Source organism: Streptomyces paromomycinus (genome assembly GCF_003865155.1).
GTDB lineage: Bacteria > Actinomycetota > Actinomycetes > Streptomycetales > Streptomycetaceae > Streptomyces > Streptomyces chrestomyceticus.
In genome coordinates this window covers 6983459-7095900 of sequence record NZ_BHZD01000001.1, presented here as the reverse complement: position 1 = coordinate 7095900, position 112442 = coordinate 6983459, and the positions used below count along the sequence as shown (strand labels likewise).

Sequence of the window (112442 nt, the reverse complement as noted above, 5' to 3'; positions counted from 1 at the left end):
CGACGGCCTGCCCTCGTACCCGCACCCGCGGCGCCTGCCCTGGCTGTGGGAGTTCCCCACCGTCTCCATGGGCCTGGGCCCGCTCTCCGCGATCTACCAGGCGCGCTTCAACCGCTACCTGGAGCACCGCGGCATCAAGGACACCTCGAACTCCCACGTGTGGGCGTTCCTCGGTGACGGCGAGATGGACGAGCCCGAGTCGACGGCCGCACTGGCACTGGCCGGCCGCGAGGGCCTGGACAACCTGACCTTCGTCATCAACTGCAACCTCCAGCGTCTCGACGGCCCGGTCCGCCCCAACTTCAAGATCGTGCAGGAGCTGGAGGCCCAGTTCCGCGCCGCGGGCTGGAACGTCATCAAGTCCCTGTGGGGCCAGGCCTGGGACGAGATCTTCGCCCAGGACACCGACGGCGCCCTGCTGCGCCGCCTGCGCGAGACCCCCGACGCGCAGTTCCAGACGTACGCCACCCGCGACGCCGCCTACCTGCGCGAGCACTTCTTCGGCTCCGACCCGGCGCTGGGCCGCATCGCCCAGGGCCTGTCGGACGCCAAGCTGCTGGAGCTGTTCCAGACCTCCCGCGCGGGCCACGAGCCGCGCAAGGTGTACGCCGCGTACAAGGCCGCCGTCGAGCACAAGGGCGCGCCGACCGTCATCCTGGCGCAGACCGTCAAGGGCTACACCCTCGGCGAGGGCTTCGAGTCCCGTAACGCCAACCACCAGATGAAGAAGCTCACCGGCGAGCAGTTCCGCACCATGCGCGACCTGCTGGAGCTGCCCATCCCGGACAGCGCCCTGGACGCGGACGTGGTGCCGTACGCCCGCCCGGACGAGAGCTCCCCCGAGATGGAGTACCTGCGTCAGCGCCGCGCCGCCCTCGGTGGCCCGGCCCCCGCCCGCAAGGTCGTCGCCAAGCCGCTGCCGATGCCCGCCGACAAGGCGTTCGACGCGCTGAAGAAGGGCTCCGGCTCGCAGGAGATCGCCACCACCATGGCGTTCGTCCGCCTGGTCAAGGACCTGATGCGGGACAAGGAGACCGGCAAGCGCTGGGTGCCGGTCGTGCCCGACGAGGCCCGCACGTTCGGCATGGAGTCGCTGTTCCCGTCCGCCGGGCTCTACTCCCCCGTCGGCCAGACCTACGACCCGGTCGACCGCGACCAGCTCCTGTACTACAAGGAAGCCAAGGACGGGCAGATCCTCAACGAGGGCATCACGGAGGCCGGTTCGCTGGCCGACTTCACCGCGGCTGCGACCTCGTACGCCACCCACGGCGAGCCGATGATCCCGTTCTACATCTTCTACTCGATGTTCGGCTGGCAGCGCACCGCCGACCAGTTCTGGGCGCTCGCCGACCAGCTGGGCCGCGGCTTCGTCATCGGCGCCACCGCCGGCCGGACGACGATGACCGGTGAGGGCCTCCAGCACGCGGACGGCCACTCGCACCTGATCGCCTCCACCAACCCGGCGGCGCTCTCCTACGACCCGGCGTTCGCCTACGAGGTCGCGGTGATCGTCAAGGAGGGCCTGCGCCGGATGTACGGTCCGGACGCCGAAGACGTCTTCTACTACCTCACGGTCTACAACGAGACCAAGGTGCAGCCCGCCATGCCGGAGGGCGAGGGCATCGAGGAAGGCATCCTCAAGGGTCTGTACCGCTTCAAGGAGGCCGCCTCGGCCGCTGCCGACGCCCCGCGCCTCCAGCTGCTGGCCTCCGGCACCGCCATCCACTGGATCCTGGAGGCCCAGGAGATCCTGGCCCGCGACTGGGGCGTGGCGGCGGACATCTGGTCGGCGCCGTCCTGGACGGAGCTGCGCCGCGACGCGCTGGAGTGCGACGCGGCCCGCCTGGAGGGCGAGGACCGTATCCCGTACGTGACCCGTGCGCTGGCCGGTGCCCCCGGCCCGGTCGTGGCGGTCAGCGACTGGATGCGTGCCGTGCCCGACCAGATCGCCCCCTGGGTCGAGCAGGACTGGACCTCCGTCGGCACCGACGGCTTCGGCCTCTCCGACACCCGCGAGGCCGCCCGCCGCCACTTCGGCGTCGACGCCCAGTCGGTCGTCGTACAGGCGCTGGCCGCACTGGCGCGCCGCGGCGACGTGAAGGCGGAGACGGTCAAGGAGGCGAAGGAGCGGTACGGACTGTAGGCCCCGGCGGGCACGGCGGCCTCCCGCCGTGCCCGCACCACCCCCGCCGGGCCCGCGCCTGCCGCAGTGCCCGCACCCCGCGCCGGACTCCGGTCCGGCGCCCCCCGCTCCCGTGCGGAGACCACCTCAACCGCGCCCGGGGTCTCCGCACGGGATCTCCGTCGCGCACGGGAGCACCGCCCGTGCGCCGGGCCGCGCTCCCGCGCGGCATGATGCAGCCATGCGCGCTGCCCGACTGATCAAAATGGTGCTGCTGCTCCAGTCCCGCCCGTCGATGACCGGCGCCGAACTGGCGCGGGAGCTGGAGGTGTCGGAGCGTACGGTCGCCCGCGACGTGCTCTCCCTCTCCGAGGCCGGGGTGCCCGTCTACGCGGACCGCGGCCGGGCCGGCGGCTACCGCCTCATCGGCGGTTACCGCACCCGGCTGACCGGCCTCGGCCGCAGCGAGGCCGAGGCGCTGTTCCTGTCCGGTGTGCCCGCCGCGCTGCGCGACATGGGCCTCGCCGACGCCGCCTCCGCCGCCCGGCTCAAGGTCTCCGCCGCACTGCTGCCCGAACTGCGGGACGCCGCCGACGGCGCCGCCCAGCGCTTCCACCTCGACGCCCCCGCCTGGTACCGCGAGCCGGCCACACCCGAACTGCTGCCCGCCGTCGCGGACGCCGTCTGGGACGACCGGCGCATCGCCACCCGCTACCGCCGCAAGGACACCGAGGTGGAGCGCGAGCTGGAGCCGTACGGCCTGGTGCTCAAGGCGGGCGTCTGGTACCTGGCGGCGCGGGCCGGCACGGGGGCGGAATCCGGCACGGAGGCGGAGGCCGGCACGGCGACGGAAGCCAGCACGGCGATGGAAGCCGGCACGGAGGCGGAGGCCGGCACGGAGGCGAAAGCCAGTACGGACCTGCGCGTGTACCGCATCGACCGCTTCACCTCCGTCACGCCCCTCGACGACCGCTTCACCCGCGGCCCGGACTTCGACCTGCCCGCATTCTGGGCGGAGCGGGCCGCCCAGTTCGCCCGCTCGATCCTGCGGGACGAGGTGGTCGTACGGCTGACACCGGCGGGCACCCGCCAACTGCGGCACGTCACCGACCGCGCCGGTGCCGACGAGGCCCTGGCAGCAGCGGACGAACCCGACGGGCAGGGCCGGACCACCGTCACCCTGCCCGTCGAATCCCTGGACGTCGCCTACGGCCAGCTGCTGGGCCTCGGACCGGAGGCGGAGGTACTGGCGCCGCCGGAGCTGCGGGAACGGTTCGCCGCGGCGGCGGCACGTATGCACGGGCTGTACGGCTGAATGGTCTTCACGTCCTTACGGTCTTCACGGGCAGCCGTGAGACGCGCCCCGCCTCTCCCCGCCCCGTACCCGTGCCGCCTACCGATACCCCGTCGTGTCCGCGGGCTTCCCCTCCTGCTCGACCTCCGTGATGTAGCGCCAGGCGTCCGGAGCCGACCCGTCCACGTCCGTGAAGCCGTACACCTTCGCCAGCCCGCCGCTGGACAGTGCCTGCCCGTTGACCCGGGCCACGTCCGGGTCGCAGGCCAGGGCCGCCAGCGCCCGCCCCACGAACACCGGCGTCTCGGAGATCGCGAAGTGCGGGTTCTGCGCGCAGCCCGCCCGCCAGTCCTCCTCGGTGACCTTGAAGTGGGTGTCCAGCATGGCCTCCGACCGCAGCCAGCCCGGTGTCAGGCACACCGCCGTACACCCGTACTCCGGCAGTTCCTGCGCCAGCCCCTTCGTCATCCGGATCGGCCCGCTCTTGGCCAGGTCGTAGTAGAAGGGCTCCCGGTAGCGCCGGTTGAACTCCTCCGTACCGTCCGTCACCTCCACCAGCAGCCCGCCGGGCCGACGGATCAGCAGCGGCAGCGCGTACCTGCTGGTGACGATGTGGCTCTCCACCCCGAGCCGCAGTACCCGCAGTCCCTTCTCCAGGTCGTGCTCCCACATCTTCTTGCCCCACTCGACATGCACGTCCCCGCCCCACAGGTCGTTGACGAGGATGTCCAGCCGCCCCTGCTCACGGTCGATGCGCTCGGTCAGCGCCCGTACCGCCGCCGGGTCCAGATGGTCCGTCGGTACGGCGATGCCGGTGCCGCACCCGGCCGGGGCCGCCGCACCGCCTTCGGCCGAGGCCCATCGGGCCGCCTCGCCCGCCGCCGTCACCAGCTCCGCCGTCTCCTCGATCGTCTCCGTCGCCCGGCCGACCTCGCTGACGTGTTCCCTGGTCGTACGGCCGGTGACATAGACCGTGGCACCGGCCCGGCCCAGCTCCACCGCCATCGCCCGGCCCGCGCCGCGCGTGGCCCCGGCGACCAGTGCGACCTTCCCGGTGAGCGGTGTCCGTGTGGTGGTTTCCTCGGCCATGGTGGTCTCTCCTTCTCGCATGCCACGACCTTCCCGCCGAAACCCGACACCTTGTGTCCGCTTTTCCGCGCGAGGCACCGCGGATAACGACACCGTCGCATCTGGGGCACTCCGCGTGCGGCGCCGTGCGGCAGGAACGATGCTGTACCCGTGATGGACGAGACGGAGTTCTGGCAGCTGATCGACAGCTCCCGCGAGGCCGCCGAAGGCGACCCGGAGGAGCAGGCGGACGCGCTCGTCGAACGACTGGTCGCCCTCGACCCCGACTCGGTGGTGGACTTCGCCCGGCACTTCGAGTCCCGGGACAGCCGCGCCTACACCTGGGACCTGTGGGCCGCGGCCGGCATCCTGCTCGGCGGCGCGAGCGACGACGCCTTCGACAACTTCCGCAGCTGGCTGATCGGCCAGGGCCGGGAAGTCTTCGAGGGCGCCCTGCACGACCCCGACCACCTCGCCGACCTGCTGGACACGTTCGACGACGAGGTGGACGGCGACGCGGAGGAACTCGGCTACGCGGCGGACGAGGCGTACGAACAACTAACCGGCGCCGAAATGCCCGACCTCGGTCTGCCACCCCAGCCCCGCGAACCCCTCGGCACCTACCTGGACCTGGACGACGACCGCGTCCTGGCGGAACGGTTTCCGCAGTTGTGGGATCGGTATGGGACCTGATGCCTTCACGCTGCACGTCGAGACAGCGAGCCCACCGGTCGGCATCGATGAAAGTGAGTAAAAACCGCCGCGTCGGCTGACAAAGCCGCTGGTCGCGGCCTGTGGTCCCCGCGGGTGCGGGGCTGTCCCCTCGCCGCGCCACGAGTCAGGCCGCGCACGACTGCCGGCTGCTGGCTGCTGGCTGCTGGCTGCTGGCTGCCTAAATCCGTTGCCGCGCCTAGAGCCCGTCGGCTATACCTAGAGTGCCTAGGAAATAATTAGCACCCCTAGGCTCCACCTAGAGGTTCTAGGCTAATGGCAGGAGGGGGCAGACCCATGGCACGAGCCGGTTTGACGGCGGACCGAGTGACGCTCGCGGGTGCCGAGCTGGCGGACGAGGCCGGGTTCGACCAGGTCACCATGTCGCAGGTGGCGCGGCGGCTCGGTGTGAAGGACGCGAGTCTGTACACGCACGTACGCGGCCTGGACGACCTGCGCGGGCGGATCGCGCTGCTGGCAGCCGACGAGAAGACCATCCGCATCGCGGAGGCGACCGCCGGGCTCGCGGGCAAGGACGCCCTGGTCGCGTTCGCCGACGCCTGGCGGGAGTACGCGGCCGCGCACCCCGGCCGCTACATGGCGACGCAGTTGCCGCTGAAGATCGACCCGGAACTGGCCGCGAATGCCCCCGGACCGCGGCGCGCGGTCGAGCTGACCTACGGCATGTTGCGCGGCTACGGCCTGGCCGAACCCGACCTGACCGACGCGGTCCGTCTGCTGCGCAGTACGTTCCACGGCTTCGTCGCCCTGGAAGCCGCTGGCGGCTTCGCCCACGAACGGTCGCCGCAGGACTCCTGGGTCCGTGCCCTCGACGCCCTCCACACCGCCCTGACGCACTGGCCCTCGCCCCGCCGCGAAGCCCGAGAAGCCCGAGAAGGAGACCCGACATGAACGGCCCGACCACCGGCCCGACCACCGGCAGCCTGCGCGTGAACGGCGCGACCCTGCACTACGAAGTACGCGGCCAGGGTCCGCTGCTGCTGCTCATACCCGGCGGAGCGGGCGGCGCGGCCTCCTTGGACGGCATCGCCGACGAGCTGGCCACCACCTACACCGTCGCGGCCTACGACCCGCGCGGCATGTCCCGGAGCACGCTGGACGACCCCGAGGCCGAACAGCACGTGGCCGAGCACGCCGACGACGCGTTCCGGATGCTGGAGCTGTTGGCGCCCGGCGAACCCGCCCGGGTACTCGGCATCAGCTCGGGCGCGATCACCGCCCTGCACCTGCTCACCACCCACCCCTCACGCCTCACGCGCGTCGTGGCGCACGAGCCACCGGTGGTGGAGGTCCTGCCGGACGCCGCCGAACACCGCGCGCTCGTCGCCCGCGTACAGGAGACGTTCCGTACCCAGGGGCTCATGCCGGCGATGGCCGTTTTCGCCGCGGGCCTCAAGAAGGACGGCAGCGATACCGCACCTCAGCCGGAGATGAAGCTTCCGCCGCAGGCCGCGGCGCGGGCCGAGCAGACCATGGCCAACCTGCCGTACTTCGTCGGCCGGATCGTGGCCCCCTTCATGTCGTACGCCCCGGACACCGCGCGCCTGGCGGCCCTGACCGACCGCCTCGTCCTGGCCGGCGGCCAGGACTCCCGCGGCGAGCTGGCCTACCGGCCGGCCGCCTTCCTGGCCGAACGTTTCGGCACGGAACTCCTGCACTTCCCGGGCGGGCACACCGGTACGACCACACACCCTGCCGAGTTCGCCGACGTCCTCCTCAAGGCGCTCATCGCCTAGAAGCGCACCACCAGAGCCCCCACCTCGGCCGCTCAGCTCAGCTTCTTGCCCATCAACACGTCATCGACGTACTTGCCCTCCAGCAGGAACTCCTCGGGCAGAATGCCCTCCACCACGAACCCCGCCGACTCGTAAAGCCTGCGCGCCGGAGTGTTGTGCCCGAGGACCCGCAGGGTGATCCGGCGCGCGCTCTCGTCCGCCGCCTGCGCGCACGCCGCGTCCAGCAGCGTACGGGCGATGCCCCGGCCACGCGCCCAGGTGTCCACGGCCAGGCCCTGGATCTGCCGGACGTGCGCGTTGCAGGGCAGCGCCGTCGGCGGCACCATCCGCAGAAAGCCGGCCAGCTGCCCCGCGACCTCCGCCACCAGCAGATCTTCGGGCCGGTGCCGGTCGTCGAAGAACCGGCCGTACGGGGACTGCGGCCGGGGCGTCACGGCATGCAGCGTCGACCACGTACGGCGGTCGATGACCGCGAGCTGCTCTTCGTCGGCGAAAACGGCAGTACGGACGAGCGATTCGGACATGCGTGCCACTGTGCCATGTATACGCTCCCCGAACCGGCAGTATGGCTGCCATGCGGATCGCGATCACCGGCTCGACCGGTCTCATCGGAACGGCACTCCTGCGCTCCCTGCGCGCGACGAACGCCACCCGCCCGCCGGAAGCCGGGACGCAGCAGCCCGACATCGTCCGGCTCGTCCGGCGCCCGCCGCGCGGTGCCGACGAGGTGCGCTGGGACCCCGAACGCCAGACGGTGGACGCCGCCGGGCTCGCGGGCTGCGACGCCGTCGTACACCTCGCGGGCGCCGGCGTCGGCGACCACCGCTGGACCGACGCGTACAAGCGCACGATCCGGGACAGCCGCGTCCTCGGCACGGCGGCGCTCGCCGAGGCCATCGCCTCCCTGGACACCCCACCGCGCGTCTTCGTCTGCGGCAGCGCCATCGGCTACTACGGGAACACCGGCGACCGGCGGACGGACGAGTCGGCGCCACCCGGCGACGACTTCCTGGCCCGCGTCTGTGTCGAATGGGAGGAGGCCGCCGCCCCGGCCGTCGAGGCCGGCATCCGGACGGTCTTCCCCCGCACCGGGCTGGTCGTGGGACGCCAGGGCGGTGCCTGGGGACGGCTGTTCCCGCTGTTCAAACTGGGCCTGGGCGGACGGCTCGGCAGCGGCCGGCAGTACTGGAGCTTCATCTCCCTGCACGACCACATCGCCGCCCTCCGGCACCTCATCGACACCGAGGAGCTGAGCGGCCCGGTCAACTTCACCGCGCCCGAACCGGTCACCAACCGGGAGGTCACGGCGGCGATGGGCCGCGTACTGCACCGCCCCACGCCCTTCCCGGTCCCGGCCCCCGCCCTGCGGCTCGCCCTGGGCGAGTTCGCCGACAACGTCCTGGCCAGCCAGCGCATCATCCCCCGACGCCTCCTGGACTCCGGCTTCACGTTCACCCATCCCACCGTGGACGACGCGATCCGCTCGGCCCTGGACGACTAGGTCTTCTCCCGCCCATCCGGGCAACACCCACGTCTTGTCTCTTCCCCCACCGGGGCGCGGCCCGCCACAAGACCGAGGGGCCGGGGCGGAGGGGTGGGTTCCAGGACGTAAAAGCGAAGCAGTCCTGGAACCCACCCCTCCGCCCCGGCCCCGCCCGCACCACCCACCACCAGCGGGCCCCGCCCCACACCCCCTCCCGCCGAAGGCGACACCACAACGCACCCGCACCCAAAGTCCCCTCCCCCGCCGAAGGCACTCGCCGAAGGCACCCACCAGGCACCGCCGACGGCATGTCACCCGGCAACGAACAGCACCCTCCCGCCCCCTCGCGGCACTCCGTGCCGCATCGTGCGCCCGTGCGCGGTCTACGCGCGATCGCGCCCCCGCCGCGGGGTTTCTTATGGTTCCAACCTCACGAACTCGGCATCCCGCGCGCCGGTTCGGGGCAGGAGCCCCTCAGCGCCGGCACCGGGACCGACCTCGGGAGGGCACGTGCTGCGCACCGCATCGACCGTGGACGTCGTCATCGTCGGGGCCGGCCTCGCCGGCCTCGCCGCCGCCCACCATCTGACCAGCGCGGGAGCCACGGTCACCGTGCTGGAGGCCGCCCCGCACACCGGCGGCCGGACCACCACCGACCATCTGGACGGCTTCCGGCTGGACCGCACCGGCCAACTGTTCGTCACCTCGTACCCCGAACTGCGCACCACCCCCGGCCTCAACGGCTTGGTCCTGCGTCACTTCTCCCCCGGGCTCTGCCTCCACAACGGTCAGCGGACGCACCGCGTCGGTGCTCCCCGGAGCACAAGGGGCGCACTTTCCGCCGCGCGCGCCCTTTCGCGCTCCGAGCGGCGCGCCGACCGCCCGGTCGCCCAGGCGCTGGCCGCCCGGCCGCCCTTCCCGCCGTACATCCCCGACGGGTTCCTGCGCCCCCTCCTGTCCGCCCTCCTCTGCGATCCCGGGCTCTCCGGCTCCAGCCGCAGCGCCGCCCAGGCCCTGCGCGCCTTCGCCCGCGGCCGGCTGTGCCTGCCCGCCGGCGGCGCCTCGGCGCTGCCCGAACTCCTCGCCGCCTCCCTTCCCCCCGGCACCGTGCGCACCTCCGTACGCGCCGTCTCCGTCTCGACCACCAGCGTCACCACCGCCGGCCACGGGCGGTTCCCCTGCCGCTCGGTGCTCGTGGCCACCGGAGCGCGCGACGCGGCAGAGCTGCTCCCGGGGCTGCGCATCCCCGATTTCCACCCGGTCACCATCGTGCACCACACCACTGACAGTCCCCCGGTCCGCGAACCGGTGTTCTTCCTGCCCGCCGACGGCCCGGTCGCGCACACCTACGTCGCCAGCGAGACCGACCCGTCCCGCGCCCCCGCGGGCCGCGCCCTGATCACCACGACCGTGCTGGGTGCCCCGGCGACGCTGCCCGCCCGCGCGCTGGACAAGACGGTCCGGCCCCAGCTCGACCGGATCTACGGCACGTCCACCGACGCCTGGGAGCTGCTGGCCGCCCACCACGACCCGGAGGCGGTGCCGGCCATGCCCGTACCGCACGACCCGGAACGGTCGGTCCGGCTGCTGGCCGGGCTGTACGTGTGCGGCGACCACCGGGACACCGGCACCGTCCAGGGCGCCCTGCGCTCCGGCCGCCGGGCCGCCCGCGCCGCCCTCGACGACCTCCGCCTGCCCCCGTTCCGCGAGCCCTGCGAACTGTCCGCAGCGGCCTGACCCTGCCCGCAAACCTGACCCACCGACCCTGACCCACCGCCCCTGACCCACCGACCGGCCGGGCCACACACACCCACAGGGCCCGGCCGGGCCTACCACGCCGGTGGAGCAGGCCGCGCCCCGCCCCACCGGTCCCCACCCGGCTCCCGCCCGTCACCCCTTCATGGCCGCCACCCGGTCCCGGTACCCCCGCACCGCCGCCGCGTCCCGGTACGGCTCCAGCCGGCGCTCGAACTCGCGGACGTACTCGTGTGCCCGTACGGACCGCATCTCGGACGCCTGGAGCGCCGCCTCCGCGCCCAGCGCGCACGCCTGCTCCAGCTCGCCCAGGCCGAGCCGCGCCGTCGCCAGCACCACCCGGCAGAACAGCCGGCTGCGGGCGAACCCGGCGCCCCGCAGCTGGAGCGAGCGCTCCGCGTGCTGCGCGGCCGCCCGGAACTGCTGGAGGTCGCGGTGGCAGTGCGCCAGCTCGTCGGCGAGCTGCGCCTCGTCGAAGAACCGCGCCCAGTAGGGCGTGTCGTCCCCGGGGCGCGCCGTCTCCAGCGCCCGTTCCGCCCGCGCGAGCGAGGCCGTGCACGCCCGTACCTCGGTCAGTACGCCGTGGCCGCGCGCCTCCGCCGAGTGCAGCAGGGCCTGGACGACGGGCGGCGCGTTGCTGCCGACGCCCTGCTGGGCGACCCGGGCCAGCTGGACGGCCTCCCGCCCGTGCCCCAGGTAGACGGCCTGCCGGCTCATGGTCACCAGGACGTACGCGCCGTACGCGCGGTCCCCGGCCGCCTGCGCCAGCCGCAGCGCCTGGACGAAGTAGCGCTGCGCCAGGCCGTGCGCGGCGATGTCGTACGACGTCCAGCCGGCCAGCCTCGTCAGGTCGGCGGCGGCCGCGAACAGCCGCCGCCCGGCCGCCTCGCCGTACGTGCCGCGGAGCATCGGTTCGACCTCGTGCTCCAGGTAGCGCACCAGGGCCTGGCGCGCGTGCCCGCCGCCGTACGCGTGGTCCAGCGCCCGGAACAGTTCGCCGACCGACCGGAGCGCCTTGATGTCACCGGCGGACACCCGGTAGGCGTGCGCCCGGTCGGAGCGTTCCGTGCGCTCGGGGCGCTCCGTACGCCCGGCGCGTTCGGCGGCTCCCGCGCGCTCCGCCCGTTCGGGATGGCCTGCGCGGTCGTGGCCGGCCCGGTCCATCTGCCGCTGCCGGGGCACCGACACCTGCATCCGGCCCGGTGTGGTCAGCCGGCCCGCGGGCTCGGCCGCGTCACCGTGCGCGACCCGCTCGTCGGCCCGTCCGATCAGCCAGTCGCGGCTGGGCACCACCAGCCCGGCCGGGGTGAAGGCGATCTTGCGCAGCTCCGCGTGGCTGCCGGAGTCCTTGCGCCACAGACCGCTGACGATGTCCACCGCCTCGCTCGGCGTGGACGCGAACTCCAGCCCGGCGTACACCGGCGCGCAGGCGTCCAGGCCGAGATCCTGGGCCGACAGCCGGCGTCCCAGTCTGCGCGTGAAGACCTCGGCGATCAGTGCGGGCGTGGTGCCTCTGGGCTGCTGCCCGCGTAGCCAGCGCGTCACCGACGTCTTGTCGTACCGGAGGTCGAGCCCGTGCTCCAGGCCGAGCTGGTCGACCCGGCGGGCCAGCCCGGCGTTGGAGAATCCCGCCTCCGCGATGAGCGCGGCGAGCTGTCGGTTGGGCGTGCGCTGTGGGGGTCGTTCCGTCATCAGCTTTACCGGTCTCCTGCCTTCCGGGCCGAGCGGCCCGGGTTCGGCTGACCCTGTCCGGCGCTGCTCCCTGCCCTCGTGGAACGGCGTGAATGTAACGGCCTTCAGCGGGTTTCTCGCCGCCTTCGCCACGCGTTCATCCGATCGTGTGAGCAGGGCTCGCACTGCCCTCCACGCGTGTCCGGGCGGCCCCGCCCCGGTTCCGCAACGGCGGCCCCGGGAGTGCCCCGGGGCTCACGAAGCACTCCCGCGCGCCCGCGCATCAGACGCCCGCCCCGGGCGCGTGCGGGCACCGTCCGCCCCCGCCGTACAGTTGGCGTGGGCGCGAAGGACGTATCAAAGTTCGAAGAGGAGCTGCCGTGACTGCGATCTCTCGGGGGACACCCCCGTACCCGAGGGGCTGCGATTTGAACAGCTGGGCTTCGGCGCCGACGCCGTCGATTACGAGACGGCCTGGCAGGAGCAGCGCAGGGTGCACGCCGCCCGGTTCGCCGACGAGATCCCGGACACCTGCCTGCTGCTGGAGCACCCGCCCGTCTACACGGCGGGCCGGCGCACGGACGACAGTGAGCGCCCCCTGGACGGCACTCCGGTCATCGACGTCGACCGCGGCGGAAAGATCACCTGGCACGGTCCGGGCCAGCTGGTCGGCTACCCGATCCAGAAGCTTCCGCGCCCGGTCGACGTCGTCGCCCACGTACGGCGTCTCGAAGAGGCCATCATCCGCACCTGCGCCGAGTTCGGCGTGGAGACCACCCGGGTCGAGGGCCGCAGCGGCGTGTGGGTGCTGGGCGACCCGGTCGCCGACCGCCCCGACCTGGGCGGCCTCTCCCTCGACTTCGACCCCCGTACGGCCGACGAGGAGTTCGACCCCCGGCTGAACGGCCCGGAGTACGCCCCGTCCAACGCCGGCCAGCGCCGCGAGGACCGGAAACTGGCCGCGATCGGCATCCGCGTCGCCAAGGGCGTCACGATGCACGGCTTCGCGATCAACGTGAACCCGGACAACACCTCGTTCGACAAGATCGTGCCCTGCGGCATCCGGGACGCCGGGGTGACCTCCCTCGCGGGCGAACTCGGCCGGGAGATCACCATCGCCGACGTCCTGCCCGTCGTCCAGAAGCACCTGCGCGACGTGCTGGAGAACGCCGTGCTGCTCCCCCGGGCGGTCTGAGCCGGTCCACGGACCGGCCGCGCCGGTCTCCCGGGACCGGCCGGTACGGCCTCTGCGGACCGGTGAAACCGACCGCGCGGAATGCCCCCCTGCCATACGGGGTTGGCCTGCACGTAAAGACGTGCGAATTGACGGGCGTACCCTGGTGTACGCCGAAGAAACGAAGTCGTAGGGAGCCGGACGTGTCCGCTGTCGCACCCGACGGACGCAAGATGTTGCGCCTGGAGGTCCGGAACAGCCAGACCCCCATCGAGCGCAAGCCCGAGTGGATCAAGACCCGGGCGAAAATGGGCCCCGAGTACAACCACCTGCAGGGCCTGGTCAAGAAGGAGGGCCTGCACACGGTCTGCCAGGAGGCAGGCTGTCCCAACATCTACGAATGCTGGGAGGACCGCGAGGCGACCTTCCTCATCGGCGGTGACCAGTGCACCCGCCGCTGCGACTTCTGCCAGATCGACACCGGCAAGCCGCAGGAACTGGACCGCGACGAGCCGCGCCGGGTGGCCGAATCCGTCCGGACCATGGGACTGAAGTACGCCACCATCACCGGCGTCGCGCGCGACGACCTGGACGACGGCGGCGCCTGGCTGTACGCGGAGACCGTCCGCCAGATCCACGCCGCGATGCCCGACACCGGCGTCGAACTGCTCATCCCCGACTTCAACGCGGTCCCCGAGCAGCTCGCCGAGGTCTTCTCCGCGCGCCCCGAGGTGCTCGCGCACAACGTCGAGACGGTGCCGCGGATCTTCAAGCGGATCCGCCCCGGCTTCCGTTACGAGCGGTCCCTCGAAGTCATCACCAAGGCCCGCGAGGCCGGGCTGGTCACCAAGTCCAACCTGATCCTGGGCATGGGCGAGGAGCGCGCGGAGATCAGCCAGGCGCTCCAGGACCTGCACGACGCGGGCTGCGAGCTGATCACCATCACGCAGTACCTGCGTCCGTCGGTGCGGCACCACCCCATCGAGCGCTGGGTCAAGCCCGCCGAGTTCGTGGAGCTGAAGGAAGAGGCCGAGGAGATCGGTTACGCCGGCGTCATGTCCGGTCCGCTGGTCCGCTCCTCCTACCGCGCCGGCCGGCTGTACCAGCAGGCGATCGAGCGCCGCCAGGTCGAGGAGTCGGCGCAGGCCGTCTGACCCTCACGGGGCTCGTCCGCCCCTCCCAGGGCCGTTCGGCCCATGGACCGGACTGTGAAACGTGGCACAGAGTGTCATGACGCGGCCCGTACCTCCCCAGGCAGGGGCGGTGCGGGCCGCGTCAACGTTTCATCGGTGTTTGACCGGCGGGTCATCAGTTGGTAACACCGATCTGTAACGATGGCTTCACAGAACGCGTCCACCATTCCTCCAGAAGGGGAACCCGCCATGCAGGCCGCGCCCGCTCGCGCCACCGCCGTTCTCCCCCTCCCGTCGGTCACCGATGCCTTGCGCGCGGTGGAGTCCGTACTGCTGCGCGGAGGCCAGCGCACCGCCCGCCGGAACGCGTGGACATCGGTGCTGGAGGACCGCCGCCGCGCCAGGGACCGGCGCGAGGCCCAGCACGTACTGGAGGCCGCGGCGACCGAGGGTCCGAACGCCACGTAAACTGCGCCCCATGGCGAGGAAGGCAAAAGCAGACAGCGCTGAGGGCGCTGCGAACCCCGGGCGACTGAAGCAGATCGCCCAGACCTACAAGATGACCCGTCGGGTCGACCCCAAGGTCGGTCTTGTCGTCGCCGGCGTGGGCATCGTCGTTTTCGGCGTTCTCCTCGTCCTCGGCTTCCTGATCGGCCACCCCGTCTACCTGGGCATCCTGGGATTCGTCCTGGCCTTCCTCGCGATGGCGATCATCTTCGGCCGCCGTGCCGAGCGGGCCGCCTTCGGACAGATGGAGGGCCAGCCCGGCGCGGCGGCGGCCGTACTGGACAACGTGGGCCGCGGCTGGACCGTCACCCCGGCGGTGGCGATGAACCGCCAGCAGGACGTCGTGCACCGCGCCGTCGGCAAGGCGGGCATCGTCCTCGTCGGCGAGGGCAACCCGAACCGCGTACGCGGCCTGCTGGCCGCCGAGAAGAAGCGGATGGCCCGGATCGTCGCCGACGCCCCGGTCCACGACTTCGTGGTCGGCGACGGCGAGGGCGAGGTCCCGCTCAAGAAGATCCGTACAACTCTCCTGAAGCTCCCGCGCACCCTGCCCGGCGCCCAGGTCACGGCCACCAACGACCGCCTGCGCGCGCTCGGCGACCTGATGAGCAACATGCCGGTGCCGAAGGGGCCGATGCCGAAGGGCATGCGGATGCCGAAGGGCGGCGGTGGCAAGATGCGCTGAGGCGCGACCGCGCGTGTGACGCGCGGCTGCGTCACCGGAACGGCCGAGGGGCCCAGGACCTGGTGGTCCTGGGCCCCTCGGGATTTCGGGAGGTCTTCGGGGAGGCCGCCGGGGTGGCCGTGCACCCCGCGTACGCCCCACAAAGACCACACAGCCTGTATAGCCCGTACAGCCCGTACAGCCCGTCCCTACGCCTCTACATCTCTACGAGCGCGCGCCCGTACGCCCACGACGTCTACGCGCCGTGCAGCCCGTACGTTCTCGCCCACCTCGTCTCGCCTCAGATCCGAACCTGTATGGCGCGGGCCAGCCGGTCGTGGAGGCCGCGGCCGTCGCGGTCCCAGATGACCGCCGGGATGACCACGGCCAGCAGCACCGTCCGCAGCACCACGCGCAGCAGGGGCAGCCGTCCGCCGCCCTCCGCGACCACCCGCAGGCCCAGCAGCCGCTTGCCCGGCGTGAAGCCCACCGTCCCGACCGTCAGCACGCTGAGCACCACGAAGACGGCCAGCGCCCAGTTGCTCGTCGACTCGGCCCGGCCGTGGCTGAGCAGCCCGTACGCGACGAGCGTGCACAGGGCCCAGTCGATGAAGAGGGCGGCGAAGCGCCGGCCGGGACGCGCGATCGAGCCCGGTCCCTCCTCGGGCAGCCCGAGCTGCTGTCCGCGGTAGCCGAACTCGACACCCATGTCCTCGGCCGCCGCGCGAGGCCCGGAGATCCACGATCCGATTGCTTGCCTGTTGTCCACCCGTCCACGGTACTGCGACCGCATACGTTCGCCCGCTCGCGGGGCGCCGCCGAGGGCGCCGGGGGCCCTGCCGGGGGCCGTCGCGCGACACCCCCGCCACACGGCGCGACGCTTTCGGCTCCGCCCGGCCCCGCCCTCTTCTCACCGCACGCGGCCGTGCTCAGCCGGATGCCGCGCCTCGCCGGAATGATCAATTCCACCGCCCTTTCCCCCGCACATCACCTCCCCGGGCGGGCCGCGCGGCGGTTAACCTCGGCGAAACAAATGGGTCATGCTTGGGAAATCCCGCCTGCCTATGGTCGGGCAAGCGCGCCACCGCACATGGTGCGCTCCGCGTAGCAATCCCGCGTCCGCCGACCGCCGGTGACCGGGCTAGGAGGAGTTGGATGTTCCAGAACGCCGATGAGGCCAAGAAGTTCATCGCGGACGAGGACGTCAAGTTCGTCGACGTCCGGTTCTGCGACCTGCCCGGTGTGATGCAGCACTTCACGGTTCCGGCGGAGGCGTTCGACCCGACCGAGGAGCTCGCCTTCGACGGCTCCTCGATCCGTGGCTTCCAGGCCATCCACGAGTCCGACATGGCCCTGCGCGCCGACCTCTCCACCGCCCGCGTGGACCCGTTCCGCCGCGACAAGACCCTCAACATCAACTTCTTCATCCACGACCCGATCACCGGCGAGCAGTACAGCCGTGACCCGCGCAACGTGGCGAAGAAGGCCGAGGCGTACCTCGCCTCCACCGGCATCGCCGACACCGCGTTCTTCGGCCCGGAGGCGGAGTTCTACGTCTTCGACAACGTCCGCTTCGAGACGTCGGCGAACCAGTCCTTCTACCACATCGACTCCGAGGCCGGCGCCTGGAACACCGGCTCCGAGGTCAACAACCGCGGTTACAAGGTCCGCTACAAGGGCGGCTACTTCCCGGCTCCCCCGGTCGACCACTTCGCCGACCTGCGCGCCGAGATCTCCCTGGAGCTCGACGCGGCCGGCCTGAAGGTCGAGCGCCAGCACCACGAGGTCGGCACGGCCGGCCAGGCGGAGATCAACTACAAGTTCAACACGCTCCTCGCCGCCGCCGACGACCTGATGCTCTTCAAGTACATCGTGAAGAACGTCGCCTGGCGCAACGGCAAGACCGCCACCTTCATGCCCAAGCCGATCTTCGGCGACAACGGCTCCGGCATGCACGTCCACCAGTCCCTGTGGACCGGCGGCGAGCCTCTCTTCTACGACGAGCAGGGCTACGCGGGCCTCTCGGACACCGCCCGCTACTACATCGGCGGCATCCTCAAGCACGCCCCCTCGCTCCTCGCCTTCACCAACCCGACGGTGAACTCCTACCACCGCCTGGTCCCCGGCTTCGAGGCCCCGGTCAACCTGGTCTACTCGCAGCGCAACCGCTCCGCCGCGATGCGCATCCCGATCACGGGCTCCAACCCGAAGGCCAAGCGCGTCGAGTTCCGCGCCCCGGACCCGTCCTCGAACCCGTACCTCGCCTTCTCCGCCCTCCTCCTCGCGGGCCTGGACGGCGTCAAGAACAAGATCGAGCCCGCCGAGCCGATCGACAAGGACCTCTACGAGCTCGCCCCCGAGGAGCACGCGGGCGTCCCCCAGGTCCCCACCAGCCTCCCGGCCGTCCTCGACGCCCTGGAAGCCGACAACGAGTACCTCCAGCAGGGCGGCGTCTTCACCTCCGACCTCATCGAAACCTGGATCGACTACAAGCGCACCAACGAAATCGCCCCGATCCAGCTCCGCCCGCACCCGCACGAGTTCGAGCTGTACTTCGACCTCTAAAGGGCGGGGTCGGGAAATCCGGGCAGACGATCCGGAAGCAGGACGTGAACTGCGGAATGGGTGCCGCCCTGGCGGCTCCCTGACGTAATCCCAGGCCAAGGGTCGCTACTCCACATTCGGGTAGCGGCCCTCGCTGGTTCTTCGTCCAGACTCTGTGTGCGGCGACAGCCTTCTTGCCGCCGGTCAGAGTCTGGGGCACAGTGAGGTTCCTGGCTCCGGGCGGCGAAGGAGTTCACCCCCGGCCACGTGGCCGGGGGCACCACCATGTGTACGGCTATCGGTGATACAGGTTTTGCTGCACGCCCTTACGGCAATCCGGGGCGTCCAAGGGTGGTAGGTGCCCGTCGAGCGCGTGACACAAGGCAGCGTGCAAGAGTTCGCTTTCGGCAGGCGTCATGATGAGCTCGACGAGCACGTCGGCATCGCCCCGGGAAAGGCACAGGGGCAGGGCCAAGCAGTCGTCTTCGGTGCGGCGGATTGCGCGGCCGGAGGCTCGTCCGATCACCCAGTCGCCCATAGAGCGACTGCGCGGCGTAGGCGTATTCACCAAGCCACCTCCGATTCCGGCTGAGAAGGAACTGAGGGTGCGCAGTCGGGGCACGCGAAGATGTTCCACCCCGGGCCACTGGCTGCCTCGACCATGGCAATGAGGACGGGACTCTCGGTGACGCGCTCGCAGCGGCAGCACTCACGTACGAGCTGACGTGTGCTGCGGTCATGGGCAGGGTCAGGCATACAAGCTCCAAGTGACAGGTGACGTTCAGTCAGTCATATGGTGGCCAGCCGGACCCTTGCCGAGTTTCACGAGCTGTGAAACATCAGGTGATGCTGGCCCATGCGGCGAAGCCGGAGAGTGCGTGTTTGCTGTAGCGCTCCAGTTCGATCAGGGTCCGGACCGTCTCGCGCACCTGCGGATGGTTGCGCGTCTGCTGCGGTGCGACTCGTCGTGCCGCCTGGAGAGCGCTGAATGCCTTTTCGCGCTGTCCGTGATCGAGCAATCCCTTTGCGGCGTCGATGTACCAGTGGCCGGCCCTTACGGGCGCAACCGTGCTCGGCAGATGCGTGATTCGCGTCAGGCGAATGACTTCGGGACCGTCGTACGTCTCCACAGCAACACCGAGGCGATGTATCGCGACGTTGGTCGGTCCGAACTCCAAGCCGTAGTGGTTGGCGTCCTCGCCCAGCAGCCTGGCGGCGTCGGCGGCCGCGTCCAGGTGTTCTTGTGCGCCACTCGCATCGGAGGTTCGTGCGGCGAATATCGCCGCGCGGAGGTGGGAGGCGCCGTGCACGCTGAGCGTGGCCGGGTCCATGTGCGCGATGTCCTCGCCGAGGTCATGACGTACGCGGTCCAGCAATTTCCTGCCTTGGCTGTACGCCGCGGCCTGGAGGAACAGCGTCGAGCGCTGCCACTGTGTGCGGGCGATCCGCAGGTGATCGTCGGACTCGCGCGCTGCCCACTGGACTCGGTCCATGGCTTGGGAGCGCAGGTCGAAGAGGCCGAGTACGTACGCGATGGCCGTCACGCTGGAGTACGCCTCGGCAAGCAGGCCGAAACCTCGTCGGCGGTCCGCGCCGTCCGCCGTGTGGCAGGCGGCCGACAATTCGTCGAGCAGCGCGGGAAGGGCTTCGCCGAGCTGTCCGTACCGGGCCTTGCGGCCCAAGGCTGAGACGCGTGCGACATCGGCGGCGAGCGCGTCGAGGGAGCGGGCCGGCAGATCCTCTTCGGGTAAGTCCCAGCTCAGCATGGAGCGTTGGATGCCGGGAATCGTCGTGTGGACGCGTCCCCGGTGGGGGTCTTCGTAGGGCTGGCCGGTGAGCTGGCCCAGCCGTACGTTCAACGCCCGGGCGGCCCCGGCGGTGAAGGAGGGCGAGGCCTGCTTGTGGCCTCGTTCCACCTGCGCCACCAGGGACTTCGAGCACGGGATGCGCTGAGCCAGCTGCGACTGTGTCAGGCCACGGGCTTTGCGGGCCCGGGCGATGTTCCGTCCGATGCGGGGGGCGGCGTCCGAGTCGTGTCCGTATGTCATCGGCTGACTCCGGTGGTCGGTGGTCGATGTCGAGACTACGCCGCCCGGAGTCGGCTCCAGCCGGGCGGAGCACAGGGGGGTGGGTGGCGTGGCGGTAGAGCTTCGGCAATTCCCCCGACGATCGCACGGTAATCGGATATGCGTGCGATGGGGTTGTCGGGCGGTACAGCCGGAATCATATGTACTTACGGCCTGTCAAGAGGGTGGATAAGTGGCGGGTGGGGTGGGTAGTGCTGTGGCCGCTGGGCGGGTGGTGTGGGGAGGTGGGTGGGGGCCTGCCTGCGTGATGTGGGGGCGCGCGTCCTGTTGGATGAGGAGAGTTGGTCGACGAAAGGATTTTGCAGTGGCCGGGCAGCCGTTTGAATTGCCGGGGTTCTACCTGCCGTATCCGGCGCGATTGAATACGCATCTGGAGAAGGCTCGTGGGCATTCGAAGGAGTGGGCCCGCGGGATGGGGATGCTGGAGGGGTCGGGGATCTGGGAGGAGGGAGATCTGGATGCGCATGATTACGCGTTGCTGTGCGCGTACACGCATCCGGATTGCTCGGCGGATGTGCTGTCCCTGGTGACGGACTGGTATGTGTGGGTGTTCTTCTTCGACGATCATTTTCTGGAGGCGTTCAAGCGGACGCAGGACCGGGTCGGCGGGAAGGCGTATCTGGACCGGCTGCCGCTGTTCATGCCGATGGAGCCGGGCACGCCGGTGCCGGAGCCCACCAATCCGGTGGAGGCGGGGCTGGCGGATCTGTGGGCGCGGACGGTGCCTTCGATGTCCGAGGCATGGCGGGCGCGGTTCCGGGAGAACACCGAGCATCTGCTGAACGAGTCGCTGTGGGAGCTTTCGAACATCAACGCGGGGCGGTTGCCGAATCCCGTCGAATACATCGAGATGCGCCGGAAGGTCGGCGGTGCGCCGTGGTCGGCGGGGCTGGTGGAGTTCGCGGCGGGAGCCGAGGTGCCGGCGACGGTTGCCCGGTCGCGGCCGCTGCGGGTGCTGAAGGATTCGTTCTCGGACGCGGTGCATCTGCGGAACGATCTGTTCTCGTACCAGCGGGAGACCGAGGAGGAAGGGGAACTCAGCAATGGGGTGCTGGTGCTGGAGAATTTCCTCGGGTGCGGCACTCAGGAGGCGGCGGATGCCGTCAATGATCTGATCACCTCTCGGGTCCAGCAGTTCGAGAACACGGTACTGACGGAGCTGCCGGTGCTGTTCGCGGAGAAGGGGTTGAGTCCGCGGGAGTGTGCGGATGTGCTGGCTTATGCCAAGGGGCTGCAGGACTGGCAGGCGGGTGGGCATGAATGGCACATGCGGTCGAGTCGGTACATGAATGGGGGCGGAGAGGGAGTAGGTGAAGGGGCGAGGGGCTGGTCGCCGTTTGCGTGCGGAGGGGTCGGGACTTCGGGGGTTGATGTCCGGCGGGCGATGGCGGTCACGGGGGCCAAGCGGCTGCGGAATTTCACGCATCAGCCGTACCGGAAGGTGGGTCCCTCGCGATTGCCGGACTTCTACATGCCGTTCGCGACGATGCTGAGCCCGTATCTGGACGGTGCCCGGGTGAACGCGGTGGAGTGGGCGGAGCGGATGGGGATGCTGCGGCCGCAGGCGGGGGTGCCGCTGTCGGGCGTCTGGAGCGCCGAGAAGCTCGCGGATTACGACTTTCCGCTGTGCGCTGCCGGGCTGCACCCCGACGCGACGCCGGAAGAACTGGACCTGGGGTCGCAGTGGCTGACCTGGGGGACGTACGGGGACGATTACTACCCCGTGGTGTTCGGGGCGACGCGGGACATCGCCGGGGCCAAGGCGTGCAATGCGCGGCTTTCGGCGTTCATGCCCGTGGATGACGCGGCGGAGGGCGCGGCCTCGCCGGAGCCGGCGAATGCGATGGAACGCGGGCTGGCGGATCTGTGGCGTCGTACGACGGAGCCGATGGACGCCCCGGCGCGGCAGCTGTTCCGGGACTCCGTCGAGGTGATGACGGCCGGGTGGATCTGGGAGCTGGAGAACCAGGCGCTGCACCACATTCCCGACCCGGTGGACTACATCGAGATGCGGCGGGCGACGTTCGGCTCCGACATGACGATGAGTCTGAGCCGTATCGGGCACGGGCGGCGCGTTCCGGAGGAGGTGTACCGGAGTGGAACTATGCGTTCCCTGGAGAACGCGGCCGTCGACTACGCGACGCTGCTGAACGACGTGTTCTCGTACCAGAAGGAGATCGAGTACGAGGGCGAAGTGCACAACGGGGTTCTGGTGGTGCAGAACTTCTTCGACTGCGACTACCCGGCGGCCCTCGCGATCGTCCATGACCTCATGACGTCCCGCATGCGGGAGTTCCAGCATGTGGCGGCGGACGAACTTCCGGTGCTGTACGACGATTTCGATCTGTCGGCCGAGGCGCGGGAGCTGCTGGACGGGTATGTGAAGGAGCTGGAGAACTGGATGTCCGGGATTCTCACCTGGCACCAGGGGTGCCGTCGGTATCGCGAGGAGGATCTGCGGCGTCATAAGGGGGGAGCAGGGGCGCGGAGGGAGAACGGGGTCGGGGGCAGTATTGGGGGTGGTGCTGGGATTGGTGTTGGTGCGAAGGGCAGTACGGGGGTGGGTGGTACGGGGATCGCTGGGTGGAGTGGTCGGCCCACCGGGTTGGGGACTTCGGCGGCCCGGGTTGTGCCTCGGGCGGCCGACGGGATGGCGGCACAAGTGCGGGGCCGGCATCGCTGACCTGTGGTTTCAGGCATGGCTGTGGCCCCTCCCGGTCAGGCCGGGAGGGGCCGGTCAGGTCAGGACGTCAGGAGTCGAGCGGGAAGGGAGTGGCAGCGGCTCGGGAGCCGGGCCGAAGGAGGTCCGGAGCAGGTCGGGGGTGCGCGGCGGATGCTCGGCCGTGGGCGGTCAGGGGCGGTGGGAGTCGTCGCTCGTGTTCGCGCGCAGGCGGCGGCGCGTCGCCTGCCGGTTCAGCGGGCGTTCTCAGTGATCAGGGAACGGACCAGGCGGCAGGTCGTGTTGGAGGGCGGGTGCACTCCGATCCGGGCCGCGGTGGTGCGGATGGTGCGGTTGCGGGCCCGCTCCGGGGTGTAGACCCCGCCGTCGAGCAGGGCTATCGCCAGGCGCATGGCTTTCAGGCGGCGGTTGTGGGCTTCGTACCACTCGCGCGGGAGGCCGGCGGGCAGCGGCTTCTTGACCATCGGCGTACGGCGGGCCGCCCGGCGTGCGGCGGTCTTTCCGTACGCGGACGCCGTGGCCTTCCCGGCCCTCGTGGCCGGCGTGTTCTTCTTCGCGACTGCGGTGCTCGTGGGCAGTGTGGCTACGGCCATCGGCAACCTCCTGGGACAGCGGAGAAGCAGTCCTGGACTGCTTCCTTACTGCCTCCGATTTTAGTGCCGACCACTGACAAAGCCGCCTGGTCAGGGAGTACTTCGGGGGCGGGGGGCCGGGGGCCGGGGAGGCTCATGGGGTGGAGGGCGGGGAGGTTTTCGTAGAGGCGTCCGAGGAGGTGTACGGGGAGGCTTACGGAGTGGATTCCGGGTCGGCTCTCGGGGTGGGGTTCTGCGCGGTGTCGGGACCGGTGGCCGGCAGGGCGAGTCCGTTGCTGGAACAGCGCACCGTCCACGGGCGGCCCTGGCTCTCCGGCTCGTACATCCGGACGTCGACCTGAGTGGCCGGGCGGCCGCCGGGGATGGCGGCGTGGGCCGCGGTGCACGCGATCTGGTGGATCGCCGCCGCCTCCATCCGGGCCACCGGTGTCGGCAGGTGGACGCTGACCGCGCCGGTCGCGGGGACGGCGGTGAGCCGGCCGGGCATCGGCGGCACCACGCTGACCAGCCCGCGCGCCTGTTCGGCGGCGGTGGGCCCCTTCATCAGCAGGTCCAGGGCCTCCTGGGGGCCGACCGGGCCGTCGGCCGGGCGGGCGGCGGCGTGGATGCCGAGCGGGGAGAGAAAGAAGATCCGGGCGGTGTAGGTGTCGGTGCCCGGCTGCCGGATGCCCTGGGCGGGTGCGCCTGCCTGGACGTAGCCGGTGGGAGCGATGCCGCAACCGGTGAGGAAGAGGGCCGGGACGAGGAGGATCGTGACGAAGAGCGCCAGGTAGGAGGCCGGGACCGTGGCCGACGCCGCTCGGGTCGGGCTCCTCATGAACGGTCCTCGGGGGCGGGAGGGGTGGGGGCAGATGTGTCCCGGGGCGCTGGCGGGTCCAGTGGCAGTTCCACCGTGAAGACCGCTCCCCCGCCCGGCCCGTTGGCCGCGTGCAGCGTGCCTCCGTGCAGCCGTACGTTCTCCATCGCGATGGCCAGGCCCAGACCGCTGCCGCTGGAGCGGGCGCGGGCGGCGTCGGCCTTGTAGAAGCGGTCGAAGACGTACGGGAGTGCCTCCGGGTCGATGCCGGGCCCCTGGTCGGCCACGTCGATACGGAGCCGTCCCGGCGTCGTGTGCGCCGTCAGCCGTACGGGGGCGCCGCCGTGCCGCAGCGCGTTGCCGACCAGGTTGGCCACCACCACGTCGATACGGCGGGGGTCGAAGCGGGCCCGCAGGCCCTCCGGGAGGGCGGTCTCGACCTGGCCCTGCCAGCCGCGCAGCTGGAGCGTCTTGCGCAGGGCGACGGCGACGTCGATCTCGTCGAGGAGCAGGTCGGCGGCGCCCGCGTCGAAGCGCGAGACCTCGATCAGGTCTTCCACCATGCGGGCGAGCTTGGTGGTCTCGTCGCTGATGAGACGTACCGCGTCGGCGGTGTCCGGGTTCAGCCGGGCGGCGTCCTCGTCCAGGACCTCGGTGACGGCGGACATGGCGGCCAGGGGGGTGCGCAGTTCGTGGGAGACGTCGGCGGCGAAGCGCCGCGCGTTGGCCTCCATGCGCCGCAGTTCGGCGTCGTCCTTCTCCAGGGCGCGGGCCATCTCGTTGAAGGTGACGGTGAGGTCGGCGAGTTCGTCGCGGCCGGTCACCGGGGAGCGGGTGTCCAGTTCGCCGGAGGTGATGCGTTCGGCGGCTTCGCGCAGACGGCGTACCGGCCGCAGGACCCGGCGGGCGGCGAACAGCGCGGGGACGACGGCCAGCGCGAGCGCGGGCAGTGCGCCGGCCTGGGCGGCGGTGACCAGGGCGGAGACGTCGGCCTGCTCCTCGGCGAGGGCGAACTCGGCGTAGACGATGAGGCCGGAGGGCTTGGGGGTGCCGGAGGGGGCGGGTGAGGGCGAGGAGGGGGAGGGGGAGGGAGATGATGAGGGGGCGGGTGCGCCGGGTGAGCCGGCTGTCTCGGATCCGCGTCCAGGGGCGCCCGGGTCCGTGAAGTCCACCGGCATGCCGATCGCGAGCCAGGGCCGCCCGCCCCGGTCGACGCGCTGGAAGATGGGCGCGTGGTGCTCCCGTACGGCGGTACGCAGGCCGTCGGTGACCGCGCTCCCGGACGCCCGCGCCCCGCCCGCGGCCGCCCCGCCTTCCCCGCGCCCCGCCTGGCCGCCCTCCGCGCCCCACGGCCCCGGCGCCACCGGCCCGTCCTCGTACTGCGCGTACGTGTGCCAGTTCCGGGAGCCGCCCGCCCGGTCGAGCTGGACGACGAGGTTCTGCAGGTCCTCGCGTTGCGGCGGGAAGGGCAGGTCGGGGCCGAGGGACTGCAGCTGGGCGCGCAGGTCGTGCACGGCGGTGTTCTGCGTGCGGGCCAGGATCGCCGTACGGGCCTGCCGGAAGGTGAGCGCCGCGGTGATCAGCGCGCTGAGCGCGGAGACGACGAGGAAGCCGACGACGAGGCGGGTGCGCAGCCCGCGCAACCGGGTGTACGCGGCGGTCAGCCGCTCCCTGCCCCGTACCGGTGTGGTTCCGCGCCGGGACGGTCCGGTGCTCACAGCGGTCCGAAGCGGTAGCCGAACCCCCGGACCGTCTGGACGTACGTGGGCGCGCGCGAATCGTCCTCGATCTTGGCGCGCAGCCGCATCACGCACGCGTCCACCAGCCGTACGTCCCCGTAGAAGCTGTGCTCCCAGACCTGTTCGAGGAGCTGCTGGCGGCTGAAGACCTGGCCGGGCGCGTCGGAGAGGAAGAGCAGCAGCTTCAGTTCGGAGGGGGCGAGTACGAGTGCATGGCCGTTCTTGCTGACCAGGAGGGCAGCGCGGTCGATGGTCAGCGCGCCGTACGTCGTGGCGGAGGAGCGGGGCGGTGCAGCGGCGGCCACGGCATCCGCCTGCCGTGTCCCGTCTCCGCGCCCCTCCCCCGCCACCCGCCGCAGCACCGCCCGCATCCGCGCCTGGAGCACCTCGCCCCCGGCGGGTTTGACCACGTAGTCGTCCGCGCCGGCCTCCAGCCCCACCACCATGTCGATGTCGTCGCCGCGCGCGGAGAGGATGATGATCGGGATCTGCTGCGTCTCACGGATGCGGCGGCACACCTCCAGGCCGCTCATGCCGGGCAGCATCAGGTCCAGCAGCACCAGCTCCGGCCGGAAGCGGTCCAGCGCGAGGAGTCCGGTCTCGCCGCTGGCCGCCGTCTCGACCTCGTGCCCGCGCCGGCGCAGGGCGAGGTGGACGCCCTTGCGTACGGCGGGGTCGTCCTCGATGAGCAGCACTCGGGTCATGGGGCGGGTTCTCCGAAGCGGGGGCCGGGCGGACGCTCGTCGAAAGCGTACGGCGGGGGCAGGGGCTGACCATGGTGCGTGCTGTTCGTGATGTCGTGTCTCGCATTGTGTGAGGAATTGATGACGGATGCCGGGCCCCGGCTCCGTCCCCGGGCCCGGCCCCGACTCCGGCCCCGACTCCGGCCCCGGCTGCCGCGCCCCGCCCCCGCCGCCGACCCCGGCCCCGACTCCGACCCCAGCCCCGCTACCCCTCCCCCACCTCCGCCTTCAACCGCTTCTTGTCCGGCTTGCCGACGGACGTGAGCGGGATCGTGTCCACCTGGTGCACACCGCGCGGCGCGTACATCGCGCCCTTGTGCGTCACCACGAATGCGGTGATCGCGGCGGGGTCGACCGTGCGCCCCGGCGCGGGGACGACGGCGACGTGCACCTCTTCCACCTCGTCGGCGGTGCGGACGCCGAAGACCGCGCAGTGCGCGACGTCCGGGTGGGTGTGCAGCAGGTCCTCCAGCTCACCCGGGTAGACGTGTCCGCCCACCACGATGATCATGTCCTTGACCCGGTCCATCAGATAGAGGTAGCCCGCGTCGTCCAGGTAGCCGACGTCGCCGGTGCGTACCCAGCCGTCGCGGATGACCTGTGCGGTCAGTTCGGGCTTCTTCCAGTAGCCGGTCATCATGCCCTCGGAGCGGACGTACACCTCGCCGCCGGTGTCCGGCGGGAGGCGGTGGCCGTCCTCGTCGCGGATCTCGACGGTCACGCCGGGTACGGGCCGGCCGACGGTGATCTGGCCGCCCTGCCCGGTCCTGCCGTGCTCCTCGGGGCTCATCTCGGTGAGCAGCAGAGCCTCGGACTGGCCGTACCAGCCGTAGAGGACCGGGCCGAGGACGTCCAGGCCCTGCCGCAGCCGGGACGGGGAGGCCGGGCAGCCGCCGTAGGTGATGCGGGTGAGGCTGCTGAGGTCGGTGGCAGCCAGGTCGGGGTGGTCGAGCAGGTGGTAGAGGAGGGGCGGCAGCAGCCACATGTGGGTGATGCGTTCCCGGGCGACCGCGGCGAGGACCGCACCGGCGTCGAAGCCGTCCTGGAGGACGATGCTGCCCCCGGCGGCCAGGGTCATGTCGGACAGCTGTCCCGCCAGGTGGGCGAGCGAGGTGCAGACGAGCAGGCGGGGCGGGTCGCCGGCGGACGCGAAGGGGTACGCGACCGCCTGCGCGTACGGGCGGTGCGCCATCTGGATGCCCTTGGGGACGCCGGTCGTGCCGCCCGTGTAGCGGACGCACCAGTCGTCGTCGGGGCGGGCCGCGCTCTCGACCGTACGGCCCGAGGGACGGGCGGCGGCCGCGGCGGTCAGGTCCTCGGCGTCCAGGCCGGCGAAGTCGCCGGGACCGCCGGGGGCGAGCAGCAGGACGTCCGGCGCGGCGCCGTCCAGATGGGCCAGCAGTTCCGCGGCGGGCTTGGCCGATTCCGGACCGACGAGGAGCAGGACGGTCTCGGCGCTCTCCACGACGCGCGCCTGGGTTTCCGGGGCCTGGCCCTCGTACAGCAGGACGATCCTGGCGCCCAGCAGGTTGACCGCGTACCGGGCGGTCAGGGCTTCCGGCCGGTTGCCGGACAGCATCGAGACGGTGTGGCCGCGCCCGATGCCGCGGCCGGCCAGTTCCGCCGCCGTGCGGTGCACGCTGTCGTGGAACTCCGCGGCGGTGATGTCCCGCCCCTCGGAGGTGGTCAGCACCCGGCGTTCCGGGTGGTCCGCCAGCTCCTGGAGGATGTTTTCGACGTAACTCGTGAACGCCGCCATGAGCAGCGCCTCCTTGTCGTACGGCGCACCGGCGCGCGGCGCGGGTGCGGCGCGGAGTGCGTACGGATGGGAAATGCGTGCGGGTAGGGAGCGCGAAGGGCGCGAGCACGACGTTAGGCAGGATCTCTCATGCCTTCCAAGACCAATTCCGGCATGTGGCGATAGCCGGGGAGGCATAAGGGAGAGGGGGGTGCGGGGCGGATGGATACGCGCCGTGTGCGCGGGCCGTCCGGCGTCCGCGGCGGTACGGAAATGCGCCGTCGCCACGCGTTGTCATACCTTCGGCCATTTCTTTCTCCCCCGTTACGGTGAGGAAAGGAGCGGGCCCGCTGATTAGCGTGGACGGCTCGTCACTCCGATTCCCTATCGCGTTGTCGCGGGAAGAGAGCCTTTCGTGCGTTCCAACATGCTGTTCGGAGGCGTGTACGGAACGGTGCTCGCCAGTGCGCTGCTGGCGGCCCTGCAGAGCGAGGGAACGCCGTTCACGCCCGTGTACGACGCGCTGTGGGTCCTGGTCACGGCCGCCACCGCGGCGCTCGCCCACGGCTACGCCCACCACATGTCCACCCACCGCGGCAACAGCGCGGGCCACCGCTGGTACGCGCTGGGGCACCGGCTGATCGACGAGTGGCCGCTCGTCGTCGCCTCGCTGCCCACCGTGGTGCTGCTGCTGGCCGCCGGGGGCTGGGGCTGGCCCGAAGGGCCCACCACGGCGGCCGGGCTGGCGCTCAACGCGACGCTGCTGTTCGGCTGGGGTACGGCCGCCGCGTTGCGGATGGGCTACCGCCGGCGCGGGGCCGCGCTCATCGGGGTGGCCGACGCCGCGCTCGGGCTGCTGATCGCGGTGGCGAACGCGCTGATCAAGTGAGGGGCACCGGGCCGCCCGCACCCGCCACTCAGGAACCCCCGGGCTCTCCCTGGCCCCTCAGGAACCCCGCGGCCCTTCCCCCGCCCCTCAGGAGCTCCCCGACCCCGCCCCCAACGACGCCTCTGCCGCCGCCAGCACCTCCGTCACCCGCAGTCCGAACCGTACGTCGCACGGGTGCCGTTCACCGGTGCGTACGGCGCTGAGCAGCGCGTCCACAGCGCGCTCGTACGCCACGTCCGGGCCGTCCTGGCGGCCCGGGAGCGAGATGGTGCCCGAGGTGCCGTGCAGCGTGACGGAGACTCCGGAGGCCGCGCGCGGGGCGGTCAGGCTGACGGTCGCCGAACTGGCCGCGCCGCCCGCGTGCCGCAGCGTGAGCAGCACGGTGTCGCCGGGGCCCAGGGCGGCCGTGACGTGTTCCGCGTCCCCGAGGACGGGCAGCAGGAGGGACAGCACGTGCGGGCCGACGTCCCACAGGGCGCCCTTCTCGCGGCGCCACGGGGAATCCACGTACGGGCTGTCGCTGTCGGCGGCGAAGACCGAGCCGAGCCAGTCGGCGTGCGCGGTGAACCAGCCACCGGCCGCGGCCGCCCGGTCTGTCCACTCCCCCTCCGCGACGCCGAAGCGCGCGGTGAAGAACACGACGGAGGCGACGCCTGCGCGGTCGGCGGCGTCGGCCACCGCGCGCGCTTCGGCGACGGTGGTGGCGACGGGCTTGTCCAGGAGCAGGTGCCGGCCGGCTTCGGCGGCCCGTACGGCGAGGTCCGCCTGGACGGAGGGCGGCAGCGCGACGGCGACGGCGTCGGTGTCGGCGAACAGGTCCTCGGGGGTCGCGTACGGGCGGGCGCCGTGGCTCGCGGCCAGTTCGGCGGCGGCTTCCGGGCGGCGTCCCCAGACACCCGTGAAGGAGACGCCGGAGTGGGCGGCGAGGGCGGGGGCGTGGACGCGCTGTGCCCAGGGGCCGGTGCCGAGGAGTCCGATGCGCAAGGTCGTCGTCATGCCCGCCAGTGTGCCCGGCCGCGCAAGGGCGCCTCCGTACGGCGGCGTGTCGCGCGAGGCCGGCACGCCCCCCTGGCTCCGGACTGTCCCGCACGCCACATCCTGGCCCTCCCGCATCCGCGCACCCCGCGCCCGCGCGCGCACGTCGCGCGCGTCGTGGCGCGCCACGCACCGGCCCGCAAGGTCCGGCCGTGCCCGTTCTCCATGCGGAAGTTCTCTGTGGCCGGGGCGTCCCGTTTTCGGTGGGAATCTCGTGCTGATGGCGGGGCAGTTCGGGACAGATGACGTAGCAGAGGGCCATCCGCAAGAATTCGCCGCATCTTTCGTTGTCCGGCTCCCGGGACCGCAGTACAAGGAGAGGACTCCTTCGAGGAGAACTCCCACAGTGCACCGCGAGACCCGAGAGGCCCGGTGACCAGCAATGCCGATCGAGTTCCACACCGCCGTCTCGAACGAGCCGGAGGAACAGCAAGTCGTCTTCACCGCTGAGGAGTTGGCCGTACAGCAGCCGTCCGAGGGGCCGCAGGGCGACGCGGCCAGGGCGACGGCCGACGGCCTGGAGAACGTACGCGGCTACAACCGTCCCGAGGGCTCGCCCGAGCAGCTCTGGCAGCCGCCGACCGCGGTGCTGCCGGACATCGGCGAGGCGTCCTTCGGCCCGCCCCCGGTCGCCGCCGAGACCGTGCACGGCCCGGACGACCGGGTGCAGATCACCGACACGTCCGTGTACCCGTGGCGGGTGCACTGCTCGCTGCTGATCACCGCGGCGGACAACTCCCGCTGGATCGGCACCGGCTGGTTCATCGGCCCGCACACGCTGGCCACCGCCGGGCACGTCGTCTACATCAAGAACAGCGGCGTCGCCGGGCGCGACGGCTGGGTCAAGAGCATCAACGTGATGCCGGGCCGCAACGGCAACACCCTCCCGTACGGCGTCGTCACCAGCACCAGCTTCCGCACCGTCAACGGCTGGGCCAACAACGGCGACGAGAACTACGACTACGGCGCCATCATCCTGCCCAACAACCTGGGCAACACCACCGGCTGGTTCGGCTTCGGCGTGTGGTCCGACGCCGACCTGCTCAAGACCGTCGGCAACATCTCCGGGTACCCGGGCGACAAGCCGGCCGGCACGCAGTGGTACGACGCGCGCGGCGTCGCCTCCGTCGGTCCGCGCAAGGTGTACTACGACATCGACACGGCGGGCGGCCAGAGCGGCAGCTCCGTCTACCACTTCTACAACGGCGGCCGCTACGGCATCGCGATCCACGCGTACGGCGGCGCGGTCACCAACTCGGGCACGCGGATCACCACGCCGGTGTACAACAACTACGTGGCGTGGAAGGCGTGACCGACCGGCCGTAGGCATCCGGCAACAGAAACGAAAGGTCCCGGTATGGCGGTGATCTCCGGAGTCGTGGTGGACGCGGACGGCCGGCCCGTCCCGGACGCCCGGGTGTATTTCGCCGCGGGCCCCGGGTCCTTCCCGGACGTGGCCGCGCTCACGGACGACGAGGGGCGCTTCACCCTCGCCGCCGGCACCGACGGCGGCTACACCGTCGAGTGCCGGTCGGAGCGGGGCGGTGTGTCCCAGGTCGCCGGGACCGCGGTCACGGTGCGGGGCGGATCGGCCGGCCCGGTCGAGATCCGCCTCGCCTGAACCGGGGCCGCGGCACCGGCAGGCACCGGCAGACACCGGCAGACACCGGCAGACACTGACAGGCACCGGCCGGACACCGGCCGACCGCCGGCTGGACCAGGCCCCGGGGCCGGTCCGGCCGGCAGGGCCTGCGGCCAGGGATGATGGAGGGCATGAAAGCGTCCTCCGCCTACGCCCCCTGGCTCACCCCGCTGTACGTCGGCGCCGTCCAGCTCGGCGCGTACGCCACCGCGCGGCTGCCCGCGCAGGAGCGCGCCGAGCTGCTGCGCGCGCACTCCACCAACGTCGACAACCTGCGGGCGGGCCGCTGGCGGACGCTGGCCACCAGCGCCGTGTTCGTGGAGAGTCCGCTGCCCGTCCCGTACGGACTCGCGCTGCTCGCAGCGCTCGGCACGGCCGAGGCGGCGTGGGGCACCCGGCGCGCCGCCGGGATGTTCGCCGCCGGACACATCGGCGCCAGCCTGCTCGTGTACGGCGGGCTGCGGGCCGCCAGGGCGCTGTCCCACAAGGCGGTCACGCCCGACACCGAGCGGGCGGTGGACGTGGGCGCGAGTTACGGCTTCTACGCCACGGTGGGCGCGCTCGCCGTCTCCGTACCGCACCGCGGCGCACGGGCGGCGGCCACGGCGGGGGTACTGGCGTTGGGCGTGAGCCCGGTCCTGCACCGGCGGCGGGACTTCACGGACGCGGGGCATCTGACGGCGCTGCTGCTGGGCATGGGCGCGGGCGCCGCGTTCAAGATCCGCCATCGAATGGCCGCCCCCCTGCGCCTCCCGTCCCGCGCTGCCCCGCGCAGCCGCAGTACGGCGGAGCCGCGCATCCGCCGTACGGTCGCCCTGCTCCGCCGCCGTACAGCAGCTCCGCGCAGCCGTCCGTTTCGTACCGGTCCGCAGGCCGCGTGAAGGACAGATCAACGGCTGTCTGATTGAATGGGGGCATGGCCAGCCTTACCGACACCGCGACGGGTCGCAGCGACCTTGAGCCCTTCTGGCCGTCCCGGCAGGGACATCACTTCGACCGTCTGTGTTGCCGCGCGCACTGAGCGCGGGCCCGCACACGCCTCTCAGACGCCTACCAGCGCGTCTCCAGCCCTGCCCGCGCGCACGACGTCCCCCGACGCCCCTCTGCGCGAAAGAGCTGACGATCATGACGAACGTCCGTACCCTGCCTGCCCCTTCCGCCGCCTCCACCTCCGCGACGGCCACCGCCTCCCCCGTCCCCGCCGTGCCCGGCCGGCAGCGGCAGCGCCTGCGCGCCGTGGCGCCCGACGAGCTGCCGCCGGTCGCCGAGCTGCTCACCTCCGGCGCGACCTGGCTCCCCGCGCCGCAGCACAGCCTCCCGGCGCTCCCGGGGCAGCCGGCGATGGTCGGCTACCTCGTGCTCGTCCCGGCGGAACAGGTCCCGGCCGCGGCCGTACCGCCCGTGTCCGCCGGGGAGCCGGACCCCGCCCCGGCCACGACCGGTGACGCGAACGTCCGCATCGACCCCGAGCAGCGGACCGTGCACGTGCACGGCCGGGCCCTGGACCTGACGTACCTGGAGTTCGAGCTGCTCGCCCACCTCGTGGCGCACCCGCACCGGGTGCACACCCGCGACCAGCTGGTGACCACGGTGTGGGGGTACGGGCACGTCGGCGACGGCCGTACGGTCGATGTGCATGTCGCCCGGCTGCGCCGCAAGTTGGGCGCCGGCCTGCGCTCGTCGATCGTGACCGTACGGCGCGTCGGCTACAAGTACGTACCGAGCGCCTGACCGGTACGTACGGGGACGGACCCGGTGATGACAGCCGCGCGGGCGCGTTCCGCCAGCGCGCGCCGGTCGTGCGCGCCGAGGTGCGGCAGCAGCGGCGGGTGCACGGTGACGCGGACCGTCAGGCCGCGTGCGCCGATCACCCGCCGCACGGAGGACAGGAATTCCTCGTCGCCGAGGAAGCCCGCGACCGTGCTGGGCAGCCCGTGCTGCTCGTACGCGATCGTCACCGGCCGTACGGGGGCGCCCGCGTCCAGCGCCGCCTGGAAGGTGGCCCTCCGGAAGGCTCCGTACCCCACCGAACACCAGGTGGTGGCCTGCGGGAACGCGGCCACCGACCGTCCGGAACGCAGCAGGCCGGCCAAGGACGCGACGGCGGCGGGCAGTTGCCGTGGGCTGTCGCGGTCGATGAATCGGGTTCCGGCGCGGCGGGCGAGGGTGCCGACCAGCGGCCAGTCGCCGACCTCGCGCTTGGCGAGCAGGGTCACCGGCTCGACGGCGAGGAGGGCGGGGATGTCCAGCCAGGAGATGTGGTTGGCGACGACGAGCGTGCCGCGGGGAGGGGACGCGGCGGGGACCGAGAGGCCCGCCGCCGTCTCCCCCGTCTCCGTCGCCCCCGCCGTCTCCACGACGAGCCGTACCCCGATCGAGCCGAGCACCGCGCGCGCGTGGGCCCGCAGCCGCGCCGGTTCGGCCATCCGCTCGCCGTCGCGCAGCGCGCGGCCGGCGGCCTGCGCGAAGGCGGCGCAGCGCCGGGCCGTCTCCGTGAACGGAACGCGCGGCACGGCGTGCGCGGCACAGCCCGTGGTGCACTCGGACCGTACGTCCCAGGTACTCACGCCCGGCTCCCGGACGGCCCGGCCGAGCCGGACGGCCCACCCGGCTGATCGCCCAGGAAGAAGCGCCGGTACCGGTCGTTCAGGCGCTCCATGTCCAGCACCACGAAGAAGTCGGCGACGTCGAACTCCGGGTCGTGCGCGGGCGGTCCGCACACCCACGCGCCGATCCGCAGGTACCCCCGGAGCAGCGGCGGGAGCAGCGACAGGTCCGGCCGCGCGTCCGGGCCCGGCCCGGCGGGCCGCCACGGGCGGTGCGGGGAGACGCGCAGTCCGGGCGGCGCGGCGTACCGGGTGCGGCCCAGCTCCCAGGCGGCGGCCGCGGCCGCGCCCCCGTCCCCCAGCGGTACGGAGGCGCAGCCCGCCAGGTAGCGGTGTCCGGAGAGCAGGGTGTAACGGGCCAGCGCGGCCCACATCAGGTTGATGACGGCGCCGCCGCGGTGGTCCGGGTGGACGCAGGAGCGCCCGGCCTCGATGAGCGAGGGGCGCAGCGCGGCCAGCGCCGTCAGGTCGAACTCGCCGTCGGAGTAGAGGCGGTCGCCGCGTCCGGGCGGTACCAGCCGGTAGGTGCCGACCACGTCGCCGGTCGCGGTCTCGGTGACGATCAGGTGGTCCGCGAGGTCGTCGACGGGGTCGATGTCGTGGCCCGCCAGGGGCGAGTGCAGGGTGGCGCCCAGTTCCTCGCCGAAGACCTGGTGGCGCAGGCGCTGGGCGGCGCGTATCCGGTCCGGTGTGCCGGCGATCGAGGTTGTGTACGCGGCCGGCGGGGTGGCCGGTGCGGGGGCCGGGGCGGGGATCGGCGGGGTGGTCGGCGGGGTGGCGGACACGGTCGCGGGGACGCTCATGGGGCTCTCCGTCCGGGGAAGTCGAGACGTGGTGAGGCCGGCAGGGGTCACGGATGCGGGAGGAGAAGTCGCGGACACGGGAGCGGGCACGAGACAGGACACGGGAGGCGCAGGGGGAAGGGCCGGGCCGCCGCACCCCGCGGGACGCGACGGGTACCGGGCCGCGGCACCGGCCGGTCCCGGTGGTGCCAGCTACACCCCCGCCAGGGGGTGGCACCCAGTGACCTGGTCTTCTCCACCCGGCAGACTGTTCCCGTGCCCGACGTCCGGGCGCGTGAAGCGCAGGGAGCGTACGGATGAGGGTCCGCCGAACACTGGTTGCCGGAGCACACGGGCTCGGGCTCGCCGTCGTATCGCTGGTGGGCTCGGTCCTGCTCTTCTCGCTCACCCTGATCTCGCTCGCCCTGCTGCCGATCGGCGTCGGCTGGCTGACCACCCCGCTCGTCGTGCGGCTGACCCGGCGCTTCGCCGACCAGCGGCGGGTGTGGGCGCACGACTGGGCGGGGATGCGCGTACCGTCCGGGTACCGGCCGCCGCCCGCCCGGCAGCCCGGCCTGCCCGGTGTGGTGCAGCGCTGCCAGCACGTGCTGAGCGACCTGACCACCTGGCGGGAGCTGCTGTGGCTGCCGGTGGACATGACGGCGGGGTTCTTCACGGCGCTGCTGCCGGCCCTGCTGCTCATATTCGGCGCCGAGGGCTTCGTCCTCCCGGCGCTCGCCTGGAACGGTACGGACCTCGACGGCCAGATGTACGGATTCCTGTCCACCTCGGACCCGCAGCAAGTGGCCCTGATGCCGGCGCTCGGCGCGGCGGTTCTCGCCCTCTCCCTCTTCAACGGGAAGCTGCTGCCCCTGCACTTCCGCCTCGCCGCGGTGTTCCTCACGCCGCCCAAGGCCGAGCTGGCGGCCCGCGTGGAGCGGCTCACCGAGACCCGGCACGACGCGGTGGACGCCTCGGCGGCGGAGCTGCGCCGCATCGAACGCGATCTGCACGACGGCGCGCAGGCCCGGCTGGTCGCGATGGGCATGGACCTGGGCACCATCGAGGCGCTGATCGAGCGGGACCCGGCCAAGGCCAAGGAGCTGGTCGCCCGCGCCCGTACGTCCTCGGCGCAGGCGCTGACCGAACTGCGCGACCTGGTGCGCGGCATCCACCCGCCGGTCCTCGCGGAACGCGGGCTGGACGACGCCGTACGGGCCCTGGCCCTGCGGATGCCGCTGCCGGTGGAGGTCACCGGGCGGCTTCCGGGCCGGCTGGAGGCGCCGGTGGAGTCGGCCGCGTACTTCTCGGTGAGCGAGCTGCTCACCAACACCGCCAAGCACGCGGACGCGGCACGGGCGTGGGTGGACCTGGAGTACGCCGACGGGCGGCTGCGGGTGACCGTCGGCGACGACGGCCGGGGTGGCGTGGTCCTGCCGCCGGCGGGCGGCGCGGACGGCGCGGACGGGCCCAGCCGGACCGGTACAGGAATGCCCGGCCAGGGCGGTAACCACTCCGGCCTGCGCGGACTCGAACGGCGACTCGGTACATTCGACGGCATATTGGCCGTCAGCAGCCCAGCGGGCGGCCCCACCCTGGTCACGCTGGAGATCCCGTGCGCGTTGTGCTCGCCGAAGACCTCTTCCTCCTGAGAGACGGTCTGATACGGATGCTGGAGGCGTTCGATTTTGAGATCGCCGCCGCCGTGGACAACGGACCCGACCTGGCGCGGGCGCTGGCCGAGGAGCAGCCGGACGTCGCGGTCGTCGACGTCCGGCTGCCGCCCTCCCTCACCGACGAGGGCCTGCAGTGCGCGCTGGCCGCCCGCCGTGCCCGGCCCGGTCTGCCGGTGCTCGTCCTCTCCCAGCACGTGGAGCAGCTGTACGCGCGCGAGCTGCTGGCCGACGGCACCGGCGGCGTCGGCTATCTGCTCAAGGACCGGGTCTTCGACGCCGAGCAGTTCATCGACGCGGTACGGCGGGTGGCCGCCGGCGGCACGGCCATGGACCCGCAGGTGATCTCCCAGCTGCTGTCCCGGCGGGCGCAGGACCGGCCGCTGGCCCGGCTGACGCCCCGGGAGACCGAGGTGCTGGAGCTGATGGCCGAAGGGCGCTCCAACACGGCCATCGCGGCCAAGCTGGTCGTCACCGAACGGGCCGTCGCCAAGCACACCTCCAACATCTTCGGGAAGCTGGCGCTGCCGCCGTCCGACGACGACAACCGCCGGGTCCTGGCGGTGCTGGCCTACCTGGACCGCGGCTGAACCCACCCGCCCCACCTGGCTCCTGCAGCACACCTTTGAGGACCGCTGGAAGCTCATCCGGCCACCGCGTACGCTGACGATCCGTACGCAGACCCGTACGGACCGCGAGCGAGGAGTTCACCGTATGAGTGCCGCAGCTGACAAGGAGTGGCTCTACGCCCTCGACATCTCCGACGCCACCTGGCAGCGCGCCCCCGGCGAGTCCGAGGAGGCGGTGGAGATCGCCTTCCTGGAGCAGGGCGCGGTGGCGATGCGCAATTCCAAGGAGCCGGACGTGGTGCTGCGGTACACCGAGGCGGAGTGGCGCGCGTTCGTCCTGGGGGCCCGGGACGGGGAGTTCGACCTGGACCGTGCGCAGCCCCCGCAGTAGCGGGCCGGCAGCGGTACGGGCGGGGAGCCCGTACCGGCGCGAGGGGGCGCGCGCCGTCGTCCGGGAGGGCGCGCGCCGGGCGAAGTGACCATCCCACGATTCCCTCGTTTCACGGAACGTGGAGCAGCAGCAGGCAACAGCAGCCCGTCCGGACGCCCGGCATCCCGGCGCCGGTGGCGTCCCGGCCGCCTTCGTCGGTGTCGACCAGGCCGAGGCGGCCCTGGTCGAGCACTATCCGCGGCTGACACGGCTGGCCTACCTGGTCCTGCCGCCCACGCTGGGGCGCAACCGGCGGGTCCTGACGGCGCACTCGGTCGTCCAGCGCGCGCTGCCGCGCAAGGACACTCCCGCGCAGTCGCCCGCCCTGCCGTCGCAGCGCCGCCCCGGCCGCCCGGTCACCGACCCCGGGTACGCGCTGGTGCGGCTGCGGGTGCTGCGCGCGGCCCTGGCGGCCGAGAACCCCCGGTTGCGGGTGCCGTTGCTGCGCCGCGAGGTGCCCGTACCCCCGATGCCGCCGCTGCTGCCCCAAGCCTGGGGCCTGCGACTGTTCCCCCGTTCCGGCGGCATGGACGAACTCACCCTGTACCGCGCGCTGTCGGCGCTGTCCGCACCGGCCCGCGCGGCGTATGTGCTGCGCGCGCTGGAGGGTCTGGGTGAGGCGGACGTACGGGCGGTCCTGGAGGCGGCCGGGGCCGAGGACGTGCCGCGCGCGCTCGCCGCGGCGGCCGGTGCGGCACCGGCGGCGGGCGGCCGGGACCGTTCGCTGCTGGAATCCGCCGAGTTCGACCCCTGTTCCCTCCAGGCCCGGCCCACCGACCTCCTGCGGCGCCGCAGGCACGCGCGCGCGGCGCTGGCGGGGGCGGCGGTGCTGGTGTGCGGTGCGCTGCTGACTCTGCCGGGCGGCGGGCGGGGCCCCGATGGCGCCGCGGCTCCCCCGTACGCCGAGAACGCGGCAGCGCAGGCCGCCCTGGACCCCGCCCAGGTGACGCGGGCCGCCGCCGGCACATGGCGGAACGCGACGCGGCGGGGCCTGTCGGCATGGCCCGCCCGGGGAGACCGTACGCACGACCGGGCGCTGCTGCGGCGCGCGCTGGCCGTGTGGGCCAGGCCCGGCCCGGACGTGCAGGTTTCGGCCACCCCGGGCACCGCGCAGGGCCCCGCGGCCGGTCCGCCACAACTGCTCTACGCGGGTGTGGCGGACCGTGCCGCGGTGGTGCTCCTGTACGACGGGCTGCGCGTGGTGCGCTACGCGGAACCGGCGGACGACCCCGACGGTCCGGGCGGCGCGGCGCTGGACTTCGCCCGCACGGACGGCGCGGACGACACCTCCGTCACGGCCTTGGTGCTCAGCCGCGCGGACAGCAACGTCCGCTACCTGACCGCCCCCTGGACCGAGCACGCCGAGCTGGCCGACCTGCTGGACCCCACCGGCGCGGCCCGCCGCCTGCCCCTCGGCGAGGACGGCACGACCGGTCCTGTACCGACGCCCGCGCGGGCCACCGCCTGCACGGCCTGGCAGGCCCTGCGGCTGGACGGCGGTCTCTTCACCGACCTCGGCGAACTGCTCCCGGCCCGGCTGACGTCCGGCCCTCCGGACCGGCCCGGCACACCGGACGGGCCGCAGGCGCGTACGGCCTGGGCGCGCACGGCGTGCCACCTCGGCGGACTGCGCGGCCAGGGCGTCCGTACGGTCAACTCCTGGGCGTTCGCCCAGCAGCAGCTGCCTGCCGGGGGCGGGGCCGCGACGTGGGTGTGCACGCGCGCCGAGACCTGGCGGGGCGCGGGCAGCCGTACCTTCGCGCAGGTCCAGACGCCGGGCGGACGGCGGTACGCGCCGGGCACGGTGGTGGCGCGGTCCGAGGGCGGGCCGGGGTGCGGCCCGCGTGAGCCGTGGGCGCTGGCCGGGGTGTTGTGGAAGGCGTCCGGCGGACAGTGGTGGCTGGTGGCCGCGGGCAGCGCGCAGCTGACGGAGGTCGGCGCGAGCGGCGAGGTCACCGGCCGCGCGGCGGGCTCGCAGCTGGCCGTACCGGCCACGGCGGGCGCCCGGGCGGAGCTGTCGGGGAAGCTGCGGAGCGGCGGGCGGGTGACGGGGCTGCGGTAGCCCTGGGGCCACGGACGGCGCCGGGGCAGCAAGTGGCGCCGGGGCAGCAGGTGGCGCCGGGGAAAATCCCCGCCCGGGGCCTGTTGCCGATCCCGTACCCGCCAGTACATTGACGCCATGTCTAATACGGCCTCGTTGCGGCCCCGGCCGGTCGCGTCCGAGCACACCCCGCTGAAGGCACGCAACGTCGCCTTCGACTGGGCGGACACCCCCCTGCACTGGATACCCGGCGACCCGGACAGCACCCACACGATCAACGTGCTGCACCTGCTGCTGCCCGCCGGCGAACGCTGGTTCGTGCACGTCTACAAGCAGGTGCTGCCGCAGATCCGGGACGCGCGGCTGCGCGAGGACGTGATCGGGTTCATCGGCCAGGAGGCGATGCACTCCCAGGCGCACGACGACGTGCTGCCGCACCTCGAACGGCTCGGGCTGGACCCGACCCCGTACACCGCGCAGGTCGACTGGCTCTTCGAGAAGCTGCTCGGCGACCGTCCCCCACTGCTCAACGCGTGGGCGGTGCCCCCACTTCCCCCGGGACGGGCGAGCCAGTGGTGGCTGATGGAACGCGTCGCGATCATCGCCGCGATCGAGCACTGCACGGCCTTCCTCGGGGACTGGGTGCTCAACGCGGAGGCGCTGGACGCCAGGGGCGCCGATCCGACGATGCTGGACCTGCTGCGCTGGCACGGCGCCGAGGAGGTCGAGCACCGCTCGGTCGCCTTCGACCTGTTCCTGCACGTGGACGGCGGGTACCGGCGCCGGGTGCGGACCTGGGCCACCGCCTTCTCCGCGCTCGTCTTCCTCTGGCAGCGCGGCACCCGCTTCTTCATGGAGAACGACCCTTCGCTGCCGGACGGCAAGGCCAGCTTCAGGGAGTTCTTCCGCGCGGGACGGGAGGGCGTACTGCCCGCGCCCGGCGCCATGGCCCGCCTCGTCCCCCAGTACCTCAGCCGCACCTATCACCCCTCGCGGTACGGCAGTACCGAGCAGGCCGCCGCCTATCTGGCCGGCTCCCCCGCCGCGACCGCCGCCGAGGCCCGTCCGGCACAGCACCCGGCGCACCATGCGACGCAGCAGCCGACACAGCACCCGACAGGAGCCGCCTGAGATGCCGTCCCTCCCCCGGATACGTACGGTCCTGGTCGCCGCCGGAGCCGCGCTGGTCGTCCAGCGGGCCCTGCGCCGGCGCATCGGCCGGTCGCCGCTGTGGCCGATGCCCGCGCTGGAACGGCCCGTCTCCGGCCGGAGGCGGGACCGTTCCGGTCCCCTGCGCCTGCTGGTCGTGGAGCGCGCGGAGGAGGCCGAAGGCGTCGTACGGCTGCGTCTGGAGGGCGACGGCCTGCCGGGCTGGGAGCCCGGGGCCCACCTCGACGTGGTGCTGCCCTCGGGGGCCGTACGCCAGTACTCACTGTGCGGCAGCCCCGCCGACACCGGCTCGTACACCATCGCGACACGGCTGATCGAGGACGGCCGGGGCGGGTCGCGCGAGGTGCACGAGCAGCTGCACGAGGGCACGACCGTCGAGGTGCGCGGGCCGCGCAACCGCTTCCGGCTGGAGGAGTGCCACGCCTACCTGTTCATCGCGGGCGGCATCGGCATCACGCCGATCCTGCCGATGCTGCGGCAGGCCGAGTCCGAGGGCGTGCCGTGGCGGCTGGTGTACGGCGGGCGGACGCGCGCGTCGATGCCGTTCCTGGCGGAGATCGAGAAGCTGGCGGGCGCCGCGTCGGACCGGGTGACGGTGGTCGCCGAGGACGAGGACGGCCTGCCCGACCTGGCGGGCGCACTCGCCGACGCCCCGCCGCACGCCGCCGTCTACTGCTGCGGCCCCGACCCGCTGATGGACGCCGTGGCCGGGCTGCTGCCGCAGGGGGCGCGCGGACTGGCCCTGTACACCGAGCGGTTCGCACCGGCCGCGGCGACGGCGCCGGGCGAGAACACGGAGTTCGAGGTGGAGCTGCGGCGCACCGGCCGCACGGTCACCGTCCCGGCGGACGGCAGCGCCCTGCGCGCCATCCGCGAGCAGGCCCTGCCGAACCTCCCGTACTCCTGCGAGCAGGGCTTCTGCGGCACCTGCCAGCAGCGGGTGGTCTCCGGCGAGGTCGATCACCGCGACGAACTGCTGACCGACGCCGAGCGCGACGACTCGATGCTGATCTGCGTCTCGCGGGCGCGGGGGGAGCGTCTGGTGCTCGATCTCTGACGTCCGTGCGCCGGGCCGGGCAGGTCGCCGCCGTCCGGCCCCGGCCGCTCGCTTCCAAGCCGGGCCGGTCCCCGCCGTCCGGCCTCCGGTCACTCGATTCCGCGGTACGTCCCCGGTCGTTAGGGTGTGCGCATGACCAACGGGGCGCGCCGCAGGATGGGTGTCGAGGAGCGACGTGAACAGCTGATCGCCGTGGCGCTCGGCCTGTTCAGCCACCGGGCACCGGAAGAGGTCTCGATCGACGAGATAGCCGAGGCGGCGGGCATCTCGCGGCCGCTGGTCTACCACTACTTCCCGGGCAAGCAGAGTCTGTACGAGGCGGCGCTGCGCCGGGCGGCCGACGAGCTGGCCGCCCGGTTCGTGGAACCGCACGAGGGACCGCTCGGGGCCCGGCTGCTCCGCGTGATGGAACGGTTCTTCGACTTCGTCGACGAGCACGGCCCCGGCTTCTCCGCGCTGATGCGCGGCGGCCCGTCCATCGGCGCGATGGAGGGTGTGGGGTCCGGCCGGACGAGCGCGATGATCGACGGGGTGCGCCAGGCCGCGTACGAGCAGATCCTCTCCCACCTCGGGGTGGAAGAGCCCGCTCCGCGCATGGAACTGGTGGTCCGCTCCTGGATCTCGCTCGCCGAGACCACCGCGCTGATCTGGCTCGACAGCCGTGCCATCGCGCGCGGTGAACTGGAACGCCAGCTGGTGCACGACTTCGCGGCGCTGGCGGCGGTGAGCGCCGCGTACGACGCGGAGATGGCCGCGGTCCTGGGCCGGGTGCTGGCCGACGAGCCCTCCGACGGGCCGTTCGGCGATCTGCTGACCCGGCTGATGGCGCTGGCACCGCAGCCGGGCTGAGCCGGACGGGACCGTTCCGGCGCCCCTGCGGCACAATCCGCGCATGGAAACGATCACTTTCCGCCTCGCCGCGGACACCGACGCCGACGTGACCGCCCTCGTCGCGCTCTACGACGGCGCCGCCCGCTGGATGCAGGGCCGGGGCATCGACCAGTGGGCGCCGGGTGAGCGGGACGCGGACCACTTCCGGCTGCGGATCAAGCAGGACGAGGTCTGGTTCGCCGAGGTGGGCGGGGAGGTCGCCGGTGCCTGGGAGCTGTGGTGGGAGGATCTGCCCGCCTGGGGGCCGCAGCCGCCCGCCGCGGGGTATCTGCACCGGCTGATGGTCGACCGCGACCGGGCGCCGGCGGGCACCGGCCGCGCGATGCTGGCCCGTGCCGAGCGGCGGATCGCCGAGGCGGGCCGTCCGCTGAGCCGCCTCGACTGCAAGTCGGGCAATCCGCGGCTGCGGCCGTACTACGAGAGCGCGGGCTACCGGGTCGTCGGCGAGCAGCGGGCGAAGGAGGGCTCGGACGGGAGCAGGTACAGCGTCACGCTGCTGGAGAAGCGGGTGCTCGGACCAGGGGCGTAGGCGCGGGCGCAGGGGGCGCACACCCGGCGCACTTCACCGGCGCGCGCCGGTCCGGCGCGCAACCGGGACGGGTTGTACGGCCTTTTGTCCGGCGCCGCCAGGGCTTTCGGACAATTCCCGGACGGCGCACAGTGGTGTCACCGGGGCCTGAGGGCACGGGATCACGGGGGCCCATGGAGTCCGCTGCGGCGGACGGATGGGGGAACCATGGGGGACGATCCACGGGGGAAACAGGCCCCGGCACCGCCATCGGCGGGATGGGCCGTCCATGGGCAGGGCGGCCCATGGACGGCCCCATGACGTGACGGACAGCGGCCGTGCGAGGCGGCCGCCCGTGAGGAACGGGGCCGTTCACCGCGCGGCGAACACCGCGACCGTCCGCGCCGGGACGCCGAACGTCCCCGTCCGCTTCTCGTACGAGGCCGTCCTCACCACCGGGTCCGCGCCGCGCGCCTGCACGCGGTGCAGGCCGTACCGCTTGCCCGCGAGTGACGGCAGGTGCTGGAGCTGCCGCTGCGGCGTCGCGTTGAAGACCACGACCAGCTCGCCGAGCCGCATGGTGACGACGCCGGGTGTCTCTTCCGTCCCCGACAGGGGGAAGGAGAGCGCGTCCTGTACGGCCTTGGCGCTGTCGAGCCCGAAGGCCGGTTCGGTGGCGTGGATGCGGAGCAGGTCGCGGTAGGCGGCGGAGGCGTCGGTGATCTGCCGGCAGCCGGGGCGCAGGGCGGGGTCGGCGAGCAGCGGCCGGGCGTACGGCCATTTGTCCTTGTTGTCGGCGGCGGGCGGCAGTCCGCGTCCGAAGCCGTTGCCGTCCCGGCAGTTCCAGTGCAGGGCGTTGAACCAGTCGCCGCTCTCGTAGGAGTTGCGGTCCAGGGACTTGGAGCGGAGCAGGTCCGTTCCGGCCTGGGAGAGGGCCGGGCCCTGGGAGAGCGCGGCGGTGGCCAGGGCGAGGACCTGCATACGGGCGCGGTCGGCGGCCGGGGTGCCCGGGGGGAGTTTGTAGGCGAGTGCGTCGTAGAGCGTTTCGTTGTCGTGGGCGTCGGCGTAGGCGAGGGCGTCGCCCGGGGCGGCGGCGTACCCGGCCGGGCTGCCGTTGTAGTCGACGTCCGACCCCTTGACCGTACGGCCGGTGGTGTCGGTGAAGGTGTAGTCGGCGAGGTTGCCGGTGAGGCCGACCTTGAGCAGGTCCTGGTAGTGGAGCAGGCGCGCGCGCTGTTCGGCCGGAGTGCCATTGGCGGGCGAGGTGTTGGGGTCCGTGTGGAGGCCGGAGGCGAAGCCCTGGACGCGCGGGTCCGCGTCGAAGGGGCCGCCGCCGCGTACGGCGTCGCGGGCGCGGTCGTTGAAGGTGGCGATTCCGGTGCCCGCCATGTTCCGCTGGGTGGCCTGCACGAAGCGCGCGTCGTCCGCGACCTCGCCGAAGTTCCAGCCCTCCCCGTACAGGACGATCGCCTTGCCGTCCACGCCGTCCTTGGCGGGGGTCAGCGCGTCCAGGGCCTTGCGTACGGCGAGGATGTTGGCCTTCGGATGGTGTCCCATCAGGTCGAACCGGAAACCGTCGATCTTGTACTGCCGGGCCCAGGTGACGACCGAGTCGACGACGAGCCGGCCCATCATCGTGTGTTCCGGCGCGGTGTTCGCGCAGCAGGTGGAGGTGGCCACGGAGCCGTCGTCCAACAGCCGGTGGTAGTAGCCGGGCACGATCCGGTCCAGTACGGACAGCGCGTCCTGGCCGCTCGCGGCGGTGTGGTTGTAGACGACGTCCATGACGGTGCGCAGTCCGGCGCCGTTCAGGCCCTGCACCATGCGGCGGAATTCACCGGTCCGGGCCCGTGGCGAGTCGGGGTCGGAGGCGTACGAGCCTTCCGGCACGGTGTAGTGGAACGGGTCGTACCCCCAGTTGTACGCGTCGCGGGCGGCGGTCTTGCCGACGCACTCCTGCTGCCGCTCGGAGTCGGCGGGCAGCGCCGCCAGGTCGCAGTCCGGGCGGGCCTGGTCGGAGCGCCGTTCCGGGATGGTCGCGATGTCGAACGCGGGCAGCAGGTGGACGTACGAGGTGCCGGCGTCCGCGAGGGCCTTGAGGTGCCGCATGCCGTCCGAGCGGCGGTCGGTGAAGGCGAGGTAGCGGCCGGGGTGGCGCGACGTGCGGTCCTCGACGGAGAAGTCGCGGATGTGCAGTTCCTGGATGCGGGCCCGGTTCAGCGGCACCGCGGCGGGTTTCCTGAGCCGGTCCCACCCCTTCGGCGCGAGGCGCGGGTCGGCGAGGTCGACGACGAGGCTGCGGGTGGAGTCGGCGGTCAGGGCGGTCGCGTACGGGTCGGTGACCTTGTTCGTGACGAAGCGGCCGGCGGTGGGCGCCCAGACGGTCACGACGTACCGGTACGGCTTGCCCGCCCAGCCGCGCGTGCCCCGCGCCTGCCACACGCCGCTCGCGTCGTCCCGCCGCATCGGGACCGTACGGCCGTCGAGTTCCAGCGCGACGGTGCGGGCGGTCGGCGCCCAGACGGAGAGGGTGGGGCGGCCGCGCCGGAAGACCGGGCCGAGCGGCGTCCCGGCCGCGGCCGGGGCGTACAGGTCGTCCAGTACGCCGGGGATCTGGACGCCGGTGCTGACGCGCCGCCCGCCGGCGTCCGGCTGGACGGCGACGAGCCGGTCGCGCAGCGCGGTGAGGGTGAACTTCCGGTCCCGCGGGTCGACGGCGAACGCGGGGAAGTTCCGCAGATGCGGGTACGCGGCCTGCTCGTCCGGGGTCAGGGCGCTGGGCGTGAGCCGTATCCGCCGTACCCCCGGCCCCTCCCCTTCCGTCCCGAACTCCAGTCGGGCGTCCGCCCGCCGGGCGTCCTTCCAGACCACAGTGTCGCGGTCGATCCACTGGGCCGCCGCCGTGGCGGGAGCCGGTGGCGGTGCGGCGTTCGCGGAGAGCGGGGCGGGCAGGACGGCCGCGCACAGGGCCATGGCCACGGCTGCGACGGTACGGCGGAGGGTGCGCCTCACGTAAGGACTCCTTCAGGACGTTCGGAACGTGCGCGGTGGGCCGGGGGCGCCCCGGCCCACCACCTCGGGCGTCGGGTCTCTGGCGCGGACCTCGGGCCTCGGGCGCGGGTCAGCCGCAGCTGCGCGCGCCGACGTGCAGCGCCAGCGCCGTGTTCGGGGCGACCATGGCGGTGAAACGCCCGTCGCCGCCCACCGTCACCGGCTTGCGGCTCTGGACGTCGCAGTACGTGCCGGCCGGCAGCGAGGTCTGGAACGTGCGGGTCAGCGCGCTGCCCTCGTGGTTGACCACGGCGTAGCCCTTGTCGCCGCGTCCGAAGGCGATGGCGTCGTCGCCGTTGTCCCACCAGTGGGTGACGGCCGTGCCGCGGGTCGCGTTGCGGAAGGCGACCATGCTGCGGATCTCGGGCCAGTTGTGCTGGCACTTCCAGCCCTCCTGCCAGCAGGCCCTGACCGCGCCCCCGTTGGGCGGCCCCGCGTCGTGGTCGGAGAACTCGTACCCCGAGTGCACGTCGGGCGCTCCGTACGGCCAGGCCAGCATGAAGACGTTGGCGAGGGTGTAGTCCGCGCCGTTCTTGTAGCTGAGCGTGGAGCCGTTGCGCTCGGTGTCCCAGTTGTCGACGAAGACACCGGACCGCGCGGAGGGCAGGTACGCCCAGCCCTCGCCGAAGTTCTTCAGGTAGGCCAGTTTCTCGTTCTGGAAGACGCGCTTGAGGTCGCGGCCGTACCGGAATTCCTGTACGTCGCCGTTTCCCAGGTACTCGGTCGGGGAGACTGCTTCGCCCTCCCCGTGGATCGCTTCCTGCTTCCAGTAGACGGAAGGATTCTTCAACTGCCGCTTGATCGCGGCGAGGTCGTCCGCCGGCAGGTGCTTGGCCGCGTCGATCCGGAACCCGTCCACGCCGAGTGACAGCAGGTCGTTCAGGTACCCGGCGATCCGGGACCGGACGTACGGCTCGCCGGTGTCCAGGTCCGCCAGGCCGACCAGTTCGCAGTGCTGCACGTTCCAGCGGTCGCGGTAGTCCGTGATCGGCCCGGTGCAGTCGTCCATGTCCTGGCGCTGGTAGATCCCCGGGTAGTCGTACTTCGTGTACGGCGAGCCGCCGGTGCCGGTGCCCGACCCGGCCGCCATGTGGTTGATCACCGCGTCCGCGACCACCTTCACCCCGGCGGCGTGGCAGGTGTCCACCATCTCCTTGAAGGCCGCCCGGTCACCGAGCCGCCCGGCGATCCTGTAGCTGACGGGCTGGTACGAGGTCCACCACTGTCCGCCCTGGATGTGCTCGGTGGCCGGGGACACCTCCACGTAGCCGTAACCGGCGGGCCCCAGCGTGGTCGTGCACTCCTTCGCGACGGACTCGTAGCGCCACTCGAAGAGTTCGGCGGTCACGTCCTTCGCCCCGGGCGGCGCCGCGTTCGCGGGCTGCGGCGGCGGGGCGAGGACGGCCGCCGCGGCGCCGGAGAGGAGCGCGAGCGCGGCGGCCATGGGTCTGCGCGCGGGACGCCGGGGGCGGTCGGGGGCCATGGTTCCTCCTGAGGGGGTGGGAGGTGTTCAGCCGTTGTTCTACCCGCCACGGTTGATTGTTGCAAGAGTTTGCGCAAGAGATTGCAACGGTGTTACGGCGGGCCCGAACCACGGCGCTACGGCGGTCCCCACCACCAAAGCGCCGCGCCCGGCGGGGTGTACAGCCCCGCGGCCGCTACGGCCCCACCTCGTTCCTGGGGGAACTCCTCGGCAAGGGACGGCCCCGGCGGACGGCACCGGAACCGCGAAGAGTCCGCGCCCCGGTTGGTCAGACCGGGACGCGGACTCTCTCGGCCGCGCATCAGCGCAGCTCTTCCCCGCCGGACGACGGGCAGCGCTCAGTGCTCAGTGCTCAGCGGTGACGGACCGGCATGATCGTCGGCGAGCACCGGCGGCTACGCGTGGGCGCTGATCACCCCACCACTGCTGAGCACGATGTACACGCCGTTGGCGACGACCCCGGCGTCCTGCTGGTTCGCCTCGACCGTGCCGTACACCACGCCTCCCCTGCCGAGGATCTGCGCGCGGTAGCGCAGTTCGCCGGCCTTGGTGACCTTGGCCGTCCAGCCGCCCGCCAGCTTGAAGGTGCCCGGCCCCTGGTGTCCGCCGCCCGTCCAGGAGTGCACCGTGCCGTCCAGCGACAGCACGACGAACATGTCGTTGGCGTCCAGCCCGGCGTCGTGCCCGCTGGTCTCCAGCGTGGCGAGGACGTCACCACGGGCGACGATCTTGGCCCGGTAGTGCTGGTCGCCGAGCCGCTGGATCTCCGCCTTGCTGATGCCGTCCGCCAGGGGCACGGTGCGGACCGGGGCACCCGCCTTGGGCTTGGCGGCCTGCTCGCCCACGGCTCCGGCCTTGCCCTCCGCCTCGGAACCGGCGCCCGCCTCGGTCTCGGCCCCCTGCGCTCCGGCGGACGAACCCGCGTCGCGGGACTCGGCCACTGTGTCCATGTCCGTCTGCCCCGCGGCCTTCGTGCCGGTGGCATCCGAGCCGGAGCAGGCGGTCAGGGACAGGCCGGCCGCTGCGACCAGGGCCGCGGCGGCGACCCGCAGCGTACGGCGACGAGCGGTGCGGACGGTGGTGATGGCGCTCATTTCGAACCCCCGGGGCAGTCGGTGACGTCGTGTCTCTCGGAACATCACCCACTCTGTCCGGGATCACTAGCGCAGGACTGCCGCTCCACTAACACCCGGCTAACACGGCTGCGACCAGTGGCAGAACGCCACGCCGGCCCGCAGTACCCACCCCACCGGACAACCTGACCCGAACCGTCGTTGACCGCGCCCCGCCCCGGCAGTTGCATGGAACGCGCCCCTGACGCCCCGCGGAAGGACGGTGGGTGCGATGGCGACCGACGCCTTGGACCGCAAGTTCAGCATGCTCTTCGACTGGTTCGACCGCACCGAGGACGGCTGGCTCACCCATGAGGACTTCGAGGTGATGGCCGGGCTGTTCATGGCGGTGGCCCGCCCCGAGGACCACGAGAACCGGGCCGCGCTGCGCGAGGCGTTCGGCCGGTGGTGGGAGATTCTGCGCGACGCGGGCGGCACGGACGAGGAAGGGCGGGTGGGCCGCCGGCCCTTCATCGACCTGATGCACTCGCACGTCACCGACCCGAAGACCTTCGAGCACGTCGTACTCCAGATCGTCGACGCCCTCATGCAGGCCCTCGACACCGACCGCGACGGCGTGCTCACCACCGACGAGTACGTCCGGATGTACGAGGCGCTGCACATCCCCCAGGAGACTTCGGGCCCGGCGTTCCAGCGGCTCGACCTCGACGGCGACGGCGTCATCAGCCACGCCGAGTTCCGCCGGGCCATCGAGGAGTTCTACCTCAGCCCGGACCCGGACGCCCCGGGCAACTGGCTGCTCGGTTCGCCGCTCGGCGGGTGAGCGCGGCCCACCCGGCTTTCACGGCATGGCGTGCGCCTCCGCGGGCCTCAGTCCGACGCCTCGTGCACCGTCAAGAACACTCCGCGCGCCTGCTCCCCCGCCGGCCCGGTCCACGTCGCGCTGAGGTACCCCTGCGTGGCCCCGCCGTCGGTCCCGCCCGGTGTCAGGACGCGGTGGACGCGCAGGAGCAGGGGGCGGGTGGAGCGGACGAGGATGTCGGTGGCGGACGGGGCCGGGGTCACCGCGGCGGGTCCCGCTACGGTGCCGTGGCCGGTGCCGGTGAGCTGCGCGTGGACGGTGGGGTCGAGGGCGTCGTTGACGCTCTGGGCGTGGGCCTCGGCCCGGCCGGTGAGGAGGGCGAAGAGCTGGGCCACCAGGACCGGGTCGTGGGTGCCGTCGTAGACCCAGCGCTTGCCGAGTACGCCGTGCTCCAGGGTGCCGATCAGCGCGTGGTCGGCGCCGGGCAGCGGTGCGCCCCGGTAGGTGAACGGGACGTGGTAGTGGACCGGTCCGGCTCCGGAGGAGTCGGTGGCCACCATGAACTCCATGCCGACCTCGCCCTCCGGGTCGTCCAGCCGGAAGCCGCCGGCCTTGGTCAGGTCCGGGGCGGCCCCGTCGCCCGCGTACCAGGGCTGGGCGGGGAGCCAGGGGGCGAGGAGTTCCAGCTTGGTGGGCGAGAGGGTGGTCTGGTGGATGACGGCCATGGCCTGGGCACCTTCCCGTGAGCGGCACGGTTGATCGCGTGGTTGCGGTGGTCATCCTGCCATCCGCGGCCCGGTGCGCTACCCCGCCGTATCCGGGAGCCGGGCGGTCGATCCCCGTACGACCAGCTCCGGCTGGAAGACGAACTCCGTGTGGCGGTCGGGCGGTCCGTCGCCGTCCGCGCGGGTGCGGATCTCCTCGATCAGTGCGTCCACGGCCGCCGAGGCCATGGCCCGTACCGGCTGGCGTACGGTCGTCAGCGGTGGGTCGGTGAAGGCGATGAGCTGGGAGTCGTCGAAGCCGACGACGGAGATCCGGGAGGGGACGTCGAGGCCGCGCTGGCGGGCCGCCCGTACGACGCCGAGGGCCATCAGGTCGCTGCCGCAGACGACCGCCGTGCAGCCCGCGTCCAGGAGGGAGACGGCCGCCGCGTGGCCGCCTTCGACGCCGAAGAGGGTGTGGCGGATGAGCAGTTCGGCCGCCGCCTTGCGCAGGCCGAACTCCTCTCGCAACGCCGCTGCGAAGCCTTCGGCCTTGCGGCGGGACGGTACGTAGCGGGCCGGTCCGACGGCCAGGCCGATGGTGCGGTGGCCGAGTTCGGCGAGGTGGCGTACGGCCATGCGGGCGGCCGCCCGGTCGTCCGGGGAGATGAAGGGGGCGGCGATGTCCTCGTGGTAGCCGTTGATGAGGACGTACGGGAGGCCGCGGTCGGTGAGGCGGGTGTAGCGGGCGGGGTCGGTGGTGCTGTCGGAGTGGAGGCCGGAGAGGAAGATGATGCCGGTGACGCCGCGCGCTTCCAGCTGCTCGACGAGTTCGTCCTCGGTGGCTCCGCCGGGGAGCTGGGTGCACAGGACGGGTGTGTAGCCGTGGCCCGCGAGGGCCTGTTCGATGAGCTGGGCGAAGGCCGGGAAGATCGGGTTGGTCAGCTCCGGGACGATCAGGCCGACCAGTCCGGCGCTGGTGCGCCGCAGCCGTACCGGGCGCTCCCCGCCGAGCAGGTCGAGGGCGGCCAGGACCCGCTGCCGGGTGCCGCGGGCCACGCCCGCCCTGCCGTTCAGCACCCGGCTGACGGTCGCCTCGCTGACCTGCGCCTGCGCGGCGATGTGCGCCAGCCGGGGGCCGGTGCCCCCGGCCGGCGGCGCGTCGGGGTGGTCGGTCACGCTTCCCACCACACGGCGGTGTCCGCCGGGAGGGTGAGTTCGTCGTCCACGGTGCGGAGTTCGCCGGAGGAGAGCAGCGGGCGCCAGGCGGCGTGGGCGGGGGCGCGTACGGGCTCCGGTGTGGTGTTGACCGTGCAGACGAAGCCGCCGGGGCGGCGGAAGGCCAGCACGCCCTCGGGTGCGTCCAGCCATTCGACTCCGTCGCCCGCCCCGAGCCCGGGGTGGGTGCGGCGCAGCCGGAGGGCCGTACGGTACAGCTCCAGCATGGAGGCCGGGTCGCCGGTCTGGGCGGCGACGCTCAGCCCCGCCCACTCCGGCGGCTGCGGGAGCCAGCTGCCGCCCGTACCGAAGCCGTACGGGGCGGTGTCGCCGGACCACGGGATCGGTACGCGGCAGCCGTCGCGCAGGCCGTCCTGGCCGTCGCCACGGAAGAACGCGGGGTCCTGGCGTACCTCGTCGGGCAGGTCGGTGACCTCGGGGAGGCCCAGTTCCTCGCCCTGGTAGACGTAGGCGGAGCCGGGGAGCGCGAGCATGAGGAGGGCGGCGGCGCGGGCGCGGCGGGCGTCGCCGCCGAGGCGGGTGGCGTGCCGGACCACGTCGTGGTTGGAGAGGACCCAGGTGGTGGGGGCGCCGACCGGCCGCATCGCGGCGAGGGAGGCGTCGATGACGGTGCGCAGCGCGGCCGCGTCCCAGTCGGTGTTGAGGTAGTGGAAGTTGAACGCCTGGTGGAGTTCGTCGGAGCGGAGGTACAGGGCGGTGCGGTCGGCGCTGGGGGTCCAGGCCTCGGCGACGCCGATGCGGTCGCCCGCGTACTCGTCCAGGACCTTGCGCCAGGAGCGGTAGACCTCGTGCACGCCGTCCTGGTCGAAGAAGGGCAGGACCTGGTTGCCGAGGAGTTTGAGCTGGCCGGTGCGGCCCATGTCGGGCAGTCCCGGCGCCTTGACCAGGCCGTGGGCGACGTCGATGCGGAAGCCGTCCACGCCGAGGTCGAGCCAGAAGCGCAGGATGGAGCGGAACTCGTCCTGGACCGCCGGGCTGTCCCAGTTGAAGTCGGGCTGTTCGGGGGCGAACAGGTGGAGGTACCACTCGCCGTCGGCGACACGGGTCCAGGCGGGGCCGCCGAAGACGGACTCCCAGTCGTTGGGCGGGAGTTCGCCGTTCTCGCCCCGGCCCTTGCGGAAGTGGAAGCGGTCCCGGAGCGTCGAGCCGGGGCCCTCGTCCAGCGCCTGCCGGAACCAGGCGTGCTGGTCGGAGCAGTGGTTGGGGACGACGTCGACGATGATGCGCAGGCCCAGGGCGTGGGCGTCGCGGATCACCGCCTCGGCGTCGGCGAGGGTGCCGAAGGCCGGGTCGATGACGCGGTAGTCGGCCACGTCGTAGCCCGCGTCGGCCTGCGGGGAGGAGTAGAACGGGCTGAGCCAGACGGCGTCGACGCCCAGGTCCTTGAGGTAGGGCAGACGGGTGCGGATGCCCGGGAGGTCGCCCATGCCGTCGCCGTTGCCGTCGGCGAAGCTGCGCGGGTAGACCTGGTAGATCACCGCGTCGCGCCACCACCGGGTGGCCCCGGGTGCGGTCGCGTCCGCGGCGTCGGCGGTCGCTCCGGTGGCGTGGTGCCGGTTGCTCTGGTCGGTCATGTCATCCCTTGGTGGTGCCGGAGGTCAGTCCGGCGACGAGGTGGCGCTGGGCGAAGGCGAAGACCAGGCCGGCCGGGACCGCGATGATCACGGCGGCGGCGGTCATCGAGCCCCAGTCGTTGACGTACTGGTTGACGAAGGTCTGCAGGCCCCCGGCGAGGGTCAGGTTCTCCTCCCCGGTCATGAACGCGGAGGCGTACGCGACCTCGGCCCAGGCCGTCACGAAGGTGTAGAAGCCGGTGACGGCCAGGCCGGGGCGGGCCAGCGGCAGGACCAGGCGCCAGAAGGTGCCGAAGGGGTTGAGGCCGTCGACGCGTCCGGCTTCGTCGATCTCCACCGGGATGGTGTCGAAGAAGCCTTTCATCATCCAGGCGCAGAACGGGACGGCGATGGTCAGGTACGTGACGATCAGGCCGGCCGGCTGGTTGAGCAGGCCCAGGCTCGCCATCAGGTTGTACAGCGGCACGATCAGGACGGCGACCGGGAACATCTGCGTGATCAGCAGCAGCCACATCAGCGGGCGCATCCCGGGGAACCGGAAGCGGCTGACGGCGTAGCCGGTGGTGGCCGCGACGAAGACGCCGACGAGGGTGGTGATGCCGACGACGAGCAGCGAGTTGCCGAACCAGGTCAGGAACTGGGTGTCGGCGATGACGTGCCGGTAGTTGGCGAAGGTGAAATGGGTGACGAGTTCGGTGGAGAAGGCGTCGTTCTTCGGCTTGAAGGACGTGACGAGCAGCCACAGCGGCGGGAAGACCGCGACGACTGCGGCGACCAGGAGGGTCGCGTGCAGGCCCACGGAGGCCAGCGGGCTGCGCCTGTTGCGCAGGGTCTTGGCCATCACCACACCTCTCCCTGCTTGCGGAGCGAGCGCCGGTAGACGACCGCGATGAGGGACAGCAGGAGCAGGATCAGCACGCCCCAGGCGGCCGAGCCGGCGAAGTCCCGCGGGCTGTCGACGAAGGAGAGCCGGTAGGCGTACGTCACCAGGATCTCGGTGGCGTCGCCGGGGCCGCCCCGGGTGAGCAGGTAGATCACCGGGAACATGTTGAACGTCCAGATGGTGGAGAGCAGGATCACGGTGCTGCTCACGCCGCGCAGGCCGGGCAGGGTGATGTTGCGGAACCGCTGCCAGGCGCCCGCGCCGTCCATCTCCGCGGCCTCGTACAGCTCGCCGGGGATCGACTGGAGACCGCCGAGCAGCGCGACGAGCATGAACGGAACGCCCAGCCACACGTTGACGGCGATGACCGACAGCTTGGCCCAGGTCGGGTCGTTCAGCCACGGCACCGCGTCGATGCCGCCGCCCGCCAGCACCTTGTTGAGCAGGCCGTTCTTCTCGTTGTAGAGCAGCCGCCAGGTGAAGACGGAGACGAAGGCGGGGATGGCCCAGGGCAGGATCAGCGCCAGCCGGTAGAAGGTGCGGCCGCGCAGGGTGCGGTTGAGCAGGTTGGCGAGGGTCAGGCCGATGGTGAAGGTGAGGCCGACGCAGGCCACCGTCCACAGGACGGTCCAGCCGAGGCGGCCCCAGAAGACGTCGTCGCCGAGGATCTCGGTGTAGTTCTCCAGGCCGGTGAACCGGTAGGTGGCCGGGATGTGGTTCATGCCGATGTGGCGCTCGACGTTGGCCTCGTTGGCGTCCGTCAGCGACAGGTACAGGCCGCGGACCAGGGGGTAGCCGATGATGACGCCGATGACGAGGACCACCGGGGCGACCATGGTCCAGGCGTACCAGTGGGTGCCCAGGGCTCTGCGCATCCGGCCCGGCGGCGCGGTGGCGGTCTCCTTCCGCCGGGCCCGGGGCATCCGTGCGGTGTCCGTCACTTGTAGTCCTTGAGGATCTTGCGGTAGCTGTCGCCGACGGCCTTGGCGGCCTGCTCGGGCGTGCTGGAGCCGGTGAGGACCTTGTTCATCTGCACCTTGACCGGCTCGAAGAGGGCGTTGCCCTCGGCGATCCAGGGGCGTTGGACGGCCTTGTCGACGGCGGGCTTGAAGAAGCCGACCATCTCGTTGTTCTTGACGGACGGCACCTCGTACACGGACTTGCGGGTGGGCAGCAGGCTGAGCTGCTCGGTGGTCTGCTGCTGGATCTTGGCCGAGCTCATGTACTTCGCGAAGGCGTAGGACGCCTGGAGGTTCTTCGAGCCCGCGTAGACGGAGAGGTTCCAGCCGCCCTGCGGGGAGCCCTGGGAGGCGCTGCCGCCGGGTACGGGCGCGACGCCCAGGTTCTTCTTGTCCTTGAACTCCTTGCCCGCGCGGACGCCTTCGATGTCCCAGGGGCCGCTGACGGCCATCGCGACGCTGCCGTCCTTGAGGGCCTTGAGCTGGTTCTCCTGGCCGTCGGTGGCGTCGGTGACGGCGGCCTTGGAGCCGACCAGGTCCTTGATGGCCTTGAACGCCTTGACGCCGGCGTCGTCGTCGATCGTCACGACCTTGTCGCGGGCGTCGACCATGTCACCGCCCTCGCCGTAGAGGTACGGCAGGAACCAGTACGGGTCGTCGCCGCGCAGGTACAGCGCGGTGGCGCCGGTCTTGTCCTTGATCTGCTCGGCGGCCGCGGTCAGCTCGGCGAAGGTCTTGGGGACCTCGACGCCGGCCTGCTTGAGCAGCCGCTTGTTGTAGAAGAGGCCGAGGGTGTCGGTGACCTGCGGAACCGCGTAGGTCTTGTCCTTGAACTTCGTGCTGCCGAGCGCCTGCGGCAGATAGTCGCCGGTGTTGTCCAGGGCCGGGGTGTCGTCCAGCGGGGCGAGGTAGCCGAGGTTGGCGAAGTCGGCGACCCAGGCGACCTCGGTGCGCATCACGTCGGGGGCGCCCGCGCCGGCCCCCGCGGCGTTCTTGAACTTGGCGTTGGCCTCGCCGAACGCGACGCTGACGTACTTCACGTCGACCTTCGGGTGCTCCTTCTCGAAGCTCTCGGCCAGCTTCTTGTACGTCGCCTTCTCGGCGTCGTTGGAGGTGTCCCAGAAGGTCACGGTGCCCGACAGCTCGCCCCCGCTCTGCTGGTCGCCTCCGCCGCCGCTGCCGCACGCCGTCGCCGCCAGTGCCAGACCCGCGACCAACGCGGTAGTCGCCATGCCACGTCGCATGTGAACTCCTCAAGGTAACGCCCGAGATGGCGTCGGAACGCCTTGCCCGGCCGTTCGGAACGCCTGTGATGGCGGACAGGAACGTAACAGCGCCGTCATGAATTCGAAAGACCTTGCGGCAAATTTCTGCAAGACGATGGACAGGCGTTACAGGGGGCGGCGCCCGCGCACGCCCCGCCCGCCGCACCCCCGCACGCCGCTCACCAGGGCCCCGAGCGCCTCCAGGCCCGTCACCCCGCCGTGCTCCGCGCGTTGAGCCCGTAGACGACCGTCCGTCGATCGATGCCTGGACCCTGCAAGACGATGCATGGACGCTCTGCCCCGAATCGCCCCACTCTCGAACAGGGATGCCAGATGACCCAGGAGCTGACCTCGACCGACCCCGGCCGCGCGGCGGCGGCGGAGCCCGGCGGGCGCCCCGGCTGGTGGCGCGACGCCGTCATCTACCAGGTGTACGTCCGTTCCTTCGCCGACTGCGACGGAGACGGCATCGGCGACCTGCGCGGCGCCCGCGAACGCCTGCCCTACCTGCGCGAACTGGGCGTGGACGCCGTCTGGCTCACCCCGTTCTACGCCTCCCCGCAGGCCGACGGCGGGTACGACGTCGCCGACTACCGCTCCGTCGACCCGCTGTTCGGCAGCCTCCAGGACGCCGACGACCTCGTACGGGCCGCCCACGCGCTGGGCCTGCGGGTGATCGTCGACATCGTGCCCAACCACACCTCCGACCAGCACCCCTGGTTCCAGGACCCGGAACTGGCCCGGCGGCGCTACCTCTTCCGCCCCGGCAAGGGCGTCTGCGGCGAGCTGCCGCCCAACGACTGGGAGTCGGTCTTCGGCGGGCCCGCCTGGACCCGTACCGAGCGCGGCGACTGGTATCTGCACTTGTTCGCCCCGCAGCAGCCCGACCTGAACTGGGACGACCCGGACGTGCACGCCGAGTTCGAGTCGGTGCTGCGGTTCTGGCTCGACCTCGGCGTGGACGGCTTCCGCATCGACGTCGCCCACGGCATGGTCAAGGCACCCGGCCTGCCCGACATCGGCCGCAAGGAGCAGGCCAAGCTCATCGGCAGCCAGGTGCTGCCCTTCTTCGACCAGGACGGCGTCCACGAGATCCACCGCGCCTGGCGCCGCCTGCTGGACTCCTACCCCGGCGAGCGCATCGGCGTCGCCGAGGCGTGGGCCCCCAGCCCCGAACGGCTCGCCCTGTACGTCCGCCCCGACGAGTGCCACCAGGCGTTCAACTTCCAGTTCCTGACCGCCGACTGGTCCGCCGCCTCGCTGCGCGCCGTCGTCGACGCCTCCCTCGCCGCGACCGCCTCGGTCGGCGCCACCACGTCCTGGGTGCTGTCCAACCACGACGTGGTCCGGCACACGACCCGCCTCGGCGGCCTCCAGCGCGCCCGCGCCGCCACCCTCATGATGCTCGCACTGCCCGGCTCGGCCTACTTGTACCAGGGTGAGGAGCTGGGCCTGCCGGAGGTCACCGACCTGCCCGACGAGGTGCGCCAGGACCCCGCGTTCTTCCGCGGCGACGGCCAGGACGGCTTCCGCGACGGCTGCCGCGTCCCGCTGCCCTGGTGCGGCGACTCGGCCGCGTACGGCTTCGGCCCCGGCGGCAGCTGGCTGCCCCAGCCGCGCGCCTGGAAGGACCTGTCCGTGCGGGCCCAGACCGGCGATCCGGCCTCCACCCTGGAGCTGTACCGCGCGGCGCTCGCCCTGCGCCGCGCGCACCCGTGCCTCGGCGACGGAGGCCTCGCCTGGGCCGACGCCCCCGACGGGCTGCTGGCCTTCACCCGTACCGGCCGGGCGGGCCGTACGGAGCTGCTGTGCACCCTCAACACCCTGGACCGTGCCGTCGAACTCCCCCGGCCCGGGCGGCTGCTGCTCTCCTCCGCGACGGTCACCGACGACGGCGCCACCGCCGTCCTGCCGGGCGACTCGTGCACCTGGTGGGCCCTGTGACGAGCGGCCTGCGCGGACCGGCGGGCCGCCCGGCGGCACCGCCCGGCGCCAGGCGGTGCGGGCAACGTGTGCAATCCGACAGGCGACCGGTACAGTCCCACCCATGACCGCCCGGCTGGCCGACATCGCAGCGCAGGCGGGTGTCAGCGAGGCCACCGTCAGCCGGGTGCTCAACGGAAAACCCGGTGTCTCCGCCACCACCCGCCAGTCCGTGCTGGCCGCGCTCGACGTGCTCGGGTACGAGCGGCCCGTCCGGCTGCGGCAGCGCAGCGCCGGGCTGGTCGGCCTGATAACCCCGGAGCTGGAGAACCCGATCTTCCCGGCGTTCGCCCAGGTCATCGGCCAGGCGCTGACCCGCCAGGGCTACACCCCGGTGCTGGCCACCCAGACGCCGGGCGGCTCCACCGAGGACGAGCTGACCGAGATGCTGGTGGACCGCGGCGTCGCCGGGATCATCTTCGTCTCCGGGCTGCACGCGGACACCTCCGCCGACATGCAGCGCTACGAGCAGCTGCGCGGCCAGGGCGTGCCCTTCGTCCTGATCAACGGCTTCTCCGACAAGGTGCAGGCGCCCTTCGTCTCGCCGGACGACCGGGCCGCGATCCGCCTCGCCGTCACCCATCTGGCGGCACTGGGCCACCAGCGGATCGGGCTCGCCCTGGGGCCGAAGCGCTTCGTGCCCGTCCAGCGCAAGATCGAGGGCTTTCTGCACAGCATGAAGGACCAGCTCGGCCTGGGCCGGGAGGCGGCCCAGGAGCTGATCCAGCACTCCCTGTACACCCTGGAGGGCGGGCAGGCCGCGGCCGGCGCGCTGCTCGCCCGCGGCTGCACGGCGGTGGTCTGCGCCAGCGACATGATGGCGCTCGGCGCGATCCGGGCCGCCCGGCAGCAGGGCCTGGACGTGCCCCGGGAGGTCTCCGTCGTCGGTTTCGACGACTCCCCGCTGATCGCCTTCACGGACCCGCCGCTGACCACGATCCGGCAGCCGGTCACCGCCATGGGGCAGGCGGCGGTGCGCGCCCTGCTGGAGGAGGTCGGGGGCACCCCGGCGCCGCACAGCGAGTTCGTCTTCCATCCGGAGCTGGTCGTCCGCGGTTCCACCGCTTCGGTGCCGAAGACCGTCCGGTTCCCCGGACAGGGCGACCGCTCCACCACGGACAACAGCCGGTCCGGTGCGGACGGCAGCTCCGCCTGACTGGTCCGCCGGTGTCCGGTACGGGCCGGTCCGTCCCTGCCGAAAGGCAGAGGCATCCCCGACCGGGGTGGGGGTCGCGCCTCCCTCTGAGGTGCTAGGCGGGCCCTCTCAGGACCCGACCGGAGGGTGATCGGCCCTCGACCCCTTTCTGGCAGACTGTCTGCCTATGGGTGAAGCGCATGTGAAGACTCTTGACGGCCGTACGGCCGTGCCGCCGCCACCCACCGAGGACGACGCGCCGAGTGCGTCCTGCGGTGGCCGGCTGGCCCGCCTGCGCGCTCCCCGTACCCCGCGGCTGTGGTTCGAGATCCTGCTGATCGCGGTCAGCTACTGGGTCTACTCCCTCATCCGCAACGCCGTGCCCGAGCAGAAGGCCCAGGCGCTGAAGAACGCGGACTGGATCTGGGAGGCCGAGCAGACCCTCGGCATAGCGGTGGAGAAGACCGTCAACCACGCCGTGGACTCCGTGACCTGGCTCATCGTCTCGATGAACTACTACTACGCCACGCTGCACTTCGTCCTGACCATCGGTGTACTGGTCTGGCTCTACCGCTGGCACCCCGGCCGGTACGCGGCCGCCCGCCTCGCGCTCTTCGCCACCACGGGTGTCGCCCTCGTCGGCTACTACTTCTACCCGCTGGCCCCGCCCCGCCTGATGAACGGCGGCGGCTTCATCGACACCGTCATCGTCCACCACACCTGGGGCTCGATGGCGTCCGGCAACCTGGCGTCGATGTCCAACCAGTACGCGGCGATGCCCTCGATGCACATCGGCTGGTCGCTGTGGTGCGGCGTGATGATCGCGCTGATCGCCAAGCCGGTGTGGGCCAAGGTGCTGGGCCTGCTCTACCCGACGACGACCCTGGTGGTCATCGTCTCCACCGCCAACCACTTCTGGCTCGACGCGGTGGGCGGCATCCTGTGCCTCGCCTTCGGCATCGGCCTGGCCTTCGCCTGGTACACGGCGCTGCCGCACCGGCTGCCGCGGCGGGTGGCCGCGGTCTGAGGCCCCGGGCGCCGGGCCCGCCCGGCGCGGGCCGGACCTGCCCAGGCCGGCGCGTCCTCAGCCCGCCGCCCCGTAGAAGATCTCCTCCACCACCGCGCGGGCCCTGCGGGTGGTCCGCCGGTAGTCGTCCAGCATCTCCCCGACGTGCCCCTCCTCGTACCCGAGGTAGCGGCCCACGGCCGCCAGCTCCCGCGCGTCCGACGGGAACGTGTCGCCGGGACGGCCCCGTACCAGCATCGTGGCGTTGCGCACCCGCGACGCCAGCACCCACGCCTCGTCGAGGATCTGCGCGTCCTCCGTGGCCAGCAGCCCGGCGTCGCGGGCCGCGGCCAGCGCCGTGCGGGTACGGGTGGTGCGCAGCCCCGGCTCGTTCCAGGCGTGCTGCATCTGGATCAGCTGTACGGTCCACTCCACGTCGCTGAGGCCGCCGCGCCCCAGCTTGGTGTGGGTGGTCGGGTCGGCGCCGCGCGGCACCCGCTCGGTCTCCATCCGGGCCTTGAGGCGGCGGATCTCCCGTACGGCGTCCTCGCCCAGGCCCTCCATCGGATAGCGCAGCGGGCCGATCAGCTCGATGAAGCGTTCCCCCAGGTCGGCGTCGCCCGCGACCGGCTCGGCGCGCAGCAGGGCCTGTGCCTCCCACACCAGCGACCAGCGCCGGTAGTAGGCGGCGTAGGAGGAGAGCGTGCGGACCAGCGGTCCGGTCTTGCCCTCCGGGCGCAGGTCGGCGTCGATCGGCAGCGGCGGGTCGGAGGACGGCAGCTGGAGGAGGCGGCGCATCTCGTTGGCGACGGCGTGCGCGGCCTTGGCGGCCTCCTGCTCGTCGGCGCCCTCGCGCGGCTCGTGCACGAACAGCACGTCGGCGTCGGAGCCGTACCCCAGCTCCCGGCCGCCGAAGCGGCCCATGCCGATGACGGTGAAGCGGGTGGGCAGGGTGTCGCCCCACTGGTCGCGTACGGCGGCGCGCAGCGCGCCCGCGATGGTGGCGGCGGTCAGGTCGGAGACGGCGGTGCCGATCACGTCCGCGGCGTGGCCGCGGTCCGCCTCGGCCGGGTGCCCTTCGGTGCCGTACGCGCCGATCAGGTCGGCGGCGGCCGTACGGAACAGTTCCCGCCGCCGTACCCCGCGGGCCGCGGCGACGGCCTGCTCGGCGCCCTCCGCGCGGCCGACCGCGGCCAGCACCTCCTGCTCCAGCGCGGCCCGGCCGCGCGGCAGCAGCCCGTCCTTCGCGCCGAGCAGCGCGACCGCCTCAGGGGCGCGCAGCAGCAGGTCGGGGGCGAAGCGGCCGGCCGACAGGACGCGGGCCAGGTTCTCGGCGGCGGCGCCCTCGTCGCGCAGCAGCCGCAGGTACCAGGGGGTCTTGCCGAGCGCGTCGGAGACCTTGCGGAAGTTGAGCAGTCCGGCGTCCGGGTCGGCGGAGTCCGCGAACCAGGCCAGCAGGACCGGCAGCAGGGTGCGCTGGATGGCGGCCTTGCGGGTGACGCCGGAGGCCAGCGCTTCGAGGTGGCGCAGCGCGGCGACCGGGTCGGCGTAGCCGAGCGCTTCGAGGCGCTGGCCGGCGGCCTTGGCGGAGAGCCGGGTACCGCCGGGTTCCAGGTGGGCGACGGCGTCCAGCAGCGGCCGGTAGAACAGCTTCTCGTGCAGCCGCCGCACCTCGCGGGCGTGCCACTTCCACTGCTTGCGGAGCGTCTCGACCGGCTCGGTGCGCATGCCCATGGAGCGCGCCAGGCGCCGCAGGTCGGGCGCGTCCTCCGGCATGAGGTGGGTGCGGCGGAGCTTGTAGAGCTGAATGCGGTGTTCGAGCGTGCGCAGGAAGCAGTACGCGGCGTCCAGCGCCTTGGCGTCCTCGCGGCCGACGTAGCCGCCGGACGCCAGCGCCGAGAGGGCTTCCAGGGTGCTCGGGCTGTGCAGCGTCCCGTCGCTGCGGCCGTGCACGAGTTGCAGGAGCTGGACGGCGAACTCCACGTCGCGCAGTCCGCCGGGCCCCAGCTTCAGTTCGCGGTCGACCTGGGCGGCGGGGATGTTCTCCACGACGCGGCGGCGCATCTGCCGTACGTCGGTCACGAAGTTCTCGCGCTCGGAGACCTGCCAGACCAGCGGTGTGACCGCGGCCACGTACTCCTTGCCCAGCTCTTCGTCGCCCGCCATCGGCCGGGCCTTGAGCAGGGCCTGGAACTCCCAGGTCTTGGCCCAGCGTTCGTAGTAGGCGAGGTGGCTGTTGAGGGTGCGCACGAGCGGGCCGTTGCGGCCCTCGGGGCGCAGGTTGGCGTCCACCGGCCAGATCGTGCCCTCGGCGGTGACCTCGGAGCACACCCGCATCATCCGGCCCGCCAGCCGCGTCGCGGCCTGGAGCGCCTTGGCCTCCTCGGTGCCGTCGCGGGCCTCGGCGACGAAGATGACGTCCACGTCCGAGACGTAGTTCAGCTCCCGGCCGCCGCACTTGCCCATGGCGATGACGGCGAGCCGGCAGGCGGCGGCGTCGGTGGGCTGCTCCTCACCGGCGATCTCCAGCGCGGCGCGTACCGTCGCGGTCGCCAGGTCGGCCAGCTCCGCGGCGGTCTCGGCGAGATCGGTCGTCCCGCACACGTCGCGCGCCGCGATGCCCAGCAGGCACCGGCGGTACGCGGCACGCAGCGCGTCCGGGCGCGGCCGGTCCCGGCCCCGCTCGCCCCAGATGCCCTCGGCCAGCGCCGCCTCGAACTCCGGCGTGGTCGGGTGCAGGTCGGCCGCCTCGTACGTGACCAGCGACTGCCAGTCGCGCGGATGCCGTACGAGGTGGTCGCCGAGCGCCTCGGAGGCGCCGAGCACCCCCAGCAGCCGGTCGCGCAGCGGCTTCGCGGTGATCAGCGTGGACAGCAGCTTCTGCCGCTCGTCCTCGTCCTGCGCCTCCGCCAGCCGCACCAGCGCGGTCAGCGCCAGGTCCGGGTCGGCGGTGCCGCCCAGCGCCTCCAGGAGCACCGAGTCGTCCCGTACGGCGGCCAGTTCGGGCGCCTCCAGGAGACGCCCTGCCGCCGACGGGTCGGTGAAGCCGTACCGCAGCAGCCGGGAGAAGGCGCTGCTGCGCCGCCCCTGACCCTGCGGAGCGGGGTGCGCGGTCACAGGACCGGCAGCATCTTGCGCAGCTCGAACGCGGTCACCTCGGAGCGGTATTCCTCCCATTCCTGCTTCTTGTTGCGCAGGAAGAAGTCGAAGACGTGCTCGCCGAGGGTCTCCGCGACCAGTTCGCTGCGCTCCATCAGGTCGATGGCCTCGCCGAGGTTCTGCGGCAGCGGCTCGATGCCCATGGCGCGGCGCTCGGAGTCGGACAGTGCCCACACGTCGTCGTCGGCGCCGGCCGGGAGTTCGTAGCCCTCCTCGATGCCCTTGAGGCCGGCGGCCAGCAGCACCGCGTAGGTGAGGTACGGGTTGGCGCCGGAGTCGATGGAGCGGACCTCGACCCGGGTGGAGCCCATCTTGCCCGGCTTGTACATGGGGACGCGGATGAGCGCGGAGCGGTTGTTGTGACCCCAGCAGATGTACGAGGGGGCCTCGCCGCCGGCGCCCGCGGTGCGGTTGGCGCCGCCCCAGATGCGCTTGTAGGAGTTGACCCACTGGTTGGTGACGGCGGAGATCTCGCCCGCGTGCCGCAGCAGGCCGGCGATGAAGGAGCGGCCGACCTTGGAGAGCTGGTACTCGGCGCCCGACTCGTGGAAGGCGTTGCGGTCGCCCTCGAACAGCGAGAGGTGCGAGTGCATGCCCGAACCCGGGTACTCCGAGAACGGCTTGGGCATGAATGTCGCCTGCACGCCCTGCTCCAGCGCGACCTGCTTCATCACCAGCCGGAACGTCATGATGTTGTCGGCGGTGGACAGCGCGTCGGCGTACCGCAGGTCGATCTCCTGCTGGCCCGGGGCGCCCTCGTGGTGGCTGAACTCCACCGAGATGCCCATCGATTCGAGCATGGTGATCGCCTGGCGGCGGAAGTCCATGCCGACGTTCTGCGGGGTGTGGTCGAAGTAGCCGGAGGAGTCCGCGGGGCTCGGTCGGCTGCCGTCCACCGGCTTGTCCTTGAGCAGGAAGAACTCGATCTCGGGATGGGTGTAGAAGGTGAAGCCGAGGTCGGAGGTCTTGGCCAGGATGCGCTTGAGGACGTAGCGCGGGTCGGCGTAGGACGGGGAGCCGTCCGGCATCAGGATGTCGCAGAACATCCGGGCGGTGCCGGGGGCCTCGGCGCGCCACGGCAGGATCTGGAAGGTGCCCGGGTCCGGCTTGGCGATCATGTCGGATTCGTACACCCGCGCGAAGCCCTCGATCGCGGAGCCGTCGAAACCGATGCCCTCGTCGAACGCCTGCTCAAGTTCGGCGGGCGCCACCGCCACGGACTTCAAGAACCCCAGCACATCGGTGAACCACAGTCGTACGAAGCGGATGTCGCGCTCCTCCAGCGTACGGAGCACAAACTCCTGCTGCTTGTCCATGGCTCACCAATCCTTGCAGGTCAATCGGCCTGTCCCCACCCCATCGGGCAACGAGGTGTGGCACACCAGTATCACGTGAGGGGGTTACCGTCACATTACGCACCCTCGGCCGGGAACAGAACCGCCGGACCCGGGGCGACACCGGCACGTTTGCCCGGGAGCGGCGGGCGGTACTCCGGGAGAGGGCGGACCGGTTCGTCCCGCTTTGTTCCAGGGGTGCCCGGGACCGTACCGCCGCGCCGGACCGGCCCTGGTCCGCGCCCCCGAGTGCCCGCCGACGGCCGAGGAGAACCCGTGAGCAAGCACTTCGACGTCACGGCCGTGACGTTCTACTTCGACTCCGCGTGCCCCTGGACCTGGCGCACCGCGCGCTGGCTGGTGGACGCCACCGAGCGCCGGGGTATCCCGCTGTCCTACCGCGCCTTCGACCTGACCGACGGGGCGCCCCTGGACGAGCTGCCCGCCAAGCGCCGCCCGGCCGCTGCCGGGAGCCGCTGCCTGCTGCGGCTGGCCGAGGCCGCGCACGCCGACGGCCGGGACACCCTGACCGGCACGGTGTATGCCGCGTACGGCGCCGCGGTGTTCGACGGCGACGCCGACCCGTCGCCGGAGCTGGCCGAACGGTGCCTGGCGGAGGCGGGCGCCGCGACCTATGCCGACGTGCTGCACGACGCCGCGCTGGACCGGCCGGTGGCCCGGGCCCGCGAGCAGGCGCAGGAGTTCTCCGGCGAGGACGCGGGCTCGCCCGTCACGGTCCTCACCACCCGCCGGGGCGAACGCGGCTTCTTCGGGCCCGTGGTGGCACCCACGCCCACCGGGGCGGAGGCCGACCGGCTGTGGGACGCGCTCGTCGGCGCCGTGTCCGTACCGCAGTTCTTCGAGCTGCGGGCGCGGCGGACGGCGAAGCCGTGAGCGCCCGCGCCCCCATCGGCCCGGTCCGGCCGGCCGGCTACTTCACGACGTAGCTCTCGATCCGGTCGATCACGACGTCGGGACGGCGGTATCAGCGTCCGCGCTGCGGATCCTCCAGGTCAGGGGTGAGCGACAGGACCGCCGTGGCCACCGCGTCCGGCGCGTCGGCCATCACCAGGTGCCCGGCCGGGGCGGCGATGGCGAAGGTGCCGCCGAGTTGCGTGGCCAGCGCCCGCTGCCGCTCCAGCCAACGCAGTTCGCGCGGCGTCTCGCTGCCGTCGTACGCCGCCAGGACCGTCACCGGCACACCCTGCAGCGGACGGTCCGGGCGCAGCGCGGCGACCTCGGCGGCCTGGTAGGCGTACGTCGCGTTCTCCAGGGCGCAGGCGCGCAGCACCCGGCTGGTGCGGTAGGCCTCGGCCTCGTAGGGATCACGCGGGTGGTCGCGCACGGTCAGGACGCGGGTGGTCAGCCGGCGCGCGGCCGGGCCGAGGGCGCGCGGCACCCCGGCCGCCGAGAGCACGGAGGCCAGGCCGCCCGCCCAGGCCGTACGGACGGTACGCGGCAGCAGCGGCCTCGGGTCCTCCTCCACGCTGCCGTCGGCCAGCACGATGCCCGCCGCGCGGTCCGGGTACAGCCGGGCGAACGCCTCGGCGTGGAAGGCGGCCAGGCTGTGGCCGACGACGGTGCACGGGCCGGGCAGCCCGAGCGTGTCCAGGACGTGCGCGATCCGGGCGGCCTCGCCCGTCGCGGTGGGCGGCTCCTGGGCGGGCGCGCTCAGCCCCAGGCCGGGCCGGTCGAAGCGGACGACCGTACGGTGCGGGGCGAGGCGGGCCGCGACCGCGTCCCAGTCGAACCAGCTCATGCCCAGCCCGCCGCTGAGCACGCACACCGGGCCGCTGCCCTCGCGCAGCAAGTGCAGCACGACGCCGTCGACGCGCAGCATGCGGCCGGGGGCGGGGCTGGGGTGGCCGGGGCCGGAGCCAAGGCCGACCCTCGGGTCTGGCTCCGGCCCTCGCCCGGGCACCGGTCCGTCCGGGAACATCTCGCTCGTGCCGTCTCGCGTGCTCTTCCGCCTCCGCCGCGCGCCGTCCCCGCTCATACCGGTTCCCCTTCCCTCCCCGTAGTGGTGCCCGCTCGCCCGACACACCACGCGAGCAGCCCGACGTACAGGGCGACGAGCAGGACCTGGAGGCGCTGGCCGACGCCCAGCGCCCAGTTGCCGTGGCCTTCGGTGAAGGCCGCGATGGAGGAGAGGGTCCAGGCGGTGGCGGCCAGTTCGGCCAGGGTCAGCCACGGCGCGACGCGGCCGAGCGGCGGCCACCAGCCGTACCGGCGGGCGGCCACGGTCAGCAGCACCAGCGCGGCCAGCGCCCCCACCATGGCCAGCGAGCTGCTGATCGCGTGCGCGGTGTGGGTGGCGGGCACCAGACCCGCGGTCTCGCGGGCCGCGCACTCAGGGTCGCTGGTCGGGGCGCAGCTCAGCGGCAGCCGGGAGTCGACGGCGGTGGCGGCGCCGAAGAGGGCGAGGGCCGCCCAGCCGGCCGTCGCCCACGGACGGCGGCGGAGGGTGAGCAGCGCGGCGACCGCGCCCGCCAGTACGAGCAGTCCGGCGAGCAGGTCCGTCGCGCGGAACAGGCCGCCGAGCGGCTGGTCGGCGGCGGCCAGTTCACTGACGTACGTCCGGACCGGGTCGAGGCCGGTGGACAGGACCACCTCCAGGACCCAGGCGGTGTACGCCACCGCACCGAGCAGGAGGAGTACGGGGGCGGCACGGCGGCTCTTGCTCGGCTGCACGGACATCCTGGAGGTCGGGCTGGGACGCCAGGGGCGCTTCGGAAGGTCAAGGATAGGCAAAGTGGGTACGGACCGGGGCACCCGGGAGCCGCATACCCCGCAGGGGTAGGGTGCTGGACAGTGGTACCGGGAGGACCGTCGACATGCCGTACGAAGTGCGAGGCCGGGGGAAGGCAGCCGCGTGGTGCGGCCGTCTGCTGCTGTTCGCCGCGCTGATCGTCGGCATCGTGGGCATGCACACGCTGGGGCACCCGGTGGGCGGGCACGGCTCGGGGCCGATGCCCTCGGCACACCAGACACACCAGCCACATCAGGCACATCAGGCACGTCATGCACCACAGACGCACCACGCACCGCAAACGCACCACGCGCTTCAGGCGCCGCAGGAAGCGCGGTACTCCTCCTCCATCGCCGACGACCACCACGCCATGAACCCCGGCGCGGTCTGCCTGGCCGTGCTCTCCCTCTGCGTACTCGTCCTCGTCCGTACGGGACGGCTGCTGGGCCGGCAGGCCGCCGACCTCCTGGCCGCCGTACGGGCCCGGCTGCTGCGCGGCCTGCGGCCCCTGCCGCCGCCGCTCCCCCGCCACAAACACCTCGCCCGGCTCTCGGTCCTGCGCGTGTAGACGCGCGGCCCGGCCGCCGACGCCTGCGCGCGTCCGCGGCCCGGCCCACGCGCGCCGACCGCAACCGTTTCCCACCATCACGAGGTGTTTTTCCACCATGCGTACGCACACCCGCCGCGCCGTACTCGGCGCGGGCATCGCGGCCGCCGGCGGCGGCCTGCTAGCCGCCTGTTCGCCGGACTCCGGCACGGACGGCACGAAGGGCGCCGGCCACTCGGGCCACGCCGGCGATCCGGCCGCGGCGCCGGAAGGTTACGTCTCCCCCGACGGCCCGGAAGCGGCCGCCGCGGAGAAGAAGCGCGGCTCCGGCCCCGTACGGAAGGTCGCGCTCACCGCCACCGCCGCCGAACTCGACCTGGGCGGCCGTACGGTCGGCAGCTGGGCGTACGGGGACGACCTGCCCGGCAAGGAAGTACGGCTCACCGCGGGCGACACCCTGGAGCTGACGCTCGCCAACCACCTGCCCGAGGCCACCTCCCTGCACTGGCACGGTCTGGCCCTGCGCAACGACATGGACGGCGTACCGGACCTGACCCAGCGCCCGGTGAGGGCGGGCGGCTCGTTCACGTACCGCTTCGCCGTCAGCCACCCCGGTACGTACTGGTTCCACCCGCACTCGGGCGTGCAGCAGGACCGCGGCCTGTACGCGCCGCTGATCGTCGAGGACCCGAAGGAGCCCCTCGCGTACGACAAGGAGTGGGTGGTCGTCCTGGACGACTGGGTCGACGGGGTGGACGGCAGCACGCCGGACGCGGTGCTGGCCGAACTCCGCAAGGGCATGGGCGGGATGGACCACGGGTCCGGGTCCGGGTCCGGGTCCGATTCCGGGGGTATGGACCACGGAGGGATGGACCACGGCGGTTCCGGCTCCGGGGGCATGGACCACGGGGCGCACTCCATGGGCGGCCGCGCGGCGCCGTCCCCCACCGGCCCCTCCCGCATGCTGATGGGCGCCACCAGCAAGCTGCTGGGCGGCGACGCGGGCGACGTGGACTACCCGTATCACCTGGTCAACGGCCGTACGCCGCAGGATCCGCAGACCTTCCGCGCGCGGCCCGGCGACCGGGTCCGCATCCGCTTCGTCAACGCAGGCGGCGACACCGCGTACCGCGTCGCGCTCGGCGGCCACACCATGACGGTGACGCACACCGACGGCTACCCCGTCACCCACGCCCCGACGGACGCCCTGCTGCTCGGCATGGGCGAGCGCTACGACGTGGTGGTCACGGTCAAGGACGGCGTCTTCCCGCTGACCGCGCTCGCCGAGGGCAAGAAGCGGACCGCGCTGGCCGTGCTGCGCACCGGCGGCGGGGCGGCGCCCGAGGAGTCCGTACGGCCGAAGGAGCTGGACGGGCGGTTGCTGACGGCCGACCGGCTGAAGGCCGACGGGCCGGTGCGGCTGGCGTCGCGCGAGCCGGACCGGACCATCCGGTTCGACCTCACCGGCTCGATGGCGAAGTACGACTGGGCCGTCAACGGCAAGAAGTACGCGCCGGACCAGCGCTATCCGGTACGGGCCGGGGAACGCGTACGGCTGTCGTTCCGCAACAACACCACCATGTGGCACCCGATGCACCTGCACGGGCACACCTTCGCGCTGCCGGACGGCGGCCCGCGCAAGGACACCGCGATCGTGCTGCCGGGCCGCCGGCTGGACGTCGATCTCGACGCCGACAACCCCGGCCTGTGGATGCTGCACTGCCACAACGTCTACCACGCGGAATCCGGGATGATGACGGTCCTCGGCTACCAGAAGTAGGCGGTACGGGAGCGGGGCCGGCCGTCCGGTGACCGGCCCCGCTCGCGCTCACCCCGCGCTCACGCACCTCACCCCTTGCCGAACGCGTGCGCGGGGAAGGCGCCCGCGGCCCTCAGCGCCTTGGCGAAACCGTCGGCCAGCTCGGTCAGCCGCGCGGTGGCGGCCGGGCCGAGGTGGTCGTACGGAGCCGCGTCCAGGCGGTCGGTGAGGGCTTCCGCCTCCCCGCGCAGGGCTGTGCCCGACTCCGTGAGGTCCCCCGCCCCGTCCAGCAGGCCGCGCTCGCGCAACCCGTCCCGGGCGGCCGCCCACTGCTCGGCCGACCAGCCGCGGGTCTGCATGAAGAGCGCCGATGTCGGCGCCGTACCGGTGGCGTTGTGCAGCACCAGCGCCTCGATCCCGGACAGGCCGGCCATCGTCAGGGCGACGAGGTGGCCGTCACCCCGGTGCTCGCGCAGCAGCGTCGCGGCGTGCCACAGGGCCAGGTGCGGCTCCTCGGGTACGGGAAGTCCGGCATTGGCGGCGTACAGCGGCCGTGCCTCGCGGCGGCACGCCTCGGTGGCGCGCAACGCCAGTCCGGCGGCCTCGGCCATGTCCCGTGACGCGCAGGCGTCCTCGCCGAGCAGCCGCCGCAGCGCCTTGTCCATGCCGCGCTGCCGGGCCGCGACCACTGCCTCAGGGGTGGTGACCGTCCAGGCGGCGGGGATGTACCGCCGTACGTGCTCGTGACTGAAGTTGTAGAACGTCGCCGTGACGGTGCCCGCGTCGACCGTTCCGAGCGGGGCGGCGCGGCCCGCGTAGTAGGTCATGGGCCCGCGTTCCAGCCCGAGCGCCGCGAGTTCGTCCTGGTGCTCCGGCGCGAAGTACCCGCAGACGTGCAGGGGGGAAACGGCGTGGTGGCAGCGGCGGCCCGCGCTCGCCTCGTACGCGGTCATAGCGGTGATAGCAGTCATCGCAGTCATCGCGGTCATGCCGTGGGTCCGTCCTGTCCGTCGTGGAAGCGGCCGGACAGTCCGGCCGCGGTCCGGGTGAGGTGGTGGGTCAGTACCTCGGCGGCGGTGTCGGCGTCGCGGGCCAGCGCCGCCTCCTCCAGGCGCCGGTGTTCCTCGGCGCCGTTCCGGCCGGGGTTGCGGTGCGCCGACCAGCGGCGGGCCAGTTCGCTCGCGGTCCACATCCGGTCGAAGGTCTCCAGCAGGGCGGGGTTGCCGCACCCTTCCAGCAGGGTGCGGTGGAAGACCCGGTGCGCTTCGGACCATGCGGCGCTGTAGTACTCGCCCTCCTCCGGCACGTACGCCGGGGTACGGGCCAGACGGTGGTGGGCGGCCCGTACGCGGGACTCCCAGTCGAGGTCGCCGCGCTCGACGGACAGGCGCAGCACCGCCGGTTCGACGGTCCGGCGCGCTTCCGCGATCTCCTGCCAGCGACGGTCGGAGAAGGCCGGGACGGCGAAACCGCGGTTGGGCAGCCGGTCGGCGAGGCCGTCGCCGACCACGCGCACGAGCGCCTCGCGTACGACGGCCAGGCTCACGCTCAGTTCCCTGGCGAGGTCCTGCGGCTTGAGGGGGTCGCCGGGGGCGTGGTCTCCGCGCATGATCGCGTCCCGCAGGTGGGCGTAGACCTGCTCGGAAAGCATCCGCTTGCCCGGCGCGACCGGGCCGGGGGGCGTGTGATTCATGGACTCATCATAGATCAAACCTTGGATAATCGATTATCGGTGCTATGGTCGATTCATCGGCGGGCGAGGGGAGCCAAGCCGCCGACACCGCGAGAACACCGCGGACACCGCAGAACCTCGGGTGGCCTGGCGTGACTGCGCTTGGCCTCGCGTGACTGCGCTTGGCCTCGGGTGATTTCGCTTGGCCACGAGTGGCCTCGCGTGCACTCGCTGCGGTCACGGGGCTCCCGCGTGGTCTCGCTGCGGCCACGAGAGCTCTCGCGTGGTCGTACCGCGGCCTCACGTCGGCCTCGGCCTCGGCCTCCCCGGCCCTTCAGCGACCACCACCCCTCGCCACCGCCTTCGCACCAGCACCTCCGCACCACCACCCACAGCACGGCCCGAAAGGAACAACGCGTTGCGCGCCAACGACCCCTTCGCCCGCCTCCCCGAGGCGGCTTCCTTCACCGTCACGAGCACCACCGTCACCGACGGCGCCGCCTGGGCGCCCGAGCAGCACTCCTCCGGCGTCCCCGGCGGGAAGGACCGTTCCCCGCAGCTGTCCTGGAGCGGCGCCCCGGAAGGCACCAAGAGCTACGCCGTCACCGTCTACGACCCCGACGCCCCCACCGGGTCCGGGTTCTGGCACTGGGCGGTCGCCGACCTGCCCGCCACCGTCACCGAGCTGCCCGAAGGCGCCGGCGACGACACCGGCTCGGGCCTGCCCGAGGGTGCCTACCAGCTGCCCAACGACGCCCGCGCCGCCCGCTACATAGGGGCCGCCCCGCCCGCCGGGCACGGACCGCACCGTTACTTCGTCGTGGTGCACGCCCTCGACGTCGAGTCCATCGGCGTCCCGGCCGACGCCACCCCGGCCGTCCTCGGCTTCACCATGTCCGGCCACACCCTCGGCCGTGCGGTTCTGACCGCCACCGCCGAAACCCCCGCCGCCTGACACTCCGCACCCGGAACAACGCGAGCGGCCCGACAAGAGCGGCCCGGCAAGAGGGGCGCAACAAGAGCGGCCCCCGGCCACAGTCGTGGTCGGGGGCCGCTCGCGCGACGGTGCGGCGGGGCCGGGTCAGTTCACCCGGTCCGGCAGTTCCGCCGGTACGTCGTCGGCGTCCGCGCTGCTCGCGACGATGCGCGAGGAGCCGGGGCCGCCGCGGTCGAGCAGTCCGGCGGTCACCGCGATGCCCAGGCCGATGACGGCCAGCACCGCGCCGACCAGCGCCGGGGAGGTCCAGCCCCAGCCCGCCGCGATGGCCACGCCGCCGACCCAGGCGCCGCCCGCGTTGGCCAGGTTGAACGCCGAGTGGTTGGAGGCCGAGGCCAGGGTCGGCGCGTGCTGGGCCTTCTTCATGACCAGCATCTGCAGCGGCGTGGTGGTCATGAAGCCGACCGCGCCCAGGACGACGACGCAGACCAGGGCCGCCCACTTGACGTGCACCGCGTAGGTGAAGACCACGAGGGTCACGGCGAGAGCGCCGAGCGCCCCGTACAGCGTGGGCCGCAGCGCGCGGTCGGTCAGCGGGCCCGCGGCCAGGGCACCCAGCGTCATACCTGCGCCGAAGAGCGCCAGGACCAGCGGGACGGACCCCTCGGCGAAGCCGGAGACCTCGGTCATCATCGAGGCGAGGTAGCTGTAGACGGCGAACACGCCGGCGAAGCCGAAGACCGCGGTGACCAGGCCGAGGACGACCTGCCGGTTGCCCATGGCGCGGATCTCGTGGGCCACGCCGCCGTGCTCCGCGCGCGGCATGTGCGGCACGAGGCGGGCCAGCGCGGCCATCGCGACCAGGCCGATGGCGGCCACGACCAGGAAGGTCGCGCGCCAGCCGAGGTGCTGGCCGAGCAGGGTCGCGGCGGGTACGCCGACGATGTTGGCGACGGTCAGGCCGAGGAACATGGTGGCCACCGCGCGGGCCTGCCGGCCCTCCTTGACCAGCCGGGCGGCGACCACCGCGCCGACTCCGAAGAACGCGCCGTGCGGGAGCCCGGCGAGCAGCCGGCCGGCGATCAGCAGACCGAAGTTGGGCGCCAGCGCCGAGGCCAGGTTGCCCACGGTGAAGACGGCCATCAGCAGCAGGAGCATCCGCTTGCGCGGGATGCGCGACCCGAGGGCGGTCAGCAGCGGAGCGCCGATGACGACGCCGAGGGCGTAGGCGGAGACGAGATAGCCGGCCGTGGGCACGGACGTACCCAGATCGCCCGCGACATTGGGCAGCAGGCCCATCATCACGAACTCAGTAGTGCCGATGCCGAAGGCGGAGACGGCCAGCGCGAGCAGCGCCAGGGGCATGAGAGACCTTTCGAAAACGGGGCGTACGGTCCCGGGCACGGTGGTGCTGCGGTGCGCTGGGGCACCGGAGTACCGGAGCGGTCCGTGCGGGCGCGCGGGGCGCCGGGGGTTCCGTACGGCGTACGCGGCTGGATGTCCGTAAGTTCTTCTACGGAACAAAGTCTCTCAGCCCATTCATTCCGACGGGAGAACGGAATGTTACGGAGGAGCGGCGACGGACGGCAGCGGCGCCCCGGTGGAGCGGGAAGAGCCTGCTCCGCCGGGGCGCCGCGGCCGGCCGGGCTTTGTCAGATCTTGACCGAAGCGGCGAGCGGAAGGTGATCACTGCCGGTCCGGGGCAGCGACCAGGAGGAGACCGGGTCGATCCCCTTCATCATGATCTGGTCGATCCGCGCCATCGGGAAGCCGGCCGGCCAGCTGAAGCCGAAGCCGTCGCCCGCCGCGCCCTGGGCCGAGCGCATCTGCGAGGTGACCGGGGCCAGCGAACGGTCGTTCATGGTGCCGTTGAGGTCGCCGAGCAGGATGACCTGCCCGATGCTCTCCTTGGAGATCGCCTCGCCGAGGGCGGCCGCGCTGTCGTCCCGCTGGTTGGCGGTGAACCCCGCGTTGAGCTTGACCCGTACCGACGGCAGGTGCGCGACGTAGAAGGCGACCTGCCGGCCGTCGGGCGCCTTGACGGTGGCGCGCAGCGCGCGGGTCCAGCCCATCTTGATGTTCACGGGCGCGGCGTCGGAGATCGGGTGCTTGCTCCACAGTCCGACCGTGCCCTGCACCGTGCGGTACGGATACGTCTTGGCCAGCCCTTCCTTGTACTTGGGCAGCGCGTCACCGGTCAGCTCCTCCAGGGCCACCACGTCCGCGCCGGACTTCACGATGTCCCTGGCCGTGCCCGCCGGGTCGGGGTTGTCGGCGTCGACGTTGTGGGTGGCGACGGTCAGATTGCCGCCGGTGCCCTTCTTGTCCGTGACCTGCCCGCCGAAGAGGCTGACCCAGACGACGGCGGGCAGCAGCAGTGCGACGACCGCCGTCGTGGAACGCCGCAGCACGGCGGCGATCAGCAATACCGGGACACCCAGCAGCCCGAGCCACGGCAGGAACGTCTCCAGCAGACTGCCGAGGTTGCCGACGGTGTTGGGGACGTGCGCGTGCACGATCATCAGCAGCCCGAGCAGGACCGCCAGCACCGCCAGCACGATGCCCCGCCGCCACATGCCCTCCGGGCGCCACCAGTCGCGCAGGCGCCGCGCTCCGGAGGCGGCCCGCTCAGGGTCTTGGCCCTGCCCCGACTCCGTCATGTATGCCTGCGCCATGCCGCTGCCCTCACTGCCTTGCTCCGTACGCCCCACCTGTGATCTCCGACCCTAGGCGATGGCCCGTAATGCGTTTTCTTAGAAGTGGAGACGGCGCGCTGACGGCTCGGGGTTCCTGCTACAGAGGCTGCGGCGGGGGCTGTGACAGAACGGGCATAGTCCCGTCATGGAGCGGTCAGGTGATGTGCCTTTTGCGACTGCTTGTCGCTCGATGGGGCACGGTCCTCCGCCGGTTGACGACCGGACCTCTCCGACGCCGGGCCACGGGCGGGCGCCCGGGCGTGCACCCGAACCAGGCGTCCGGCGGCCCCCCGTCCCGTCAGACCCGCGGCCGGACGCCCTCCAGCACCGTGTCGACGATCTCCTCGGCCAGCCCCTCCGGCAGGTCCGCCCACTCGTGCAGCACGGCCCGGGACAGCACCGGCCCGACGAAGAGGTCGGCGAGCAGGTCGATGTCCCGGTCCGTACGCACCTCACCGCACTCCCTGCCGCGCCGCAGCACGGACAGCAGCACCTCGCGGCGGGCCTGCACCACCGTCTCGTGGTACTCCCGCCAGAGCGCGGGCTGCGCCTTGACGTGCGTGACGACGGTGCGCAGCAGTGCCGAGTTGCGCTTGGCCAGGCCGCGGATGCGCAGGAACTCGATGATGCCCACGAGGTCGTCGCGTACGGACACCCCGGCCGGCGGCGGGATGTCCGTGTCCAGCGAGCGCATCACGTCCAGCATCAGGGCGCTCTTGCCCGGCCAGCGCCGGTAGACGGTGGCCTTGCCGACCCCCGCCTCGCGGGCGATGCGCTCCATCGACAGTTCCCCGATGGAGACACCGTCCTCGATCATGCGCAGTACGGCTTCGATGATCGCAGTGTCGGCGGCGGGACTGCGGGGGCGCCCGCGGCGGGGGTCCGGGGCGGCCGCGGCGGGCGGCGGGCCGTCCGCCCGGCCCGTCGTGTCCGTCGCCGCCGTGTCCGCCCCCGCCGCGTGCGTCCCCCTCGCGTCCGTCGCCGCCGTCCCGCTCATGCCCGTGCTCCCGCCTTTGCCCGCTCCGCCCGGTCCGTACCGCGCGTGCCGTTCCCCATCCTGCCGGGCAGGAAGGCCCCGACCACCACGGCGCCGACGATGGCGACGGCGGCGGAGCCGAGCGCGGTGACGTGCATGGCGTGGATGAACGCGGTGTTCGCCTCGTCGGTCAGCGCCTTGCCCGCCGGGCCCAGGTGCCGGGCCAGGCCGAGCGTCGCCTCGATGGACTCGCCCGCCGCGTGCCGGGCGCCGTCCGACAGGCCGGGGACGGCCCGCAGCGTCCCGTCGATGCCGTCGCGGTAGACCGTGGACAGCAGCGAGCCCAGTACGGCGACGCCGAGCGTGCCGCCGACCTGCCGGAACGTGTTGTTGAGCGCCGATCCGGAACCCGCCTTCTCGCGCGGCAGCGCCTGCATGATCGATACCGTGACCGGCGGCATGATGTGCGCCGTGCCGGTGCCCTGGACGAAGAAGAGCACCTCCAGCACCCAGATCGGGGTGTCCGCGTCCAGCAGCAGGAAGCCGGACATGCTGACGGCGACCAGCAGCATCCCGGCCGTGCAGACGACGCGCGAGCCGAAGCGGTCGACGACGTGCCGGGCCCGCGGCGAGAAGATCATCTGGGAGACGGCCAGCGGCAGGATCAGCAGGCCCGCCTGGAGCGGGGTGAAGCCGCGCACGCTCTGGACGTAGAAGACGATGAAGAACGTGACGCCCATCAGCGCGAAGAAGACCAGCGCGATGGCGCCGACGGCGGCGGAGAAGGCCGGTTTGCGGAAGAGATTGACATCGATCGACGGGTGATCGATGCGCTTCTCGTACAGCACGAAACCGACCAGGACGAGCAGTCCGCCCAGGACCGTGCCCAGCACCTGCGGATCGGTGAAGTCGGCGAGCTGGCCGCCCTTGATGATCCCGTACACCAGCAGCACCAGGCCGACGACCGAGAGCAGCACGCCGACCGGGTCCAGCTTGCCCGGCCGGGGGTCCTTGGAGTCGGGCACCAGGAGGATCATCGCGACCAGTGCGACGAGCACGATCGGAACGTTCACCAGGAAGACCGAACCCCACCAGAAGTGGTCCAGCAGCAGACCGCCCGCGATCGGCCCGATCGCGATGGCCAGGCCCACGCCGCCCGCCCAGATGCCGATCGCCCTGGGCTGCTCGTCCCGCTCGAAGACGTTCATCAGGACGGCGAGGGTGGACGGCATCACGAAGGCGCCGCCCAGGCCCATCACGGCCCGGAAGGCGATGAGCTGGCCGGGGGACGCGGCGACGGCGGCCAGCACCGAGCCGGCGCCGAACACCAGCAGACCGAAGAGCAGCACTCTCTTGCGGCCCAGCCGGTCACCGAGCAGGCCGGAGGTGAACAGCAGCCCCGCGAAGACCAGCGTGTAGGAGTTGATCGCCCACTCCAGCTGGCTCTGGGTGGCGCCGAGGCCGGTGGGGGCCGGGGTGGCGATCGTCTTCATCGCCACGTTGAGGATCGAGTTGTCCAGCACCACGATCAGCAGGCTGAGCATCAGGACGGACAGGATCACCCAGCGACGACGGTGGATGTGTTCGGGTACGTGCCGGGGCGCGTCGGCTATGCCGGAGGTCGGTGAGCTGGCCATGGCCACCACCCTACGCCGATTCCGATACGGGCCCGTTCCGTATCGCCGGGGCTCCGTGGCACCCCTTCGACGCTCCTCCGCCACCCCTTCCACTCCCCCCGCGGCACGTGCCAGCATGGAAGGGAGTCCGGAGACGCCGTCAGGGCGCTTCGAGATGACGAACAGGAGCCGTCGCCATGACGCAGCTTTCGCCTGCCCGGAACCCGTCCGCGGACGGGACGCCCACGCCCGGCGGAACCGCCGCCGCGTCCGCACCCGCCGCCGCCAAGCCCGCATCCGACAGCAGCAAGGCGCTGTACGGAGGAAAGAGCTCGCGGCGCGTGACCGTGCGCGACATCGCCGCCGCCAAGGAGCGCGGCGAGAAGTGGCCCATGCTCACCGCCTACGACGCGATGACCGCGTCCGTCTTCGACGAGGCCGGCATCCCGGTGCTGCTGGTCGGCGACTCGATGGGCAACTGCCACCTCGGGTACGAGTCCACCGTGCCGGTCACGATGGACGAGATCACGATCCTGTCCGCGGCCGTCGTCCGCGGCACCAAGCGCGCCCTGATCGTCGCCGACCTGCCCTTCGGCGCCTTCCAGGAGAGCCCGGTCCAGGCCCTGCGCAACGCCACCCGCCTGGTCAAGGAGGCCGGTGTGGGCGCGGTCAAACTGGAGGGCGGCGAGCGTTCCGCCCACCAGGTCGAGCTGCTGGTCTCCTCCGGCATCCCGGTCATGGCCCATGTCGGCCTGACGCCGCAGTCCGTCAACGCGTACGGGGGCTACCCGGTGCAGGGCCGCGGCGAGGAGGCGGCCCAGCAGCTGCTGCGCGACGCCAAGGCCGTCCAGGACGCGGGGGCCTTCTCCGTCGTCCTGGAAGCCGTACCGGCCGAGCTGGCCGCCGAGGTCACCCGCTCGCTGCACATCCCCACGGTGGGCATCGGCGCGGGCATCGGCTGCGACGCCCAGGTCCTGGTCTGGACGGACATGGCGGGCCTGACCAGCGGGCATGTGCCGCGCTTCGTGAAGCAGTACGCGAACCTGCGCGAGGTGCTGGGCGGCGCGGCCAAGGACTTCGCGGAAGAGGTCGTCGGCGGCTCGTTCCCTGCCAAGGAGCACAGCTTCCGCTGACGTGACGCCGGTGGCGGCGCCTTCCCGGCACCGCCACCGGCCCGCCGTCACCGGTTCACCGCCACCGGCCCGCCGACCCCGGCTCCGCACCGGTTCCCGCACCGGCCTCCGACCCCCGCACGGCTCCCACCTGGCCTGTCGGTCAGCTGTCGGTCGTTTGTCAGTGGGGCCTGTCATCGTGGGGGGCATGACGCGAAAGACGACATCCAACGGCGCGGGGAACGCCGTCGAAGTGCGGGGGCTGGTCAAGCACTTCGGCGAGGTGAAGGCCGTGGACGGGGTGGATCTCGACGTACGGGAAGGCACCGTGCTCGGCGTGCTCGGGCCGAACGGCGCGGGCAAGACGACGCTGGTGCGCTGCCTGTCCACACTGCTGGTCCCGGACGCCGGCACGGCGACCGTGGCGGGCTTCGACGTGGTGCGCCAGCCGCGTGCGCTGCGCCGCACCATCGGCCTCACCGGCCAGTACGCCTCGGTCGACGAGAAGCTCTCCGGCCGGGAGAACCTGTACATGATCGGCCGGCTGCTGGACCTCTCCCGCAAGGACGCCCGCGCGCGGGCCGACGAGCTGCTGGAGCGGTTCTCGCTCACCGAGGCCGCCGGCCGGGCCGCCGCCAAGTACTCCGGCGGTATGCGCCGCCGGCTGGACCTGGCCGCCTCGATGATCGGCCGGCCCGCGGTGCTGTATCTGGACGAGCCGACCACCGGCCTCGACCCCCGCACCCGCAACGAGGTCTGGGACGAGGTCCGCAGCATGGTGCGGGACGGCGCGACGGTCCTGCTCACCACCCAGTACATGGAAGAGGCCGAGCAGCTGGCCCATGAGCTGACGGTCATCGACCGCGGCCGGGTCATCGCCGAGGGCAAGGTCGACGAGCTGAAGACCAAGGTCGGCGGCCGCACGCTCCAGATACGCCCGGCGCTCGGCGCCGAGCTGGACCGGATGGTCGGCGCCATCGCGCAGGCCGGCCTGGACGGCATCGCGGGCGCCACCGCCGACCACGAGGACGGTGTGGTCAACGTGCCGATCGTCAGCGACGAGCAGCTGTCCGCCGTGGTCGGCATGCTCGGCGAGCGGGGCTTCACGATCTCCGGCATCAACACCCATCTGCCCAGCCTGGACGAGGTGTTCCTGGCCATCACCGGCCAGAAGACCTCGGAGGCCGGCAGCGGCGGCCCCGAGGACGGGCCGCGGGACCAGCAGGGCGTTCAGGACAAGCAGTTCGAGGAGGTTCCGGCATGAGTGCCGCGACGGTGGCGGCGCCGGGCAAGCCGCAGCGGCCGGGTGCCGACGAAGGCCGGATCGGCCTGCGGGCCCATCTGCGTCACACGGGCGCCCTGGTGCGCCGCAACGCGATGCAGATCAAGAACGACCCGGAGTCGATGTTCGACGCCCTGTTGATGCCGATCGTCTTCACGCTGCTGTTCGTGTACGTCTTCGGCGGCGCGATGGGCGGCAGCCTGGGCGGCGACCGTTCCGCTTACGTGAACTACATCATCCCCGGCCTGCTGGCGATGGGCGGTCTGAACATCGCCATGTCGGTCGGTTCCGGCGTCAACGACGACTTCAACAAGGGGGTGATGGACCGCTTCCGCACGATGCCGATCGCCCGTTCCTCGGTGCTGACGGCGAAGATGCTCGTGGAGTCCGGGCGGATGCTGGTCTCCACCGTCATCCTGCTGTCGCTGGCGTTCCTGATCGGTTTCGACCTGCGGACCGGCCCGCTGGAGCTGCTGGCGGCGGTCGCCCTGGCGCTGCTCTTCGGCTCCTCGCTGACCTGGATCTTCATGCTGCTCGGGCTGACCATGAAGACGCCGCAGGCGGTGCAGGGCGTGGGGTTCATGGTGCTGATGCCGCTGCAGTTCGGCTCCTCCATATTCGCCCCGCCCACGACGATGCCGGGCTGGATGGAGGCGTTCACCAAGATCAATCCGCTGTCGAACCTGGCGGACGCGGCCCGGGCCCTGATGAACGGCCAGGGCGCGGTCGCCCAGCCGGTGCTGATCACCCTGGCCTGGACCGCCGGCATCACCCTGGTCTTCGCGCCCCTCGCGGTGAACAAGTTCCGCAAGAAGACCTGAGAATCCTGACGCGTCACCTTCGCCCGGCTCGCGTCAGACGAGGGTGGTGGCCTCTTCGAGAGAGAGGCCGCCGCCTTCGGCGTACGCCCGGTCGTAGGCGGCGTCGTCGCCGAGCGCCGCGCGCGCCTCCGCCTCGGCCGCCGCCCGGTTCTTCCGGATGATCCGCTGCGGCCGGTGCGAGCGGGAGCGAAGCGCGTCGTACGCGCCGATCAGCCGCGCCGCGTCCGCGCCGCCGGCCGCCGGGCCCCGTACGCCCAGCAGCGCCCGCGCCCCGGTCAGGAGCTGGATCACCGGCAGGTCGGGCGCGACGATCTGCGTCAGTTCGTCCTGGAACAGCTCCATGGCCGACCGGATCCGGGGCAGCATGTCGGCGGCGTACTTCCCCTCCTCGATGTCCACGGAGACCAGGGACATGGCCAGCACGCCCTTGAACATCTCCGGTCCGCGCTGGCCGAACGCCTGGCGCACCTCCTCCAGGTGACCGCGCGCTTCCTGGAGACGGCCGGCGAACGTGAGGTGCATCGCGAGTGTCAGATGGGCGAACGACACCGCGTCCCGGCCGCTGTTCTGCTCCTTCGCCAGCTCCAGCACCTCGTACAGCAGTCGCTCCCCGGTCGCTTCGTCGTCATCCTCGATCAGCACGCTGCCCAGCCGGGTCTGGAGCAGCAGAACCTGGCTGCGCGCCCCGAGCTCCTCGGCGTAGCGGATGGCCGCCCGGTAGTCCTCGGCGGCGAGCGCGTACTCGCCACGCCCCTCGCGCGACTCGCCGCGCCCCGCGATGGCCTCCGCCGCGCCCCACGCGTCCCCGAGCCTGACGAAGATCTCCAGGGATTCGTCGGCGTCCCTGCGGGCCTCGGCCAGGCCGTCCGGCCGGTCGTTGAAGATCTTGGAACGCAGCTGGAGGACGAAGGCCAGCTCCCACGCGTAGCCGTACTCCCGGCAGGCGCGTACCGCGTCCTCCGTCATCTGCGCCAGCTCGTCGAACCGGCCCGTCAGCAGCACCGCGTAGTACCACATCACGCCCGGCAGCTTGCAGGTCTGCGGCATGCCGCTGCGGTAGGCGGCCAGGATGCCGGCCAGCTCGTCCCGCAGCTCCCGTTTGCGCAGCACCTCGATGTCGCTCTCGACGCTGGCCAGCCTGACCAGCCGGGCCTCGCGGCGCGCCTCCTTCAGTTGCTCGGGGTCCATCGGCGGCGGCCCGTCGATGGGCCGGGCGTGCAGGACGGGCGCCGGTTCGACGGGCAGCGCGAAGGGGTCGGGGCCGAGGGCCGCCGCGGCGGCCGACCAGGCGCGGGCGTCGGCGCGGTGGTCGCGCAGCGTCCAGAACCACTGGAGCGAGAGCACGAGGCACAGGGCTTCGTGCTCGTCGTGGGCGGCGACGGCCCGGCGCAGCGCGGTGCGCAGGTTGTCGTGTTCCAGCTCCAGCCGGTCCAGCCAGGCGCACTGCTCGGGGCCGCGCAGCAACGGGTCGGCGTTACGGGCGAGTTCGCGGTAGGCGACCAGATGCCGCCGTTCGGTCGCGGGCCGCTCCCCCGCCTCGTCCAGGCGCTCACCGGCGTACTCCGAGACGGTCTCCAGCAGCCGGTAGCGCATCCGCCCGTCGCCGTCCTGGGCCGCGACCACCAGCGACTTGTCGATCAGCGAACCGAGCAGGACGGCCACATCACGGGGCGCCACCCGCGTCCGGGAGCCCGCCACCCCGTCCGCCCCGCGCCGCCCGTCCGCCCCGTCCGCGCCGTCCGCACCCTCCACCCCGTCCCCACAGACCTCCTCCGCGACGACCAGATCGCAGCCGCCGGAGAAGACCGACAGTCGCCGCAGCACGGCCCGTTCGGCGTCGTCGAGCAGGTCCCAGGACCAGTCCACCACCGCGCGCAGCGTCTGCTGTCTGGGCAGTACGGTACGGCTCCCGCTGGTCAGCAGCCGAAACCGGTCGTCCAGCCGGTCGGCCAGCTGGCGCGGTCCGAGCAGCCGCAGCCGGGCGGCGGCCAGTTCGATGGCGAGCGGCAGCCCGTCGAGGCGCCGGCAGATCTCGGCGCAGGCGACCGGGTCGTCCTCGATGCGGAACCCGGGGCGCGCGGCGGCCCCCCGGTCGGCCAGCAGCCGCAGCGCGACCGGGTCGGGCAGCGGTTCCACCGGCCGCACCGCCTCCCCCGGCACGGCCAGCGGCTCCCGGCTGGTGGCCAGCAGCGTCACGCCGGGGCACTCGGCCAGCAGCCGGTCCGCCAGTTCGGCGGCGGCGCCGATCACGTGCTCGCAGTTGTCGAGGACCAGCAGCATCCGCCGGTTCTCGCAGAACTCGGCGAGCTGGGCCATCGGGTCGCGCGCCGACCGGTCGGAGGCGGCGCGCAGTTCCTCGGCGGTGGTGCCGCGCAGCACGGTCTCGCGCGCCCCGAGAGCGGTGAGCACCGCTTCCGGAACGGTCTGCGGGTCGTCCACGGGCGCCAGCTCCGCGAACCACACCCCGTCCGCCCAGGCGTCCGGCGCCGCGGCCGCAGCCGTCTCGGCGCTCTCCTGCGAGAGCCGCGTCTTGCCGGCACCGCCGGGGCCCAGCAGGGTCACCAGGCGGTGCGCGGCCAGGTCGGCGCGGATCGCGGCCAGGTCGTCCTCCCGGCCCACGAAGGAGGTCGGCCGCGACCGCAGGTTGCCCGGCCGGGCACCGGACCCGTTACGGGCACCGGCCCCCGCCGACGGGCTCACAGCCGTCTCCGCACCCCGCCGGCCGGACCGTCCACCACCGGGCCCCGCAGGCGGCGCCACCGCTTCCGCCGCCTCCGGCCGGTCCCCGGAGCTTCCCTCCACCCGCAGCAACTCCCCATGCAGGGTGCGCAGTTCGAGGCCGGGCTCGACACCCAGCCGATCGACGATGGCAGCCCGCACCGAGGCGTACGCGTCGAGCGCCTCCGCCGTGCGGCCCGCGGCCCGCAGGGCGCGCAGACGCAGGGCCTGGAGCGGCTCGTCCAGCGGATGGTCCGCGCACAGGGCCGCCAGCGCGGGCAAGGCCTGGCCGGGACGCCCGAGGGCGACCTCCGCGGCGAGCCGGGCACGGCGGGCGTCCAGGTGACCGCGCTCGGCGCGGGCCGCCTCACCCGCCGCCTCCGGGAGGTCGGCCAGCGCCGGGCCGCGCCAGAGCGCGAGGGCGTCGTCGAGCAGCGCGGCGGCCTTGACCGGGTCGGCGTCGGCCAGGGCCTGCGCCCCCTCGGCGGCCAGCTCCTCGAAACGGTGCAGGTCCACGTCGGACGGATCGGCAGACAGCCGGTACCCGCCGGGTACGGAGTCGATCGCGCCCCGTCCCACGGACCGGCGCAGCCGCGCGATCAGGGCCTGCAACGCGCCGGTCGCGTCGGCGGGCGGCTCCGGCCCCCACACGTCCGCGATCAGCAGGTCGGCGGCGAGCGCCCGGCCGGGCCGCAGCGCGAGCGCCGTGAGCAGTGCGCGCAGCCGCGAGCCACCGAGCGCGACGGGCGTACCGTCGCTCCGGTGAGCCTGGGCCGTACCGAGGATTCCGTAGCGCACCGCCCCATTGTCCTGCACGGGCGGCGGCTTCACGCGCCACGCTCCGCGCCCGCCACGTCCACCTCGACGAGGACACCGCACTCGACGCGGCGGCGACCCCGCCGCTCCCGCCGGGCCCCGCCCTTCCCGGCGGCCAGGTCCGTACCAGTGCCCGTACCCGCGCCGCCCCCGTCCTCCCCGACCGGATCCGCGAACCACTTCGGACAACGCTCGACCGGCCGCAGCCACCGTTCCCCCGGCACCGGATCGGCCCCCCGATACCCCACGACCACCACCTGGATGGACCGGACCCGCCCCGCGATCCTGGACGCGCCGGACCTCTTGTCCGCCGCGCCGCCGTGCAACGTGACCGTCCGCAGCAGCCCCCGCTCGTCCAGGCAGTCCGCCCAGACCGCCACGTCCGCCTCCGCGACACTCTCGAAGACCAGCGGCCACGCGACCTCGTCCCCCACCGAGAACGGCGTGCCGCAGCACTCCATCTCCCAGTCGCGGTGGAACACCCGTACCGTCCGGCCCGCGCCCGTATCCGTCATGGGCCCAGACTGCCCGGAACCTCCCGCCCGCCGCCCGTCGTTTTCCGTGCACGGCCGCCCCGTCCGCAGATACGGTCGTGGCTGCCCCGCAACAGCACCGCGCCCCGACACCGACAACGCCCCCGCACCCCCACACCCCCGCACTCCCACCCCACACCCAACCCCACGGCACCACCCAGGAGCACCACACCATGACCACATCAGCCCAGCGCGCCGACCGCCGCGTCAGCCCGGTCTTCCTCGCGCTCGTCGCCGTCATGGCGGTGTCGGGATGGGCCGTCTGGACGGGACGCCTCGCCGCGAGCCCCGGCTTCGCCGTCTTCCTCTTCGTGGTCTCCGGCTGGATCGTCTCCCTCTGCCTGCACGAGTACGCGCACGCCCGCACCGCGCTGCACAGCGGTGACATCTCCATCGGCGCCAAGGGGTATCTCACCCTCAACCCCCTCAAGTACACCCACGCGCTGCTCAGCATCGTGCTGCCGGTGATCTTCGTGATCATGGGCGGCATCGGCCTGCCGGGCGGCGCGGTCTTCATCGAACGCGGCCGTATCCGCGGCCGCTGGCGGCACAGCCTGATCTCGGCGGCCGGTCCCCTCACGAACATCCTCTTCGCGGCCGTCGTCTCGGCCCCCTTCTGGCTGGGCGCCATGGACGGCGTCCCCCAGCAGTTCCGCTTCGCCCTCGCCTTCCTGGCCCTCCTCCAGGTCACGGCCGCCATCCTCAACTTCGTCCCGGTCCCCGGCCTGGACGGCTACGGCGTCATCGAACCCTGGCTCTCGTACAAGATCCGCCGCCAGGTGGAGCCCATCGCCCCGTTCGGCCTGATCGCCGTCTTCGGCCTGCTGTGGATCCCCGGCGTCAACGCCGTCTTCTTCGACGCGGTGGACGCCATCCTGCGCGCTCTCGGCATCACCAACTGGGACACGTACTTCGGCCAGCAGCTGTTCCGCTTCTGGCAGGGGGAGCCGATGGTTCCGTAAGGGGCGCGACGGGGCCGTTCGCGCACGTCGCGCCCATGGTCGGCTGCCCGCTGTCCGTACGCGGTCAGCCGGGCACCGGCCTCTCCGGCGAATCCAGCCACACCCGCTCGCCCTCGCCGTCACCGGCACCGCCCACGGTCAGCCCGAAGCGCTCGAATCCCGGCCGCCCCTGCCGCTCCCACCAGCGGTACGCGACAACCACCTCGTCCCACAGCTTCCGGGGCCCGTACTGGTACACCTCGAACTCCCGGCGCCCCGGTACGTGGTCGACCGTCGCCCAAGACGTGACCGCCGTGTCCCGGAGCCACAGCGTGCAGGAACCGTCCGCGTACGGCTCCGTCCACGGCAAGGCGTCCGGGACCTGCACTCCGATGGCGAACATGACATGCCAGTCCCCGACTTCCTCCGGGGAAAGAGAAGTCGTACTGCGCACTCCGTCCGCCGGCCACGCGCGGCCCCCGAGATATTCCCGTACGTGTTGACGTCCGACGCGTTGGGCGCGGAGCCGCATGAACGCCGACGACCCCACGAAACGGCCCGCCGCCGTACCGTCCCCGAAGACCGTGAGGCGGACCACCGCCTCGCCACCGTAAACCGGCCCCCAGGGAGCGACGATGACGCCGCCCGACCTCGTCTGCGCGACCCACGGGCGGGGCACACTGCCGACGGAACATGTGGCGATCACCCGGTCGTACGGGCCGCTCCCCACGCACCCCTCGGCCCCGTCCCCGACCACCGTGACCGGCTCGAACCCCGCCGCCTTCAGGCGCCGCCGCGCGTCCCGGGCGCTGCCTTCGTCCACCTCCACGGTCACGACGTTCTCCGCCCCGGCCCGGTGCGACAGCAGAGCCGCGTTCCAGCCCGTACCGGTGCCGATCTCCAACACCCGGTGACCCTTTTCGACGCTCAACGCGTCCAGCATCGAGAAGACCATCGTCGGCATGGAACTGGAGCTGGACGGAACCTTGCCCTTTCCGGCCCCGGTGTACGCCCCGTCGTCCCACTGCGTCGTGATCGGCGCATCCCGGTGAACGGCCGCCCACCACGTATCGGGGTCGTCGTCGCGGACCACTCGGTCGTCCTGCCTGTTCATGCCGCCATGACCGGGCCAGATCAGTTCGGGCACGAACAGATGACGCGGTACGGCCTCGTACGCGGGCAGCCAGTCACTCGTCAGCGTGCCCTTTTCCATGAGTACAGCGGCGAGCCTTTCCGGGCCCGCCGCCATGCCGTCGTGCACGGTCACCGGCCCTCCGCCGGACCCTGGCCGTCGTTCGTGTTGCCGCCCTCGTCGGAGCCGCCGCCACCGTGCTTGTTGCCGCTGTCGCTGTCGTCCTGCGGGTTGCCGCTCATCACGGGCCAGTGGCGCGGGTGCCGCCGGATCTCGCGACTCGCTTCCACAGCCACAAAGACGAGCCCCGCGGCCCGCGCCCCGGTACGACGCTCCCCCTCCGCGACGCAGCGGGCGCAGCCTTCCTTGGGGGCGGGGTCGATGTCCCCGGCGAAGGGGTCGAGCAGGTGGACGGGGCGGTCGAGGATTCCTCGGTGTTCGTTCATGAGGCCATCGTTCCGGCGTACCGTGAGTCACGGAAAGTGGTGACGTGATGACTTGGCGGTGACTCGTGGTGGCACAGTTCGGGGAGCAGCTCCGCAGAGCCCTCAAAGCCCGTGGTCTTTCCATCCGCGAGGCCGCACGCCGACTCAGTTACGACCCTGCCTACTTGAACAGAGTGGTGAACGGCCGCCAGATCCCTTCGTCACACCTCGTCGATCGGCTGGACCACCTGCTCGGCGCCGAGGGCGCCATTGTCACTGTCGCGGCCTCGCTGACCCCGGACGACCGCGGACGCATCAGCCGCGCCATCGCGCGCCCGACCAGGCTGGACCGACAAGCGGTTGACGCACTGGCGGGCGTGCTGGCCGCGCAACGCCGGCTGGACGATGCCGTCGGGGCGGCGCCTCTGATTCACCCGACCGAAGCACAGCTGCTCACCGTGAAACATCTGCTGCGCGATGCTCGCGGGCCACACCGCGACGCACTGCTCGGCGTTGTCGCGGAGTACGTGCAGTTCACCGGCTGGTTGCATGCGTCGGCCGGAAACCACGTCGAGGCATCGATACACCTGCACGACGCCGTGGACCTCGCTGACGAAGCGGAGGACGGGACGCTCGCGGCTCAGGCACTCAACTTCCGGGGCTACATCGCGCGTCGCCAGAGGCGCCCGACGGCCGTCGCCCGGTGGTTCGAGTTCGCGTACCGCACACCGGGCGCCCACGCCGCACAGCGCATGGGAGACGCGGCACAGGCGGCCCAGGGATATGCGCAGACCGGGGACCGGGAGACGGCCAAACGCCTCCTCGGCGAGGCGGCGGGCCTCACGGATGCCGCCCGCGAGCAGCCGCCCGGCACGGCTTACTGGCTCACGCCCGATTTCCAACGTCTGTCCCTCGGCCTGGCCCACCTGGGCATGGCCGAGTACGGCGTCGCAGCCGACCATCTCCGTGCAGGGCTGAACGGTCTCCCTACCGAGCAGCGTCACGCCGACTGGACCTCTGAGTACCGGACGGCGCTGCGGGACGCGGAAAGGGCTCGGTGAGGAGAAGAGAGGAAAGCAACGAGGCCGGGTCTAGCTGCCCCCTGGCTCAGTGCGCGCCGGCGACCGGGGTCCCTGCCCCTTCCCGCCTCTGGCGGTCCATCTTCGCCTTGCGTACGTAGAACCACGCCATGTTGCTGGAGATGCCCGCCATCAGGATCCACACGATGCCGAGCCAGCTGCCCTGGACGAAGGAGACGACGGCCGCGGCGACGGCGAGGGCGAAGACGACGAGGGCGAAGACGGCGAGGCGGGGCATGGGGTCGGCTCCTGTGCGAGGGGTATGGGGGTTTTCCTCCAGTGTCCACCATGGGGTCGGAGGCGTGGCCCCAGGCCCCGGTGGCCGGGACGTACGGGCAGGGCACCGGGGCCGGCGGGCCCGGGTGGGGGGCCGGAGGGGCCCGTGGTGGGGCGGGGGCGGCCCGGCGGCCGCCCCCAGGATCAGTCGGTCAGCTCTCCCGTGACGTAACGCCGCGCCTCGCGGCGCCCCGCGTAGCGGGTCCTGCGGTTGCCGGCCTTGGCGTAGTCCTGCCACTCCTTGACGCAGCCGCGGCGATGGCAGCCCGCGCAGCAGGTGGAGCCGGACAGGATCATGCCGGGGTCCTCCCACCGGCAGCGGGTCTCCGCGGGCCTCCGCGTCGGGTGCGGCGGCAGGTCGCAGGGGCCGTAGCGGTGGTCGTGGACGGGGCGGGGGCCGTGTTCCGCGTGGCGTATCCACAGGGGTTTCGTCTTGTCCGTACGGGACATCGCGTTCCTTCCGGAACCCGCCGCCCGTGCTCCCGGACTGTCCGGGCGGGCGGCCGGGGCAACCACCGCATGGGTCACGCTCCTTCCCTCGCCCGCCGTACCGGGCGCCGTGCCCTCCACGGAAGTGGACAGCCTTGCAGGATATCGGCCGGCCCGGCCGGAGGCTACCGGTGGCTAGACATCCGTGAGCCGCAGGCCCGCGTGTGCCTTGTAGCGCCGGTTGGTGGAGATCAGGTTGGCGACCAGGGACTCCACCTGGTGCGCGTTGCGCAGGCGGCCGGCGAAGACGCCGCGCATGCCGGGGATGCGGGCGGCGAGGGCCTGGACCTGGTCGGTGTCGGCGCGGGACTCTCCGAGGACCATCACGTCGGTGTCGATCTCTTCGATCTCCGGGTCCTGGAGGAGGACGGCGGAGAGGTGGTGGAAGGCGGCGGTGACGCGGGAGTCGGGGAGCAGGGCCGCGGCCTGTTCGGCGGCGCTGCCTTCCTCCGGCTTGAGCGCGTAGGCGCCCTTCTTGTCGAAGCCGAGCGGGTTGACACAGTCGATGACGAGTTTGCCGGTCAGCTCTTCGCGGAGGGACTGGAGGGTCTTGGCGTGGCCTTCCCACGGGACGGCGACGATGACGATGTCACTGCGCCGCGCGCACTCGGCGTTGTCCGCGCCTTCGACGCCGTGGCCCAGCTCGTCCGCGGCGGTCCGGGCGCGCTCCGCCGCGCGCGAGCCGATGATCACCTTCTGGCCGGCCCGGGCGAGCCGGTAGGCCAGGCCGCGCCCCTGGTCGCCGGTGCCGCCGAGGACGCCGACGACGAGGCCGGACACGTCGGGGAGGTCCCAGGGGTCCCGCTTGAGCGCCTTCTTGGCTTCGGTGGCGACGTTCACGGGCTGCGCGTCGTTGCCGGTCGTCGCGTCGTCAGGAGTAGTCATGACAGCGATACTGTCACGCCTTCACGCTGCCCTCGGTGAGCCCCGTACGCCAGTACCGCTGCAGGACGGTCATCAGCACCATCAGCGGCACCACGGACAGGAACGCGCCGCCCACCGTGTACTGGTACAGCTCCGGCCGGCGGTCCGCGTAGCCGGTCCAGGAGGTCAGGCCGAGCTGGATCGGATACAGGTCGGAGTCGGAGAGCATGACCAGCGGCAGGAAGTAGTTGTTCCAGATGTGGACGAACTGGAAGAGGAAGACGGTGACGAGGGCCGGGGTCATCAGGCGCAGGCCCAGGCTCGCGAAGATGCGGGCCTCGCCCGCGCCGTCGATGCGGGCCGCTTCCAGGAGCGCGTCGGGTACGGCGGCCGCCGCGTAGATCCGGCAGAGGTAGACGCCGAAGGGGCTGACGACGCTGGGGAGGAGGACGGCCCAGTAGGTGTTGGCGAGGCCCATGGTGCTGAAGAGGAAGTAGAGGGGGAGGGCGAGGGCGGTACCGGGGATCAGGACGCCTGCGAGGACGAGGTTGAAGACGGCTTCGCGGCCCGGGAACGGGAATTTGGCGAGCGCGTAGCCGGCCGCTGCGGAGAGCAGGGTGGCGGCGAGCGCGCCGGCGCCCGCGTACAGGAGCGAGTTGGTGAACCAGCGGACGTAGATGCCGTGGTCGTAGGTGAGGACGTCCCGCAGGTGTTCCAGGGGGCGCGGGTGGGCGAACCAGAAGCCGAAGGTGCCGAAGAGGTCGGCGCTGTTCTTGGTGGCGGAGACGACGAGCCAGTAGACGGGGGTGAGGAAGTAGAGGGCGGCGACGGTGAGGAGGGCGGCGGTGATGATGCGGTAGCGGAGGGGTGGGCGGGTGGCGGAACGGGAGGGGGCGGAGCGGCGCGTGGGGCTTGCGGACTGCCGTACGGAAGCGGCGCGTCCGACGGAGTCGCGGCCGGCGGCATCGCCTCCGGCGGCCCCGCTCACCGCTCGCGCCCGTCGCCGCGCTGCCCGACCAGCCGCAGGAAGCCGAACGACAGCACGCAGGCGACCAGTGCCAGCAGCACCGCCTCGGCCGCCGCGACGTGCTGGTTGTTGCTGACGAACGCCTCGCTGTAGGCGTGCAGGTTGGGCGTGAAGCCGGAGTCGATGGTGGCGGCGAGGGGCCGTAGCACCATCGGCTCGGCGAACATCTGGAGCGTGCCGATGATGCTGAAGACGGTGGTCAGCACGAGCGCGGGCCGGATCAGCGGGATCTTGATGTGCCGGGCGATGTGCCAGGCGTTCGCGCCGTCGATGCGCGCCGCCTCGTACAGCTCGTCCGGTACGGCTTTGAGCTGGGAGATCAGTACGAGCATGTTGTAGCCGGTGAACTGCCAGACGACGATGTTGGCGATGGACCACAGGACGGTGCCCCGGGCGAGGAAGTCCACGTGCAGGCCGAGCGACCCGGCGATCTCCACGAGCGGGCTGATGCCCGGCACGTACAGGAAGCCCCACAGGATGGAGGCGATGACGCCGGGGACGCCGTACGGCAGGAAGAACGCGCTGCGGAAGAACGTGACGCCGCGCGCGCTCGCGCTCTCCAGGAGGAGGGCGAGGACGGTCGCCAGGGCGATCATCAGCGGTATCTGTACGACACCGAAGAGCAGGACCCGGCCGAATCCGGTCAGGAAACGGTCGTCGGTGAGCGCGTGCGCGTAGTGGGTGAGGCCCGCGAAGACCTCGCGCTCCTCACCGCCGAGGCCGAGCGGGCCGGTGCGCTCGGTGCGGTGCAGGCTCTGGTGGACGGCGTAGCCGATCGGGGCGACGAAGCAGAGGAGGAAGAGGGTGAGGAAGGGCAGGACGAAGGCGGCCGCGGCGCGGGCGTTGCGGGCTTCGGTACGGGTGAGGCGGGCGTGACGAGCATGGCGGGTATGACGGGCGTGCCGGGTGCGACGGGTGCGACGGGTGCGCTGTACGCGGTCGGTGGCGGCCCGGCCCCGGTCCGTTCCGCTCACCCGCCGCTCTCCACCTTCAGGCCCTTGCCCCGCAGGTCGGAGACGGTCTGCGCCTGTACGGTCCGGAGTACGGAGCGGAACGATCCGCCGCTGTCCAGCGCCTCGGTGAACCCGTCACCGAGCCGCTGGTAGAGGGTGTCCACGCCGGGCCCCCACTGCCAGCTGGTGTCGACGTGCGCGCCCGCGTCCGCGAAGACCCTGCTGTACGCCTGTCCGCCGAAGAAGTCCTGGTACACGTCGAGGTCGGACGTGGCGTAGCCCTTCTTCGCGCTCGGGAAGCCGTAGCCGCCGTCGATCAGCAGCGCGATGGACTTCGGGTCGCTGTTGAGCCACAGGGCGAAGTCCAGCGCGTCCTTGGGGTAGGAGGCTTTCGCGAAGACGGCGGTGGTCGAACCGCCCCAGTTGGCGTGCGAGTCGGCGCCCTTCTGCCACTGCGGAAGGGGCGCGGCCCGCCATTTCCCCTTGGTCCCGGGCGCGTTGCCCGCCAGCAGCGCGTCGCCCCAGCTGGCGCCGATCCAGGCCGGGACGGCGCCGGTCTGGATGTCCTTGTACCAGGCGTTCTGCCGGTCGGGGATGGTCTTGACGAGCTTGCGCCGGACCAGCGACTCCCAGTAGTCGGCGACCTTGCGGGTGGGCTCGTCGTCGATGTGCACGGTCCAGGTGTCGCTCTGGGCTGCGTACCACTTGGCGCCCGCCTGCCAGGCCAGCCCGGCGAACCGGTTGCCGTTGGTGGGGGAGAACGTCTCGATCCAGGCGCCCTGCCGTCGCACCGCTTTGGCGGCCTCCTCGTAATCGTCCCAGGTCTGCGGGATCTGGATGCTCCACTTGTCGAAGAGGTCCTGGCGCAGGAAGAGCCCCATCGGCCCGGACGCCTGCGGGACGGCGTAGACGCCCTTGCCGAACACCGACTGCTGCCACTGCCAGCCCACGAAACGGTCCTTGTAGCGGGTGGCGCCGAGCGCGGACAGGTCCATCAGCGCGTTGTCGAGCAGGAAGCTGGGGACGACGGGGAACTCGATCTGGGCGAGGTCCGGCGGGTTCCCGGCTTTGACGGCGGCGTGCATCTTGGCGTACTGGCGGCCGTCGACGGCGGACACCGTCTCCACGTCGACCTGCACGTCCGGGTGCTCGCTGTTCCACAGGTCCACCGGCTTGTCGATGCCCGGCACCCAGGACCAGAAGGAGAGCGTGATCTGCTGGCCCTTCTTGCGCTCCTTGGGCGCCGCTCCGTTGTCACCGTCGCCGCTGCCGCAGCCGGCCAGCGTGAACCCGGCGGCCGCGGCGGCCCCGCCGAGCAGGGCCCGGCGGCGAAGGCGGCCCGGCCCCTGGCCCCGGCCGTTGTCGTCCGTACCGGTGCTCATGCCAGCTCCTCCACGGGGATGCGGCGGAAGGTGATGGTCGAATAGGCGCTGAAGTCGCCCGTCTCGTAGAGCAGCCCGACGGTCGCCGCGTCGATCCGTACGAGGTCGGAGTAGGCGGCCGGGAGCCCGTCGACGGTGTGCGCGGGGTGCCAGGTCAGGCCGCGGTCGCGGCTGGCCCGTACGGTCATCAGGGCGCGGGCGTCCGGGTCGGCGGGGCCGGAGAAGAGCAGCACGTCGGGCTCCCCCAGGTGCAGCACGCTGCCCTCGACGACGGGCCCGGCCAGTCCGGCCTGCGGGCGGAACGGTCTGATCAGGCGCTCACCGGCGTCCGCGGGGGCGGAGTGGGCGTCGGCGCGGTTGCCGGGGGCCGGGGAGTCGTTGCGGGTGTTGAAGTAGAGGGTGCCGTCGGGGAGTTCGGCGGCGGTCGTCTCGTTGGCGTTGATGTAGCCGTTGGGGTTGCTGTCCAGGTAGCCGATGCGCCAGTTCGCGCCTTCGTCGTCGCTGAGCAGGACGTGGCCGCCGTTGTAGCGGCCCTCGGTGCCGTTGTCACCGGAGAAGGTGGGGGCGATGGAGTGGTTGGCCGGGACGACCAGGCGGCCGGCGTGCGGGCCGTGCCGGAGCTGGAGGGCGTGGCCGGGGGTGGTGGCGTACCAGCGCCAGTTGGAGCGCTTGGCCTGGTCCGTGATCTCGCGCGGCTCGGACCAGGTGGCGCCCTCGTCGTCGCTGTGCTGCACCCAGACGCGCCGCGCGTCGGCTGCGGACACCAGGCCGCGGCGGATGCGGTCCTCGGTGGCCGTGGCGGCGCTGCGTACGTGGACGAGGACGATCCGGCCGCCGTCCAGCACGACCGGGGCCGGGTTGCCCGCCGTACCCGTGCCGTTGCGGGCGACGGTCTGGAGCGGGCCCCAGGTGCGGCCGCCGTCGGCGGAGCGTTTCAGCACGATGTCGATGTCACCGTGGTCGGCGGCGCTGTGCACCCGGCCTTCGGCGAAGGCGAGCAAAGTGCCGGGGTCGGTGGCGGAACCGGATCCGGGGCCGGAATCGCTGGAGGCGCCGGACCCGGGGTCGGTGGCGGTGTCGTCGGAAGCCGTGGCGCCGGTGCCGACCACGGCCGGGATGCGGAAGCTCGCGTAACCCTCGGACCCGGCACGGAACGGAACGGAAGTCTGGTGAGCCATGGGTCCTCCCCCGGCAGACCGGACGTAGGACGTCCTCTGTCAGCGTGACCATAGGGAGCCCCCAACTGACCGTCAAGGCACGGCACACGGATGGCGCGGGCCGCCACCCGACTGCGTCACCACGGCGCCCTGAGCACCGGAAAGCCGCCTGTCGGACACCTGGCGTACACCTCCGTCCGGCCCGGCCGCCCGCCCGATATTCCGTTGCCCGCCGCACCGGCGCCGCCGCACGATGGTGCGTTGTGACCGAAGAAGACCCTTCCCCTCCGAAACGTCCGCGCCGGGCCGCCGCCCTGCTCCCCGACCTGGCGCCGTGGCGCTCCTCCGCCGACTTCCGCCGGATGTGGTGCGCGGGCGCGGTGACCGTGTTCGGGTCGTTCCTGACGCTGGTCGCCGTACCGTTTCAGCTCAAGGAGCTGACCGGGTCGACGCTCGCGGTCGGCGCGGTGGGCGCGGTGGGCGCGGTGGAGATCGTGCCGCTGATCGTCTTCGGCCTGTACGGCGGTGCGCTCGCGGACGCCATGGACCGCCGCAAGCTCATCCTGTGGACCGAGGCCGCCCTCGGGCTGCTGTCGGTGCTGCTGCTCGTCAACAGCCTGCTGCCGGCCCCGCTGATCTGGCCGCTGTACGTGATCGTGGCGGCGACCAGCGCGCTGACCGGGCTCCAGCGCCCGGCCCTCGACTCGATCGTGCCGCGCATCGTCCCGCACGACCAGCTGCCCGCCGCGTCCGCGCTGAATGCCCTGCGCTGGCAGGTCGGCGCCATCGCCGGGCCCGCGCTGGCCGGTGTGCTGCTGGCGTACGCGGGGCTGCGGTGGGCGTACGCGATCGACGCCGTCACGTACGCGATATCCGTCGCCCTCGCGGTCGGGCTGGCGGCCTCGCCGCCTTCGCACGACGCCGAGAAGCCGTCGCTGCGCGGCATCTGGGAGGGCGCGCGTTACGCCTGGAACCGCAAGGAACTGCTCGGTACGTACGCCGTCGACCTGACCGCCATGCTCTTCGCCTTCCCGATGGCGATCTTCCCGTTCCTCGCGGACGATCTGGGCGCGCCGTGGGCCCTGGGACTGATGTACGCGGCGCTGCCGGCCGGGTCCTGTCTGGTCAGCCTGACCAGCGGCTGGACCTCGCGGGTGCACCGGCACGGTCGGGCGGTGCTGTACGCGGCGGCGGCCTGGGGGCTGGCGATGACCGCGGCGGGCTGGGCGTCCAACGTCTGGCTGGTGCTGCTGAGCCTGGCCGCGGCCGGGGCGTGCGACATGGTCAGCGGCATCTTCCGGTCCGCCATGTGGAACCAGACCATCCCCGACGAGCTGCGCGGCCGGCTGGCCGGCATCGAGCTGCTGTCGTACTCGGTCGGGCCGCAGCTCGGCCAGGTCCGCTCGGGCGGCATGGCGGCCGTCACGTCCGTACGGACGTCGGTGTGGGCGGGCGGCGTGCTGTGCGTGGCCGGGGTGGTGGGGCTGGCCGCGGCGCTCCCGAAGCTGCTGGCGTACGACGCGCGGACGAACGAGCACGCGGTGCGCATGCGGGAGATCCGTACGGCGCGGGCGGAGCCGGGGAGGGCGGAGACGACACCGGCGGCGTGACCGGGAGCGGGCCCGGCGGCGTGACCGGGAAGCCAGCCCGGCGGCGTGACCGGGAGCGGGCCCGGCGGGGCCCGGGCCGGGGTGCGCCCCCGGCCCTGCCCCTGCCCCTACTCCTGGCCCTTCTCCTGCCCCGTCCCCTGCCCCTTCTCGTGCCAGCGGGGGTCGGTCTCCCACTCCAGATTGCGTTCGCGGGCGGTCTCCATCGCGTGGGCCGCCTCCTCGCGCGTCGTGTACGGGCCGAAGCGGTCGGCGGCGCGGCACTCGGGGCCCTCTTCGACCGTTCCGTGCTTGAGGCAGTAGTACCACTCGCCGGGCCTGCCGGCCGTCCGCCTCTTGAACAGCGCCATCACGCCTCCTGTCTGCGACACCTGTGCCGCCATCCTGCCCGATGGGCCACGGATACACTCGCTGGCATGTCTGGCCAGTCGCTTCTTGTCCCGGGGAAGATCTCCCCCACCCGCCCCGTCCCCGCCTCCGTCCCGCGTCCCGAGTACGTGGGCAAGGCCGCGCCCACCCCGTACACGGGCCCGGAGGTGCAGGACGCGGAAACGATCGAGCGGATGCGCGTCGCGGGGCGGATCGCCGCCCAGGCGATGGAGGAGGCCGCCAAGCTGATCGCCCCGGGTGTGACCACCGACGAACTGGACCGGGTCGCGCACGAGTTCATGTGCGACCACGGCGCCTACCCCTCCACCCTCGGCTACCGGGGCTTCCCGAAGTCCCTGTGCTCCTCGGTCAACGAGGTCATCTGCCACGGCATCCCGGACTCGACCGTCCTCCAGGACGGCGACATCGTGAACCTGGACGTGACCGCGTACATCAACGGCGTGCACGGCGACAACAACGCCACGTACCTGTGCGGCGACGTGGACGAGGAGTCCAAGCTCCTGGTCGAGCGCACCCGCGAGTCCCTGAACCGCGCGATCAAGGCGGTCAAGCCGGGCCGCCAGATCAACATCATCGGCCGGGTCATCGAGTCGTACGCCAAGCGTTTCGGCTACGGGGTCGTCCGCGACTTCACCGGCCACGGGATCAACTCGTCGTTCCACTCCGGTCTGATCGTCCCGCACTACGACAGCCCGCACCACACCACCGACATCAAGCCCGGCATGACCTTCACCATCGAGCCGATGCTGACGCTGGGCACCCACGAGTACGACATGTGGGAGGACGGCTGGACGGTGGTGACGAAGGACCGCAGGCGCACCGCGCAGTTCGAGCACACGCTCGTCGTCACGGAGACCGGCGCGGAGATCCTCACCCTTCCGTAGCCCTCGTCCTCCCGTAACGCTCGCCCTCCCGTAGCGCTCACTCCCGTAGCGCTCGGCGTTCCGGCCCCCGCGGCTTCCGCCTTCCCGTGCCGTGGGGGCTTTCGTCGCGGGGTTTTTACCGACATGATGTCGGGAACATTGCCGACACGACGTCGGCACAGTTGCCGACACCCCGTCGGGAACGGGTTGACTTAGGTAAGCCTAACCAACCACAATCTGTTCCCGTACGCACCCCATCGGTCCCCGGAGGTCCGCCTTGGCCGCGCCCAGCTCGACCCCGTCCGCGCACGCCGCCGCATCGGTGCCGTTCTCCACCCTGATCCGCACCGCGTCGCACGAGCAGCACACGGAGGCCGAGAACTCGTCCTTCATGGGCGACCTGCTCGGCGGCAAACTGGGCGTCACGGCCTACCGGCGCTACACCGAGCAGTTGTGGTTCGTCTACCGCGCGCTGGAAGGCGCCGCCGAGGCGCTCGCCGGGGACCCGGTCGCAGGACCGTTCCTGCGGCCGGAACTGGTCCGTACGGCAGAGCTGGAGCGGGACCTGACCCACCTCGGCGGCCCGTCCTGGCGTACGGGCCTGGAGCCGCTGCCGGCCACCGCCGCGTACGCCGACCGCGTCACCGAATGCGCCGCCCGCTGGCCCGCCGGTTACGTCGCGCACCACTACACCCGCTACCTCGGCGACCTCTCCGGCGGCCAGATCATCCGCGGCACGGCCGAGAAGACCTGGGGCTTCACCCGCAAGGGCGACGGCGTGCGCTTCTACGTCTTCGAAGGGATAGGCAACCCCGCCGCCTTCAAGCGGGAGTACCGCGAGCTGCTGGACGCGCTGCCGGTGGACGACCTGGAGAAGCAGCGGGTGGTCGACGAGTGCAAGCGCGCCTTCGCGCTCAACACGGCGGTCTTCCGTGAGCTGGGGGAAGAGTTCCCGCTGAGCGCGTGAGGTGACGGGCAGGGCCCCCGGGCCCCGTCCCGTTCCGCTCCGGCATCCGGTCAGGGCGTCGTCCGTACGGGCACGACCCGGCCGCCCAGCGCGATCGTGCCGTCCGCGTGCGGCCGCGTCAGGATGCGGGAGCCGGTGCCCTGGCGGACGTCCAGGGCCCGGCCGAGTTCATGGGTGAGGGTGAGCGCCGCCGCGCCGGTGGCCTCGTCCTCCACGATGCCGTCTCCGCGACGCGGGAAGAAGCGGGCGCATACCGTGCCCGCGCCCCGGTCCCGCCACGCCCACACGTAGAGCGGGCCGTCCCCCGGCGGCGGTCCGGGCAGCGCCTCCACGTCCGCCGCCGTCGCGTACTCCTGCGTACGGCGCCCCGTGGACCACTCCGGACGCCCCCGCACCCAGACGCACTCCCCGTCGTACGTGACCGGCACCTCGCCGGCCGGCGGGCGCAGCATGCTTACCGGCTGCCCCAAGTGCCGCAGCAGCCACGCCGTACCGACGAGCGGGTGTCCGGCGAAGGGCAGCCGGACGCTGGGCGTGCGGATGTCGATCCGGCCGGGCCGGCCACGGCCCGGGCCGTCGAGGAACACCGTCTCGCTGAAGCCGAGTTCGGCGGCGAGGGCCTGACGCGCGGCGCCGTCCGGTACGGCCGCTCCGTTCCGTACGACGCCCAACGGGTTGCCGCCCCGGCCGTCCGGGCCGCAGAAGACGCGTACGACGTGCAGTTCAGGGGTTCGGATCGCCGGCATGGCCGTATTCCATCGCAGGTGCGGCAGCGGCGGGCCACCGGGGGCTCGCCGGAACGCCGAAGTACCCGCCGCGCGGAGGCGTGCGCGGCGGGTACGGCCGGCCCCTGGGCCCGGGGCGCGCCTGTGTGGGGTGTGGGGGACGCGGCCCCTGGGGTGCGGAGCCCGGGGGAAGTGGGGGGGTGGGTCCGGGTCGGCCGGAGGCGCTGACCGGGGTGGTGGCTCTTACAGGGCGGTGCGGCGGCGTACGGCGTAGGTGGCCGCGCCACCCGCGACGATCAGGGCACCGGCCACGCCCGCCAGCGCACCGGTGGGCACGGTGGCGCCGGTGGCCGCGAGCGAGCCGCCCGCGCCGCTGCCGCTGCTGAAGCTCGCGGTGCCGCCACCGGCACTCCCGGCACTCCCGGCGCTCCCGGAACCGCCGGTGACGGCCGAGGAGCCCGCCGCGTCGCCGCCGGCGGGCAGTTGGGCCTTGCGGTCGACCGTCACGGCGGCCGTCACCGGGTCGAGGGCCTGGCCGGGCTTGTACATGGCGTCGAACGCCTTGGAACCTGCGGCGGTCAGCGTCGCGGGCACGTTCTTGAGGGTGACGACACCGTTCTTGGCGGTGAGGGCACCGGCCGGGATCTTGAGGTCGGCCACCGCCATGCCCGGCGTATCGGTGACCTTGCCGGTGGCGCGCGCCTTGGCCGAGACGTCCGCGATCAGCGTGCCCTTGGTGCCGTTCGCCGTGACCTTGAGGTTGCTGAACTTCAGGTCCAGGACACCCTCGTGGCCGGTGAACCGGACGGAGCCGTTGAACTGCGCGGCGAGGGAGGCCTTGGCGGTGTCGTACGTGCCGTGGCCCTTGGGGAAGCGGTAACCGGCCGCGGAGGTGACGGCGCCGCCCGCGAGTTCGGCCTTGCCGTGCGCGATGGGGCCGGTGATGTACTCGCGGAAGGACTGCTTGACGCCCCAGTCGAGGGTGCCGTCGAGGACCTTGCCGGAGGCGGCGGCGGACGCGGCGGCGCCGGAGGCGGGGGTGGTGGACTTGTGGTCCGAGGAGCCGGTTCCGGTACCGGAGTCCGGGCCCGAAGCCGAGCCCGTCCCCGAGCCCGCGTGCACGCCCTGCTCACCGCCGGACTCACCGCCCGCCTGCTCCCCCTCCTTGCCGTCCTTGCCGTCCTCGCCGCCCTTGCCGCCCTTGCTGCCCTGGCCGGTCTCGCCGCCCTTACCGCCCTTGCCGTCCTCGCCATCCTGCCCGTTCCCGCCCGGCGGCGCGGGCTGCGCCGGCTTCCCGGGCGTGCCCTCCGGGGTCACCGTCAGCGTGGCCGGGTCGAGTTCCTGGCCTTCCTTGTACATGCCGTTGAACGCCTCGGCGCCCTTGGCGGTCAGCTTCACCTGGATCTTCGCGAACGTCATCGCGCCGCCCGTACCGCTGCCCGGCCGCACCGCCGACAGGTCGAGCGAGGCCAGGGCGACGTCACCCTGCGTCTTGCCCGCCGCCGTGACGTCCGCGGTGATGGCGCCCGACGTGCCCTTCGTGGCGACCTTGAGGTCCGCCAGCTTGATGTCGAAGCCGTGCACCTTCGAGGTGAAGCGGACGCTGCCCTGGAAGGTGGTGGCGACGGCGTGGGTGCTCATGTCGTACGTGCCGGTGCCGTTCGTGAAGGTGAACGGGCCGTTGTCCGGGGCCTGCCGGGCGCCGTCGGCGGCGGTGATGTCGCCGTGCGCCATGCCCTTGACGTACTTGCGGAAAGACTCCTTGACGCCCCAGTCGAGCGTGCCGTTCTTCAGCTGGATCTTCGGCGCCGCCGTGCCGGCCGCGGGGGCGGCGGTGGCGACGGACGGCAGGCACAGGGCCGCGGTGGTGGCGGCGGTGGCGATGGCTGCCGCGAGGGCGAGCGGGCGGCGGATGGCGGCCATGGTCGGTGGCTCTCCTTGGTGGGTGGGGATGCGGTGGGGGTGCGCGGTGGGTCAGTCCTGCGGGGGCGCCGAGGGGGCCGTACGGCGACGGCGGGCGCGCAGGACGGGGAAGGCGGCGACGGCGACGAGCAGCACGCCGGCCGCGACGAGGAGGACGACGACGGTGCGGGTGGAGCCGGACGAGGCGGGCGCGGCCTGCCCGGGGGCGGCCTGCTTCGCCTGCTTCCCGTCCGCCTTCCCGTCCGCCGCGGCGGCCTTGGGGTCGGTGCCGAGGTCGGGGAGGGCGGGCAGCGTGGCCTTCTTGTCGACGGCGACCGCGAGCGATACGGGGTCCATGTCCGTGCCCTCCCGGTACAGGCCGCCGAACGCCTTCGCGCCGTCGGCGGTGAGCCGTGCCGGTGCCTCGGTGAGCTTGATCAGGCCCTTCTCGGGCGTGAGCCGCTTCGCCTCGAAGGTGGCCAGCGGGGCGCCCTCGGTGGTCGTGCCGTCGTGGGTGACATCGGCGGCGAGGGTGCCGCGGCCGTCTTGGACCGTGACCGAGACGGCGGTGAGGGTCAGGTCCAGGTTCTTGCCGGTGAAGTGCAGCTTTCCCGTGAAGTCGGCGTTCAGGGTGCCTTTCTCGGCGTCGTACGCGCCCTTGCCGTGCGGGAAGCGGAAGAGCGCGCCGCCGTCCTGGGCGCCGTCGGACAGCTGCCACTTGCCGTGGGCGAGGGTGCCGGTGACGTACTCGCGGAAGGTGCGGCGGACGCCCCAGTCGACGGCGGCCTCGGTGAAGGTGCCGCGCCGGGCGTCGCCGCCCTCGGCGCTGTCGCCATCACCGCCGCCGGAGGGGGTGGCTTCCGGACCCGGCCCGGCGTCCGTCCGTACGTCGGCGGACAGGCTCACCGGGTCGAGCTGCGTGCCTTCCGTGTAGTACCCGGCGAAGGCGCGGGCGCCTTGCGCGGTCAGCTTCGCGGGGACGTCGGTGAGCGCGATGGGCGTGCCGCCGCCCCGGGTGTCGACACCGCCGAGTTCCAGGGTGGCGAGCGGCACCCTGGAGGCCGTGGTGACGCGGCCGGTGCCCTTCTCCTTGCTGGTCATGTCGGCGAAGAGGGTGCCGCGTCCGTCGGCGACGGTGACCCGGGGACGGCTGATGGTCAGGTCCATCTCGTAGGAGCCGTCCGGCTTGCGGTGGCCGGTGAAGTGGACGCCGCCGGAGAAGCCCGCCGTCAGGGCGCCGGTGTCCGGGTCGTAGCCGCCGGTGGCGGAGTGGAAGCGGAACCGGCTGTCGCCGACCGTGGCGGCACCGCCGTTCAAGGTCCAACTCCCCTGCGCGATGGGCCCGGTGACGTACGACTGGAACGAGGACTTGATGCCCCAGTCCAGCCGGCCGCCCGCGACCGTGCGGGCCGCCGCCTGGGCGGGAGCCGCGGGCAGCGCGGGGAGCAGCGTGCCCAGCAGTGCCGCCAGGAAGGCGGCGGCGAGCACGCGGGCGCGGCCGTGTGTACGGCCGCCGGCCGGTCTGAACGGCAGCATGGAGGACCCCTCCGAGGGCTAGCGATTAAGGTAAGGCTAACCTAAGCTAAGCGCGACCGAAGCGGAACCCCGGGAGCCGACCGGGCCCCCGCCCGCACCACCGGTCCCGGTCAACTCACGTACACAGAAAGGCGGGACAGTGACAGCAACCTTCCGGGAGCCGGCCCGCCGGCGCCTGTCACGCCCCGCCGCGGCCCTCGCCGCCACCCTGGCGCTCGCCCTCGCGCTCACCGGCTGCGGCGGCGGTACGGATGCCACCACTCCCCCGGCGAAACCCGCCGCCCGGCCCGCCGCCGACCGCGTGGAGCCGCTGTCCGGTCCCGCGCCCCGGCCCGAGCTGCCCGCGACCGTACGGTCCGCCGACGGCCACGACGTGACGGTGCGCAAGGCCGACCGGATCGTGCCGCTCACCGGCTCCCTCTCCGAGATCGTCTTCTCCCTCGGGCTCGGCGGCCGGGTCGTCGCGCGCGACATCACCGCCACCTTCGAACAGGCGGCGAAGCTGCCCGTGGTGACCCGCGCGCACGACGTGTCGGCGGAAGGCGTGCTCTCGCTCAAGCCCGACGTGGTCCTCGCCGACACCACCACCGGACCGGCGGAGGCCGTCGGCCAGATACGCGACGCCGGGGTCCCGGTCGTCACGTTCGGGCCCGCGAAGCAGCTCGCCGACGTGGACACCCGGATCGACGCGGTCGCGGCGGCCCTCGGCGTCCGTACGGCGGGCGACGCCCTCAAGACCCGGACCGGCCGGCGGATCGCGGCCGTACGGAAGAACATTCCGCACGGCGGCACGGAAGCGGCCGACCGCCCTCGGGTGGCCTTCCTCTACCTGCGCGGCTCCGCCTCCGTCTACCTCATCGGGGGCGCCCGCTCCGGCGCCGGCTCCCTCATCGAGGCGGCGGGCGGCATCGACGCGGGCAAGGAGTCGGGCCTGGCGAAGGACTTCACCCCGATCACGAGCGAGGCGCTCGCCAAGGCCGCTCCGGACGTCATCCTGGTGATGACCAAGGGTCTGGAGTCCGTCGGCGGCATCGACGGACTGGTGAAGATCCCCGGCGTGGCCCAGACCCCGGCCGGGATGGACCGGCGGGTGGCCGCCGTCGACGACGGTGTGCTGCTCAACTACGGGCCGCGCACGGACGCCGTACTGCGCTCCCTGATCCAGCAGATCCACGCCGAGGGGAAGTGAGATGACGGCACTTCCCCGGACGGACGCGGGTACGGGCACGAATACGGACGGGAGCACACATACGGTCGCGGCCCCGGACGCTGCCGCCGGCCCCCCGGACGCCCCCACCCCGCCACCCCCTCGCCGCTTCCCCCGCACCACCCTCCTGACCACCGCCCTCACCCTCGCCCTGCTGGCCGGCTGTCTGCTCTCCGCCGGGCTCGGCGCGTACCGCATCCCGCTCGGCGACGTCCTCGGCTCACTGCTGCACCATCTGCACCTCGGCGGCGCGGAGCTGGACCGGGTCGGCGAGAGCGTGCTGTGGAACGTGCGGCTGCCGCGCGTCGTGCTGGCCCTGCTCGTCGGGTCGTCGCTCGGCTGCGCGGGCGCCCTGATGCAGGGCGTGTTCGGCAACCCGCTCGCCGAGCCGGGCGTCATCGGCATCTCGTCGGGCGCCGCGGTCGGCGCCGTCGGGGCGATCGCGCTGGGCCTCGGCTTCCTGGGCATGTGGACGGTCCCGGCCTGCGCGTTCGCCACCGGCCTGCTGACCGTCCTGGTCGTCTACGCGCTGTCCCGCTCGGGCGGCCGTACCGAGGTCGTCACGCTGATCCTCACCGGTATCGCGGTGAACGCCTTCGCGGGCGCGCTGATCGGCCTGTTCCTCTTCTTCGCGGACAACGCGCAGGTCTCCCAGATCACCTTCTGGCAGCTCGGTTCGCTGTCCGGGGCCGTGTGGCCCAAGGTGCTGGCCGTCCTGCCGTGCGCCGTCGCCGGGCTGGCCGTCGCGCCCTGCTACGCCCGCAAGCTGGACCTCCTGGCGCTCGGCGAACGCCCGGCCCGGCACCTCGGTGTCGACGTGGAGCGGCTGCGCGTCGTCCTGATCCTGGTCGTCGCGCTGCTCACCGCGGCGGCCGTGGCGGTGGCCGGTGTCATCACCTTCGTCGGCCTGCTCGTCCCGCACCTGCTGCGGATGGCGGCCGGCCCGGGGCACCGCTTCCTGATTCCGGGCAGCGCCCTGGGCGGCGCGCTCGTGCTGGTCGTCGCCGACCTCGCCGCCCGCACCGTCGCCCAGCCCGCCGAGCTGCCGCTGGGTGTCCTGACCGCCCTGTTCGGCAGCCCGTTCTTCTTCTGGCTGCTGCGCAGGACCCGCCGCAAGCAAGGGGGCTGGGCATGAGCCGGGGCCGGATTCCGGTGATCGGTACGTGGTTCGGCGGACGCTCCAGGACGCTCCCCGCGCCCGTCGCCGCGGGTACGGCGTACGCGCGGGCCGACGGTCTCGGCGTACGGCTGGGCGGCCGTACGGTGCTGGACGGCATCGACCTGGAGGTGACCGCGGGCCAGGTGCTGGCACTCGTCGGGCCGAACGGCGCGGGCAAGTCCACGCTGCTCGCCGCGCTCGCCGCCGACCTGCCCGCCACCACCGGCGAGGTACGGATCGACGGCCGCCCGGCCACCGTCTGGACCGCGCCCGAGCTCGCGCTGCGCCGGGCCGTCCTGCCCCAGGCCGCCGCCCTGTCCTTCCCGTTCACGGTGGCCGAGGTCGTACGGATGGGCCGCGCGCCCTGGGCGGGCACCCCGGGCGAGGACGCGGACGAGGCGGCCGTCGCGGAGGCGATGGCGGCGACCGAGGTGACCGGCTTCGCCGGCCGGCCGTTCTCCGCGCTGTCCGGCGGTGAACGGGCCCGCGTCGCACTCGCCCGCGTCCTGGCACAGCGCGCCCCGCTGCTGCTGCTCGACGAGCCGACCGCCGCACTGGACCTGCGCCACCAGGAACTGGTGCTGCGGCTCTGCCGGGAACGGGCGGCGGCCGGAGCCGCGGTGGCGGTGGTCCTGCACGACCTGGGGCTGGCCGCCGCGTACGCGGACCGGGCCGCCCTGCTGCACGGCGGACGGCTCGCCGCGCAGGGTCCGCCCGGCGAGGTCTTCGGCGCCGGGCTGCTGAGCCGGGTCTACCGGCAGCCGGTCGAGGTGATCGGACACCCGCGCACCGGCGTTCCCCTGGTCATGCCTTTGCGTGACGCCTGAGCCGGGCCGTGTCCGGGCACGGCCGTTGCGTCCCGTAATGGCCGGTGGGGCCGGGCGTCCGCAAGGTCACGGTGCGGACGCTGTTGCCGGTCCCCGCGCCCGCCCGCTCCCCCGCCCCCGGTAGGGTTGCGCCGAATCTCGCCACCCCGGCGGCCGCCCAGGCCGCCCCGGCCCCGGTCGCCCCGAAGGAGCCCGAGTCCCATGACACGCAGGTCGCCGTTCCGGGTGCCCGTAGCGCTGACCGCCGCGAGCGCGGCGCTGCTGACGCTGAGCGGGTGCATGACCGTGCACGGCGAACGGGAGATGCTGCCGGCGGTGTCGAAGGACGAGGCCGCCACGGCGCTCCAGCAGTTCGTCGACGGCTTCAACACGTCCAACACCAAGCTGGACCCGAAGGTGAACCCGACCTACGAGACGGACTCGCTGCTCGCCGTCGACCAGGCGCTCACCAAGGCGGGGCAGGCGATCAGCCCGCAGGGCAACCCCAAGTTCCCGCCGCTGAAGCTGACCAGCCCGACGTTCACCGTGCCCAAGCAGGCGGGCTGGCCGAAGGTGTTCCTGGCGGACGCGGTGAGCAACCGCAACAACACGCGGTGGTTCCTGGTGTTCACCCGGGACGCGGTCGGCGCGAAGTGGAAGGCCAGCTATCTGTCCTCGCTGGCCGACAAGGAGATTCCGCAGTTCAAGACGGACCAGGACGGCTTCGCCGAGGTGGTGCCGGCCGACGCGGAGAACTCCGGGCTGAAGGTCGCGCCGGGCAAGCTGGGCGCGGCGTACGCGGCGTACCTGAACACCGGCAAGGGCGACACCTTCGCCCCGGGACCGCACACCGACCGGTGGCGGGCGCTGCGCGAGCGGCAGGGGCGGCAGCCGGGCTCCCGTATCCAGTACGAGGACCAGGCGTCCTCGTACGCGCCGGTCGCGCTGCGCACCGCGGACGGCGGGGCGCTGGTCTTCTTCTCGACCTACTACCACCAGCAGAAGACGGTCTCCGCGGGGTCGCGGATCAGCATCGGCCCGGAGCTCAAGGGGATCATGGACGGTCCGGCGAAGCCGTCCGACCGGATGACCTTCACGACGCTGTCGGAGCAGGTGGTGAAGGTTCCGGCGGCGGGCGCCGCCGGGCAGGTCGGTGTCCTGCACCGGCTGGAGGCGAAGACCTCCGCCAAGTCGCTGTAGGCGGGACGCACCCGGCATACGGGAGGCACGGCGTACGGGACGCCGGTCGCGGGACGGGCGTCAGCGGCCGATGGGCCAGGCGGCCGCTTCGTGGTCGTGGTCGGGCTGCTGGTCCGCGTACGCGGCGCAGGCGTCGGTCAGCGACTCCAGCAGCGTCAGCGGGTCCGGCACCGGCCGCTCGGGGCCGCGCAGCCAGGACACCGCGGGCTGGTCACCGGGCAGGCGGGAGGGCGGCAGGAGGACGTAGCTGCCGCGGCAGTGCCAGCGCAGGCCCGGATGCTCGTCCATGGTCTCCGGATGGCAGTCCAGCTCGCAGGGCCACCACTCGTCCTCGTCGTCCGGGGTGCCGCGGGTGGCGGTGAAGAACAGCATCCGGCCCTGGCCGAGCGCCGCGCCGCTCAGCGCGACCGGGCCGACCTCGATGCCGGCCGCCTCCAGCCGCTCCAGGGCGCTGCGGCCCGCCTCGGCGGGGACGTCCAGCACGTCGTGGGCGATGCCGGTGGCGGTGATGAAATTGGCCTGCGGATAGGCGCGCGCCCAGCCGGCGACCTTCTCGCGGTCGGTACTGGCGACGGTCTGCCAGCCGAAGGAGACGGGGTGCCGGCCGGGCGTGGGACAGCCGATGCGCTCGCAGGAACAGCCGTAGCCGGAGGGGTGGGCGGCGGGGGCGAGCGGGAAACCCGCGTCGGCGACCGCCAGCAGCAGGTCCTCGCGGCCTTGCGCGGCCGCCGATCCCGTGTCCGTATCGCCGCCGTCCGAACCGCTCCTCGGCCGGCGAAGCCACTGGGAGAACCTGCTCTTGCGTTCCATCTATCCCCTCACTTCGAGCGGTGGTCTGGGATCAATGCTGCCACCATCCTCCTCTTCGGGTGACCGGAGTACGGATCCGGGGGGACCGGAGAACGGGCGAATCCCACCAATACGGTCGGTTTCCACCCCACTTCGTTCACTTTCCTTTACCTTTCACGCCCCCTGGGCGATCCCGGCGCCTCATCCCGGAGTGCGGGCCGCCCACGGGCGCGGGCCGGACGGGGTGCGGCGGGTCAGGCGGAGGCGCGCGGCCGCAGACCGGCGAGCACCATGTCGACCAGCGTGTCCACGTACGCGTACGTCAGCTCGCCGGTACGCATCAGCCAGCGCTGGGAGAACGGGCTCAGCACCATCTCGGCCGCCACCCGTACATCCACCTCAGGCCCGATCTCCCCCGCCTCCTGGGCGGCCCGCATCCGGTTCACGTACACCGCGATCCCGGGCTCCAGCAGCCGCTCGACGAAGCGCGCCGACAGCTCCGCGTCGTTCGCGCCGGCCGCCGCGAGGGCGCGGTAGGGAGCCTGCCACTTCTCGTCGTTGAACTCGTCGGCGGTGGCCCGCAGGACGAACTTGAGGTCGGCCGCGAGGTCGCCGGTGTCCGGCAGCCCGGCCTCGTACCCCTCGACGTCCTGGGTGAAGGCGTCCAGCAGGACGGCGGCCTTGGAGGGCCACCAGCGGTAGATCGTCTGCTTGCCGACACCGGCGCGGGAGGCGATGCCCTCGATCGTGAGCTTGTCGTAGCCGACCTCGCCGACGAGGGAGAGGGCCGCGTCGAAGATGGCGCGGCGGGAGCGTTCGCTGCGGCGGGAGGCGTCGGGCGCCGTCTTGTTGGCCATGCCCCGAGTCTACCGACAGGTGAGGCGAGACGTATCGTCTTGACAAGACGGAGCGTCTCGCCCAGACTCGATATCGAGCGAGACGAACCGTCTCGTCATATCGGCGGACGAAGGAGACGACCCCATGAGCAAGGGAAGCGCGGGCAACATGCTCGGAGTCGGCGGCACCCGCAGCAAGCTTTCCCGCGGCGCGCTGCGCGGCGGCCGGGGCGGCAACGGCGTGGGCGGCGGCACCGACCCGATGGCGCAGCGGCGCGCGCTGCTGCGCAGGCTCCAGGAGCAGCGCGGCGCCGGAGAAACCCGTCAGGGGTGAAAACCACCCGACCGGCTCACTGCGCAACGGCTCCTCACGGTGGACCATTTGAGCGCGTACACACCTCGTACGCCTTCGCGTCCCACCACCGTGAGGAGCCTTCCTTGCGTACAGCCCGACGCAGCGCCCGGTTCCGGCGCTACCTGATGTGCCCGCCGACCCACTTCAAGGTCAGCTACTCCATCAACCCCTGGATGGACCCGGACAAACCCGTCGATCTGCCGCTGGCGCTGGCCCAGTGGGAGGTGCTGCGCGACCGCTACCGCGCGCTCGGCCACACCGTCGAGGAGCTGCGGCCCCGCCCCGACCTGCCGGACATGGTCTACACCGCGAACGGCGCCACCGTCGTGGACGGCCGGGTGCTCGGCGCGCGGTTCGCCTTCGAGGAGCGCCGCGGCGAGGCCGCCGTGCACGCCGCGTGGTTCCGGGAGCACGGCTTCACCGAGGTCCGCGAGCCGGAGAACGTCAACGAGGCGGAGGGCGACTTCGCGGTCACCGCTTCCTGGCTGCTGGCCGGGCGCGGCTTCCGCAGCAGCCCGCTCTCGCACGGCGAGGCGCAGGAGTACTTCGGCCGCCCGGTGATCGGGCTGGACCTGGTCGACCCGCGCTTCTACCACCTCGACATGGCCCTGTGCGTGCTGGACGACGCGACGGACTCGGAGGTCATGTACTACCCGGGTGCCTTCTCGGCGGGCAGCCGGGCCGTGCTGGCCCGGCTCTTCCCGGACGCCCTGATCGCCTCGCACGCGGACGCGGAGGCCTGCGGGCTGAACGCCGTCAGCGACGGGCGGCACGTGCTGCTGCCGCAGGCCGCGGTGGGCCTCTTCGCGCCGCTGCGCGAGCGCGGGTACGAGCCCGTCGGCATGGACCTGACCGAACTGCTCAAGGGCGGCGGCAGCGTCAAGTGCTGCACGCAGGAGCTACGGGCGGCCTGACGCCCGGGCCGCCGGGCGCGCGGGCGTCAGGCCGGCCGCTCCCAGGCGTCGCCCCATTCGGCGTCCCGGCCCGCCTTGTAACGGTCGCCGTGCCGCTTGGTGACCGTGTCGCGCCGCAGCCCCTCCTCCGTGCACAGGTCCAGCAGGACCTGCCCCTTGCGGAGCTGGGGCTTGCGGACGATCCGCGCCGGGGCGGGGGCGGCCGCCGCGCCGCCCACCACGTCCGGCCGCACCGCCGCGACATAGCTGAACTTCTCGTCCTCGTACGGCAGCGAGCCGCCCTTGACCTGGCGGTGCAGCGAGGAGCGGGTCACCCGGGCGGCCATGTGGCACCAGTCCTCGCCCGGCACGATCGGACACGTACCGCTGTGCGGGCACGGCGCGACGACCCGCAGACCGGCGTCGGTCAGCTGCTCGCGGGCCTCGCGGATGCGCAGGTAGCCGTCCGGGGTGCCGGGTTCGATCAGTACGGCGGCCCGCGCGCCGGCCGCCGCCGCGACGACCGCGCGGCGGTCCTCCGGGCGCAGCTCGCCGAGCACGTACGAGACGGTGACCAGGTCCGTGCCCTCCGGGACCGTCATGCCCGCGCCGATGACCCGGCGCTGCCAGTCGGTGTCCGGCAGGACGCCGTCGGCCAGCTCACGGCCCAGCTCCAGGGCCGGTTCGGCCCAGTCGTACACGGTCGTGCGGTGGCCGTCCCAGGTGGCCGCGACCGCCCAGGTCGCGGCGCCGGTGCCGCCGCCGATGTCCACGTGGGAGGCGGGTGCCCAGTCCGGCAGCCGTGCCGCGAAGGCGTCCAGCGCGTGCCGTACGGCCTCGAAGGTCGCGGGCATCCGGTAGGCGGCGTACGCGGCGACATCCGCGCGGTCCCTGAGGACCGGGGCGTCGGTCGGTGTCCGGCCCCGGTAGTTGGCGATCAGCCGGTCGACGGCCCGCGCGGCCTGCGTGGGCGGCAGGCCGTCGAGCAGGCCGGCCAGTGCGGCGCGCAGTTCGTCGTGCATTCCCGCAATTTTACGGGGCCGGGACGGACGTCCTGACCCGTCTCACGGTGGGGCGGGACGCCCCGGACCGGCCGGGAGCCGCCCCGGGCCGCCCCGCCCGGCGCCCGGCGGCCCGCCGCCGGCCCGTACCGCCCGCGCCAGCCGGGTCGCGGCGGCTGCCCGCGGCGCGCTGCCCGCCTCGCGCCGTCGCGGGTGGACGGTGTTGGCCAGCAGCACCAGGAACGTGTCGGTCGCCCGGTCCAGCACCAGGCTCGTGCCGGTGAACCCGGTGTGCCCGGCCGCGCCGCGCCCCGCCAGCTCGCCCATGAAGTACGGCTGGTCCACGCCGAAGCCGAGGCCCGGCGGGTCCAGCAGCAGCGCCACCGACTCCGCGCTCAGGATGCGCTCCCGGCCGTACGCGCCGCCGCAGAGCAGTGTCCGGCACAGCACCGCCAGGTCTTGCGCCGTCGAGAACAGGCCCGCGTGCCCGGCGACGCCGCCCAGCGCCCACGCGTTCTCGTCGTGCACCGCGCCGCGCACCATGCCCCGGTCGGCCTTGGCCCACGGCCGCCGCTGGTCCTCGGTCGCGGCCACGCCCGCCGGGGCCAGCGGCCCGAACGCCGTGCTGGACATGCCCAGCGGGCCGGTGATCCCGCGCGCCACGAGGGCGTCCAGGCGCAGGCCGGTGAGCCGTTCCAGGATGAGCTGGAGGACGATGAGGTTGAGGTCGGAGTAGCGGTACGTGCCGCCGGGCGGCGCGGCGGGCGCCGCCGCCTCCTCCCACAGCAGCTCCAGTTGGGCCGCGCGCCCCCGGCGCTCGTAGAACGGCAGCTCGGGGCGGAGGCCCGAGGTGTGGGTGAGCAGGCTGCGGACGGTGATGCCGTCGGCGAAGCCGGGCAGCCAGCGGCCGGCCGCGGCGTCCAGGTCCAGCAGACCCCGCTCGGCCTGCTGGACCGCCACGACCGCGGTGCACAGCTTGGTCAGCGAGGCCAGGTCGAAGACGGTGCCGACGCGCATCGGCTCCCGGTGCTCCCGGGGCAGCTCC

Annotated in this window: 100 protein-coding genes (2 of these 100 running past the window's edge); 48 read left to right on the top strand and 52 right to left on the bottom strand. The window is 72.6% G+C overall.

Features of this window, described 5'->3' with window-relative positions; translation table 11 throughout:
* Positions 1-2143, top strand: the 3' portion of a protein-coding gene (gene aceE / locus OEIGOIKO_RS30610; protein WP_125056754.1) for a pyruvate dehydrogenase (acetyl-transferring), homodimeric type. The gene continues 533 nt to the left of window position 1, outside the view; 2143 of the gene's 2676 nt are visible here — the last part of the coding sequence; its start codon lies beyond the left edge, outside the window; the stop codon is at positions 2141-2143.
* A 220-nt stretch (positions 2144-2363) separates the two neighbouring features.
* Positions 2364-3437, top strand: coding sequence for a helix-turn-helix transcriptional regulator (locus OEIGOIKO_RS30605; protein WP_125056753.1), 1074 nt, complete (start codon positions 2364-2366; stop codon positions 3435-3437).
* 78 nt (positions 3438-3515) lie between these two features.
* Here the strand turns inward: OEIGOIKO_RS30605 and OEIGOIKO_RS30600 are convergent, their stop codons facing one another.
* Positions 3516-4505, bottom strand: a complete 990-nt coding sequence (locus tag OEIGOIKO_RS30600) for an SDR family oxidoreductase (RefSeq protein WP_125056752.1) — start codon at positions 4503-4505, stop codon at positions 3516-3518.
* A 153-nt stretch (positions 4506-4658) separates the two neighbouring features.
* On the opposite strand from OEIGOIKO_RS30600, the gene OEIGOIKO_RS30595 reads away from it, so the two are divergent.
* The 3 genes from OEIGOIKO_RS30595 (at position 4659) to OEIGOIKO_RS30585 (ending at position 6952) form a co-directional block, all read left to right on the top strand.
* Entirely contained in the window at positions 4659-5177 is a 519-nt protein-coding gene (locus tag OEIGOIKO_RS30595; RefSeq protein WP_125059170.1) for a DUF4240 domain-containing protein, read from the top strand.
* A gap of 315 nt (positions 5178-5492) precedes the next feature.
* Positions 5493-6107, top strand: coding sequence for a TetR/AcrR family transcriptional regulator (locus tag OEIGOIKO_RS30590; protein WP_125056751.1), 615 nt, complete (start codon positions 5493-5495; stop codon positions 6105-6107).
* Positions 6104-6952 (top strand): alpha/beta fold hydrolase, encoded by an 849-nt coding sequence (locus OEIGOIKO_RS30585; protein ID WP_125056750.1) that lies wholly within the window; start codon positions 6104-6106, stop codon positions 6950-6952. Before OEIGOIKO_RS30590 ends, OEIGOIKO_RS30585 begins: the two co-directional genes overlap by 4 nt.
* A 32-nt stretch (positions 6953-6984) precedes the next feature.
* Here the strand turns inward: OEIGOIKO_RS30585 and OEIGOIKO_RS30580 are convergent, their stop codons facing one another.
* Positions 6985-7476 carry a GNAT family N-acetyltransferase gene (locus tag OEIGOIKO_RS30580; protein WP_125056749.1) on the bottom strand — a complete coding sequence of 164 codons (492 nt, stop codon included), beginning with the start codon at positions 7474-7476 and terminating at the stop codon, positions 6985-6987.
* A 41-nt stretch (positions 7477-7517) separates the two neighbouring features.
* Between OEIGOIKO_RS30580 and OEIGOIKO_RS30575 the strand changes: the two genes are divergently transcribed.
* A complete protein-coding gene (locus tag OEIGOIKO_RS30575) occupies positions 7518-8453 on the top strand; it encodes a TIGR01777 family oxidoreductase (RefSeq protein WP_125056748.1) in 936 nt (311 codons plus the stop codon).
* Positions 8454-8945: 492 nt separating this feature from the next.
* Positions 8946-10172 (top strand): FAD-dependent oxidoreductase, encoded by a 1227-nt coding sequence (locus OEIGOIKO_RS30570; RefSeq protein ID WP_125056747.1) that lies wholly within the window; start codon positions 8946-8948, stop codon positions 10170-10172.
* Positions 10173-10325: 153 nt separating this feature from the next.
* On the opposite strand, the gene OEIGOIKO_RS30565 is transcribed toward OEIGOIKO_RS30570, so the two are convergent.
* Positions 10326-11882 carry a regulator gene (locus OEIGOIKO_RS30565; RefSeq protein WP_125056746.1) on the bottom strand — a complete coding sequence of 519 codons (1557 nt, stop codon included), beginning with the start codon at positions 11880-11882 and terminating at the stop codon, positions 10326-10328.
* A gap of 400 nt (positions 11883-12282) precedes the next feature.
* On the opposite strand from OEIGOIKO_RS30565, the gene lipB reads away from it, so the two are divergent.
* The 4 genes from lipB (at position 12283) to OEIGOIKO_RS30545 (ending at position 15360) form a co-directional block, all read left to right on the top strand.
* Entirely contained in the window at positions 12283-13056 is a 774-nt protein-coding gene (gene lipB / locus OEIGOIKO_RS30560; RefSeq protein ID WP_125059168.1) for a lipoyl(octanoyl) transferase LipB, read from the top strand.
* 182 nt (positions 13057-13238) lie between these two features.
* Positions 13239-14189, top strand: a complete 951-nt coding sequence (lipA, locus tag OEIGOIKO_RS30555) for a lipoyl synthase (protein ID WP_125056745.1) — start codon at positions 13239-13241, stop codon at positions 14187-14189.
* 228 nt (positions 14190-14417) lie between these two features.
* Positions 14418-14636 carry an SCO2195 family GlnR-regulated protein gene (locus OEIGOIKO_RS30550; RefSeq protein ID WP_125056744.1) on the top strand — a complete coding sequence of 73 codons (219 nt, stop codon included), beginning with the start codon at positions 14418-14420 and terminating at the stop codon, positions 14634-14636.
* A 10-nt stretch (positions 14637-14646) separates the two neighbouring features.
* Positions 14647-15360, top strand: coding sequence for a DUF4191 domain-containing protein (locus OEIGOIKO_RS30545; RefSeq protein WP_125056743.1), 714 nt, complete (start codon positions 14647-14649; stop codon positions 15358-15360).
* A 280-nt stretch (positions 15361-15640) separates the two neighbouring features.
* Here OEIGOIKO_RS30545 and OEIGOIKO_RS30540 read toward each other — a convergent pair whose 3' ends face one another.
* On the bottom strand, positions 15641-16108 hold the full coding sequence (locus OEIGOIKO_RS30540; RefSeq protein WP_125056742.1) for an RDD family protein: 468 nt from the start codon (positions 16106-16108) through the stop codon (positions 15641-15643).
* Positions 16109-16494: 386 nt separating this feature from the next.
* Here OEIGOIKO_RS30540 and glnA (OEIGOIKO_RS30535) point away from each other — a divergent pair, with 386 nt between their 5' ends.
* Entirely contained in the window at positions 16495-17904 is a 1410-nt protein-coding gene (gene glnA / locus OEIGOIKO_RS30535; RefSeq protein ID WP_030022007.1) for a type I glutamate--ammonia ligase, read from the top strand.
* Positions 17905-18178: 274 nt separating this feature from the next.
* On the opposite strand, the gene OEIGOIKO_RS30530 is transcribed toward glnA (OEIGOIKO_RS30535), so the two are convergent.
* Positions 18179-18421 carry a hypothetical protein gene (locus tag OEIGOIKO_RS30530; RefSeq protein ID WP_125056741.1) on the bottom strand — a complete coding sequence of 81 codons (243 nt, stop codon included), beginning with the start codon at positions 18419-18421 and terminating at the stop codon, positions 18179-18181.
* Positions 18422-18722: 301 nt separating this feature from the next.
* Entirely contained in the window at positions 18723-19931 is a 1209-nt protein-coding gene (locus tag OEIGOIKO_RS30520; protein ID WP_125056739.1) for a helix-turn-helix domain-containing protein, read from the bottom strand.
* A gap of 343 nt (positions 19932-20274) precedes the next feature.
* Here OEIGOIKO_RS30520 and OEIGOIKO_RS30515 point away from each other — a divergent pair, with 343 nt between their 5' ends.
* Positions 20275-22653 (top strand): terpene synthase family protein, encoded by a 2379-nt coding sequence (locus tag OEIGOIKO_RS30515; RefSeq protein WP_359875052.1) that lies wholly within the window; start codon positions 20275-20277, stop codon positions 22651-22653.
* A gap of 230 nt (positions 22654-22883) precedes the next feature.
* Here OEIGOIKO_RS30515 and OEIGOIKO_RS43170 read toward each other — a convergent pair whose 3' ends face one another.
* From OEIGOIKO_RS43170 to OEIGOIKO_RS30490, 5 genes are all read right to left on the bottom strand, one after another.
* Positions 22884-23243: a hypothetical protein gene (locus tag OEIGOIKO_RS43170; protein WP_246177638.1), complete on the bottom strand. Its 360-nt coding sequence runs from the start codon at positions 23241-23243 to the stop codon at positions 22884-22886.
* A 193-nt stretch (positions 23244-23436) separates the two neighbouring features.
* Positions 23437-24060, bottom strand: a complete 624-nt coding sequence (locus OEIGOIKO_RS30505) for a hypothetical protein (RefSeq protein ID WP_246177635.1) — start codon at positions 24058-24060, stop codon at positions 23437-23439.
* A complete protein-coding gene (locus tag OEIGOIKO_RS30500) occupies positions 24057-25757 on the bottom strand; it encodes a sensor histidine kinase (RefSeq protein WP_125056737.1) in 1701 nt (566 codons plus the stop codon). Before OEIGOIKO_RS30500 ends, OEIGOIKO_RS30505 begins: the two co-directional genes overlap by 4 nt.
* Positions 25754-26482: a response regulator transcription factor gene (locus OEIGOIKO_RS30495; protein WP_125056736.1), complete on the bottom strand. Its 729-nt coding sequence runs from the start codon at positions 26480-26482 to the stop codon at positions 25754-25756. Before OEIGOIKO_RS30495 ends, OEIGOIKO_RS30500 begins: the two co-directional genes overlap by 4 nt.
* A 244-nt stretch (positions 26483-26726) precedes the next feature.
* A complete protein-coding gene (locus tag OEIGOIKO_RS30490) occupies positions 26727-28280 on the bottom strand; it encodes an AMP-binding protein (RefSeq protein ID WP_125056735.1) in 1554 nt (517 codons plus the stop codon).
* Positions 28281-28674: 394 nt separating this feature from the next.
* Between OEIGOIKO_RS30490 and OEIGOIKO_RS30485 the strand changes: the two genes are divergently transcribed.
* Positions 28675-29148 (top strand): hypothetical protein, encoded by a 474-nt coding sequence (locus tag OEIGOIKO_RS30485; RefSeq protein WP_125056734.1) that lies wholly within the window; start codon positions 28675-28677, stop codon positions 29146-29148.
* 87 nt (positions 29149-29235) lie between these two features.
* On the opposite strand, the gene OEIGOIKO_RS30480 is transcribed toward OEIGOIKO_RS30485, so the two are convergent.
* A complete protein-coding gene (locus OEIGOIKO_RS30480) occupies positions 29236-30144 on the bottom strand; it encodes a Gfo/Idh/MocA family protein (protein ID WP_174857243.1) in 909 nt (302 codons plus the stop codon).
* 421 nt (positions 30145-30565) lie between these two features.
* Here OEIGOIKO_RS30480 and OEIGOIKO_RS30475 point away from each other — a divergent pair, with 421 nt between their 5' ends.
* The 4 genes from OEIGOIKO_RS30475 (at position 30566) to OEIGOIKO_RS30460 (ending at position 33556) form a co-directional block, all read left to right on the top strand.
* On the top strand, positions 30566-31495 hold the full coding sequence (locus OEIGOIKO_RS30475; protein WP_125056733.1) for a trypsin-like serine peptidase: 930 nt from the start codon (positions 30566-30568) through the stop codon (positions 31493-31495).
* Positions 31496-31540: 45 nt separating this feature from the next.
* Positions 31541-31804: a carboxypeptidase-like regulatory domain-containing protein gene (locus tag OEIGOIKO_RS30470; protein ID WP_125056732.1), complete on the top strand. Its 264-nt coding sequence runs from the start codon at positions 31541-31543 to the stop codon at positions 31802-31804.
* A 152-nt stretch (positions 31805-31956) separates the two neighbouring features.
* Positions 31957-32706, top strand: coding sequence for a rhomboid-like protein (locus OEIGOIKO_RS30465; RefSeq protein WP_246177633.1), 750 nt, complete (start codon positions 31957-31959; stop codon positions 32704-32706).
* A 244-nt stretch (positions 32707-32950) separates the two neighbouring features.
* Positions 32951-33556, top strand: a complete 606-nt coding sequence (locus OEIGOIKO_RS30460; RefSeq protein WP_125056731.1) for a winged helix-turn-helix domain-containing protein — start codon at positions 32951-32953, stop codon at positions 33554-33556.
* Here OEIGOIKO_RS30460 and OEIGOIKO_RS30455 read toward each other — a convergent pair.
* Together OEIGOIKO_RS30455 and OEIGOIKO_RS30450 are read right to left on the bottom strand one after the other, a co-directional pair.
* Entirely contained in the window at positions 33532-34392 is an 861-nt protein-coding gene (locus OEIGOIKO_RS30455) for a lysophospholipid acyltransferase family protein (protein WP_174857242.1), read from the bottom strand. The two genes, OEIGOIKO_RS30460 and OEIGOIKO_RS30455, sit on opposite strands and share 25 nt — an antisense overlap.
* Positions 34389-35234 carry a GNAT family N-acetyltransferase gene (locus OEIGOIKO_RS30450; protein ID WP_125056730.1) on the bottom strand — a complete coding sequence of 282 codons (846 nt, stop codon included), beginning with the start codon at positions 35232-35234 and terminating at the stop codon, positions 34389-34391. Before OEIGOIKO_RS30450 ends, OEIGOIKO_RS30455 begins: the two co-directional genes overlap by 4 nt.
* A gap of 296 nt (positions 35235-35530) precedes the next feature.
* Between OEIGOIKO_RS30450 and OEIGOIKO_RS30445 the strand changes: the two genes are divergently transcribed.
* From OEIGOIKO_RS30445 to OEIGOIKO_RS30410, 8 genes are all read left to right on the top strand, one after another.
* Complete coding sequence (locus OEIGOIKO_RS30445) at positions 35531-36865, top strand: sensor histidine kinase (protein WP_125056729.1); 1335 nt, start codon at positions 35531-35533, stop codon at positions 36863-36865.
* Complete coding sequence (locus OEIGOIKO_RS30440) at positions 36829-37476, top strand: LuxR C-terminal-related transcriptional regulator (RefSeq protein WP_125056728.1); 648 nt, start codon at positions 36829-36831, stop codon at positions 37474-37476. Before OEIGOIKO_RS30445 ends, OEIGOIKO_RS30440 begins: the two co-directional genes overlap by 37 nt.
* 124 nt (positions 37477-37600) lie before the next feature.
* The gene (locus tag OEIGOIKO_RS30435) at positions 37601-37846 is read left to right on the top strand and encodes a DUF397 domain-containing protein (protein WP_031004234.1); all 246 of its coding nucleotides are present in this window, start codon (positions 37601-37603) and stop codon (positions 37844-37846) included.
* A gap of 118 nt (positions 37847-37964) precedes the next feature.
* The gene (locus OEIGOIKO_RS30430) at positions 37965-39947 is read left to right on the top strand and encodes a hypothetical protein (RefSeq protein WP_125056727.1); all 1983 of its coding nucleotides are present in this window, start codon (positions 37965-37967) and stop codon (positions 39945-39947) included.
* 117 nt (positions 39948-40064) lie between these two features.
* Positions 40065-41057: a metal-dependent hydrolase gene (locus OEIGOIKO_RS30425; RefSeq protein ID WP_125056726.1), complete on the top strand. Its 993-nt coding sequence runs from the start codon at positions 40065-40067 to the stop codon at positions 41055-41057.
* A gap of 1 nt (position 41058) precedes the next feature.
* Positions 41059-42153, top strand: coding sequence for a PDR/VanB family oxidoreductase (locus tag OEIGOIKO_RS30420; RefSeq protein ID WP_125056725.1), 1095 nt, complete (start codon positions 41059-41061; stop codon positions 42151-42153).
* Between the two features lie 132 nt (positions 42154-42285).
* On the top strand, positions 42286-43002 hold the full coding sequence (locus tag OEIGOIKO_RS30415) for a TetR/AcrR family transcriptional regulator (RefSeq protein ID WP_125056724.1): 717 nt from the start codon (positions 42286-42288) through the stop codon (positions 43000-43002).
* Positions 43003-43045: 43 nt separating this feature from the next.
* Entirely contained in the window at positions 43046-43573 is a 528-nt protein-coding gene (locus OEIGOIKO_RS30410) for a GNAT family N-acetyltransferase (RefSeq protein WP_125056723.1), read from the top strand.
* 351 nt (positions 43574-43924) lie between these two features.
* Here the strand turns inward: OEIGOIKO_RS30410 and pulA are convergent, their stop codons facing one another.
* The 3 genes from pulA to OEIGOIKO_RS30395 form a co-directional block, all read right to left on the bottom strand.
* Positions 43925-46564, bottom strand: a complete 2640-nt coding sequence (gene pulA, locus OEIGOIKO_RS30405; protein WP_170251920.1) for a pullulanase-type alpha-1,6-glucosidase — start codon at positions 46562-46564, stop codon at positions 43925-43927.
* 109 nt (positions 46565-46673) lie between these two features.
* Positions 46674-48086 carry an alpha-amylase gene (locus OEIGOIKO_RS30400; RefSeq protein WP_125056722.1) on the bottom strand — a complete coding sequence of 471 codons (1413 nt, stop codon included), beginning with the start codon at positions 48084-48086 and terminating at the stop codon, positions 46674-46676.
* A gap of 395 nt (positions 48087-48481) precedes the next feature.
* Entirely contained in the window at positions 48482-49180 is a 699-nt protein-coding gene (locus tag OEIGOIKO_RS30395; protein ID WP_125056721.1) for a hypothetical protein, read from the bottom strand.
* Between the two features lie 250 nt (positions 49181-49430).
* On the opposite strand from OEIGOIKO_RS30395, the gene OEIGOIKO_RS30390 reads away from it, so the two are divergent.
* A complete protein-coding gene (locus OEIGOIKO_RS30390; RefSeq protein WP_125056720.1) occupies positions 49431-49982 on the top strand; it encodes an EF-hand domain-containing protein in 552 nt (183 codons plus the stop codon).
* 47 nt (positions 49983-50029) lie between these two features.
* Here OEIGOIKO_RS30390 and OEIGOIKO_RS30385 read toward each other — a convergent pair whose 3' ends face one another.
* The 6 genes from OEIGOIKO_RS30385 to OEIGOIKO_RS30360 form a co-directional block, all read right to left on the bottom strand.
* Positions 50030-50686, bottom strand: a complete 657-nt coding sequence (locus OEIGOIKO_RS30385) for a maltokinase N-terminal cap-like domain-containing protein (protein ID WP_125056719.1) — start codon at positions 50684-50686, stop codon at positions 50030-50032.
* Between the two features lie 78 nt (positions 50687-50764).
* Positions 50765-51844 carry a LacI family DNA-binding transcriptional regulator gene (locus tag OEIGOIKO_RS30380; RefSeq protein ID WP_125056718.1) on the bottom strand — a complete coding sequence of 360 codons (1080 nt, stop codon included), beginning with the start codon at positions 51842-51844 and terminating at the stop codon, positions 50765-50767.
* Positions 51841-53478 (bottom strand): glycoside hydrolase family 13 protein, encoded by a 1638-nt coding sequence (locus OEIGOIKO_RS30375; protein ID WP_125056717.1) that lies wholly within the window; start codon positions 53476-53478, stop codon positions 51841-51843. The genes OEIGOIKO_RS30380 and OEIGOIKO_RS30375 overlap by 4 nt, the downstream gene beginning before the upstream one ends.
* 1 nt (position 53479) lies before the next feature.
* Positions 53480-54319, bottom strand: coding sequence for a sugar ABC transporter permease (locus tag OEIGOIKO_RS30370; protein ID WP_125056716.1), 840 nt, complete (start codon positions 54317-54319; stop codon positions 53480-53482).
* Positions 54319-55284 carry a carbohydrate ABC transporter permease gene (locus tag OEIGOIKO_RS30365; RefSeq protein ID WP_125059158.1) on the bottom strand — a complete coding sequence of 322 codons (966 nt, stop codon included), beginning with the start codon at positions 55282-55284 and terminating at the stop codon, positions 54319-54321. Before OEIGOIKO_RS30365 ends, OEIGOIKO_RS30370 begins: the two co-directional genes overlap by 1 nt.
* 14 nt (positions 55285-55298) lie before the next feature.
* Positions 55299-56564 (bottom strand): extracellular solute-binding protein, encoded by a 1266-nt coding sequence (locus OEIGOIKO_RS30360; RefSeq protein ID WP_125056715.1) that lies wholly within the window; start codon positions 56562-56564, stop codon positions 55299-55301.
* Positions 56565-56918: 354 nt separating this feature from the next.
* Here OEIGOIKO_RS30360 and OEIGOIKO_RS30355 point away from each other — a divergent pair, with 354 nt between their 5' ends.
* From OEIGOIKO_RS30355 to OEIGOIKO_RS30345, 3 genes are all read left to right on the top strand, one after another.
* Entirely contained in the window at positions 56919-58529 is a 1611-nt protein-coding gene (locus tag OEIGOIKO_RS30355) for a glycoside hydrolase family 13 protein (RefSeq protein WP_125056714.1), read from the top strand.
* Between the two features lie 103 nt (positions 58530-58632).
* On the top strand, positions 58633-59724 hold the full coding sequence (locus OEIGOIKO_RS30350; protein WP_125056713.1) for a LacI family DNA-binding transcriptional regulator: 1092 nt from the start codon (positions 58633-58635) through the stop codon (positions 59722-59724).
* 166 nt (positions 59725-59890) lie between these two features.
* Entirely contained in the window at positions 59891-60730 is an 840-nt protein-coding gene (locus tag OEIGOIKO_RS30345) for a phosphatase PAP2 family protein (protein ID WP_125056712.1), read from the top strand.
* Between the two features lie 57 nt (positions 60731-60787).
* Here the strand turns inward: OEIGOIKO_RS30345 and OEIGOIKO_RS30340 are convergent, their stop codons facing one another.
* The gene (locus tag OEIGOIKO_RS30340; protein WP_125056711.1) at positions 60788-63826 is read right to left on the bottom strand and encodes a bifunctional [glutamine synthetase] adenylyltransferase/[glutamine synthetase]-adenylyl-L-tyrosine phosphorylase; all 3039 of its coding nucleotides are present in this window, start codon (positions 63824-63826) and stop codon (positions 60788-60790) included.
* Positions 63823-65184 carry a type I glutamate--ammonia ligase gene (gene glnA / locus OEIGOIKO_RS30335; RefSeq protein WP_125056710.1) on the bottom strand — a complete coding sequence of 454 codons (1362 nt, stop codon included), beginning with the start codon at positions 65182-65184 and terminating at the stop codon, positions 63823-63825. Before glnA (OEIGOIKO_RS30335) ends, OEIGOIKO_RS30340 begins: the two co-directional genes overlap by 4 nt.
* A gap of 294 nt (positions 65185-65478) precedes the next feature.
* Here glnA (OEIGOIKO_RS30335) and OEIGOIKO_RS30330 point away from each other — a divergent pair, with 294 nt between their 5' ends.
* Complete coding sequence (locus tag OEIGOIKO_RS30330) at positions 65479-66096, top strand: mycothiol-dependent nitroreductase Rv2466c family protein (protein WP_125056709.1); 618 nt, start codon at positions 65479-65481, stop codon at positions 66094-66096.
* Positions 66097-66187: 91 nt separating this feature from the next.
* On the opposite strand, the gene OEIGOIKO_RS30325 is transcribed toward OEIGOIKO_RS30330, so the two are convergent.
* A complete protein-coding gene (locus tag OEIGOIKO_RS30325; RefSeq protein ID WP_125056708.1) occupies positions 66188-67042 on the bottom strand; it encodes an alpha/beta fold hydrolase in 855 nt (284 codons plus the stop codon).
* A gap of 152 nt (positions 67043-67194) precedes the next feature.
* Complete coding sequence (locus OEIGOIKO_RS30320) at positions 67195-67899, bottom strand: DUF998 domain-containing protein (RefSeq protein WP_125056707.1); 705 nt, start codon at positions 67897-67899, stop codon at positions 67195-67197.
* A gap of 137 nt (positions 67900-68036) precedes the next feature.
* Here OEIGOIKO_RS30320 and OEIGOIKO_RS30315 point away from each other — a divergent pair, with 137 nt between their 5' ends.
* Positions 68037-68519, top strand: coding sequence for a DUF6153 family protein (locus tag OEIGOIKO_RS30315; RefSeq protein ID WP_125056706.1), 483 nt, complete (start codon positions 68037-68039; stop codon positions 68517-68519).
* Positions 68520-68616: 97 nt separating this feature from the next.
* A complete protein-coding gene (locus OEIGOIKO_RS30310; protein ID WP_125056705.1) occupies positions 68617-70278 on the top strand; it encodes a multicopper oxidase family protein in 1662 nt (553 codons plus the stop codon).
* Positions 70279-70346: 68 nt separating this feature from the next.
* On the opposite strand, the gene OEIGOIKO_RS30305 is transcribed toward OEIGOIKO_RS30310, so the two are convergent.
* Both OEIGOIKO_RS30305 and OEIGOIKO_RS30300 read right to left on the bottom strand, forming a co-directional pair.
* Positions 70347-71210 (bottom strand): SCO6745 family protein, encoded by an 864-nt coding sequence (locus OEIGOIKO_RS30305; RefSeq protein WP_125059156.1) that lies wholly within the window; start codon positions 71208-71210, stop codon positions 70347-70349.
* Positions 71211-71242: 32 nt separating this feature from the next.
* A complete protein-coding gene (locus tag OEIGOIKO_RS30300; protein ID WP_125056704.1) occupies positions 71243-71950 on the bottom strand; it encodes a GntR family transcriptional regulator in 708 nt (235 codons plus the stop codon).
* 397 nt (positions 71951-72347) lie between these two features.
* Here OEIGOIKO_RS30300 and OEIGOIKO_RS30295 point away from each other — a divergent pair, with 397 nt between their 5' ends.
* Positions 72348-72884 (top strand): YbhB/YbcL family Raf kinase inhibitor-like protein, encoded by a 537-nt coding sequence (locus tag OEIGOIKO_RS30295; protein WP_125056703.1) that lies wholly within the window; start codon positions 72348-72350, stop codon positions 72882-72884.
* Between the two features lie 126 nt (positions 72885-73010).
* Here OEIGOIKO_RS30295 and OEIGOIKO_RS30290 read toward each other — a convergent pair whose 3' ends face one another.
* The 4 genes from OEIGOIKO_RS30290 to OEIGOIKO_RS30275 form a co-directional block, all read right to left on the bottom strand.
* The gene (locus OEIGOIKO_RS30290; RefSeq protein WP_125056702.1) at positions 73011-74231 is read right to left on the bottom strand and encodes an MFS transporter; all 1221 of its coding nucleotides are present in this window, start codon (positions 74229-74231) and stop codon (positions 73011-73013) included.
* Between the two features lie 287 nt (positions 74232-74518).
* Positions 74519-75526, bottom strand: a complete 1008-nt coding sequence (locus tag OEIGOIKO_RS30285; RefSeq protein WP_371859032.1) for an endonuclease/exonuclease/phosphatase family protein — start codon at positions 75524-75526, stop codon at positions 74519-74521.
* Positions 75527-75860: 334 nt separating this feature from the next.
* Entirely contained in the window at positions 75861-76559 is a 699-nt protein-coding gene (locus OEIGOIKO_RS30280; RefSeq protein ID WP_246177631.1) for a TetR/AcrR family transcriptional regulator, read from the bottom strand.
* The gene (locus OEIGOIKO_RS30275; RefSeq protein ID WP_125056700.1) at positions 76556-78175 is read right to left on the bottom strand and encodes an MFS transporter; all 1620 of its coding nucleotides are present in this window, start codon (positions 78173-78175) and stop codon (positions 76556-76558) included. The genes OEIGOIKO_RS30280 and OEIGOIKO_RS30275 overlap by 4 nt, the downstream gene beginning before the upstream one ends.
* 176 nt (positions 78176-78351) lie before the next feature.
* Between OEIGOIKO_RS30275 and panB the strand changes: the two genes are divergently transcribed.
* The 3 genes from panB (at position 78352) to OEIGOIKO_RS30260 (ending at position 81369) form a co-directional block, all read left to right on the top strand.
* Positions 78352-79287, top strand: coding sequence for a 3-methyl-2-oxobutanoate hydroxymethyltransferase (gene panB / locus OEIGOIKO_RS30270; protein ID WP_174857241.1), 936 nt, complete (start codon positions 78352-78354; stop codon positions 79285-79287).
* 187 nt (positions 79288-79474) lie between these two features.
* Positions 79475-80530, top strand: coding sequence for an ATP-binding cassette domain-containing protein (locus OEIGOIKO_RS30265; protein WP_125056699.1), 1056 nt, complete (start codon positions 79475-79477; stop codon positions 80528-80530).
* A complete protein-coding gene (locus tag OEIGOIKO_RS30260) occupies positions 80527-81369 on the top strand; it encodes an ABC transporter permease (RefSeq protein WP_031004298.1) in 843 nt (280 codons plus the stop codon). Before OEIGOIKO_RS30265 ends, OEIGOIKO_RS30260 begins: the two co-directional genes overlap by 4 nt.
* A 33-nt stretch (positions 81370-81402) precedes the next feature.
* Here OEIGOIKO_RS30260 and OEIGOIKO_RS30255 read toward each other — a convergent pair whose 3' ends face one another.
* Together OEIGOIKO_RS30255 and OEIGOIKO_RS30250 are read right to left on the bottom strand one after the other, a co-directional pair.
* Positions 81403-84885 carry an AfsR/SARP family transcriptional regulator gene (locus tag OEIGOIKO_RS30255; RefSeq protein ID WP_125056698.1) on the bottom strand — a complete coding sequence of 1161 codons (3483 nt, stop codon included), beginning with the start codon at positions 84883-84885 and terminating at the stop codon, positions 81403-81405.
* A 29-nt stretch (positions 84886-84914) separates the two neighbouring features.
* Positions 84915-85418 carry a DUF6578 domain-containing protein gene (locus OEIGOIKO_RS30250; protein WP_125056697.1) on the bottom strand — a complete coding sequence of 168 codons (504 nt, stop codon included), beginning with the start codon at positions 85416-85418 and terminating at the stop codon, positions 84915-84917.
* 191 nt (positions 85419-85609) lie between these two features.
* On the opposite strand from OEIGOIKO_RS30250, the gene OEIGOIKO_RS30245 reads away from it, so the two are divergent.
* On the top strand, positions 85610-86398 hold the full coding sequence (locus OEIGOIKO_RS30245; RefSeq protein ID WP_125056696.1) for a site-2 protease family protein: 789 nt from the start codon (positions 85610-85612) through the stop codon (positions 86396-86398).
* Positions 86399-86462: 64 nt separating this feature from the next.
* Here the strand turns inward: OEIGOIKO_RS30245 and OEIGOIKO_RS30240 are convergent, their stop codons facing one another.
* Positions 86463-87644 (bottom strand): methyltransferase domain-containing protein, encoded by a 1182-nt coding sequence (locus tag OEIGOIKO_RS30240; protein WP_246177629.1) that lies wholly within the window; start codon positions 87642-87644, stop codon positions 86463-86465.
* The gene (locus tag OEIGOIKO_RS30235; protein WP_125056695.1) at positions 87641-87955 is read right to left on the bottom strand and encodes a hypothetical protein; all 315 of its coding nucleotides are present in this window, start codon (positions 87953-87955) and stop codon (positions 87641-87643) included. Before OEIGOIKO_RS30235 ends, OEIGOIKO_RS30240 begins: the two co-directional genes overlap by 4 nt.
* A 65-nt stretch (positions 87956-88020) precedes the next feature.
* Between OEIGOIKO_RS30235 and OEIGOIKO_RS30230 the strand changes: the two genes are divergently transcribed.
* On the top strand, positions 88021-88995 hold the full coding sequence (locus OEIGOIKO_RS30230; protein WP_125056694.1) for a helix-turn-helix domain-containing protein: 975 nt from the start codon (positions 88021-88023) through the stop codon (positions 88993-88995).
* A gap of 46 nt (positions 88996-89041) precedes the next feature.
* Here the strand turns inward: OEIGOIKO_RS30230 and OEIGOIKO_RS30225 are convergent, their stop codons facing one another.
* The 7 genes from OEIGOIKO_RS30225 to OEIGOIKO_RS30195 all read right to left on the bottom strand — a co-directional run bounded on the left by OEIGOIKO_RS30225 (position 89042) and on the right by OEIGOIKO_RS30195 (position 95182).
* Complete coding sequence (locus OEIGOIKO_RS30225; protein ID WP_125056693.1) at positions 89042-89251, bottom strand: hypothetical protein; 210 nt, start codon at positions 89249-89251, stop codon at positions 89042-89044.
* Between the two features lie 182 nt (positions 89252-89433).
* Complete coding sequence (locus OEIGOIKO_RS30220) at positions 89434-89739, bottom strand: hypothetical protein (protein WP_125056692.1); 306 nt, start codon at positions 89737-89739, stop codon at positions 89434-89436.
* Positions 89740-89913: 174 nt separating this feature from the next.
* Positions 89914-90663, bottom strand: a complete 750-nt coding sequence (npdG, locus tag OEIGOIKO_RS30215; RefSeq protein WP_246177627.1) for an NADPH-dependent F420 reductase — start codon at positions 90661-90663, stop codon at positions 89914-89916.
* A gap of 13 nt (positions 90664-90676) precedes the next feature.
* Positions 90677-91495, bottom strand: a complete 819-nt coding sequence (locus OEIGOIKO_RS30210; RefSeq protein WP_218040069.1) for a carbohydrate ABC transporter permease — start codon at positions 91493-91495, stop codon at positions 90677-90679.
* Positions 91496-91626: 131 nt separating this feature from the next.
* Complete coding sequence (locus OEIGOIKO_RS30205; RefSeq protein WP_125059149.1) at positions 91627-92487, bottom strand: carbohydrate ABC transporter permease; 861 nt, start codon at positions 92485-92487, stop codon at positions 91627-91629.
* A gap of 152 nt (positions 92488-92639) precedes the next feature.
* A complete protein-coding gene (locus OEIGOIKO_RS30200; RefSeq protein WP_125056690.1) occupies positions 92640-94004 on the bottom strand; it encodes an ABC transporter substrate-binding protein in 1365 nt (454 codons plus the stop codon).
* Entirely contained in the window at positions 94001-95182 is a 1182-nt protein-coding gene (locus OEIGOIKO_RS30195; RefSeq protein ID WP_125056689.1) for a sialidase family protein, read from the bottom strand. The genes OEIGOIKO_RS30200 and OEIGOIKO_RS30195 overlap by 4 nt, the downstream gene beginning before the upstream one ends.
* 341 nt (positions 95183-95523) lie before the next feature.
* On the opposite strand from OEIGOIKO_RS30195, the gene OEIGOIKO_RS30190 reads away from it, so the two are divergent.
* Positions 95524-96771 (top strand): MFS transporter, encoded by a 1248-nt coding sequence (locus tag OEIGOIKO_RS30190; protein WP_246178163.1) that lies wholly within the window; start codon positions 95524-95526, stop codon positions 96769-96771.
* Positions 96772-96878: 107 nt separating this feature from the next.
* Here the strand turns inward: OEIGOIKO_RS30190 and OEIGOIKO_RS30185 are convergent, their stop codons facing one another.
* Positions 96879-97118, bottom strand: a complete 240-nt coding sequence (locus tag OEIGOIKO_RS30185; RefSeq protein WP_125056688.1) for a hypothetical protein — start codon at positions 97116-97118, stop codon at positions 96879-96881.
* A 66-nt stretch (positions 97119-97184) separates the two neighbouring features.
* Between OEIGOIKO_RS30185 and map the strand changes: the two genes are divergently transcribed.
* Entirely contained in the window at positions 97185-98042 is an 858-nt protein-coding gene (gene map, locus OEIGOIKO_RS30180; RefSeq protein ID WP_125056687.1) for a type I methionyl aminopeptidase, read from the top strand.
* A 256-nt stretch (positions 98043-98298) separates the two neighbouring features.
* Positions 98299-98988, top strand: coding sequence for a biliverdin-producing heme oxygenase (locus OEIGOIKO_RS30175; RefSeq protein WP_125056686.1), 690 nt, complete (start codon positions 98299-98301; stop codon positions 98986-98988).
* Positions 98989-99038: 50 nt separating this feature from the next.
* On the opposite strand, the gene OEIGOIKO_RS30170 is transcribed toward OEIGOIKO_RS30175, so the two are convergent.
* The 3 genes from OEIGOIKO_RS30170 to OEIGOIKO_RS30160 all read right to left on the bottom strand — a co-directional run bounded on the left by OEIGOIKO_RS30170 (position 99039) and on the right by OEIGOIKO_RS30160 (position 103151).
* Positions 99039-99734: a PhzF family phenazine biosynthesis protein gene (locus OEIGOIKO_RS30170; RefSeq protein WP_125056685.1), complete on the bottom strand. Its 696-nt coding sequence runs from the start codon at positions 99732-99734 to the stop codon at positions 99039-99041.
* Positions 99735-99956: 222 nt separating this feature from the next.
* Entirely contained in the window at positions 99957-101636 is a 1680-nt protein-coding gene (locus tag OEIGOIKO_RS30165) for an HtaA domain-containing protein (RefSeq protein WP_125056684.1), read from the bottom strand.
* A 51-nt stretch (positions 101637-101687) separates the two neighbouring features.
* Positions 101688-103151, bottom strand: a complete 1464-nt coding sequence (locus OEIGOIKO_RS30160) for an HtaA domain-containing protein (protein ID WP_125056683.1) — start codon at positions 103149-103151, stop codon at positions 101688-101690.
* A gap of 139 nt (positions 103152-103290) precedes the next feature.
* Between OEIGOIKO_RS30160 and OEIGOIKO_RS30155 the strand changes: the two genes are divergently transcribed.
* The 4 genes from OEIGOIKO_RS30155 to OEIGOIKO_RS30135 all read left to right on the top strand — a co-directional run bounded on the left by OEIGOIKO_RS30155 (position 103291) and on the right by OEIGOIKO_RS30135 (position 107523).
* Positions 103291-104340: a heme/hemin ABC transporter substrate-binding protein gene (locus OEIGOIKO_RS30155; protein ID WP_125056682.1), complete on the top strand. Its 1050-nt coding sequence runs from the start codon at positions 103291-103293 to the stop codon at positions 104338-104340.
* 1 nt (position 104341) lies between these two features.
* Entirely contained in the window at positions 104342-105493 is a 1152-nt protein-coding gene (locus tag OEIGOIKO_RS30150; protein ID WP_246177625.1) for a FecCD family ABC transporter permease, read from the top strand.
* Complete coding sequence (locus tag OEIGOIKO_RS30145; protein ID WP_125056681.1) at positions 105490-106344, top strand: heme ABC transporter ATP-binding protein; 855 nt, start codon at positions 105490-105492, stop codon at positions 106342-106344. Before OEIGOIKO_RS30150 ends, OEIGOIKO_RS30145 begins: the two co-directional genes overlap by 4 nt.
* 201 nt (positions 106345-106545) lie before the next feature.
* A complete protein-coding gene (locus OEIGOIKO_RS30135) occupies positions 106546-107523 on the top strand; it encodes an SCO2278 family lipoprotein (protein ID WP_246177624.1) in 978 nt (325 codons plus the stop codon).
* Between the two features lie 60 nt (positions 107524-107583).
* On the opposite strand, the gene OEIGOIKO_RS30130 is transcribed toward OEIGOIKO_RS30135, so the two are convergent.
* A complete protein-coding gene (locus tag OEIGOIKO_RS30130; protein WP_125056680.1) occupies positions 107584-108333 on the bottom strand; it encodes a bifunctional DNA primase/polymerase in 750 nt (249 codons plus the stop codon).
* A 233-nt stretch (positions 108334-108566) separates the two neighbouring features.
* Positions 108567-109169: a TetR/AcrR family transcriptional regulator gene (locus OEIGOIKO_RS30125; protein WP_125056679.1), complete on the bottom strand. Its 603-nt coding sequence runs from the start codon at positions 109167-109169 to the stop codon at positions 108567-108569.
* A gap of 124 nt (positions 109170-109293) precedes the next feature.
* Here OEIGOIKO_RS30125 and OEIGOIKO_RS30120 point away from each other — a divergent pair, with 124 nt between their 5' ends.
* Together OEIGOIKO_RS30120 and ddaH are read left to right on the top strand one after the other, a co-directional pair.
* Positions 109294-109482, top strand: coding sequence for a DUF6243 family protein (locus OEIGOIKO_RS30120; protein WP_030019783.1), 189 nt, complete (start codon positions 109294-109296; stop codon positions 109480-109482).
* Positions 109483-109586: 104 nt separating this feature from the next.
* Positions 109587-110417: a dimethylargininase gene (gene ddaH / locus OEIGOIKO_RS30115; RefSeq protein WP_246177622.1), complete on the top strand. Its 831-nt coding sequence runs from the start codon at positions 109587-109589 to the stop codon at positions 110415-110417.
* Between the two features lie 26 nt (positions 110418-110443).
* Here the strand turns inward: ddaH and OEIGOIKO_RS30110 are convergent, their stop codons facing one another.
* Both OEIGOIKO_RS30110 and OEIGOIKO_RS30105 read right to left on the bottom strand, forming a co-directional pair.
* The gene (locus OEIGOIKO_RS30110) at positions 110444-111418 is read right to left on the bottom strand and encodes a small ribosomal subunit Rsm22 family protein (RefSeq protein WP_125056678.1); all 975 of its coding nucleotides are present in this window, start codon (positions 111416-111418) and stop codon (positions 110444-110446) included.
* 42 nt (positions 111419-111460) lie between these two features.
* Positions 111461-112442: the 3' portion of a serine hydrolase domain-containing protein gene (locus OEIGOIKO_RS30105; protein ID WP_246177619.1), read on the bottom strand. Its footprint extends 164 nt past the window's final position; only the last 982 of its 1146 coding nucleotides appear in the window; the start codon falls outside the window, past its right edge — the gene reads right to left on this strand; the stop codon is at positions 111461-111463.

Coding starts and splice junctions, on each gene's coding strand:
- OEIGOIKO_RS30290 (WP_125056702.1), bottom strand. CDS start 74,231: ATGCCCCTGGCGCTGCTCGCGCTGGCCGTCTCCGCCTTCGGCATCGGC.
- OEIGOIKO_RS30490 (WP_125056735.1), bottom strand. CDS start 28,280: ATGGCGGCGTTCACGAGTTACGTCGAAAACATCCTCCAGGAGCTGGCG.
- OEIGOIKO_RS30520 (WP_125056739.1), bottom strand. CDS start 19,931: ATGACATACGGACACGACTCGGACGCCGCCCCCCGCATCGGACGGAAC.
- OEIGOIKO_RS30410 (WP_125056723.1), top strand. CDS start 43,046: ATGGAAACGATCACTTTCCGCCTCGCCGCGGACACCGACGCCGACGTG.
- OEIGOIKO_RS30275 (WP_125056700.1), bottom strand. CDS start 78,175: ATGGCCAGCTCACCGACCTCCGGCATAGCCGACGCGCCCCGGCACGTA.
- OEIGOIKO_RS30350 (WP_125056713.1), top strand. CDS start 58,633: ATGACCGCCCGGCTGGCCGACATCGCAGCGCAGGCGGGTGTCAGCGAG.
- OEIGOIKO_RS30470 (WP_125056732.1), top strand. CDS start 31,541: ATGGCGGTGATCTCCGGAGTCGTGGTGGACGCGGACGGCCGGCCCGTC.
- OEIGOIKO_RS30200 (WP_125056690.1), bottom strand. CDS start 94,004: ATGAGCACCGGTACGGACGACAACGGCCGGGGCCAGGGGCCGGGCCGC.
- OEIGOIKO_RS30465 (WP_246177633.1), top strand. CDS start 31,957: ATGAAAGCGTCCTCCGCCTACGCCCCCTGGCTCACCCCGCTGTACGTC.
- OEIGOIKO_RS30385 (WP_125056719.1), bottom strand. CDS start 50,686: ATGGCCGTCATCCACCAGACCACCCTCTCGCCCACCAAGCTGGAACTC.
- OEIGOIKO_RS30530 (WP_125056741.1), bottom strand. CDS start 18,421: ATGGGCGACTGGGTGATCGGACGAGCCTCCGGCCGCGCAATCCGCCGC.
- OEIGOIKO_RS30220 (WP_125056692.1), bottom strand. CDS start 89,739: ATGTCCCGTACGGACAAGACGAAACCCCTGTGGATACGCCACGCGGAA.
- OEIGOIKO_RS30390 (WP_125056720.1), top strand. CDS start 49,431: ATGGCGACCGACGCCTTGGACCGCAAGTTCAGCATGCTCTTCGACTGG.
- OEIGOIKO_RS30305 (WP_125059156.1), bottom strand. CDS start 71,210: ATGACCGCGTACGAGGCGAGCGCGGGCCGCCGCTGCCACCACGCCGTT.
- OEIGOIKO_RS30260 (WP_031004298.1), top strand. CDS start 80,527: ATGAGTGCCGCGACGGTGGCGGCGCCGGGCAAGCCGCAGCGGCCGGGT.
- OEIGOIKO_RS30130 (WP_125056680.1), bottom strand. CDS start 108,333: ATGGAACGCAAGAGCAGGTTCTCCCAGTGGCTTCGCCGGCCGAGGAGC.
- glnA (WP_030022007.1), top strand. CDS start 16,495: ATGTTCCAGAACGCCGATGAGGCCAAGAAGTTCATCGCGGACGAGGAC.
- OEIGOIKO_RS30355 (WP_125056714.1), top strand. CDS start 56,919: ATGACCCAGGAGCTGACCTCGACCGACCCCGGCCGCGCGGCGGCGGCG.
- map (WP_125056687.1), top strand. CDS start 97,185: ATGTCTGGCCAGTCGCTTCTTGTCCCGGGGAAGATCTCCCCCACCCGC.
- panB (WP_174857241.1), top strand. CDS start 78,352: ATGACGCAGCTTTCGCCTGCCCGGAACCCGTCCGCGGACGGGACGCCC.
- OEIGOIKO_RS30315 (WP_125056706.1), top strand. CDS start 68,037: ATGCCGTACGAAGTGCGAGGCCGGGGGAAGGCAGCCGCGTGGTGCGGC.
- OEIGOIKO_RS30280 (WP_246177631.1), bottom strand. CDS start 76,559: ATGAGCGGGACGGCGGCGACGGACGCGAGGGGGACGCACGCGGCGGGG.
- OEIGOIKO_RS30365 (WP_125059158.1), bottom strand. CDS start 55,284: ATGCCCCGGGCCCGGCGGAAGGAGACCGCCACCGCGCCGCCGGGCCGG.
- npdG (WP_246177627.1), bottom strand. CDS start 90,663: ATGACTACTCCTGACGACGCGACGACCGGCAACGACGCGCAGCCCGTG.
- OEIGOIKO_RS30125 (WP_125056679.1), bottom strand. CDS start 109,169: ATGGCCAACAAGACGGCGCCCGACGCCTCCCGCCGCAGCGAACGCTCC.
- OEIGOIKO_RS30185 (WP_125056688.1), bottom strand. CDS start 97,118: ATGGCGCTGTTCAAGAGGCGGACGGCCGGCAGGCCCGGCGAGTGGTAC.
- OEIGOIKO_RS30435 (WP_031004234.1), top strand. CDS start 37,601: ATGAGTGCCGCAGCTGACAAGGAGTGGCTCTACGCCCTCGACATCTCC.
- OEIGOIKO_RS30550 (WP_125056744.1), top strand. CDS start 14,418: ATGCAGGCCGCGCCCGCTCGCGCCACCGCCGTTCTCCCCCTCCCGTCG.
- OEIGOIKO_RS30235 (WP_125056695.1), bottom strand. CDS start 87,955: ATGAACGAACACCGAGGAATCCTCGACCGCCCCGTCCACCTGCTCGAC.
- OEIGOIKO_RS30320 (WP_125056707.1), bottom strand. CDS start 67,899: ATGTCCGTGCAGCCGAGCAAGAGCCGCCGTGCCGCCCCCGTACTCCTC.
- OEIGOIKO_RS30325 (WP_125056708.1), bottom strand. CDS start 67,042: ATGCTGCGCGTCGACGGCGTCGTGCTGCACTTGCTGCGCGAGGGCAGC.
- OEIGOIKO_RS30300 (WP_125056704.1), bottom strand. CDS start 71,950: ATGAATCACACGCCCCCCGGCCCGGTCGCGCCGGGCAAGCGGATGCTT.
- OEIGOIKO_RS30145 (WP_125056681.1), top strand. CDS start 105,490: ATGAGCCGGGGCCGGATTCCGGTGATCGGTACGTGGTTCGGCGGACGC.
- OEIGOIKO_RS30135 (WP_246177624.1), top strand. CDS start 106,546: ATGACACGCAGGTCGCCGTTCCGGGTGCCCGTAGCGCTGACCGCCGCG.
- OEIGOIKO_RS30505 (WP_246177635.1), bottom strand. CDS start 24,060: ATGAGGAGCCCGACCCGAGCGGCGTCGGCCACGGTCCCGGCCTCCTAC.
- OEIGOIKO_RS30605 (WP_125056753.1), top strand. CDS start 2,364: ATGCGCGCTGCCCGACTGATCAAAATGGTGCTGCTGCTCCAGTCCCGC.
- OEIGOIKO_RS43170 (WP_246177638.1), bottom strand. CDS start 23,243: ATGGCCGTAGCCACACTGCCCACGAGCACCGCAGTCGCGAAGAAGAAC.
- OEIGOIKO_RS30170 (WP_125056685.1), bottom strand. CDS start 99,734: ATGCCGGCGATCCGAACCCCTGAACTGCACGTCGTACGCGTCTTCTGC.
- OEIGOIKO_RS30445 (WP_125056729.1), top strand. CDS start 35,531: ATGAGGGTCCGCCGAACACTGGTTGCCGGAGCACACGGGCTCGGGCTC.
- OEIGOIKO_RS30345 (WP_125056712.1), top strand. CDS start 59,891: ATGGGTGAAGCGCATGTGAAGACTCTTGACGGCCGTACGGCCGTGCCG.
- OEIGOIKO_RS30575 (WP_125056748.1), top strand. CDS start 7,518: ATGGCTGCCATGCGGATCGCGATCACCGGCTCGACCGGTCTCATCGGA.
- OEIGOIKO_RS30460 (WP_125056731.1), top strand. CDS start 32,951: ATGACGAACGTCCGTACCCTGCCTGCCCCTTCCGCCGCCTCCACCTCC.
- OEIGOIKO_RS30395 (WP_125056721.1), bottom strand. CDS start 49,180: ATGAGCGCCATCACCACCGTCCGCACCGCTCGTCGCCGTACGCTGCGG.
- OEIGOIKO_RS30600 (WP_125056752.1), bottom strand. CDS start 4,505: ATGGCCGAGGAAACCACCACACGGACACCGCTCACCGGGAAGGTCGCA.
- OEIGOIKO_RS30160 (WP_125056683.1), bottom strand. CDS start 103,151: ATGCTGCCGTTCAGACCGGCCGGCGGCCGTACACACGGCCGCGCCCGC.
- OEIGOIKO_RS30415 (WP_125056724.1), top strand. CDS start 42,286: ATGACCAACGGGGCGCGCCGCAGGATGGGTGTCGAGGAGCGACGTGAA.
- OEIGOIKO_RS30195 (WP_125056689.1), bottom strand. CDS start 95,182: ATGGCTCACCAGACTTCCGTTCCGTTCCGTGCCGGGTCCGAGGGTTAC.
- OEIGOIKO_RS30565 (WP_125056746.1), bottom strand. CDS start 11,882: ATGACGGAACGACCCCCACAGCGCACGCCCAACCGACAGCTCGCCGCG.
- OEIGOIKO_RS30165 (WP_125056684.1), bottom strand. CDS start 101,636: ATGGCCGCCATCCGCCGCCCGCTCGCCCTCGCGGCAGCCATCGCCACC.
- OEIGOIKO_RS30120 (WP_030019783.1), top strand. CDS start 109,294: ATGAGCAAGGGAAGCGCGGGCAACATGCTCGGAGTCGGCGGCACCCGC.
- OEIGOIKO_RS30475 (WP_125056733.1), top strand. CDS start 30,566: ATGCCGATCGAGTTCCACACCGCCGTCTCGAACGAGCCGGAGGAACAG.
- OEIGOIKO_RS30585 (WP_125056750.1), top strand. CDS start 6,104: ATGAACGGCCCGACCACCGGCCCGACCACCGGCAGCCTGCGCGTGAAC.
- glnA (WP_125056710.1), bottom strand. CDS start 65,184: ATGGACAAGCAGCAGGAGTTTGTGCTCCGTACGCTGGAGGAGCGCGAC.
- OEIGOIKO_RS30110 (WP_125056678.1), bottom strand. CDS start 111,418: ATGCACGACGAACTGCGCGCCGCACTGGCCGGCCTGCTCGACGGCCTG.
- OEIGOIKO_RS30375 (WP_125056717.1), bottom strand. CDS start 53,478: ATGACCGACCAGAGCAACCGGCACCACGCCACCGGAGCGACCGCCGAC.
- OEIGOIKO_RS30225 (WP_125056693.1), bottom strand. CDS start 89,251: ATGCCCCGCCTCGCCGTCTTCGCCCTCGTCGTCTTCGCCCTCGCCGTC.
- OEIGOIKO_RS30190 (WP_246178163.1), top strand. CDS start 95,524: ATGTGGTGCGCGGGCGCGGTGACCGTGTTCGGGTCGTTCCTGACGCTG.
- OEIGOIKO_RS30595 (WP_125059170.1), top strand. CDS start 4,659: ATGGACGAGACGGAGTTCTGGCAGCTGATCGACAGCTCCCGCGAGGCC.
- OEIGOIKO_RS30420 (WP_125056725.1), top strand. CDS start 41,059: ATGCCGTCCCTCCCCCGGATACGTACGGTCCTGGTCGCCGCCGGAGCC.
- OEIGOIKO_RS30425 (WP_125056726.1), top strand. CDS start 40,065: ATGTCTAATACGGCCTCGTTGCGGCCCCGGCCGGTCGCGTCCGAGCAC.
- OEIGOIKO_RS30250 (WP_125056697.1), bottom strand. CDS start 85,418: ATGACGGATACGGGCGCGGGCCGGACGGTACGGGTGTTCCACCGCGAC.
- OEIGOIKO_RS30495 (WP_125056736.1), bottom strand. CDS start 26,482: ATGACCCGAGTGCTGCTCATCGAGGACGACCCCGCCGTACGCAAGGGC.
- OEIGOIKO_RS30545 (WP_125056743.1), top strand. CDS start 14,647: ATGGCGAGGAAGGCAAAAGCAGACAGCGCTGAGGGCGCTGCGAACCCC.
- OEIGOIKO_RS30285 (WP_371859032.1), bottom strand. CDS start 75,526: ATGACGGAGTCGGGGCAGGGCCAAGACCCTGAGCGGGCCGCCTCCGGA.
- OEIGOIKO_RS30360 (WP_125056715.1), bottom strand. CDS start 56,564: ATGCGACGTGGCATGGCGACTACCGCGTTGGTCGCGGGTCTGGCACTG.
- OEIGOIKO_RS30480 (WP_174857243.1), bottom strand. CDS start 30,144: ATGACGACGACCTTGCGCATCGGACTCCTCGGCACCGGCCCCTGGGCA.
- OEIGOIKO_RS30400 (WP_125056722.1), bottom strand. CDS start 48,086: ATGGCCCCCGACCGCCCCCGGCGTCCCGCGCGCAGACCCATGGCCGCC.
- OEIGOIKO_RS30590 (WP_125056751.1), top strand. CDS start 5,493: ATGGCACGAGCCGGTTTGACGGCGGACCGAGTGACGCTCGCGGGTGCC.
- OEIGOIKO_RS30450 (WP_125056730.1), bottom strand. CDS start 35,234: ATGAGCGTCCCCGCGACCGTGTCCGCCACCCCGCCGACCACCCCGCCG.
- OEIGOIKO_RS30310 (WP_125056705.1), top strand. CDS start 68,617: ATGCGTACGCACACCCGCCGCGCCGTACTCGGCGCGGGCATCGCGGCC.
- OEIGOIKO_RS30370 (WP_125056716.1), bottom strand. CDS start 54,319: ATGGCCAAGACCCTGCGCAACAGGCGCAGCCCGCTGGCCTCCGTGGGC.
- OEIGOIKO_RS30580 (WP_125056749.1), bottom strand. CDS start 7,476: ATGTCCGAATCGCTCGTCCGTACTGCCGTTTTCGCCGACGAAGAGCAG.
- OEIGOIKO_RS30245 (WP_125056696.1), top strand. CDS start 85,610: ATGACCACATCAGCCCAGCGCGCCGACCGCCGCGTCAGCCCGGTCTTC.
- OEIGOIKO_RS30150 (WP_246177625.1), top strand. CDS start 104,342: ATGACGGCACTTCCCCGGACGGACGCGGGTACGGGCACGAATACGGAC.
- OEIGOIKO_RS30265 (WP_125056699.1), top strand. CDS start 79,475: ATGACGCGAAAGACGACATCCAACGGCGCGGGGAACGCCGTCGAAGTG.